Annotated in this window: 114 protein-coding genes, 1 other RNA gene and 1 other annotated feature (2 of these 116 running past the window's edge); of the genes, 58 read left to right on the forward strand and 57 right to left on the reverse strand. The window is 55.8% G+C overall.

Annotation, left to right across the window (positions count from 1 at the left end; genetic code table 11):
* Together pepT and INF61_RS04250 are read left to right on the forward strand one after the other, a co-directional pair.
* Positions 1–223, forward strand: the 3' end of a protein-coding gene (gene pepT / locus INF61_RS04245) for a peptidase T (RefSeq protein ID WP_006809220.1). The gene continues 1,001 nt to the left of window position 1, outside the view; 223 of the gene's 1,224 nt are visible here — the last part of the coding sequence; its start codon lies off the left edge, out of view; the stop codon is at positions 221–223.
* A 97-nt stretch (positions 224–320) separates the two neighbouring features.
* Complete coding sequence (locus INF61_RS04250; RefSeq protein ID WP_193547543.1) at positions 321–812, forward strand: transposase; 492 nt, start codon at positions 321–323, stop codon at positions 810–812.
* Positions 813–900: 88 nt separating this feature from the next.
* Here INF61_RS04250 and INF61_RS04255 read toward each other — a convergent pair whose 3' ends face one another.
* From INF61_RS04255 to phoP, 3 genes are all read right to left on the reverse strand, one after another.
* A complete protein-coding gene (locus INF61_RS04255) occupies positions 901–2,022 on the reverse strand; it encodes a cupin domain-containing protein (RefSeq protein ID WP_017384706.1) in 1,122 nt (373 codons plus the stop codon).
* Between the two features lie 91 nt (positions 2,023–2,113).
* Positions 2,114–3,577, reverse strand: a complete 1,464-nt coding sequence (phoQ, locus tag INF61_RS04260; RefSeq protein WP_015570801.1) for a two-component system sensor histidine kinase PhoQ — start codon at positions 3,575–3,577, stop codon at positions 2,114–2,116.
* Positions 3,578–4,249, reverse strand: a complete 672-nt coding sequence (gene phoP, locus INF61_RS04265; protein WP_026094318.1) for a two-component system response regulator PhoP — start codon at positions 4,247–4,249, stop codon at positions 3,578–3,580.
* Between the two features lie 403 nt (positions 4,250–4,652).
* On the opposite strand from phoP, the gene INF61_RS04270 reads away from it, so the two are divergent.
* A complete protein-coding gene (locus INF61_RS04270) occupies positions 4,653–5,117 on the forward strand; it encodes a hypothetical protein (RefSeq protein WP_169803764.1) in 465 nt (154 codons plus the stop codon).
* A gap of 86 nt (positions 5,118–5,203) precedes the next feature.
* On the opposite strand, the gene purB is transcribed toward INF61_RS04270, so the two are convergent.
* The 5 genes from purB to rluE are packed head-to-tail and all read right to left on the reverse strand — an operon-like array spanning position 5,204 to position 9,539.
* Complete coding sequence (gene purB, locus INF61_RS04275; RefSeq protein WP_017693620.1) at positions 5,204–6,574, reverse strand: adenylosuccinate lyase; 1,371 nt, start codon at positions 6,572–6,574, stop codon at positions 5,204–5,206.
* A gap of 19 nt (positions 6,575–6,593) precedes the next feature.
* Positions 6,594–7,223, reverse strand: coding sequence for a high frequency lysogenization protein HflD (gene hflD, locus INF61_RS04280; protein ID WP_047717697.1), 630 nt, complete (start codon positions 7,221–7,223; stop codon positions 6,594–6,596).
* A gap of 27 nt (positions 7,224–7,250) precedes the next feature.
* A complete protein-coding gene (gene mnmA, locus INF61_RS04285) occupies positions 7,251–8,363 on the reverse strand; it encodes a tRNA 2-thiouridine(34) synthase MnmA (RefSeq protein ID WP_032103856.1) in 1,113 nt (370 codons plus the stop codon).
* Between the two features lie 40 nt (positions 8,364–8,403).
* Positions 8,404–8,877 (reverse strand): NUDIX hydrolase, encoded by a 474-nt coding sequence (locus tag INF61_RS04290; RefSeq protein WP_032619915.1) that lies wholly within the window; start codon positions 8,875–8,877, stop codon positions 8,404–8,406.
* A complete protein-coding gene (rluE, locus tag INF61_RS04295) occupies positions 8,877–9,539 on the reverse strand; it encodes a 23S rRNA pseudouridine(2457) synthase RluE (RefSeq protein ID WP_148385697.1) in 663 nt (220 codons plus the stop codon). The genes INF61_RS04290 and rluE overlap by 1 nt, the downstream gene beginning before the upstream one ends.
* Before the next feature lie 117 nt (positions 9,540–9,656).
* On the opposite strand from rluE, the gene icd reads away from it, so the two are divergent.
* Positions 9,657–10,907 carry an NADP-dependent isocitrate dehydrogenase gene (gene icd, locus INF61_RS04300; protein WP_003857898.1) on the forward strand — a complete coding sequence of 417 codons (1,251 nt, stop codon included), beginning with the start codon at positions 9,657–9,659 and terminating at the stop codon, positions 10,905–10,907.
* 75 nt (positions 10,908–10,982) lie between these two features.
* Positions 10,983–11,228: a YmjA family protein gene (locus INF61_RS04305; RefSeq protein WP_015570796.1), complete on the forward strand. Its 246-nt coding sequence runs from the start codon at positions 10,983–10,985 to the stop codon at positions 11,226–11,228.
* Between the two features lie 4 nt (positions 11,229–11,232).
* Here INF61_RS04305 and INF61_RS04310 read toward each other — a convergent pair whose 3' ends face one another.
* Positions 11,233–12,732: a cyclic diguanylate phosphodiesterase gene (locus INF61_RS04310; RefSeq protein WP_023296321.1), complete on the reverse strand. Its 1,500-nt coding sequence runs from the start codon at positions 12,730–12,732 to the stop codon at positions 11,233–11,235.
* Between the two features lie 124 nt (positions 12,733–12,856).
* On the reverse strand, positions 12,857–12,949 hold the full coding sequence (gene yncL / locus INF61_RS04315; protein ID WP_071524166.1) for a stress response membrane protein YncL: 93 nt from the start codon (positions 12,947–12,949) through the stop codon (positions 12,857–12,859).
* Between the two features lie 369 nt (positions 12,950–13,318).
* On the opposite strand from yncL (INF61_RS04315), the gene INF61_RS04320 reads away from it, so the two are divergent.
* Positions 13,319–13,567: a GlsB/YeaQ/YmgE family stress response membrane protein gene (locus INF61_RS04320; RefSeq protein ID WP_003857896.1), complete on the forward strand. Its 249-nt coding sequence runs from the start codon at positions 13,319–13,321 to the stop codon at positions 13,565–13,567.
* A gap of 53 nt (positions 13,568–13,620) precedes the next feature.
* On the opposite strand, the gene yoaJ is transcribed toward INF61_RS04320, so the two are convergent.
* Genes yoaJ through INF61_RS04335 form a run of 3 tightly spaced genes read right to left on the reverse strand, consistent with a single transcriptional unit; the run spans position 13,621 to position 14,868 of the window.
* Positions 13,621–13,695, reverse strand: a complete 75-nt coding sequence (yoaJ, locus tag INF61_RS23105) for a protein YoaJ (protein WP_015570794.1) — start codon at positions 13,693–13,695, stop codon at positions 13,621–13,623.
* On the reverse strand, positions 13,696–13,794 hold the full coding sequence (locus INF61_RS04330) for a YoaK family small membrane protein (protein ID WP_015570793.1): 99 nt from the start codon (positions 13,792–13,794) through the stop codon (positions 13,696–13,698). It lies immediately after the preceding gene.
* Positions 13,795–13,839: 45 nt separating this feature from the next.
* On the reverse strand, positions 13,840–14,868 hold the full coding sequence (locus INF61_RS04335) for a sensor domain-containing diguanylate cyclase (RefSeq protein ID WP_039271079.1): 1,029 nt from the start codon (positions 14,866–14,868) through the stop codon (positions 13,840–13,842).
* A gap of 311 nt (positions 14,869–15,179) precedes the next feature.
* On the opposite strand from INF61_RS04335, the gene INF61_RS04340 reads away from it, so the two are divergent.
* Complete coding sequence (locus INF61_RS04340) at positions 15,180–15,434, forward strand: DUF333 domain-containing protein (protein ID WP_045341642.1); 255 nt, start codon at positions 15,180–15,182, stop codon at positions 15,432–15,434.
* Between the two features lie 80 nt (positions 15,435–15,514).
* On the forward strand, positions 15,515–15,820 hold the full coding sequence (locus tag INF61_RS04345; RefSeq protein ID WP_015570790.1) for a hypothetical protein: 306 nt from the start codon (positions 15,515–15,517) through the stop codon (positions 15,818–15,820).
* Here the strand turns inward: INF61_RS04345 and INF61_RS04350 are convergent, their stop codons facing one another.
* Entirely contained in the window at positions 15,821–16,165 is a 345-nt protein-coding gene (locus tag INF61_RS04350; protein ID WP_015570789.1) for a DUF488 domain-containing protein, read from the reverse strand.
* Between the two features lie 151 nt (positions 16,166–16,316).
* Here INF61_RS04350 and INF61_RS04355 point away from each other — a divergent pair, with 151 nt between their 5' ends.
* Positions 16,317–17,030, forward strand: coding sequence for a CTP synthase (locus INF61_RS04355; RefSeq protein ID WP_193547544.1), 714 nt, complete (start codon positions 16,317–16,319; stop codon positions 17,028–17,030).
* Between the two features lie 31 nt (positions 17,031–17,061).
* Here the strand turns inward: INF61_RS04355 and INF61_RS04360 are convergent, their stop codons facing one another.
* Positions 17,062–18,249, reverse strand: a complete 1,188-nt coding sequence (locus tag INF61_RS04360; RefSeq protein ID WP_023303489.1) for a CynX/NimT family MFS transporter — start codon at positions 18,247–18,249, stop codon at positions 17,062–17,064.
* 99 nt (positions 18,250–18,348) lie between these two features.
* Here INF61_RS04360 and INF61_RS04365 point away from each other — a divergent pair, with 99 nt between their 5' ends.
* Positions 18,349–19,140 (forward strand): helix-turn-helix transcriptional regulator, encoded by a 792-nt coding sequence (locus INF61_RS04365; RefSeq protein WP_017384695.1) that lies wholly within the window; start codon positions 18,349–18,351, stop codon positions 19,138–19,140.
* Here the strand turns inward: INF61_RS04365 and INF61_RS04370 are convergent.
* From INF61_RS04370 to INF61_RS04380, 3 genes are all read right to left on the reverse strand, one after another.
* Positions 19,124–19,570, reverse strand: a complete 447-nt coding sequence (locus INF61_RS04370) for a DUF441 domain-containing protein (protein WP_003857881.1) — start codon at positions 19,568–19,570, stop codon at positions 19,124–19,126. The two genes, INF61_RS04365 and INF61_RS04370, sit on opposite strands and share 17 nt — an antisense overlap.
* A 106-nt stretch (positions 19,571–19,676) precedes the next feature.
* Complete coding sequence (locus INF61_RS04375) at positions 19,677–21,713, reverse strand: glycoside hydrolase family 31 protein (RefSeq protein WP_193547545.1); 2,037 nt, start codon at positions 21,711–21,713, stop codon at positions 19,677–19,679.
* 15 nt (positions 21,714–21,728) lie between these two features.
* Positions 21,729–23,060: a glycoside-pentoside-hexuronide (GPH):cation symporter gene (locus INF61_RS04380; protein ID WP_045336308.1), complete on the reverse strand. Its 1,332-nt coding sequence runs from the start codon at positions 23,058–23,060 to the stop codon at positions 21,729–21,731.
* 286 nt (positions 23,061–23,346) lie between these two features.
* On the opposite strand from INF61_RS04380, the gene yoaI reads away from it, so the two are divergent.
* A complete protein-coding gene (gene yoaI / locus INF61_RS22810; RefSeq protein WP_017384693.1) occupies positions 23,347–23,448 on the forward strand; it encodes a small membrane protein YoaI in 102 nt (33 codons plus the stop codon).
* 20 nt (positions 23,449–23,468) lie between these two features.
* Here the strand turns inward: yoaI and INF61_RS04385 are convergent, their stop codons facing one another.
* The 3 genes from INF61_RS04385 to yeaG form a co-directional block, all read right to left on the reverse strand.
* A complete protein-coding gene (locus INF61_RS04385) occupies positions 23,469–23,969 on the reverse strand; it encodes a YbaK/prolyl-tRNA synthetase associated domain-containing protein (RefSeq protein ID WP_032670101.1) in 501 nt (166 codons plus the stop codon).
* A 99-nt stretch (positions 23,970–24,068) separates the two neighbouring features.
* Entirely contained in the window at positions 24,069–25,352 is a 1,284-nt protein-coding gene (locus INF61_RS04390; RefSeq protein ID WP_017384692.1) for a YeaH/YhbH family protein, read from the reverse strand.
* 89 nt (positions 25,353–25,441) lie between these two features.
* Positions 25,442–27,376, reverse strand: a complete 1,935-nt coding sequence (yeaG, locus tag INF61_RS04395; RefSeq protein WP_193547546.1) for a protein kinase YeaG — start codon at positions 27,374–27,376, stop codon at positions 25,442–25,444.
* Between the two features lie 432 nt (positions 27,377–27,808).
* Here yeaG and INF61_RS04400 point away from each other — a divergent pair, with 432 nt between their 5' ends.
* Positions 27,809–28,555 carry a MipA/OmpV family protein gene (locus tag INF61_RS04400; protein WP_017384691.1) on the forward strand — a complete coding sequence of 249 codons (747 nt, stop codon included), beginning with the start codon at positions 27,809–27,811 and terminating at the stop codon, positions 28,553–28,555.
* 67 nt (positions 28,556–28,622) lie between these two features.
* Here the strand turns inward: INF61_RS04400 and INF61_RS04405 are convergent, their stop codons facing one another.
* On the reverse strand, positions 28,623–29,507 hold the full coding sequence (locus INF61_RS04405) for a D-hexose-6-phosphate mutarotase (RefSeq protein ID WP_032104146.1): 885 nt from the start codon (positions 29,505–29,507) through the stop codon (positions 28,623–28,625).
* Between the two features lie 74 nt (positions 29,508–29,581).
* Positions 29,582–30,577, reverse strand: coding sequence for a glyceraldehyde-3-phosphate dehydrogenase (gapA, locus tag INF61_RS04410; protein WP_006809136.1), 996 nt, complete (start codon positions 30,575–30,577; stop codon positions 29,582–29,584).
* A gap of 341 nt (positions 30,578–30,918) precedes the next feature.
* On the opposite strand from gapA, the gene msrB reads away from it, so the two are divergent.
* Both msrB and INF61_RS04420 read left to right on the forward strand, forming a co-directional pair.
* Positions 30,919–31,332, forward strand: a complete 414-nt coding sequence (gene msrB, locus INF61_RS04415; protein ID WP_017384689.1) for a peptide-methionine (R)-S-oxide reductase MsrB — start codon at positions 30,919–30,921, stop codon at positions 31,330–31,332.
* 41 nt (positions 31,333–31,373) lie between these two features.
* Positions 31,374–31,646 carry a YeaC family protein gene (locus INF61_RS04420; protein WP_017384688.1) on the forward strand — a complete coding sequence of 91 codons (273 nt, stop codon included), beginning with the start codon at positions 31,374–31,376 and terminating at the stop codon, positions 31,644–31,646.
* A gap of 50 nt (positions 31,647–31,696) precedes the next feature.
* Here INF61_RS04420 and INF61_RS04425 read toward each other — a convergent pair whose 3' ends face one another.
* From INF61_RS04425 to sppA, 4 genes are all read right to left on the reverse strand, one after another.
* Positions 31,697–32,950: a glycoside hydrolase family 18 protein gene (locus INF61_RS04425; protein ID WP_017384687.1), complete on the reverse strand. Its 1,254-nt coding sequence runs from the start codon at positions 32,948–32,950 to the stop codon at positions 31,697–31,699.
* Positions 32,951–33,169: 219 nt separating this feature from the next.
* Positions 33,170–33,811, reverse strand: a complete 642-nt coding sequence (pncA, locus tag INF61_RS04430; protein WP_015570777.1) for a bifunctional nicotinamidase/pyrazinamidase — start codon at positions 33,809–33,811, stop codon at positions 33,170–33,172.
* Positions 33,812–33,820: 9 nt separating this feature from the next.
* Positions 33,821–34,837 (reverse strand): asparaginase, encoded by a 1,017-nt coding sequence (ansA, locus tag INF61_RS04435; RefSeq protein WP_023303507.1) that lies wholly within the window; start codon positions 34,835–34,837, stop codon positions 33,821–33,823.
* Positions 34,838–34,899: 62 nt separating this feature from the next.
* Complete coding sequence (sppA, locus tag INF61_RS04440) at positions 34,900–36,756, reverse strand: signal peptide peptidase SppA (protein WP_193547547.1); 1,857 nt, start codon at positions 36,754–36,756, stop codon at positions 34,900–34,902.
* A gap of 167 nt (positions 36,757–36,923) precedes the next feature.
* Here sppA and INF61_RS04445 point away from each other — a divergent pair, with 167 nt between their 5' ends.
* From INF61_RS04445 to INF61_RS04455, 3 genes are all read left to right on the forward strand, one after another.
* The gene (locus INF61_RS04445; protein ID WP_023296329.1) at positions 36,924–37,475 is read left to right on the forward strand and encodes an NAD(P)H nitroreductase; all 552 of its coding nucleotides are present in this window, start codon (positions 36,924–36,926) and stop codon (positions 37,473–37,475) included.
* A 116-nt stretch (positions 37,476–37,591) separates the two neighbouring features.
* A complete protein-coding gene (gene selD / locus INF61_RS04450; protein WP_017384682.1) occupies positions 37,592–38,635 on the forward strand; it encodes a selenide, water dikinase SelD in 1,044 nt (347 codons plus the stop codon).
* A gap of 4 nt (positions 38,636–38,639) precedes the next feature.
* A complete protein-coding gene (locus INF61_RS04455; protein WP_017384681.1) occupies positions 38,640–40,562 on the forward strand; it encodes a DNA topoisomerase III in 1,923 nt (640 codons plus the stop codon).
* A 113-nt stretch (positions 40,563–40,675) separates the two neighbouring features.
* Here INF61_RS04455 and gdhA read toward each other — a convergent pair whose 3' ends face one another.
* Entirely contained in the window at positions 40,676–42,019 is a 1,344-nt protein-coding gene (gdhA, locus tag INF61_RS04460; RefSeq protein WP_023296338.1) for an NADP-specific glutamate dehydrogenase, read from the reverse strand.
* A 225-nt stretch (positions 42,020–42,244) separates the two neighbouring features.
* Here gdhA and INF61_RS04465 point away from each other — a divergent pair, with 225 nt between their 5' ends.
* Positions 42,245–42,517, forward strand: a complete 273-nt coding sequence (locus INF61_RS04465; RefSeq protein ID WP_003857857.1) for a YnjH family protein — start codon at positions 42,245–42,247, stop codon at positions 42,515–42,517.
* Here INF61_RS04465 and INF61_RS04470 read toward each other — a convergent pair.
* Complete coding sequence (locus tag INF61_RS04470) at positions 42,477–42,893, reverse strand: pyrimidine (deoxy)nucleoside triphosphate diphosphatase (protein ID WP_017384679.1); 417 nt, start codon at positions 42,891–42,893, stop codon at positions 42,477–42,479. The two genes, INF61_RS04465 and INF61_RS04470, sit on opposite strands and share 41 nt — an antisense overlap.
* 75 nt (positions 42,894–42,968) lie before the next feature.
* Here INF61_RS04470 and INF61_RS04475 point away from each other — a divergent pair, with 75 nt between their 5' ends.
* On the forward strand, positions 42,969–43,541 hold the full coding sequence (locus INF61_RS04475; RefSeq protein WP_193547548.1) for a carboxymuconolactone decarboxylase family protein: 573 nt from the start codon (positions 42,969–42,971) through the stop codon (positions 43,539–43,541).
* Positions 43,531–44,148 (forward strand): CDP-alcohol phosphatidyltransferase family protein, encoded by a 618-nt coding sequence (locus INF61_RS04480; RefSeq protein ID WP_033487174.1) that lies wholly within the window; start codon positions 43,531–43,533, stop codon positions 44,146–44,148. The genes INF61_RS04475 and INF61_RS04480 overlap by 11 nt, the downstream gene beginning before the upstream one ends.
* Here INF61_RS04480 and INF61_RS04485 read toward each other — a convergent pair.
* The 6 genes from INF61_RS04485 to xthA all read right to left on the reverse strand — a co-directional run bounded on the left by INF61_RS04485 (position 44,145) and on the right by xthA (position 50,320).
* A complete protein-coding gene (locus INF61_RS04485; protein ID WP_193547549.1) occupies positions 44,145–45,452 on the reverse strand; it encodes a sulfurtransferase in 1,308 nt (435 codons plus the stop codon). The genes INF61_RS04480 and INF61_RS04485 overlap by 4 nt on opposite strands.
* Before the next feature lie 73 nt (positions 45,453–45,525).
* Positions 45,526–46,146 carry an ATP-binding cassette domain-containing protein gene (locus INF61_RS04490; protein WP_063945798.1) on the reverse strand — a complete coding sequence of 207 codons (621 nt, stop codon included), beginning with the start codon at positions 46,144–46,146 and terminating at the stop codon, positions 45,526–45,528.
* Entirely contained in the window at positions 46,146–47,675 is a 1,530-nt protein-coding gene (locus INF61_RS04495) for a thiamine ABC transporter permease (protein WP_193547550.1), read from the reverse strand. The genes INF61_RS04490 and INF61_RS04495 overlap by 1 nt, the downstream gene beginning before the upstream one ends.
* A complete protein-coding gene (locus INF61_RS04500; protein WP_072259277.1) occupies positions 47,648–48,817 on the reverse strand; it encodes an ABC transporter substrate-binding protein in 1,170 nt (389 codons plus the stop codon). Before INF61_RS04500 ends, INF61_RS04495 begins: the two co-directional genes overlap by 28 nt.
* 6 nt (positions 48,818–48,823) lie before the next feature.
* Positions 48,824–49,507, reverse strand: a complete 684-nt coding sequence (locus INF61_RS04505) for a TVP38/TMEM64 family protein (RefSeq protein ID WP_032670087.1) — start codon at positions 49,505–49,507, stop codon at positions 48,824–48,826.
* Between the two features lie 6 nt (positions 49,508–49,513).
* Complete coding sequence (gene xthA / locus INF61_RS04510; protein ID WP_015570756.1) at positions 49,514–50,320, reverse strand: exodeoxyribonuclease III; 807 nt, start codon at positions 50,318–50,320, stop codon at positions 49,514–49,516.
* 433 nt (positions 50,321–50,753) lie between these two features.
* On the opposite strand from xthA, the gene INF61_RS04515 reads away from it, so the two are divergent.
* The 7 genes from INF61_RS04515 (at position 50,754) to ves (ending at position 58,333) form a co-directional block, all read left to right on the forward strand.
* Entirely contained in the window at positions 50,754–51,974 is a 1,221-nt protein-coding gene (locus tag INF61_RS04515) for an aspartate aminotransferase family protein (RefSeq protein ID WP_032104258.1), read from the forward strand.
* Positions 51,971–53,005 carry an arginine N-succinyltransferase gene (gene astA / locus INF61_RS04520; protein WP_058700341.1) on the forward strand — a complete coding sequence of 345 codons (1,035 nt, stop codon included), beginning with the start codon at positions 51,971–51,973 and terminating at the stop codon, positions 53,003–53,005. The genes INF61_RS04515 and astA overlap by 4 nt, the downstream gene beginning before the upstream one ends.
* On the forward strand, positions 53,002–54,489 hold the full coding sequence (astD, locus tag INF61_RS04525) for a succinylglutamate-semialdehyde dehydrogenase (protein ID WP_058689450.1): 1,488 nt from the start codon (positions 53,002–53,004) through the stop codon (positions 54,487–54,489). The genes astA and astD overlap by 4 nt, the downstream gene beginning before the upstream one ends.
* Positions 54,476–55,801 carry an N-succinylarginine dihydrolase gene (astB, locus tag INF61_RS04530; RefSeq protein WP_032104259.1) on the forward strand — a complete coding sequence of 442 codons (1,326 nt, stop codon included), beginning with the start codon at positions 54,476–54,478 and terminating at the stop codon, positions 55,799–55,801. Before astD ends, astB begins: the two co-directional genes overlap by 14 nt.
* Before the next feature lie 9 nt (positions 55,802–55,810).
* Complete coding sequence (gene astE / locus INF61_RS04535; RefSeq protein ID WP_193547551.1) at positions 55,811–56,776, forward strand: succinylglutamate desuccinylase; 966 nt, start codon at positions 55,811–55,813, stop codon at positions 56,774–56,776.
* Positions 56,777–57,113: 337 nt separating this feature from the next.
* On the forward strand, positions 57,114–57,608 hold the full coding sequence (gene spy / locus INF61_RS04540) for an ATP-independent periplasmic protein-refolding chaperone Spy (protein WP_015570753.1): 495 nt from the start codon (positions 57,114–57,116) through the stop codon (positions 57,606–57,608).
* A 167-nt stretch (positions 57,609–57,775) separates the two neighbouring features.
* A complete protein-coding gene (ves, locus tag INF61_RS04545) occupies positions 57,776–58,333 on the forward strand; it encodes an environmental stress-induced protein Ves (RefSeq protein WP_017384666.1) in 558 nt (185 codons plus the stop codon).
* On the opposite strand, the gene cho is transcribed toward ves, so the two are convergent.
* Both cho and nadE read right to left on the reverse strand, forming a co-directional pair.
* Positions 58,311–59,189 carry an excinuclease Cho gene (gene cho, locus INF61_RS04550; protein ID WP_063136382.1) on the reverse strand — a complete coding sequence of 293 codons (879 nt, stop codon included), beginning with the start codon at positions 59,187–59,189 and terminating at the stop codon, positions 58,311–58,313. The genes ves and cho overlap by 23 nt on opposite strands.
* Before the next feature lie 115 nt (positions 59,190–59,304).
* The gene (gene nadE, locus INF61_RS04555; protein ID WP_003857837.1) at positions 59,305–60,132 is read right to left on the reverse strand and encodes an ammonia-dependent NAD(+) synthetase; all 828 of its coding nucleotides are present in this window, start codon (positions 60,130–60,132) and stop codon (positions 59,305–59,307) included.
* A gap of 231 nt (positions 60,133–60,363) precedes the next feature.
* Here nadE and osmE point away from each other — a divergent pair, with 231 nt between their 5' ends.
* The 7 genes from osmE to chbG all read left to right on the forward strand — a co-directional run bounded on the left by osmE (position 60,364) and on the right by chbG (position 66,215).
* Positions 60,364–60,708, forward strand: a complete 345-nt coding sequence (osmE, locus tag INF61_RS04560) for an osmotically-inducible lipoprotein OsmE (protein WP_003857836.1) — start codon at positions 60,364–60,366, stop codon at positions 60,706–60,708.
* A gap of 281 nt (positions 60,709–60,989) precedes the next feature.
* Positions 60,990–61,307 (forward strand): PTS N,N'-diacetylchitobiose transporter subunit IIB, encoded by a 318-nt coding sequence (gene chbB / locus INF61_RS04565; RefSeq protein ID WP_015570750.1) that lies wholly within the window; start codon positions 60,990–60,992, stop codon positions 61,305–61,307.
* A gap of 80 nt (positions 61,308–61,387) precedes the next feature.
* Entirely contained in the window at positions 61,388–62,746 is a 1,359-nt protein-coding gene (gene chbC / locus INF61_RS04570; protein ID WP_017384664.1) for a PTS N,N'-diacetylchitobiose transporter subunit IIC, read from the forward strand.
* Positions 62,747–62,793: 47 nt separating this feature from the next.
* Positions 62,794–63,141, forward strand: a complete 348-nt coding sequence (gene chbA / locus INF61_RS04575) for a PTS N,N'-diacetylchitobiose transporter subunit IIA (protein WP_003857835.1) — start codon at positions 62,794–62,796, stop codon at positions 63,139–63,141.
* 29 nt (positions 63,142–63,170) lie between these two features.
* Positions 63,171–63,989 (forward strand): transcriptional regulator ChbR, encoded by an 819-nt coding sequence (gene chbR / locus INF61_RS04580; protein WP_017384663.1) that lies wholly within the window; start codon positions 63,171–63,173, stop codon positions 63,987–63,989.
* A gap of 109 nt (positions 63,990–64,098) precedes the next feature.
* Positions 64,099–65,454 carry a 6-phospho-beta-glucosidase gene (locus INF61_RS04585; protein WP_017384662.1) on the forward strand — a complete coding sequence of 452 codons (1,356 nt, stop codon included), beginning with the start codon at positions 64,099–64,101 and terminating at the stop codon, positions 65,452–65,454.
* 11 nt (positions 65,455–65,465) lie between these two features.
* Positions 65,466–66,215, forward strand: a complete 750-nt coding sequence (gene chbG / locus INF61_RS04590) for a chitin disaccharide deacetylase (protein WP_045334058.1) — start codon at positions 65,466–65,468, stop codon at positions 66,213–66,215.
* Between the two features lie 115 nt (positions 66,216–66,330).
* Here the strand turns inward: chbG and katE are convergent, their stop codons facing one another.
* A complete protein-coding gene (gene katE / locus INF61_RS04595; protein WP_165743478.1) occupies positions 66,331–68,580 on the reverse strand; it encodes a catalase HPII in 2,250 nt (749 codons plus the stop codon).
* Between the two features lie 187 nt (positions 68,581–68,767).
* On the opposite strand from katE, the gene cedA reads away from it, so the two are divergent.
* On the forward strand, positions 68,768–69,022 hold the full coding sequence (cedA, locus tag INF61_RS04600) for a cell division activator CedA (protein ID WP_071524159.1): 255 nt from the start codon (positions 68,768–68,770) through the stop codon (positions 69,020–69,022).
* Positions 69,023–69,070: 48 nt separating this feature from the next.
* Here cedA and tcyP read toward each other — a convergent pair whose 3' ends face one another.
* The 4 genes from tcyP to hxpB all read right to left on the reverse strand — a co-directional run bounded on the left by tcyP (position 69,071) and on the right by hxpB (position 72,837).
* The gene (tcyP, locus tag INF61_RS04605) at positions 69,071–70,462 is read right to left on the reverse strand and encodes a cystine/sulfocysteine:cation symporter (RefSeq protein WP_015570743.1); all 1,392 of its coding nucleotides are present in this window, start codon (positions 70,460–70,462) and stop codon (positions 69,071–69,073) included.
* 127 nt (positions 70,463–70,589) lie between these two features.
* Positions 70,590–71,180 (reverse strand): metal-dependent hydrolase, encoded by a 591-nt coding sequence (locus INF61_RS04610; RefSeq protein ID WP_015570742.1) that lies wholly within the window; start codon positions 71,178–71,180, stop codon positions 70,590–70,592.
* Between the two features lie 95 nt (positions 71,181–71,275).
* Entirely contained in the window at positions 71,276–72,037 is a 762-nt protein-coding gene (gene kduD / locus INF61_RS04615) for a 2-dehydro-3-deoxy-D-gluconate 5-dehydrogenase KduD (RefSeq protein WP_017384658.1), read from the reverse strand.
* A gap of 128 nt (positions 72,038–72,165) precedes the next feature.
* Positions 72,166–72,837 (reverse strand): hexitol phosphatase HxpB, encoded by a 672-nt coding sequence (gene hxpB, locus INF61_RS04620; RefSeq protein WP_003857825.1) that lies wholly within the window; start codon positions 72,835–72,837, stop codon positions 72,166–72,168.
* A 141-nt stretch (positions 72,838–72,978) separates the two neighbouring features.
* Between hxpB and INF61_RS04625 the strand changes: the two genes are divergently transcribed.
* The gene (locus INF61_RS04625) at positions 72,979–73,515 is read left to right on the forward strand and encodes a YniB family protein (protein WP_015570741.1); all 537 of its coding nucleotides are present in this window, start codon (positions 72,979–72,981) and stop codon (positions 73,513–73,515) included.
* Positions 73,516–73,551: 36 nt separating this feature from the next.
* On the opposite strand, the gene INF61_RS04630 is transcribed toward INF61_RS04625, so the two are convergent.
* The 3 genes from INF61_RS04630 to pfkB all read right to left on the reverse strand — a co-directional run bounded on the left by INF61_RS04630 (position 73,552) and on the right by pfkB (position 75,832).
* Positions 73,552–74,412 (reverse strand): fructosamine kinase family protein, encoded by an 861-nt coding sequence (locus tag INF61_RS04630; protein ID WP_017693590.1) that lies wholly within the window; start codon positions 74,410–74,412, stop codon positions 73,552–73,554.
* A gap of 105 nt (positions 74,413–74,517) precedes the next feature.
* Complete coding sequence (gene ghoS / locus INF61_RS04635; RefSeq protein WP_003857822.1) at positions 74,518–74,808, reverse strand: type V toxin-antitoxin system endoribonuclease antitoxin GhoS; 291 nt, start codon at positions 74,806–74,808, stop codon at positions 74,518–74,520.
* Between the two features lie 91 nt (positions 74,809–74,899).
* Entirely contained in the window at positions 74,900–75,832 is a 933-nt protein-coding gene (gene pfkB, locus INF61_RS04640; protein WP_193547552.1) for a 6-phosphofructokinase II, read from the reverse strand.
* Positions 75,833–76,128: 296 nt separating this feature from the next.
* Here pfkB and INF61_RS04645 point away from each other — a divergent pair, with 296 nt between their 5' ends.
* On the forward strand, positions 76,129–76,887 hold the full coding sequence (locus INF61_RS04645) for a YdiY family protein (protein WP_026080717.1): 759 nt from the start codon (positions 76,129–76,131) through the stop codon (positions 76,885–76,887).
* Positions 76,888–77,150: 263 nt separating this feature from the next.
* Positions 77,151–77,384 (forward strand): hypothetical protein, encoded by a 234-nt coding sequence (locus INF61_RS04650; protein ID WP_193547553.1) that lies wholly within the window; start codon positions 77,151–77,153, stop codon positions 77,382–77,384.
* A gap of 149 nt (positions 77,385–77,533) precedes the next feature.
* Here INF61_RS04650 and yniD read toward each other — a convergent pair whose 3' ends face one another.
* Both yniD and yncL (INF61_RS04660) read right to left on the reverse strand, forming a co-directional pair.
* Positions 77,534–77,641 (reverse strand): small membrane protein YniD, encoded by a 108-nt coding sequence (gene yniD, locus INF61_RS04655; RefSeq protein ID WP_003857815.1) that lies wholly within the window; start codon positions 77,639–77,641, stop codon positions 77,534–77,536.
* Between the two features lie 98 nt (positions 77,642–77,739).
* On the reverse strand, positions 77,740–77,832 hold the full coding sequence (gene yncL / locus INF61_RS04660; RefSeq protein ID WP_017384656.1) for a stress response membrane protein YncL: 93 nt from the start codon (positions 77,830–77,832) through the stop codon (positions 77,740–77,742).
* 321 nt (positions 77,833–78,153) lie between these two features.
* Here yncL (INF61_RS04660) and thrS point away from each other — a divergent pair, with 321 nt between their 5' ends.
* The 14 genes from thrS to selO all read left to right on the forward strand — a co-directional run bounded on the left by thrS (position 78,154) and on the right by selO (position 90,796).
* Complete coding sequence (gene thrS / locus INF61_RS04665; protein WP_003857814.1) at positions 78,154–80,082, forward strand: threonine--tRNA ligase; 1,929 nt, start codon at positions 78,154–78,156, stop codon at positions 80,080–80,082.
* Positions 80,083–80,085: 3 nt separating this feature from the next.
* Entirely contained in the window at positions 80,086–80,628 is a 543-nt protein-coding gene (infC, locus tag INF61_RS04670) for a translation initiation factor IF-3 (protein ID WP_023616141.1), read from the forward strand.
* Positions 80,629–80,725: 97 nt separating this feature from the next.
* Positions 80,726–80,923 carry a 50S ribosomal protein L35 gene (gene rpmI / locus INF61_RS04675; RefSeq protein WP_001124225.1) on the forward strand — a complete coding sequence of 66 codons (198 nt, stop codon included), beginning with the start codon at positions 80,726–80,728 and terminating at the stop codon, positions 80,921–80,923.
* 50 nt (positions 80,924–80,973) lie between these two features.
* Positions 80,974–81,330, forward strand: coding sequence for a 50S ribosomal protein L20 (rplT, locus tag INF61_RS04680; RefSeq protein WP_000124850.1), 357 nt, complete (start codon positions 80,974–80,976; stop codon positions 81,328–81,330).
* Positions 81,331–81,447: 117 nt separating this feature from the next.
* Positions 81,448–81,572: a sequence feature (Phe leader region), on the forward strand.
* Positions 81,453–81,497, forward strand: a complete 45-nt coding sequence (gene pheM / locus INF61_RS04685; RefSeq protein WP_001386830.1) for a pheST operon leader peptide PheM — start codon at positions 81,453–81,455, stop codon at positions 81,495–81,497. (Overlaps the previous feature by 45 nt.)
* Positions 81,573–81,634: 62 nt before the next feature.
* Positions 81,635–82,618 (forward strand): phenylalanine--tRNA ligase subunit alpha, encoded by a 984-nt coding sequence (gene pheS, locus INF61_RS04690; protein ID WP_003857809.1) that lies wholly within the window; start codon positions 81,635–81,637, stop codon positions 82,616–82,618.
* 15 nt (positions 82,619–82,633) lie between these two features.
* On the forward strand, positions 82,634–85,021 hold the full coding sequence (gene pheT, locus INF61_RS04695; protein WP_015570734.1) for a phenylalanine--tRNA ligase subunit beta: 2,388 nt from the start codon (positions 82,634–82,636) through the stop codon (positions 85,019–85,021).
* A gap of 4 nt (positions 85,022–85,025) precedes the next feature.
* On the forward strand, positions 85,026–85,325 hold the full coding sequence (gene ihfA / locus INF61_RS04700; protein WP_003857805.1) for an integration host factor subunit alpha: 300 nt from the start codon (positions 85,026–85,028) through the stop codon (positions 85,323–85,325).
* A 103-nt stretch (positions 85,326–85,428) separates the two neighbouring features.
* Positions 85,429–86,409 carry a vitamin B12 ABC transporter permease BtuC gene (gene btuC / locus INF61_RS04705; protein ID WP_023303523.1) on the forward strand — a complete coding sequence of 327 codons (981 nt, stop codon included), beginning with the start codon at positions 85,429–85,431 and terminating at the stop codon, positions 86,407–86,409.
* A 33-nt stretch (positions 86,410–86,442) separates the two neighbouring features.
* Entirely contained in the window at positions 86,443–86,994 is a 552-nt protein-coding gene (locus tag INF61_RS04710) for a glutathione peroxidase (protein WP_022650905.1), read from the forward strand.
* Positions 86,994–87,749, forward strand: coding sequence for a vitamin B12 ABC transporter ATP-binding protein BtuD (btuD, locus tag INF61_RS04715; RefSeq protein WP_193547554.1), 756 nt, complete (start codon positions 86,994–86,996; stop codon positions 87,747–87,749). Before INF61_RS04710 ends, btuD begins: the two co-directional genes overlap by 1 nt.
* Positions 87,750–87,821: 72 nt before the next feature.
* Positions 87,822–88,286, forward strand: a complete 465-nt coding sequence (locus tag INF61_RS04720) for an NlpC/P60 family protein (protein ID WP_015570730.1) — start codon at positions 87,822–87,824, stop codon at positions 88,284–88,286.
* A gap of 292 nt (positions 88,287–88,578) precedes the next feature.
* Positions 88,579–89,292 carry an EAL domain-containing protein gene (locus tag INF61_RS04725; RefSeq protein ID WP_032104825.1) on the forward strand — a complete coding sequence of 238 codons (714 nt, stop codon included), beginning with the start codon at positions 88,579–88,581 and terminating at the stop codon, positions 89,290–89,292.
* Between the two features lie 61 nt (positions 89,293–89,353).
* On the forward strand, positions 89,354–90,796 hold the full coding sequence (selO, locus tag INF61_RS04730; protein ID WP_193547555.1) for a protein adenylyltransferase SelO: 1,443 nt from the start codon (positions 89,354–89,356) through the stop codon (positions 90,794–90,796).
* Here the strand turns inward: selO and INF61_RS04735 are convergent.
* From INF61_RS04735 to ppsR, 8 genes are all read right to left on the reverse strand, one after another.
* Complete coding sequence (locus tag INF61_RS04735; RefSeq protein ID WP_193547556.1) at positions 90,793–91,572, reverse strand: heme ABC transporter ATP-binding protein; 780 nt, start codon at positions 91,570–91,572, stop codon at positions 90,793–90,795. The genes selO and INF61_RS04735 overlap by 4 nt on opposite strands.
* Positions 91,565–92,557 carry an iron ABC transporter permease gene (locus INF61_RS04740; protein ID WP_193547557.1) on the reverse strand — a complete coding sequence of 331 codons (993 nt, stop codon included), beginning with the start codon at positions 92,555–92,557 and terminating at the stop codon, positions 91,565–91,567. Before INF61_RS04740 ends, INF61_RS04735 begins: the two co-directional genes overlap by 8 nt.
* A complete protein-coding gene (locus tag INF61_RS04745) occupies positions 92,557–93,375 on the reverse strand; it encodes a hemin ABC transporter substrate-binding protein (protein WP_193041963.1) in 819 nt (272 codons plus the stop codon). The genes INF61_RS04740 and INF61_RS04745 overlap by 1 nt, the downstream gene beginning before the upstream one ends.
* The gene (gene chuS / locus INF61_RS04750) at positions 93,372–94,400 is read right to left on the reverse strand and encodes a hematinate-forming heme oxygenase ChuS (RefSeq protein WP_193041964.1); all 1,029 of its coding nucleotides are present in this window, start codon (positions 94,398–94,400) and stop codon (positions 93,372–93,374) included. The genes INF61_RS04745 and chuS overlap by 4 nt, the downstream gene beginning before the upstream one ends.
* A 35-nt stretch (positions 94,401–94,435) precedes the next feature.
* Complete coding sequence (locus tag INF61_RS04755; RefSeq protein WP_017693583.1) at positions 94,436–96,418, reverse strand: TonB-dependent hemoglobin/transferrin/lactoferrin family receptor; 1,983 nt, start codon at positions 96,416–96,418, stop codon at positions 94,436–94,438.
* 76 nt (positions 96,419–96,494) lie between these two features.
* Positions 96,495–96,683, reverse strand: coding sequence for a hemin uptake protein HemP (gene hemP / locus INF61_RS04760; protein WP_015570723.1), 189 nt, complete (start codon positions 96,681–96,683; stop codon positions 96,495–96,497).
* A gap of 209 nt (positions 96,684–96,892) precedes the next feature.
* On the reverse strand, positions 96,893–97,939 hold the full coding sequence (gene aroH / locus INF61_RS04765; protein ID WP_032670070.1) for a 3-deoxy-7-phosphoheptulonate synthase AroH: 1,047 nt from the start codon (positions 97,937–97,939) through the stop codon (positions 96,893–96,895).
* A gap of 150 nt (positions 97,940–98,089) precedes the next feature.
* A complete protein-coding gene (ppsR, locus tag INF61_RS04770) occupies positions 98,090–98,923 on the reverse strand; it encodes a posphoenolpyruvate synthetase regulatory kinase/phosphorylase PpsR (protein WP_017384644.1) in 834 nt (277 codons plus the stop codon).
* 335 nt (positions 98,924–99,258) lie between these two features.
* On the opposite strand from ppsR, the gene ppsA reads away from it, so the two are divergent.
* From ppsA to INF61_RS04785, 3 genes are all read left to right on the forward strand, one after another.
* Positions 99,259–101,637, forward strand: coding sequence for a phosphoenolpyruvate synthase (gene ppsA / locus INF61_RS04775; protein ID WP_017384643.1), 2,379 nt, complete (start codon positions 99,259–99,261; stop codon positions 101,635–101,637).
* 235 nt (positions 101,638–101,872) lie between these two features.
* Entirely contained in the window at positions 101,873–103,273 is a 1,401-nt protein-coding gene (locus INF61_RS04780) for an MFS transporter (RefSeq protein WP_032648070.1), read from the forward strand.
* A gap of 3 nt (positions 103,274–103,276) precedes the next feature.
* Positions 103,277–105,652 carry a glycoside hydrolase family 3 N-terminal domain-containing protein gene (locus INF61_RS04785; RefSeq protein ID WP_032670984.1) on the forward strand — a complete coding sequence of 792 codons (2,376 nt, stop codon included), beginning with the start codon at positions 103,277–103,279 and terminating at the stop codon, positions 105,650–105,652.
* Between the two features lie 5 nt (positions 105,653–105,657).
* Here INF61_RS04785 and rprA read toward each other — a convergent pair.
* Together rprA and ydiK are read right to left on the reverse strand one after the other, a co-directional pair.
* An RNA gene (rprA, locus tag INF61_RS04790) (antisense sRNA RprA) lies at positions 105,658–105,765 on the reverse strand.
* A gap of 208 nt (positions 105,766–105,973) precedes the next feature.
* Positions 105,974–107,089, reverse strand: a complete 1,116-nt coding sequence (gene ydiK / locus INF61_RS04795; RefSeq protein ID WP_015570721.1) for an AI-2E family transporter YdiK — start codon at positions 107,087–107,089, stop codon at positions 105,974–105,976.
* Between the two features lie 199 nt (positions 107,090–107,288).
* Here ydiK and INF61_RS04800 point away from each other — a divergent pair, with 199 nt between their 5' ends.
* The 3 genes from INF61_RS04800 to INF61_RS04810 form a co-directional block, all read left to right on the forward strand.
* Positions 107,289–110,345: an FAD-binding and (Fe-S)-binding domain-containing protein gene (locus INF61_RS04800; protein ID WP_193547558.1), complete on the forward strand. Its 3,057-nt coding sequence runs from the start codon at positions 107,289–107,291 to the stop codon at positions 110,343–110,345.
* A complete protein-coding gene (gene menI, locus INF61_RS04805; protein WP_047726921.1) occupies positions 110,342–110,752 on the forward strand; it encodes a 1,4-dihydroxy-2-naphthoyl-CoA hydrolase in 411 nt (136 codons plus the stop codon). Before INF61_RS04800 ends, menI begins: the two co-directional genes overlap by 4 nt.
* An 85-nt stretch (positions 110,753–110,837) precedes the next feature.
* Positions 110,838–110,891: the 5' portion of a YdiH family protein gene (locus INF61_RS04810; RefSeq protein ID WP_003857766.1), read on the forward strand. It continues 141 nt past the right edge of the window; 54 of the gene's 195 nt are visible here — the first part of the coding sequence; its start codon is at positions 110,838–110,840; its stop codon lies beyond the right edge, outside the window.

Here is a 110,891-nt window from a genome sequence, read left to right on the forward strand (position 1 = left end):
TATCGCCCAGCAGGCGATGCGCGATTGTGACATCGAGCCGGTGATGAAACCGATCCGTGGCGGTACCGATGGTTCACAGCTGTCGTTTATGGGCCTGCCGTGCCCGAACCTGTTTACCGGTGGATATAACTACCACGGCAAGCATGAGTTCGTGACGCTGGAAGGGATGGAGAAAGCGGTGCAGGTGATCGTGCGGATAGCGGAGTTAACCGCGAAGCGGTAATGTTTTATGCCGGGTGGCGGCTACGCCTTACCGGGCCTACATTTCGATCGTAGGCCCGGTAAGCGCAGCGCCACCGGGCAATGGGCAAGGAGTGCCAATGTCAAACTACAGCCGCCACTACATCCCCGGTGGGACCTGGTTTTTCACCGTCAATCTGCAAAACCGCCAGAGCGATTTACTTACTCGCCACATCGACAGCCTGCGTTCCGCTACCGCCACGGTTAAGCGTGCGAAGCCCTTTACCATTAACGCCTGGGTTATCCTGCCTGAACATATGCACTGTATCTGGACCCTGCCGGAAGGGGACAGTGACTTTTCAGCGCGCTGGCGCGACATCAAAAAAACGTTTAGCCGCAACATTGAAATGCGCCACGTCTGGCAACCGCGTTTCTGGGAGCACACTATTCGCAATGAGCAGGATTATCGGCGGCATATGGATTACGTCTACATCAATCCGCTGAAGCATGGCTATGTCGGGAAAGTCGTCGACTGGCCATATTCAACGTTTCATCGGGACGTGCGGGAAGGGTTATATCCGGCAGACTGGGCGGGTGAGATTGAGGATTTTGCGGCGGGGGAGCGGAAGTAAAACAAAGCCGGGTGGCGGCTACGCCTTACCCGACCTACATTTCGATCGTAGGCCCGGTAAGCGCAGCGTCACCGGGCATTAAAGCGGCTCAGTCCTCAAAAAACCAGTACCCGCTGTTCACCAGCGCGGCCAGCATGGCGAGGAAGGAGGGATCGTCCAGTGCGTCGCCAAAGGTATCCGCAGTCAGCACCATATGGCTGGCAATCGCTTCCAGCGCCGGGCGATGCGGAGAGTCCAGGCGCTCGCCGTTGACGAATACCTCTTCGCCAATGCGCAGTACGCGTAATCCGCCCAGACGAACCAGCTTATCGCCCTGCTGGAGCGCATCATAAATTTCATCTGCCTGATATGGCGGCTCTGGTGGTGCGACGTCCAGTTCGTGACGCGACTGGCTGATAAACTCGCCAAACCACTGTCTGAAGTGCTCCGGTTCGTTGATCAGATCCAGCATCATCCCGCGCAGCTTATCCAGCTCCTCTGGCAGAATATCCGCCGGGTGCTCACGCGCCGGAACGTCCGGATCGCTGTAACGGTAGCTGCCCAGCTCACGCTGTAAAACATAGTCAGCAAATCCGCTGATCATCTCGCGCCCGCTTGGCGCGCGGAAACCAACCGAATAGTTCAGCGAGTTTTCCAGGGAATAACCTTCATGCGGGAAGCCCGGTGGGATATAAAGAATGTCACCTGGCTCCAGCTCTTCATCAATGATCCCTTCAAACGGATCAACCTGAAGCAGATCCGGGTGCGGGCAGTGCTGCTTCATTGGCACTTTTTCGCCCACGCGCCAGCGACGGCGACCGGTACCCTGAATGATAAACACGTCGTACTGATCCAGATGCGGACCCACGCCGCCACCGGGAACGGAGAAGGAGATCATCAGATCGTCCATTCGCCAGTCTGGCAGGGCGCGGAAGGGACGCATTAAGGCTGCGGTGGGTTCGTGCCAGTTGTTGACCGCCTGCACCAGTAAAGACCAGTTGTTTTCGCCCAGGTGATCGTAGCTTTCAAAGGGACCGTGGCTGACCTGCCATTTCCCGTCCTGGTGGCTCACCAGACGGCTGTCTACCTCGTTTTCCATCGCCAGACCAGCGAGTTCGTCAGGAGAAATAGGGTCGATAAAATTGCTGATCCCGCGTTTAAGAACGACCGGGCGTTTTTGCCAGTAACGTTCAATAAATTCGGGCCAGTTAAGCGTTAATTGATAATCCATATTTTTGTATTCCGCAGGCTCTTACTGAGACGGATTATAACGGAAGCACCGCCCCCTGACTGCGAGATCCGCGTATTTTTCACATTTCGGGTCAACTATCGTTCGATACGGGATGCTGGCGGCCAAAAATGACTTCCATCCGGGCACCGCCCAGCAAACTTTCACCGGTTTCAATCTTGCCCTCGTACTGATCGACGATTTCCCTGGCGACGGATAATCCGACGCCCTGGCCTGGCCGCAGCGTATCGGCGCGCTGGCCGCGATCGAACACCACTTCGCGTTTATTACGGGGAATGCCAGGACCATCATCCTCAACGATAATATGCAGTTCGTTATCCGTTACCCGCGCGGACACCTCGACAAACTCCAGACAATATTTGCAGGCGTTATCGAGCAGGTTTCCCATCACTTCCATAAAGTCATTTTTCTCACCGACAAAGCTAATTTCCGGTGAGATATCCAGACTGATGTTGACCCCTTTACGCTGGTACACCTTGTTCAGCGCAGAGGTGAGGTTATCCAGCAGCGGGGCTACCGGGTGCAGTTCACGGCTCAACAGGGCGCTTCCGGAACGCATGCTCGCGCGGTGCAGGTAATAGCCGATCTGCTGTGAAATACGGCTGATTTGTTCCAGCATCACCGGCTCGGCGTCATCCACGCTCATTTTCGAACTGCGCATGGAACGCAGGGTACTCTGCATCACGGCCAGCGGGGTTTTCAGGCTGTGCGTAAGGTCGGTGAGCGTCGTGCGATACTTGTCGTAGCGTTCACGTTCGCTTTTCAGCAGGCGGTTGAGGTTGCGCACCAGGCTGGTCAGCTCACGCGTGGTCTCCGGGTTTAGCTTCTCGCGGTGATGTTCCTCCAGCTCGCGCACCTCTTTGGCAAGGGATTCAATCGGGCGGAGGCTCCACCACGCAGCAACCCACAGGAGAGGGATCACCAGCAGCAGGTTGGCAGCCAGAACATACACAAACCAGTTCCAGACCATATACGAGCGTTTCAGCTCAACCGGTATGGTATCGATCACCACAATGGTTAACTGCGGCATGTTCAGGGTGGCGGGGTAAAGGTTGATGGCCACAGAGTGGGTCATCTCCGTGTCGTCATCTTCGGCCCGGATCTCATTAAGCTTGATCTGTAAGGCGCGATCGTCACGCAGCAGGCTGCTGGTGGAGTTGAGGTCGGCTTCTATTTCATGAAAACCATTGGTTTTCAGCCATTCCGGACGGATGCGCTTTTTCAACCACGGGACATCGCGCTGGGCCCACAGCAATTTCCCTTTTTCATCATAGATCAGCGCCAGCGTCGGGCTCTGCTGATTCAGGTTTTCCGGCATCTCGACGGTGATTCGGTTGTTCTCCCACTTCGCCAGGGTATAAAACAGGTTACTTTCGCCGCGAAGCAGGCGGAAGGTGGTTTTATCGAAGCTCACGCTATAACCGACCAACGCCACCATCCCGTAAGAGAGCGACAGCACCAGCACGACGGCGGCGGTTGCCAGCAAAAAGCGAACCCGCAGCGAAAGGGGTAAAATGTGGCGCAATATCCCTTTCATTTAGCGTAATTCGAACAGGTAGCCCTGACCACGCACGGTGGTGATCACGTCATGCGGGTACTGCGCCTGAATTTTTTTACGCAGGCGACCCATCAGTACGTCAATGGTGTGGCTTTCGCGCAGCTCGGCATCCGGATAGAGCTGAAGCATCAGGGAATCTTTGCTCACCACTTTACCGTTGTTACGGATCAGCGTTTCCATGATGGTGTATTCGAATGCGGTCAGCTTGATCACTTCATCATTAATAGAAAATTCGCGGCGAGAGAGGTCCACCTGGAACGGCGGCAGAGAGATAACCTGTGACGCCAGCCCGCTGTTGCGGCGCAGCAGCGCCTGCATACGCGCAGCGACTTCTTCAATATGGAAGGGTTTGGTCACGTAGTCATCCGCGCCAGCGCTCAGGACTTCAACCTTGTCCTGCCAGCCTTCGCGGGCAGTCAGCACCAGTACCGGCAGGGAAACGTCATGGCTACGCCAGCGGCGGATAAGGGACAATCCGTCTTCATCCGGCAGGCCTAAATCGACAATGGCGATGTCCGGCAGGTGTTCATTGAGATAATAATCGGCCTCTTTTGCGTCTTCAGCATCATCCACCTGATGACCCATCTCCTGAAGTTGAACTTTCAGGTGATGACGTAGCAATGCGTTATCCTCAACAACCAGTACGCGCATCATCACTTCTCCCTTTATAAATGGTATGAATAGTTTAACGCTGATTATTCAGGTTGACACCAGCGCAATGAAATTAAATGATTTTTTCATGCTCCCGAACACAGGGGGGGATGACGCCAGGCACCTGATTATTAAGTATGTTGACCTGAGCCTGGTTCATATCACCCACCCAACTCACGTAAGCCTCATGCGCCCCCAGCAGGCGCGGGTAATATAAACTGACTTGTTTTCGCAAGCTTTCGCAATCCCGATAAAACAGCCATCCGTTTATGAACTGTTGAAGGCGAGTCGCTTTTTGGACAGCACGGGCACGCCAGTTTTGTAAATATTGCCCTTTTTTTTGTAAGGATGTTCTCACTATGCCTGGCTTTGTCTACGCTTATTTTATGGTGCGAAATTAGATTTGCATAAGATGTGCCAGAAAAGCAGTATTTTTACACAACAAAACAGCAATATAGCGAGTAAAGAGGACTTTATGGAATGGAAGGTTGTTGAGACTATTGCGAGCCCGGAAAGCGGAACCATCTTTTGCAAAGTTGAAACACAGTATGGCCTGAATTATATCCTGTGGTTAAAGGGAGATTATTACGTTCGTACAGGTGAAATCATCACCACTTCAAACCAGGGGATCCTGATTAACGATCGGCGGCGTAGAGTATGGATAGCGCAGGCAATGCCCTTTACATCAATAGGCTGGATGGGGTTCAAACAGAAAAACGCGTGTCCAGGCAACCGACAGGAGATGGATCGCCCGTGCACGGCTGAAACCCCGTGCCAGTTCAAACTGTGCCCGTTCGGCTTAAAACGGTATATTCCGGAAAGTTATTCCACGGCAAAAAATAACATTCAGCCTGACGGCAGGCTCTAATCCCGGCAAAACAGATAATGTGACGTGAAATGTCGGCTCGATGATGTAAAGCAGCCCCCTTTCCGGGTGGAAAGGGGGAAGGGCGATTACTTCAGCTCGTCAACCATAGCGATGGCACGGCCAATATAGTTTGCCGGGGTCATCTCTTTCAGGCGCGCTTTTTCTTCTTCTGGCAGCGCCAGACCGTCGATAAACTGTTTCATACCTTCAGCATCAACGCGTTTACCGCGGGTCAGCTCTTTGAGTTTCTCGTACGGTTTTTCGATGCCGTAACGACGCATCACGGTCTGAATCGGCTCCGCCAGCACTTCCCAGTTGTGATCCAGCTCGTCCAGCAGACGGTCGCGGTTAACTTCCAGCTTGCTCACACCTTTCAGGGTGGACTGGTAGGCGATCAGCGCGTAGCCAATACCTACGCCCAGGTTACGCAGCACCGTGGAGTCAGTCAGGTCGCGCTGCCAGCGTGATACCGGCAGCTTGCTCGCCATATGCTGCAACACGGCATTCGCCAGACCCAGGTTACCTTCGGAGTTTTCGAAGTCGATTGGGTTCACTTTGTGCGGCATGGTGGACGAACCGATTTCTCCGGCGATGGTCTTCTGCTTGAAGTGGTTCAGGGCGATGTAACCCCATACGTCACGATCGAAGTCGATCAGGATGGTGTTGAAGCGCGCAATGCAGTCAAACAGCTCGGCGATGTAGTCGTGCGGCTCAATCTGGGTGGTGTACGGGTTCCACTGGATCCCCAGAGAGGTCACAAACTCTTCGCTGAACTGGTGCCAGTCCACTTCCGGGTACGCGGCGATGTGGGCGTTGTAGTTACCCACCGCGCCGTTGATTTTGCCGAGGATCTCAACCTGCTCCAGCTGACGATACTGGCGTTCCATGCGGTACGCCACGTTCGCCATCTCTTTACCCATGGTGGATGGGGTTGCTGGCTGGCCGTGAGTACGGGACAGCAGCGGAATGTCGCGGTATTCCACGGACAGCGCTTTCACCGCATCAATGATTTTACGCCAGTAAGGGAGTACTACCTCTTTCCGCGCGGTAGAGAGCATCAGCGCGTGAGACAGGTTGTTAATATCTTCAGACGTGCAGGCGAAGTGAATAAATTCAGATACCGCGTGCAGGGCAGGGACGCTTGCCACTTTCTCTTTCAGGAAGTATTCAACCGCTTTCACGTCGTGGTTGGTGGTGCGTTCGATGGTTTTAATGCGCGCGGCATCTTCTTCGCTGAACTCAGCAACGATTTTATCAAGGTAATCGTTTGCCTTTGCGTCAAAAGCAGGAACTTCCTTGATTGCTGTCTGGGCGGCCAGCTTTTGCAGCCAGCGTACTTCAACCTGAACACGGAACTTCAGCAGGCCATATTCGCTGAAGATCCCGCGCAGCGCGCTGACTTTATCGCCGTAGCGTCCATCGACAGGGGATACGGCGGTCAGTGAGGATAATTCCATAATTCGCAACTCCGGGAGGTTAACAATGAGCAAGAATTTGTTTTGCCTGAGTCGTCAGGCGATGACGAGAAAACATTAACTGTAGGCGGCCACCGCCGACCTGTTGCCACAGCACGGCGGCACGGATGCCTGCCAGCAGCGAAGCGCGTACCTTCGCCTGTACCTGTGGGCTTTGCAATACGGCAGGCGAACCGGTGACCTGAATACGCGGGCCGAGCGGGCTAATCACGTCAACGTAGATACCGGCCATCGCGCTGAGCAGGGTCTCAGAATGGAGGTCAAAGTGGTCGAGCTGGCGCTGTAGCCCGGCGATGCGGTCGCCCAGGGTATTCATTGCGCCTTTTGCCGCATTAAGCTTACGTTCCAGCACCATCAGGCTTAAGGTGTAGCGGGTCAGTTCCGCGTTCAACCCCTGACGGTTGCTGGCGTTGAGCACGCCGAGCAGAGTTTCAAGACCGAGACGAAGATTGGTTTCACTGCCGCCAAAGACGCCCAGCGTGGAGCCTGGGTTAAGATCGATAACGCTGTTGAGTGAAACGTGCAGGGCATCAGCGTCGCAATGACCCTGATGCGCCAGCTGTTGCACCAGACGGGCTGACTGGCAAATTCCCGCCAGCGCCAGGGTGATGTCATAATAGTTCTTCGCCACACGGTCTCCTTTATGTGTGCAAACGGTTTAAACAGCAGGCAGCGGCAGGCGCTGTTCAATGATCCCACCGCCGAGGCAAATTTCGCCGCTGTAGAAAACAGCAGACTGGCCAGGGGTAACGGCGGAAACCGGCTCGTCGAAACGCACGTCAATGCGATCGTCATCCAGTGCGGTTACGGTGCAAGGGATGTCCGTCTGGCGGTAGCGCGTTTTCACTGTGCAGCGCAGCGTGCCTTTCAGCGGCTCGCGATCGACCCAGTGCAGCTGTTGCGCGATCAGTCCAACGGACATCAGGCGCGGGTGGTCGTGACCCTGAGCCACAACCAGAATATTGTTTTCGACGTCTTTGTCGACCACGTACCACGGATCTTCGCTGCCCTCTTTGGTGCCGCCGATACCCAGACCTTTACGCTGGCCGAGAGTGTGGTACATCAGCCCCTGGTGCTGACCAATCTCATCGCCGTCAACGGTGACGATTTTGCCCGGCTGTGCAGGCAGGTAGCGCCCCAGGAACTCGCGGAATTTACGCTCGCCGATAAAACAAATACCGGTGGAGTCTTTTTTCTTCGCGGTGATCAGATCCAGATCTTCAGCAATCTTACGCACTTCCGGCTTTTCCAGCTCGCCGACCGGGAACAGGCTCTGGGCAATCTGTTCGTGGCTCAGCGTATAGAGGAAGTAGCTCTGATCTTTGTTGCCGTCCAGGCCGCGCAGCAGCTGGCTTTTGCCATTCACATCCGCGCGACGCACGTAGTGGCCGGTCGCAATGTAGTCTGCGCCCAGGTCTTCCGCGGCGAATTCCAGGAAGGCTTTGAATTTGATCTCTTTGTTGCACAGGATATCCGGGTTTGGCGTGCGGCCCGCTTTGTACTCTTCGAGGAAGAGTTCAAAAACGTTGTCCCAGTATTCTGCGGCAAAGTTAACGGTGTGCAGTTCGATGCCGAGCTTATCGCACACGGCCTGCGCATCGGCGAGATCCGCAGCGGCAGTGCAGTATTCCTCGCCATCGTCTTCCTCCCAGTTCTTCATGAACAGGCCCTCCACCTTATAGCCCTGTTGCTGCAACAGGTAGGCGGAAACGGAGGAATCGACACCGCCGGACATGCCGACGATTACTTTTTTCTGGCTGTTATCTGACATGGAATACTCACGACATTGAACTTCAAGGCGGCGTATTCTATCACGCCCCCCCACCATTGACACCCTCTGTAAACGGCCAGTTAAATTCTGCAATGACATCCAGCGGCAGGCGCGCCGCAGACTGCCAGCAGCGGATGCTTTCCGCCACCAGCGGCGAACGCAGGTTTGGCGCGTTCAGGATCTCCTCGGCAGTCACCCACAGGCAGCGATCGATATCGTCGTCGTGCGGTTCAGTGGCGCACGTTTCGTTAAGTTCAACGGCGAATAAGAAGCGCAGGAAAGGCGTCTGGTCAGGCGCTATCCACTGATGCATACGGATAAAATGCTGCGGTTCGGCGCGGATACCCGTCTCCTCCCACAGCTCACGGGCTGCCGCCTGGCGTAAGGTTTCATTGGCTTCAAGATGCCCGGCAGGCTGGTTCCACAGCGCTTTGCCATTGATGGTCTCTTCCACCACCAGGAATTTCCCCTGCGCATGGACCACGCAGGCGACCGTAACATGAGGTTTAAACATCAGATCTCCTTAGGGGTAACATCCCGCCATTCACCGTTTGCCAGCGAGTCCAGCGTGTAGCTGCCCATGGCATAGCGAATGAGTCGCAGGGTAGGGAAGCCCACATGCGCAGTCATGCGCCTGACCTGTCGGTTGCGGCCTTCATAAAGGGTGATTTTAAGCCAGCTGGTGGGAATGGATTTCCGCTCACGAATCGGCGGGTTGCGCGGCCACAACCACTCGGGTTCATTCACGCGCTCAATACCAGCCGGCAGGGTGGGACCGTCGTTCAGCGTTACGCCGTTACGCAGTTTTGCCAGCGACGCGTCGTCCGGCTCGCCTTCAACCTGCACAAAGTAAATTTTCCCGGTACGCTTGCCCGGCTGAGTGAGCCTGGCCTGGAGCACGCCGTCATTGGTGAGCACCAGCAACCCTTCGCTGTCACGATCCAGACGTCCCGCCGCGTACACTCCCTGAACGGGAATAAAGTCCTTCAGCGTGCTGCGCCCGGCCTCGTCGGTAAACTGCGGCAATACATCGTAGGGTTTATTGAACAGTATGACCCGCGTTGGCTGGGGTTCTGGCGTTCTTCTGGTGGCTTGTCGTGAGCTGAATCGCTCAACCCGGTGTTTTCTAAAAGAAGTTTTCGTCATGGTATTTTCAGGCGTTATCAATTGCCGCATTATAGCCTAATAACGAAGACCTTTCATGGCGTCGGACAATCAGGTACTATCGGAAGGCTCATTACAATTTATTAACATAAGATCAGTAACAACCAGAAGCGCTCGAAGGAGAGGTTAATGGAAAGCAAAGTAGTTGTTCCGGCGGAAGGTAAAAAGATCACCCTGCAAAACGGCAAGATTAACGTTCCTCACAACCCGATTATCCCGTTCATTGAAGGCGACGGTATCGGCGTAGACGTTACCCCGGCAATGCTGAAAGTGGTTGATGCCGCTGTTGAGAAAGCCTACAAAGGCGAGCGTAAAATTTCCTGGATGGAAATTTACACCGGTGAAAAATCGACTCAAGTTTATGGCCAGGACGTCTGGCTGCCAGCCGAAACGCTGGACCTGATCCGCGACTATCGCGTTGCTATCAAAGGCCCTCTGACCACGCCAGTTGGCGGCGGCATTCGCTCCCTGAACGTGGCGCTGCGTCAGGAACTGGATCTGTATGTGTGTCTGCGTCCGGTGCGTTACTACCAGGGCACCCCAAGCCCGGTTAAGCACCCGGAACTGACCGACATGGTTATCTTCCGTGAAAACTCAGAAGACATCTACGCCGGTATCGAATGGAAAGCGGACTCTGCTGATGCAGAAAAAGTGATTAAATTCCTGCGCGAAGAGATGGGCGTGAAGAAAATTCGCTTCCCTGAGCATTGCGGCATCGGCATCAAGCCATGCTCCGAAGAAGGGACCAAGCGTCTGGTGCGTGCCGCCATCGAATACGCTATCACCAACGATCGTGACTCTGTGACCCTGGTTCACAAAGGCAACATCATGAAGTTCACCGAAGGCGCGTTCAAAGACTGGGGCTACCAGCTGGCGACCGAAGAGTTCGGCGGTGAACTGATCGACGGCGGCCCATGGCAGAAAATTAAGAACCCGAACACCGGTAAAGAGATCATCATTAAAGATGTGATTGCCGATGCGTTCCTGCAACAGATCCTGCTGCGACCTGCTGAGTATGACGTGATCGCCTGTATGAACCTGAATGGTGACTACATCTCCGATGCGCTGGCCGCGCAAGTGGGTGGTATCGGTATCGCCCCGGGCGCGAACATCGGTGACGAGTGCGCCCTGTTCGAAGCAACTCACGGTACTGCACCTAAATACGCAGGCCAGGACAAAGTCAACCCGGGCTCTATCATTCTGTCCGCAGAGATGATGCTGCGTCATATGGAATGGTTCGAAGCCGCAGACCTGATCGTTAAGGGTATGGAAGGCGCGATTAACGCGAAAACCGTCACCTATGACTTTGAACGTCTGATGGAAGGCGCTAAACTGCTGAAATGCTCAGAGTTTGGCGACGCGATTATCGCGAACATGTAATCCACTCGCTGGGTTAAATGACAACGGGAGCCTGAGGGTTCCCGTTTTTTATGCACACAAGACGGAAACAACGCTATGAACCATGATATCCCGCTCAAGTATTATGACATCGTCGACGAGTATGCGACTGAAACGGCGAAACCGGTAGAAGAGGCAGAACGTACGCCGCTGGCACACTATTTCCAGCTGCTGCTCACTCGCTTATACAACAATGAGGAAATCAGTGAAGAGGCGCAGCGGGAGATGGCTGTCCAGGCGGAGATAGACGAAGCGCGCATTGACGATATTGCGAACTTCCTGAATCAGTGGGGCAATGAATAACGCGTCATCGCGCTGAGTCTGCCAACAGCCTGGCGAGGTCGTGCCGGGTTAGCGACTTTGAAAAGTACCAGCCTTGTACGAGGGCATCGGGGTATCTCTGCGCGATGAACTGATATTGCGTTTCGCTTTCAACCCCTTCAAAAACCAGGGTTTTGTGCAGTTTAGCGAGCGCGTCGCTGAAGATCACCAGGATATCCTGTTTATAGTGCTCGCTGATGCCGTCCACTAACGACTTATCCACCTTGATTTCGTCATATTTGAGATTTGATAGCCTGGCCAGATTAGAGTTTTGCACACCAAAATCGTCTATTGAAATTTTGACGCCTGCCGATTTAAGCTCCTCACAAAACTCTTCAAGGATGGCCGCGGTGGAAACGCCATTTTCGGATAACTCAACTTTGATTAACGATAAGGGAATCGCGTTCTCTGAGCATTCATGACGTAATACCGCCAGGAATTTGCCGTCTTCAATTTCCGTCCGGCCAACGTTCAGTGAAATCATTAACTGATGTTCAGCGGCCAGCGCGGCAATTTCCGCCAGGGATTTCTTTATCATGTTCTGATAATAAACGTTATACAGGCCAATTTTTTTAATTAACGGGATAAACAGCTCAGGAGAAACCTCTTTGTGATTGTTATCCTGCCATCTTGATAACACTTCAACCCCGACGATTTTCTTATCAGCAACCCGAATAACAGGCTGAAAATGAACGCTGATGGTATTCGCTTTTACCGCTTTGACCAGCGTTCGTTCCAGAGAACGTCGGTCTTCATAAAGTCGAAGAGAAAACAGCGTCAGGGATACCCAGATAAAGTATAAAAACAAGCACAGAAGCACCATCACTACGTGGGAGAGCGAAGCCAGTCCGGCATCATGGTGTGTGACGGTAACGCACAAATCCCAGCGTGTACTGCACTCTGTCACAGCCAGCGTAAATAACAGAGACTGTAAGCGGCTGAAGTTTTCTGATGGCGGCGTAACGGTGAAAAAGGTGCGGCCGAAATCTTTAGTGGAAGAACGAAGCGAATAGTTGGCGGTAACGGGGGCAAATTTATCGTAGGCTGAACGGGAGGTGAAGATAATAAGGTGGTTATAGATTGTCGCATTGCCGACAAAGAAATCTTTCTGCGAAAACTGCGCCAGGCTGAAACCGTTCTGGGTATTATGCAGCTCAGAGGGAAGGGCGATGGGATTTGCCAGCTTGCCCCAAAACGCGGTGCAGGTGATTTTCCCCTTTTCAATAAACCCCACATCGGCGAAATAGAGACTTCGCATCTTTAATTTTCGGTAGACGTTCAGACTGGCGCTATCGCATCCCTGCGCGGAGGTATTTTTAAGCGTACTGGCGATATTTTGCGTTAACTCTTCAGAATAGCTTAAGAGCGTGTGGGAGATCTCCCTCTGCCGGTTCTTTTGCTGCTCAGCGATAATGGCGTTAACAGCATACAGCGACAGGACGACCATAAAGGTTGAGATGATAGCAACGGCAATGGCCTTCTTCATTTTCCTGTTGTCCCACCACGTCCTGAGGTGCAGGGATCTTAACACAGGTCATAAAAGCTACAAGTATGAGAGTTGAGGCTGCACGGAATCGAAAGGAAAGCCACCATGCCAGGCTCCTTTCATCTCAGAACCACTCAAACCGTGTTGAGAGCAGTAGCAGTAACGTACTGGCAGAAACAAGATTAAGGCAGATGACAAACTTGCTTGATACGTTCATGTTATCAACGTTTTTGTTGTTCAGTAGCCACAGAGAATAGCGTTTCACCTCCACTGAAGAAACGCCAGATTTTGGTGGGTTCGGGCAAAAAAAAGCCCACTCAAGAGTGGGCAAGAAATACTGGAAGCAATGTGAGCAATGTCGTACTGAATACCTGAGTGATTTGCTCAACTATTCAGTAATGAGAAAGATAATCTTTCTCAGTAAAAGATGCAACCCCACGATGAGTGTGGAACGGCATTTTTTTACTGCTCATATTTTAATCAAACGAACCGTGTGATTCTTATCACAAATTTCCTTTCTCAGATCCTGTGCTATCCTTTTCTGTGTCGTTGATTTAATGACAAAAACCATACAGAGAGGAAAGCTATGGGAATTTTATCCTGGATTATCTTTGGGCTGATTGCGGGGATCCTGGCGAAGTGGATTATGCCGGGCAAAGATGGCGGCGGTTTCATCGTCACGATCATTCTGGGGATTGTGGGTGCAGTCGTCGGTGGCTGGATCAGTACCCTGTTCGGCTTTGGCAGAGTTGATGGCTTCAACTTCGGCAGCTTTGTCGTCGCGGTGATTGGCGCGCTGGTTGTTCTGTTTATCTACAGAAAAATCAAAAGCTAAATCTGACCTGTGTTAAAAAAGGCTGCCTGACGGCGGCCTTTTTACTTTGGGCGTTACCACCAGCCTAACTGCGTACCGGCGACGGCCACGATGGCGACAATCAACATGATGATGGTCGTTTTTCTCATTTAAGCCCCCGGCGCGGCGTAACCGCCAAGGAAAAACCAGCCTAAAAACACCACCGCTGTGATAAAAATAACCACCGGAAAGAGGATCCCTATTCTCATGCCATCACCTGTTTGAGTTTGTATAAGGCCGTAGAGTGTACGGTTTTAATCTAACGCGACAAAGCCTGTTTTGCTTTTTCCTTTTTTATCCTGATACATCGCGAGGTCTGCGGTGCGCAGGGCGCTATCTTCATCCGTGCTGTGAGGATCAACAATAACGACGCCAAGGCTTGCGCCGGGATAAAGAATAGTGGCATTGCCCAACCCGTATTCGCCCGCAATAAGACCATTGAGGCGGGTTTTGATTGCGTTGACCTCTGTACTGGCGTCGCCACCATCGCTGTGACTCAGGCTGGCAACCAGAAATTCATCGCCGCCGAGCCGGCCAATAATCTCATCCTGCGTTTGCTCGTGAGTCAGCCGCTTGCCAACCTGTACGAGGAAGCGATCGCCCGCCTCATGCCCGTACTGGTCATTGATTCGCTTGAAATCATCGAGGTCAATAAAGGCCATCATGACCCTGCGGTTAAGATGGCGCGCCAGTGAGAACAGGGTGGTAAGGTTTTCAAAAATGGCGCGACGATTCGGCAGGCCGGTGAGGGCGTCGGTGTAAGAGTGAGCAATGAGCGCCGCATTTGCTTCGCGAAGCTGAAGCACAAGCGACTCTTTCTGAATGTACTGACCAATTAAACCGGCAAAGAGTCTGATCACCTGCTCGCCACGCTCGCTGAACTGTTTCTGTGCGGTGCTGGCCGCGCAAAGCGTACCATACAGAGAACCGTCAGCCAGGTGAACCGGCACGCTCATATAGGTTGTAATGCCCAGTGCTTTGGCCGCTTCACACTCCGGCCAGCGGTCGGGCACCTCGTTACTGAACAACGTGTCGCTGTCGATGGCGCGCTTACACAGTGTTTCGTCCCAGGGCACGCTGAACCCTTCCGGGATCTGCATTTGCTTGCTGTTACGGGCATATAAAATGTGCTGCAAACGCGCATTGATATCGACTTTCGTCAGGTAGGTTGATTCCATATCCGTCACAATTTCCAGCATTTCCAGTAGCTGACGCACCAGACTGTCGAGAGATTGCTCAGTGGAGAGGGTTTCTGAAACACGGGCAAGAATGATATCTGACATGAGGCAGGATGACTCCCATGCAGAAGACCTCTGTATCTGCATGTTATGCTGAAAATATAGACTCCGGTCATAGTAAAACATGAACAGGATTAATTTTATAGATTCTTCTGAAGGCAGATGAGGGGAAGACTAAAAAAAGCCCCGATGTTGAGATCGGGGCAAAACATCTTGATTACGGAATGATGTTCTCTGGTCAGTGTGAGAACAGGCATCACTATAAGGGGGAATCGTGCAGGTTTAATGGAGAAATCATGGAGAAAACGGCGATGACCCGTTACTCTGACATTTTTACACCCTGAAGGATCATGATAATGAAATATCTTCTCCTGGCGCTGGTTTTACCGCTGGCCGCCTGCTCAACAAAGACAACCCCTCCTGATGCGCCTCAACCGCCGCACGCTATTGGTATGGCAAACCCGGCGTCAGTGTACTGTCTGGAGAAAGGGGGAGAGCAAATCCCTGTTCAAAGCCCGCAGGGCGTACGTACCGAGTGCAAATTGCCAGACGGGGAAGTGATCGATGAATGGGATCTCTACCGCCGCGATCACCCGCAACCGACCAGATGACAACGGCAATAAAACTGCGATACACTTCTCTTTAGGATTATTCTTAGCCAGTTTCTGGCAGTACGTTTGCGAGAAGAAGTATGTTTCAGTTAAAACCGGGCAGCATGGCGATGATCGTGGGTGCGCGTACGGCGGCAGGCCGTCGAAATATCGGTAAATCCGTCGAGCTGTTTGGACTTTGTCAGCCGGGCCAGCGTTTTGTGAACCCGGTTAACGGCGTCATGACGCAATTACCCGCCACGTCAGCGCGTGCGCTGTGGCTGGTCACCGGTGATGTTTACGCCTTTGATAATCAGCACGGTTTTGCGTTTGTTCGCCCGGAACATCTGATGCCGCTTACTCCCGACGAGATGCCACACAACGTGGATGAGCTGGCGATCGGTTAATCACAGTTTACGCAGCCAGTCCGCCAGTACCTGCGCGTGATTCTGCTCCGTATTTTTCGCCCCATAGAGTAGCGTCACGGTCTGCTGTTTGGCGAGAGCCGCCAGGCGTTTGCCTTCATCCGGATGCTGCGCCAGCTCTTTACGATAGGCTTCACTGAACGCGGTGAAATCTATCGTTTCACTGTGAAAGGCTTTTCGCAGTTCGCTGGACGGCGTTAGCGCTTTACACCACTCATCACAGGCGAGGTCGGTCTTTTTTATCCCGCGCGGCCAGAGTCTGTCGACCAGGATCCGGTAACCGTCTTTTGAGGTCGCCTGCTCATACACGCGTTTACATTGAATCATGGGTCCTCCTCATTTCCTTACGACGTTCTGCAAGAACACTATAGCACCCGGCTTTTATCCACCCAATTTAAGGTATTGTGATAATTGCAAAAGATCGGTAGTCTGAGGTTCCTTATGTTATCTGAAAATCCTCCGGCATAAGGAATCTCTGATGGAACTCTCCCCGGTTAAAACGACGCTGCGCATTGCGCTGGTTGGTGATTACAATCCCGATGTTATTGCGCACCAGGCGATCCCGCTGGCGATTGACGACGCCGCTGCGGTTCTGGAGCTCACCGCTGATTATGACTGGCTCGCCACGCCTGAGCTGACCAGCCCCGAAGACCTGGTCGGGTACGATGCCATCTGGCTGGTACCGGCAAGCCCGTATAAAAACACCGAGGCGGCGTTTATTGCGGCCCGTTACGCGCGTGAGAACAGCATCCCCTTTCTCGGCACCTGTGGCGGGTTCCAGCATGCGCTGATTGAGTATGCGCGTAATGTACTGGGCTGGCACGATGCAGGCCATGCCGAAACCGATACCGATACCGAGGGAAGGATGGTAATTGCGCCGCTGACCTGCTCGCTGGTGGAAAAAACCGATGCGATCGAGCTGCGGAATAACACGCTGATTGCTAAAGCGTATGGCAAGCCGGAAATTCAGGAGGGGTATCACTGCAATTACGGCGTCTCACCTGAGTTTGCCGACCAGCTTGAGCGGGGCGACATGCGCGTAACGGGCTGGGACGAGCAGGGCGAGATCCGCGCGGCAGAGCTGGTAACCCATCCTTTCTTTGTCCTCACCCTGTTCCAGCATGAGCGGGCCGCGCTACAAGGGCGCCCGGTCGTGCTGGTACAGGCCATGATGCGGGCGGCGCAGGGTTAAAAAAAGCAGACCTCCGGGTCTGCCTTGAATGTCAGCGGGGTGTGATCTCCCGGTCACGCCCGGCAAGCATACCGCATAACGCCATCACCACCGCGGCCAGCGCGCAGGCGAGCAGCGGAATGCGCCAGTCTCCGGCGGTATCGTGAATTTTCCCCATCAGCGGTGGGCCACAGGCCGCCAGAAGATAGCCAATCGACTGTGCCATGCCGGAGAGCGCCGCGGCCTGATGGGCCGAGCTGGCGCGCAGCCCGATAAACGTCAGGCCGAGGATCATGGTGGCGCCGGATCCAAACCCAAACACCAGCGTCCAGACGACGGCCAGCCCCGGCGCGAACCAGAACCCGGCCGCGCTGACGGCGCACATCAGGGCGACTAGCCCGGCAATGCCACGCTGATCGTTAAGACGGTGCAGGATCAGCGGAATGGCGAGACCGGGAACCGCGGTTGCCAGCTGGAGAAGCCCGTGCATGGAGCCAGCCTGCGTTTCGCTGTAGCCATGGCTAAGCAAAATCGCGGGTAACCAGCCGATAATGACGTAGTAAATCAGCGAGTTAATGCCCAGAAAAAGCGTCACCTGCCAGGCGAGCGCCGAGCGCCAGATAGCCCGATTGTGCAACGCGCCCGCTCCGGTCAGGGTGGCGGCCGGCTTCTGGCGCCATTGCGGTAACCACAGCAGCAGCGCCACCAGCGGGAAGAACATCAGCATCAACAGCGCCCCGTGCCAGCCACCACTCCCCAGCGACAGCGGGACGATCAGCGCCGACCCTGCGGCAGCAGCGGCTCCCATCGTCAGCGAATAAGCCCCCGTCAGTTTTGCGACCTGGCCCGGAAAATCACGTTTGATTAAGCCAGGTAACAGGACATTGCCCAGCGCAATCCCACAGCCCACGATCGCCGTACCGATAAACAGCAGCGAGGCCGACGGCAGCGAACGTACGCCAATCCCGATGCAAATCAGCAGCAGAGCGATAAAAAGGTTGCGCTCCATGCCCAGGCGCCGGGCGACGCCTGCGGCAAGGGGAGAGATAAAGGCGAAGGCCAGCAGAGGCAGCGTCGTGAGCAGGCCGGTTTGCGCCGTGCTTAAACCATAGTCCTGTCGGATGGTATCGAGCAGGGGGGCGACACCGGTAAAGGTGACGCGCAGCGTCGTGGCAATCATCAGGATGCCTGCAATCAGCAGCGCACCCTGTTTCCCGGAAGGTTGAATAGCAGTAGTCATTATTGTCTCTTACGTTCAGGCGAGCGCATACCATACCGATTTAAGTCGTGGTTGAAATCAGGCTAAAATGACAGTTTATCGCTAATATCGGACAACTTTATGTACGGACTGGGGCTCGATGGCTACGATCCCGATAGCCAGCACGACGCGGCGGTGGCCTTTCGCATCCGCGTGGTGGCACAGGAACAATATATTCCGCTGCATCAGCACCGCAAAGGGCAGCTGATTATGGCGCTGGGGGGAGCGATCACCTGTGAAGTGGAGAACGCGATGCTGATGGTGCCGCCCCAGTATGCGGTGTGGATCCCGGGACAAACGCCGCACAGCAACAAGGCGACGCCCGGCGCGCAGCTCTGTCTGCTGTTTATTGAACCCGGTGCGCTCGAATTGCCGACGCGTACCTGTACGCTGAAAATATCGCCCCTGGTGCGGGAGCTGGTGCTGGCGCTTGCGGACAGGTCACGGGAGGAACTGCCTCTTCCCGCTACCGGAAGGCTGGTTGACGTCCTGTTTGATGAACTGCCCCTGCAACCGCAGGAGCATCTACAGCTGCCGGTATCTCCGCATCCAAAAATTCGCCTGATGAGTGAGACCATGGCAAACGAACCTGCCGCCTGGCAGACGCTGGCGCAGTGGGCCAGCCACTTTGCCATGAGCGAACGCAATCTGGCGCGGCTGGTGGTGAAAGAGACTGGCTTGAGCTTTCGCCGCTGGCGGCACCAGCTCCAGCTGATTGTCGCATTGCAGTTTTTGATCGGCGGAAAGTCGGTTCAGCAGGCGGCGCAGGCGCTAGGGTATGACTCCACCACCGCCTTCATCACCATGTTTAAGAAAGGACTGGGACAGACGCCCGCCCGCTATATCGCCAGCCTGACTACGACTTCCCGATAAACAGCGAAACCAGTCCGGCAGCAATCAGCGGGCCAACCGGCACGCCACGAAACAGCGCCACGCCTAACACGGTGCCCACCAGCAGCCCGGCCACCAGTGAAGGCTGGCTGCTCATCAGCGTCACGCCGCGCCCGCCAAGCCATGAGACAAAAACGCCCACCGCAATCGCCACCAGCGATTTCCAGTTTACAAAGGAGTGCAGCAGCGTTGAGGCCGGTAGCGTTCCGCTGGCAATCGGGGCCATCACACCGATGGTCAAAATAATGATCCCGATGGTAAGCCCCTGTTTTTCTATCCACGGGAAGAAGGTATTCAACGGTGTGACACGAACGATGATCAGGACCAGAATGGAAATCGCGACGGTGGTGTTGTGGCTGACAAAACCCAGAGCAGCCAGGGCCAAAAGTATGAGCAGTGTAGGGTCGAACATGACGGGATCCTTGCCAAAAATAGTAAGCCTGCTTACTTTACGCGCAAACGCGACGGCAGGCAGGCTTTACTGAAAAAATTGTCTATTTTTGGGCACTTGCCTGACGTCAGTCCACCAGCTGCTGGATAAGTGGACTTCCTTCGCGGATAAACACCGGGATGGTTTCCAGCGCCGCAGGCACCCGGATATGCTCCCCACCGGCGTAGCGCTCACCGTTGAGAGCGACCCAGCTATTGCCCGTCGGCAGCCAGACATCGCGCTCACGCTGACCGGCCTGCATAACCGGCGCCACCAGAAGATCTTCGCCAAACAGATACTGATCTTCACACGTCCAGCTCTGCTTATCCTGCGGATAGTGCCAGAACAGCGGACGCATGAGCGGGTCTCCGTGCAGATGAGCCTGCTGGTACAACGCGTCAATATAGGGGCGCAGGGTTTCGCGCACGGTAAGCCAGTGCTGCATGATGGCGTAATTCTCTTCTCCGTAACTCCACAGCTCATTAGGCGAACCGCTGTTACACTGAGGAATGCCGTCACGGTAGCGCTCCGGGGGCTGGATCTGCGGTTCGCGATAGCCGTGCATGCGCAGAACCGGTGTAAACACCGCCCACTGGAACCAACGGATCAGCAATTCGTGGAACGCCGGGTCGTTAACGTTCCCTCCCTGGAAGCCACCGATATCGGTTGTCCACCATGGGATCCCCGCCAGCCCCATATTCAGTCCCGCGGCGAGTTGATTGCGAAAAGCATGGAACGAGGAGTGGACATCACCCGACCACGCCAGCACGCCGAAGCGCTGGCTGCCTGCCCAGGCACAGCGTACCAGGTTAACAATGTCGGTTTCACCATTTGCCTGGAGCCCATCGTAAAAGCCCTGCGCAAAGTCACGCGGGTAGCGATTGCCCACTTCCAGCACCGGACCGGCGTGGTAGCGATAGTTGTCAAAATCATAGGCTCGGTATTCCGGTTCCGCTTCGTCCAGCCAGAACAGCTTAATGCCCATGTCGTAGTAATTTTTCTTCACCGTATCCCAGACGAATTTCCGCGCCTCAGGATGGGTCGCATCAAAGAAGGTGGTATTGCCCATAAAATCGAGGTTGACCTGCACGCCACGTTCACTGCTGACCAGCCAGCCTTTGGCTTTCATCAGCGGGTAGAGAGGGCTGCGCGCCTCTACCGTTGGCCACACCGACACCATCAGCGCAATACCCATTTCGCGCAGCTCGTCGACCATCCCTTCAGGATCGGGCCAGTCTACGGGGTCGAAGCACCAGGTGCCCTGATTCGGCCAGTGGAAAAAGTCGATGACCATCACCGATAGCGGCAGATTACGGCGGCGATACTCCCGCGCAACCTCCAGCACCTCCTGCTGGGTGCGGTAGCGTAATTTGCACTGCCACAGCCCGCTGATAAACGCCGGGGCGGAGGGCGGAGTACCGGTGGCTTTCACATACTGGCGGGTGATATCCGCCACCGTGTCGGCGGCGGTGATCCAGTAGTCCATTTCTCCTGTGACGCGGGCGCGCCATTCCGTCTGATTTTTTGCAAAGCTGGCTTCACCAATCGCCGGGTTGTTCCACAGCAGGCCATAGCCAAGGCTGGACTGCATAAAGGGCACGCTGGCCTGGGAGTTGCGCTGCGCCAGTTCCAGCGTACAGCCTTTCAGATCCAGCCACGGCTGTTGATACTGACCCATGCCATAGATGCGTTCATCCGGACGCGATTCAAACCGGACGGTGAGCTGATATTTCCCCCCCATTAGCGGCTTAAATTCGCGGCCATCCAGCTTCAGGGCGCTGACATATTTATCCTGGCTCTTCTCGCTGGCACCGATACCCACCGTTGAACGCTGGCGCCACATCTCTTCCAGCAGCAGTTCGCCGCGCTGATTGTAGAAGGCCAGCTGACCTTTAAGATTCAGCGTCGCGGTAATATTGCCGTTGCGCAGCGTCAGGCTTTCCGCTTCGGCGACAATCTCAGCCTGGTAAGGGGCGGCGAGCAACAGTGCCTGTAAGGCGTCATCAAAAGCCGGGGAGCAGGTGGCCCTGACGCGCAGGCTGTTTTCACCCCACGGTTCAATACGCAGGGTCTGGCGTTCAAAACGCCATTCGATACTGTTGGAATGTTGGATCAGCTCACTCATGGAAAACGCGTCCTTCTAAACAGGGTGTTTGGCAAGATGGATGGATTGCATTGTGCTGTCGTCGAGCTTGTACCAGCGCAGCGTGGCAAACGCGCAGAGTGACAAGACGCCAGGCACGACGGTGAAGAGGGCGATGATGCAGTACATGGCCGTGGTGGTCTGTTCCGGGGCGTTGGCGACATAGCCGCTTAAGCCCAGCGTCCAGCCAACAATCGCGCCGCTGATCGCCATTCCCAGCTTGAGTACGGCGAGAAAGGTTGAGAAGATCACGCCGTCCATGCGTTTGCCCTGTTTCCATTCGCCGTAATCGGCGACGTCCGCCATCATTACCCACATCAGCGTGGTGGTGGCCTGGTAAAGGGTGGAGACGATAAACGTCATGGGCACCAGAATAAGCACTGACTTAGGCGCAAAGAACAGGGCGATGCTGAGTACCCCCGCCAGTACGGAACAGTATCCAAACATCTGCACTTTGCTGACGTTCTGCGTCAGACGTTTGGCCAGCGCGCTGCCTGCGGCTTTCCCGAGAATATGCGCCCCGAGCATCCACATAAAATAGCTCGCGCTACCGAGATAATAAGTGACGAAATACATCATTGCGCCAAGGCGAATAACGCCAAAACCAATGTTGGTTAATACCAGGACGGCGACAACCCGCCATTGGTCGTTTCGTAATAAATCCCGCAGTTCCGCAAGATAATTATTGTGGGTGGCGGGAGCCTTAATACGTTCACGCGTATTGGCGAAGCAGATCCAGAACATGACGACCGCGATGGTCGCCATAATGGCCATCGCCCAGCGGTAGCCCAGTAATTTATCATCGCCGCCTAAAAACTCTGCCAGCGGCATCATAAAGAATGTCGACAGCGCGCCACCCAGCGTGGCCAGGAAAAAGCGATAGGACTGGAGGGAAATTCGCGCATCGTTGTCGGGCGTAATCACCGCGCCCATGGAGCAATAGGGAATATTGATTGCGGTATACATCAGCATCATCAGGGTATAGCTGACGGTGGCGAAAATCATTTTACCGTGCAGATCGAGCGACGCTGGCACGGCGTAGGTGAGCAGACAACTTGCCCCAAAGGGCAGCGCCAGCCACAGCATCCAGGGGCGGAATTTGCCCCAGCGCGTGCGCGTCCTGTCTGCGATATAGCCCATCGCCGGGTCTATTATGGCATCGGCGGTTCTCGCCAGAAGAAACATGGTGCCCACGAATGCGGCAGGTAGCCCCACCACGTCCGTATAGTAAAACGTCAGAAAAATAATGACGTTATCCAGCCCAATATGGCTCGCCATATCGCCTAACCCATAACTGATCTTTTCTTTACGGGTAATTATTTCGGTCATTGTATTCACCTTGCCAGTGTAAGGTTTATTTTTGAGGTGCTCCGTAAACAGGGTTAACCATGATGAAAAGGTTAACAATTGCGAGATCTGGCATCGGGGTTACGTAAATTTCTTTTCGTGATACCGGTAACAAATAAAGTATTTAAACAGTGACTTTATACGGTGGAGGATAGGTAACAGCGAATCGTTTCAGCGAAAAAATAGTCATTTCACGGACGCGTCATTGTCATTTAACTGTCATTGTGCGGGGGTAAAAAAGAGGCAAATGGGCAAAGCAGAGGGCATCATGAACGATCCTATGTTTGTCGAAACGCTGATTATCTCCTCATCGTTTTTTATTATCGCGATTATTTTGATTGCTTCCGTGCTGCTGCTGGAAAACGGCTGACCGTTAGCCAGCCGCAGTATTTATTGTTTACGGAACGTCACCAGTTCAGGACGGGCGATACGCAGATAGTCCTGGGTGTCCATAATCACCGACTTTTCCAGCAGGCCGGCGTTAAAGGCGATCTCCTCGAAGCGCTCAAACAGCAGCGGATCGGCGACCAGCGTCAGATCCGGATGAAAGCTGAAGGGGGGAATGGCGCCGAAGACGCAGCCGGTAAGCGCATCCACTTCAGCCGGACTGGCGAGAGAGGCCTTTAGCCCACCGAAATGACTGGCCAGAAGGCTCAGATCGGCCTGCCGATCGGCGGCGAGGATTGCCAGAATATGTTTCTTAACACCGTTGCCTTTTACCTTGCAGACCAGTGCTTTTGCACCCTGCCGGAGATCGGTCCCGCGAATTTCACTGACCGCTTCGCATTTCCCAACGGCCTCATGCGCCACCACGCGAAAGCGCGCCTCCTGCTCGGTTAATAAGCTGATTAGCCGCTGATGGGTCGTCGTCCCGATCACGTCATCAGACATAACGATTTCACCTGTGATTTGCCAATACGTAGCTTGCTACATTAGCACGGGACGGAGAGGGCTGAAAGAAAACAGCCAGCGGGTGCGCTGGCTGTTGGGTCATGCGTTGCTGGTGGACGACTGTTTCTGGAACAGTTCCCGGAAGACCGGGTAGATGTCATCCTGGTCACGAATGTGCTGCATCGCAAAGTTATCGAACATCGCTTGCAGATGCTCATACTCACGCCACAGCGTCTGGTGGGCGCGACGGGTAATTTCAATGTAGCTGTAGTAACGCACCACCGGCAGGATCTTCTTCGCCAGAATTTCATGACACAGCGGCGAGTCATCCGCCCAGTTATCGCCATCCGATGCCTGCGCGGCGTAGATATTCCACTGCGCCGGATCGTAGCGCTCCTTCACCACCTCGTCCATCAGCTTCAGGGCGCTCGACACGATGGTGCCGCCGGTCTCCTGCGAGTAGAAGAACTCATGTTCATCCACCTCTTTCGCCTGAGTGTGATGGCGGATGTAGACCACCTCCACGTTCTTATACGTTCTGCTCAGGAACAGATAGAGCAGAATATAAAAACGCTTAGCCATATCCTTGGTGGCCTGATCCATTGAACCTGATACGTCCATCAGGCAGAACATCACCGCCTGACTGGAAGGCTCCGGCCGTTTTTCGTAGTTCTTGTAGCGCAGGTCGAACGTGTCGATAAACGGCACCCGGTCGATCTTCGCCCGCAGTTCGGCGATCTCTTTTCGCAGGCGCTCCTCTTCCAGCAGTTGTGCCGGCTCCGTGTTTTCCACCACTTTCAGGCTGGTTTCCAGCTCGCGCAGTTCGCGCCGTTTGCCTGCCGTCATCGCCGTGCGTCGCGCCAGTGAGTTTTGCAGTGAGCGCACCACGCTGATGTTGGCGGGCACCCCGTTTGCGGTATAACCCGCGCGATGGGTTTTGTATTCGTTGAGCTGACGGTGCTGATTCTTTCTCAGATTCGGCAGGGCCAGATCCTCAAACAGCAGGTCGAGATATTCGTCTTTTGAAATCTGAAAGACGAACTCGTCCTGGCCTTCACCGTCCTGGCTGGCCTGCCCCTGACCGCTGCCAGAACCGCCGCCTCCGCCTTGGGGCCGCTCGATTCTGTCATTCTGGACGAAGTGGTCATTACCTGGGTGCACGCGATGGCGAAGGCCGCCACGCCCCTGATGAAACATCGGTTCGCTGATGTCATCGTTAGGGATGGAGACGGATTCGCCGCTGTCGACGTCGGTCACCGAGCGTTTGTTGATGGCCTCGGAGATCGACTGTTTAATTTGCGCTTTATAACGGCGCAAGAAGCGCTGGCGATTCACCGTGCTCTTGTTTTTGCCGTTAAGACGCCGGTCAATAAACCAGGTCATATATCCCCCGTACTGCATTTGCCAACTTGCAGCGTCCGTAAGTGCCGGACATTTTGTTGGCCCGGTAAGCGCGTTACCGGGCACTTGTTTTAAGACGATTTACGCACGCGCAGATACCATTCACAGAGCAGGCGGACCTGTTTGCGGGTATAGCCTTTCTCCATCATACGGTCGACAAAATCGTCGTGCTTTTTCTGCTCGTCGGTTGAGGTTTTGGCGTTGAACGAGATGACCGGCAACAGCTCTTCCGTGTTAGAGAACATTTTCTTCTCTATAACCGTGCGCAGTTTTTCGTAGCTGGTCCAGTTCGGATTGCGGCCATTGTTATGTGCTCTGGCGCGCAGCACGAAGTTCACAATCTCGTTTCGGAAGTCTTTCGGGTTGCTGATCCCGGCTGGCTTCTCAATTTTTTCCAGCTCTGCGTTCAGGGATTCACGGTCAAACAACTGGCCGGTATCCGGGTCGCGGTACTCCTGATCCTGGATCCAGAAGTCAGCGTAGGTGACGTACCGGTCGAAGATGTTCTGGCCGTATTCAGAATAGGATTCCAGGTAGGCGGTCTGGATCTCTTTGCCGATAAACTCGGCGTATTTTGGGATCAGGTAGCCTTTCAGGAACTCCAGGTAGCGTTCAGCCTGCTCCTGTGGGAATTGTTCACGTTCAATTTGCTGTTCCAGCACGTAGAACAGATGAACCGGGTTGGCGGCCACTTCCGCGTGGTCGAAGTTAAAGACGCGGGAGAGGATCTTAAACGCGAAACGCGTCGACAGACCGTTCATCCCTTCGTCGACCCCGGCGTAATCGCGGTATTCCTGGTACGATTTCGCTTTCGGGTCGGTATCCTTCAGGCTTTCGCCGTTATACACGCGCATTTTTGAGTAGATGCTGGAGTTTTCCGGCTCTTTCAGGCGCGACAGGATCGAGAAGCGCGACAGCGTTTCCAGCGTTCCCGGTGCGCAAGGGGCATGAACCAGCTCACTGTGGTTGAGCAGTTTTTCGTAAATCTTGATCTCCTCGGAGATCCGCAGGCAATAAGGCACTTTGACGATATACACACGGTCAAGGAACGCCTCATTGTTTTTGTTGTTACGGAAGGTCACCCATTCAGATTCGTTAGAGTGGGCAAGGATAATCCCGTTAAACGGCAGGGCGGAAATACCTTCTGTCCCGTTGTAGTTCCCTTCCTGGGTGGCGGTCAGTAGCGGATGCAGCACTTTGATCGGTGCTTTAAACATCTCGACAAATTCCATAATCCCCTGGTTGGCGCGGCACAGCGCACCGGAATAACCGTAGGCATCCGGGTCGTTTTGCGCGTGATGCTCCAGCTTACGGATATCGACTTTACCCACCAGCGCCGAGATATCCTGGTTGTTCTCGTCACCGGGTTCAGTTTTAGCGATGGCGATCTGCTCGAGGATAGACGGCCACACTTTCACGACGCGGAACTTGGTGATGTCCCCGCCAAACTCGTGCAGACGTTTTGCCGCCCACGGCGACATGATCGTACCGAGATAGCGATGCGGAATGCCAAACTCTTTTTCCAGAATTTGCGCATCCTCTTGCGGATTAAACAGGCACAGCGGATGGTCATTGACCGGGCTGCGTTCGCCGTTGGCGCTCAGCACATAGATCGGCACGCGCTGCATCAGCGCTTTCAGCCGTTCAGCCAGGGAGGATTTACCCCCACCGACAGGACCCAGCAGATAAAGGATCTGTTTCTTCTCTTCCAGCCCCTGAGCGGCATGCTTCAGGTAGGAGACGATCTGCTCAATGGCGTCTTCCATGCCATAGAACTCTTCAAACGCCGGGTATCGGGCGACCACCCGATTCGAAAATAGACGGGAAAGCCGTGGCTCCAGGGCAGTATCAACCATGTTTGGCTCACCAATAGCCATCAATAGCCGTTCTGCCGCATTGGCATAGGCACTGCGATCTTGCCGACAAATGGTAAGAAACTCCTGCAGTGTGAACTCTTCGTCCTTGGCAGCTTCGTAGCGCTGGCGATAGTGATCGAATATATTCATGGCATGCCGTCCTTTCGTTTTTTAGCACAGGATAAGAGCCGTTCGTATGAGTAGTGGAGGCTCCCGGAAGAGAATTTTTCGCACCTCACTGCCAGAGCAGCAACCTGTGTGCCAGGTCGAAGGCTATGAACCGCAGGGTGTTCAGCAAAACCTCTTCTTAAATTAAAGCGTAGATGGCAATTGCAAAACTTGCATACGGATAAAATCTACTTTCAATGACATATCAATAACTCATCCAAAAATTTCCACTGCGGTTATAAGCGAAAAGTGGGTTTTTCATTTATCGGTCACATAAATGAAAGCGGGATGTCATCTGAAAAATGAAAAATAACGGGTTAATCAAACGGATTAGCGCGCAAAAAATTTTGGGATGTACGGGAATGGCGGTTACACTTCACCCGCTGATTATTTGACTACAGGAAAGAATGGATTGTGACCAAACTCAAACTTCTGGCATTGGGCATCCTTGCCGCTACCGCAGCGAGCACCGTACAGGCTGAGAGCCAGTGGACTGTTGGCGCGGGTGCTGGCGTGATTAACAGCCCGTACAAGCAGTATGACCGCGACGTTTATCCTGTCCCCGTTGTCACCTATGAAGGCGATAACTTCTGGTTCCGTGGGTTGGGCGGTGGCTACTATCTGTGGAACGATACGGCCGATAAGCTCTCCATCATGGCCTATTACGACCCAACGCACTTTAAACCAGGCGACAGCGACAGCAATGCGCTTCGTCAGCTGGACAAACGCAGAAGCTCACTGATGGCGGGGCTTTCTTACGTCCATAATACCGAATATGGCTTCCTGCGCACTGCGCTGGCGGGCGATACCCTGGACAACAGCAACGGCTTCATCTGGGATCTGGCGTGGCTTTATCGCTATACCAACGGCGCAGTGACGCTGACGCCGGGTATCGGTGTGCAGTACAGCAGCGAGAATTACAACGACTACTACTATGGCGTGTCTAAAGCGGAGTCTCGCCGCAGTGGTCTGAAGAGCTACAGCGCGGATGATGGCTGGGACCCGTACCTGGAACTCACCGCCTCGTATAACTTCCTCGGTGACTGGAATGTGTACGGTACTGGCCGTTACATTCGTCTGAGCGATGAAGTGAAAGACAGCCCGATGGTCGACAAGTCCTGGTCTGGCATCTTCTCCGTGGGTGTGACCTACAAGTTCTGACCAGAACGTGATGCATTAAAACGGGGCGCTAGCGCCCCGTTTGTTTTTTTATGATGCCTGAACAATATTAGCGCTTCACAATCTTGATCGTCTGGCCTAAGCGGGACGGTTTTTCTTCGCTGGTTTTCTGCGGCGCGGTCACGCACGCGGTTTCCACGCACACGAAGGTCTTGTAACCGTCATCCGGGATATCCGCCATGCTGACGGAAAGGGCAGGGCCCGGGTTCCAGCCCACCACGTTGCTGTGGTGGTGATGAACCACATCAATACCGCGGTTCAGCGCGCTGTCGTGGATGACGCTACAGGCTTCCGGGTGCAGATACACGCGGTCGGTACGATCCGGGAAAGTCTGCACGCCGTCGTCCAGCTTGCCTTCTTTCGCGTTATCCACTTTGTCGATAAAGGTATCGCCAAGTCCGCTCACCTTAACGGCCTGAATGTCGCCTACGTTGAAATAGGTGTGCAGGGCGGACGTTGTTTCGAATTCGCCGTGCGCTTCCAGTTCAATTTCGCAGGTTTTACCCAGCTTGAAGCGGGCATACAGGGTGAACTCGTGTGGCCACAGGGCACGCGTTTCATCATTCGCCTGGAGTTCAAAGGTCAACACCGCACCGTTTTCATCTTCGTTGTGGGCTTTCAGCGTCCACTGCTGGTTACGGGCGAAACCGTGTGAGGGTAAACCCTGCTGCGCTGACGGGCCAAACCATGGCCAGCAGATCGGTACGCCGCCGCGGATCGCCGCCCCTTTTTTGAACGAGGTGGCCTCGCTCAGCCACAGGCCTTCTTCTTCACCTTCTGGTTTCCAGGAGAGCAGGTGGGCACCATTGAGCGCTACGGAGGCTTTAACGCGCGGATGATCAACGACGATGATATCAGCACCGTCGATCTGACGGCGGGAGAGCACAGGGGTAAGTTGTTCGACTACCGGAAGTGCAAAAATTTTATTAATCATTAAGCAATCCTCTGTCTAAAAACAATAAAAAAGGCGACCGAAGTCGCCTTTTAGGATCAAGCACTCATCTCAACTTATTTGGAGATGTGAGCGATCAGGTCCAGTACTTTGTTAGAGTAGCCAGTTTCGTTGTCGTACCAGGAAACCAGTTTCACGAAGTTGTCGTTCAGTGCGATACCTGCTTTAGCATCGAACACGGAAGTGCACACTTCGCCGTTGAAATCGGTAGATACAACGTCGTCTTCGGTGTAACCCAGAACGCCTTTCATTGGGCCTTCGGAAGCAGCTTTGATTGCTTTCTTAATTTCTTCATAAGAAGCAGCTTTTTCCAGACGAACGGTCAGGTCAACAACGGATACGTTAGGAGTTGGAACGCGGAACGCCATACCAGTCAGTTTGCCATTCAGTTCTGGCAGTACTTTACCTACTGCTTTAGCAGCACCGGTAGAAGATGGGATGATGTTCTGAGCCGCGCCACGGCCGCCGCGCCAGTCTTTGTGAGACGGGCCATCAACGGTTTTCTGAGTAGCGGTGGTTGCGTGAACGGTAGTCATCAGACCTTCGATGATGCCGAAGTTGTCGTTGATAACTTTAGCCAGCGGTGCCAGGCAGTTGGTGGTGCAGGATGCGTTGGAAACGATGTCCTGGCCAGCGTAAGTTTCGAAGTTTGCACCGCGAACGAACATTGGGGTGTTGTCTTTGGAAGGACCAGTCAGAACAACTTTCTTCGCACCCGCAGTGATGTGTTTACGTGCAGTTTCGTCGGTCAGGAAGATACCGGTAGCTTCAGCTACAACGTCAACACCGATTTCGTTCCATTTCAGGTTAGCTGGGTCTTTCTCAGCAGTAACGCGGATGGTTTTGCCATTAACAACCAGGTGGCCGTCTTTCACTTCAACGGTGCCGTCGAAACGACCGTGAGTTGAGTCGTACTTCAGCATGTACGCCATGTATTCAGCGTCCAGGAGATCGTTGATACCAACGATTTCGATGTCAGAACGTTTCTGAGCAGCACGGAAAACAATACGGCCGATACGGCCAAAACCGTTGATACCTACTTTGATAGTCATATATTCCACCAGCTATTTGTTAGTGAATAAAAGGTTGCCTGTAAAATTACAAAAACCTTACGCAGCGTCAAGCGGAATCGTGTCAATCATTGCGACAAATCAATCCTGTGACTAACGTTTGTGCGACTGACTCGCCTCACTTTCCCTTTGAGCTAGCAACCACATGGGGGCTGCGCCCGGAATTTTAAAGGCCTCGCAGGATTAAAATGTGAAATTGATCACAATTGCCTGACCGCCTTTTCGCGACACATAAGTTTAGAACAAAAGTGCACGCGCGGGTGTTAATGTTTTGTTAGAATCTGGGTTAAAAGATGTCTGTTTCAACAGCGAGATGTAAGCATATGTCGAACCAACGTAACCCCGACGATTTGAAAAAAAACCTTACAGAGATGCAGTTTTACGTGACGCAAAATCACGGCACAGAACCGCCGTTTTCCGGGCGTTTGCTGCACAATAAACGGGAAGGCGTCTACCACTGCCTGGTGTGTGATGCACCGCTGTTTAACTCCCAGACGAAGTACGATTCTGGCTGCGGCTGGCCGAGCTTTTACGAGCCTGTCAGCGATGATGCGATCCGCTACCTGACGGACACCTCGCACGGCATGGTGCGCACCGAAATTCGCTGCGGGAACTGTGACGCCCATCTCGGGCATGTCTTCCCGGATGGCCCGCAGCCGACGGGGGAGCGTTTCTGTGTAAATTCGGCTTCCATGAGCTTTACCGATGATGAAAACGGCGACCATACCAAGGGTTGAAAAAACGATTCAGCAAATTATTCCTTTGAAAGGGAGAGATCATGAATATTGATGACATGATTGCAGGTATGACCCCGGAGGTTTATCAGCGTCTGGTAACGGCCGTTGAGCTGGGAAAATGGCCGGACGGTGTGGCGCTCACACCTGAGCAAAAAGAGAACAGTTTGCAGCTGGTGATGCTGTGGCAGGCGCGTCACAATACCGACGCCCAGCACATGACCATCGACACTAACGGTCAGATGGTGATGAAAAGCAAGCGCGAGCTGAAAGAAGAGTTCGGCATCGCGCCGAAGCCGATTGCGACCTTCAAATAAAGCTCCCATGTAGGCCGGGTAAGCGCTAGCGCCACCCGGCACACTACATCTTAGTGCGGGATCCCAAGCGACTCCGCCAGCTGTTTCGCGAGCTGGTTTTCGTCGTCAGCACCGTACTCCCAGAACATGGCGCCAGCCAGACCTTTCTCCTTAATGTAATCCGCTTTGATCGCCACGGAGCGCGGGTTCTCATAGGAAATCGCAAACAGCGCCTTCCCGTCGGCGGATTTCACCGACAGCCACGGCACCTTCGCCTGTTCGTCCCAGTGCTCGGTAAAGCGTTTCTGCGGATCGTTCAGCAGCTTGCGGACGATATCGTTGTATTTCACATAGGTATCTTTGGTCAGATCATAGCCAAGCGATTTGAACAGGCCCAGTTCCTGCGGCCCGAAGTAGGGCTGCGTCACCGGATTGTTCTGCGCGTCCGATTTGCTCCAGTCGATACCCGGTTCAACGGCGCGCTTCGGCACGCGCCCATAGAAACCAATTCCGAGGTTCATCTGCTGCGGCTTCAGCCCGGCGGCCAGATAGTTATTCACCACAAAATCGACGCTGTACTTGTCTGCGGCAGCCACCGTTGGCCAGGCGCTGGAGTCATACAGATTCGCGTTAAAATACTGAGTACCGTACGCCATGTCGTAGGTCATCAGGTTGATGTAATCGAGCAGGGGGGCAATGGCTTTCACATCCACCCAGCTTTTCGGACTTTCCGCATTCGCGCCCACCGCAATCGTGACCAGCTTTTTCTTACCAAACGCGTCACGCATCTCTTTTAACAGCGCGGTGAAATTATCCCGGTCGGCAGGGGTGCTCTCGACCAGTCCCCACGCGCCGTTGACCGGATATTCCCAGTCCAGGTCGATCCCGTCCAGGCCGTATTTACTGACGATCTCCTGCGCGGAGCGAATAAATACCGCGCGACTCTCTTTGGTTGCCGCTGCGCCAGAAAAACCACGCGCGCCCCAGCCGCCAACGGAAAGCAGGACTTTCAGGTTCGGGTTTTGTTTACGAAGCTGAGGAAGTAACGCCAGATCGGATGCCACCTTAGGTGATAACCAGATTTGATGCAGTTTTGCCGGATCTTTCAGCGCGGCGTTGGTTTCGTCTTTCTCGTTGTTATAGACCAGACCAAACGAGTAGTTGAGGTGGGTGATCTGGCGGACGTCGAGTTTATTAATATCGCCACCCGGTCCGGCGGTAACATCGCCACCCCCATTGAAGTAACCCACGGACATCAGGGGCGCGGCGGAAGCCAGTGACGCGCAAAGCAAGGGTAATGCTGCCAGCAAGGGCAAACGTTTCATATAATTTCCTCTTTGACTGAATAAAAATAACCACGCCACAGAAAAGGCGTGGCGAAAAAACAGCCTGAAGAGAATAGCATCGCCGTTTCGCTTGTGATGCGAGGGAGTTCACTTTATGGGGATTGGGGAAGAAATGCCGGGTGGCGCTGACGCTTACCCGGTCTACAAAACCAGAGAAAGTAGGCCGGGTAAGGCTAAGCCGTCACCCGGCTAAAAAGCTTACGCCTGCGTCTCCATCCAGTCAGCCAGCGTATACAGCGTTGCGCCTTCTGCGGCCATATCCATAAACGCCTGAGCGCTGTCATGCGGCTGAATATTCACCCCGCGACAGCCGTCGGTGATGACATTCACGGTATAGCCCAACTGGAGCGCATCCAGCACGGTGAACTTCACGCAGTAATCCGTCGCCAGGCCCAGCACAATCAGCTCGGTGATCTCATGGTGGCGCAACCACGCGTCCAGCGCCGTCTTCTGACGATGACCGTTATCAAAGAACGCGCTGTAGCTGTCGATGGTTGGGTTTTCACCTTTGTGGAACACCGCGTCGATGGCCTTCTGGTTCAGCAGCGGATGCAGCTCAGCGCCTTCCGTCTGCTGCACGCAGTGATTGGGCCAGAAGGTTTGCGCCAGCCCGTCCAGTTCGCCCTGGCTGTAAGGCTCAACGTTGTGCTGGCTGGCAAAGCTGCCGTGGTTTGCCGGATGCCAGTCCTGACTCGCCACCACCGCTTCACCACGAGCTTTACACCACTCAATCAGCGAATTCGCGACGTCTACGGTGCTGTCGCCTTCCGCAACGGCCAGCGCACCGCCCGCACAGAAATCATTTTGCAAATCGACCAGTAACAGGGCGCGTTGCTTCATGGGACCTCCTTATTCGTCCGGCGTCAGTTCACCGCGCAGGTTTTGCATCATGGCGCGGCGAATGGAATCAATATCCAGATCCTGACTCAGTAAATAGTGAAGTTTAGTCAGCGTTGCCTCAACGGTCATATCGAAACCACTGATCACGCCAGCGTGCGCCAGGGCATTACCGGTGGCGTAGCCGCCCATATTGACTTTGCCGGACATACACTGGGTGAGGTTGACCACCACAATCCCGCGATCGCTCGCCTCCTGAAGCTCTTTCAGGAATTCACCGTTCTGCGGGGCGTTACCCACACCATAGGAGCGCAGGATCAGCGCCTTCACCGGCTGGCGCAGGAAGTTGCGCACCACGTCGGCGGAAATACCCGGATAAATCGTCACCACGCCGATCGGCTGCGGGGTGATCGGGTGAACGATCAGTTCGCCTGCGGTATTTGGCGCGGGCGGCGTGCCCAGACGACGGATATGGATCCCCGCTTCCAGCAGCGGTTGCAGGTTAGGTGAGGCAAAAGCGTCAAAGCCATCGGCGTGCGCTTTAGTGGTACGGTTCCCGCGGTACAGCCGGTTGTTGAAGAACAGCGTTACCTCGTTGATCGGGTAATTAGCGGCCACGTACAGGGAGTTAAGCAGGTTGATCTGCCCGTCTGAACGCAGTTCCGCCAGCGGGATCTGCGAGCCGGTCACGATGACGGGCTTGCTCAGGTTCTCCAGCATGAAGGAGAGCGCCGAGGCGGTGAACGCCATGGTGTCGGTGCCGTGCAGGATCACGAAGCCGTCGTACTGGTCGTAATGGGCTTTAATATCGTCCGCAATATGCTGCCAGTCTTCCGGCGTCATGTCGGAGGAGTCCATCAGCGGCTCATATTCGTGGATGGTAAAGTCCGGCATTTCCGGACGGTGGAATTCAGGCATCAGCGCCAGCTGGCGCTGTAAGTGGCCGGAAACCGGGATATAGCCATTTTCTGAGCGCTGCATACCGATGGTACCGCCGGTATAGGCGACATAAATTGATTTCTTCTGCATGGTAATGAGTTCTTGTTCTTCAAAAGAAAAAATCCCCTCTTCACGGGAAGAGGGGACGGTTTTTAACGCACGTTCGCACAGGTCAGGCAAAACGCGTAGCGGCTTTGTGGATCATTAAAGGCTGCGAGCTTGTCGCTCTCTGCTCTCATGGCTTTCGCCGCGGTCGCCACCGGCGCCGGCAGATAAGCCTGAAGCGCGTCCGGCAGCATGGCACGAACGGAGCCGGACATGCTGTCCATGACCATATCGAAGAATGTTGGTTCGTCCTGATAATAGTCCACGTGCCACTGCTTGAGCTTCGCCAGCTCCGCCGCTTTCTTCACGGCGTCGTCGAAGTCACCCAGGCTGTCTACCAGGCCGTTGCTCTTCGCGTCCTGGCCGGTCCAGACGTGGCCCTGAGCGATCTGGTCAATCTGATCGGGCGTCTTTTTACGGGAGTCCGCAACAAGCGTGATGAAACGTTTATAGCCACTCTCAATGCTGAGCTGCATCATCTCAGATACCTCAGGCGGCAGGGATTTGGTAACGGACACGTCCGCCAGCGGCGAGGTGGAGACGCCGTCGGTGTGGACGCCGAGATAATCCAGGCTGTTCTCTACGGTGTTGATCACGCCGAAGATGCCAATCGAGCCGGTCAGCGTGCTTGGGTTAGCCACAATGTAGTTGGCTGGCGTCGAGATCCAGTATCCCCCGGAAGCCGCCATGCCGCCCATCGAGACCACTACCGGCTTGCCTGCGGCGCGCGCGGCGGCCAGTTCAGCACGGATTACTTCAGAGGCGCTGACGCTGCCGCCAGGGCTGTTCACCCGCAGGACAATCGCCTTCACTTTCGGATCCTGGCGCGCATCGCGGATCTGCGACGCGGTGGTGTCCCCGCCGACGTTCCCCGGCGTTTCTTCGCCATCCATAATGGCCCCGTTAGCAAACACCACGGCGATGCTGTCACCGCTGTCGTCCGGCTTTTTCGCGGCGTAGTCATACATGCTGATGGCGCTGTAGTTTTTATCCTCTTTACTCCAGCCGAACTGTTTGGTCAGCGCTTTTTCAATTTCAGCGCTGGAACCCAGCTGATCGACCAGTTTGTTATCAAGCGCGTATTTCGCTGTATCGCCGTCCACCATGCGCAGGCCGTCCAGCACGCCGCGCGCGCCCGGGAAGACCTGCTCAGCGGTAATCTGACGGTTAGCGGCAATGGTGCCGAGGTAGTTCTGCCACAGCTCGCCAATCCAGCGGCTGTCCGCTTCACGGGCGGCAGGGGACATATCATCGCGGATAAACGGCTCCACGGCGGATTTATAGGTCCCGACGCGGAAGACGTGGGTGGTGACCTTCAGCTTGTCGAGCAGCGATTTGTAGTACAAACCATTAGTGGCAAAGCCATGCAGATCGACCGTGCCCTGTGGCGAAAGCCAGATCTTATTGGCAAAGCTCGCCAGATAATATTGTCCCTGGGTGTAGCTGTCGCCAATGGCAATAACCGGTTTACCGCTGTCGCGGAATTCGCGCAGCGCTTTACCGATGTACTGCATTGACGGCTGATCGGCGCCGGCAAAATCTTTCAGGTCCAGCACGATACCGGTAATGTTACGATCGTCTTTGGCCTGACGGATGGTGTCGACGATATCAAACAGGGAGTTTTCCTGAAGACGGTCTGACGTTGCGCCGAACAGCTGGCGACCAATCACGCCCAGACGGTTGCTGGTCGATGGCTTATCAACAATCACGCCGGTGATATCGAGTAACAACGCGCCGCGCGTCGAATGCTGCGACTGGGTTGCGTTGCTGATATGCATCCAGATACCTGCGCATACCAGGACCAGGAAGATGAAGAAGATGTTCATCACCAGGTTGCGGACGAAGTTGAGCAGTCGCCACGTCCATTTAAAGAAACCGGCAAAGATTCGCCAAAGGGTTCGCATGTATTCTCCCTAACCAGAAAAGGACTGTTTCCGTCGCCACGGGACGGTAATGTGCGGTTATCGTAATGACCCAACCGCCACTTGTCAGCAGGAATCGCCTGCCACGCTGTAACAAATTCTGCTGTCGTGTTAATTTTGTGAGTAAATTTCATGAAAGGAGTTAACCAATGGACGCACTTGAACTGCTTGTTAACCGTCGTAGCGCTTCCCGCCTGGCCGAACCGGCACCCGTCGGCGAGCAGCTGGAAAACATTCTGCGTGCCGGAATGCGTGCGCCGGACCATGGCACATTGCAGCCGTGGCACTTCTTTATCATTGAAGGCGAAGGGCGCGACCGCTTCAGCCAGCTGCTGGAGCAGGGGGCTGTTGCCGCAGGCCAGGATGAGAAGGGGATTGATAAAGCCCGCAGTGCGCCATTCCGCGCGCCGATGATCATCGCTGTCGTGGCGAAATGTCAGGCCGACCATAAGGTGCCGGTCTGGGAGCAGGAAATGTCCGCAGGCTGCGCGGTAATGGCGATGCAAATGGCCGCCGTCGCGCAGGGCTTCAATGGCATCTGGCGCACCGGACCGCTGACCGAGAGTTCGGTCGTGCGTGATGGCTTTGCCTGTGGTGAGCACGATAAAATTGTCGGCTTCCTCTATCTTGGCACCCCGCAGCTTAAAGCCTCCAGCACCATCAGCGTGCCAGACACCACGCCTTTCGTCAGCCGTTTCTGATAAGCCGCGCTAAACTGTCTGGATTCTGAGCATCCGCCGCAGAATTCAGACAGTCATACTTACCTCTTTATGGAATGAGCGCTACCATAGCGCGATTGAGATGACAGGAGACGTCCATGAGCGAGCAAACCATTCGTTTAACGCAATACAGCCACGGAGCCGGTTGCGGTTGTAAAATTTCCCCGAAAGTGCTGGAGACCATCCTGCACAGTGAACAGGCGAAGTTTGTCGACCCGAACCTGCTTGTCGGTAACGAAACGCGTGACGATGCAGCGGTTTATGACCTGGGTAACGGCACCAGCATTATCAGCACTACTGACTTCTTTATGCCGATTGTCGACAACCCGTTCGACTTCGGGCGCATTGCGGCCACCAACGCCATCAGCGATATCTTTGCGATGGGCGGTAAACCGATTATGGCGATCGCCATTCTGGGCTGGCCGATTAACACCCTCCCGCCGGAGATTGCCCGCGACGTGATCGAAGGCGGACGCTTTGCCTGCCAGCAGGCGGGTATTGCCCTGGCCGGTGGTCACTCTATCGATGCGCCGGAGCCGATCTTCGGCCTGGCCGTCACCGGCGTGGTGCCGACCGAGCGCGTGAAGCGCAACAGCACGGCGCAGGCGGGCTGCAAGCTGTTCCTCACCAAGCCGCTGGGCATTGGCGTACTGACCACTGCCGAGAAGAAATCCCTGCTGAAGCCCGAGCATATCGGTCTGGCAACGGAAGTGATGTGCCAGATGAACCTCGCCGGTGCGGCATTCGCCAATATCGACGGCGTGAAGGCCATGACCGACGTGACCGGTTTTGGTCTGCTGGGGCACCTCTCTGAAGTCTGTCAGGGCGCGGGCGTGCAGGCGCAGGTCTGGTATCAGGATGTGCCGAAGCTGCCGGGCGTGGAAGAGTACATTGCTCAGGGCGCGGTGCCGGGCGGGACGCAGCGCAACTTCGCCAGCTACGGCCATTTAATGGGCGAAATGCCGGAAGCGTGGCGTAACCTGCTGTGCGATCCGCAAACCTCCGGCGGCCTGCTGCTGGCGGTGACGCCGGAAGCTGAAGCTGACGTTCAGGCGACGGCTGCCGAGTTTGGCATCACCCTGACGGCCATTGGTGAGCTGGTGACCGCCCGCGGTGGTCGACCGATGATTGAGATCCGTTAATTCGATGCGGTTGTTTATTGCCGAAAAGCCGAGTCTGGCGCGTGCCATCGCCGATGTGCTGCCCAGGCCGCATCGCAAAGGCGACGGCTTTATCGAATGCGGTAACGGGCAGGTGGTCACCTGGTGTATCGGTCACCTGCTTGAACAGGCGCAGCCGGATGTCTACGACAGCCGCTACGCCCGCTGGAATCTCAACGATCTACCGATTGTGCCGGAAAAATGGCGTCTCCAACCGCGTCCTTCCGTCACCAAACAGCTCAACGTCATTAAGCGCTTCCTGCATGAGGCGACGGAAGTGGTCCACGCGGGTGACCCGGACAGGGAAGGGCAACTGCTGGTCGATGAAGTGCTGGACTACCTGGAGCTGGCGCCGGAAAAGCGCCAGCAGGTGCAGCGCTGCCTGATCAACGACCTCAACCCTCAGGCGGTAGAGCGGGCCATTTCACGCCTGCGCGCCAACAGCGAATTTATTCCCCTGTGTGTCTCCGCGCTGGCGCGTGCCCGTGCGGACTGGCTGTACGGGATCAACATGACCCGCGCCTACACCATTCTCGGGCGCAACGCGGGTTATCAGGGCGTACTCTCCGTCGGTCGTGTCCAGACACCGGTGCTGGGGCTGGTGGTGCGTCGCGACGAAGAGATCGAAAATTTCGTCGCCAAAGACTTCTTCGAAGTCAAAGCGCATATCGTCACGCCGAAAGACGAACGCTTTACCGCCGTCTGGCAGCCAAGCGATGCCTGTGAGTCATATCAGGACGAAGAGGGACGGCTGCTGCATCGCCCGCTGGCGGAGCACGTGGTCAACCGCATTACCGGCCAGCCCGCAATCGTCACCAGCTATAACGACAAACGGGAAACGGAGCCCGCACCGCTGCCGTTCTCCCTTTCGGCGTTGCAGATTGAGGCGGCTAAGCGCTTTGGTCTTAGCGCACAGAACGTGCTCGATATCTGCCAGAAGCTCTACGAAACCCACAAGCTGATCACCTATCCGCGTTCGGACAGCCGCTATCTGCCGGAAGAACACTTCGCCGGACGCCACTCGGTGATGAATGCCATTGGCGTCCATGCGCCGGATCTGTTGCCGCAGCCGGCGGTAAACCCGGATACCCATAACCGCTGCTGGGACGATAAAAAAGTCGATGCTCACCACGCGATAATCCCGACGGCGCGCACCAGCAACGTCAACCTGACCGACAACGAAGCAAAGGTCTATAACCTGATCGCACGTCAGTATCTGATGCAGTTCTGCCCGGACGCGGTGTTCCGCAAGTGCGTTATTGAACTGGAGATTGCCAAAGGCAAATTTATCGCCAAAGCGCGTTTCCTCGCGGAAGCGGGCTGGCGCACGCTGCTCGGCAACAAAGAGCGTGACGAAGAGAACGACGGCACGCCGCTGCCGGTCGTGGCCAAAGGCGACGAACTGCTGTGCGAGAAGGGCGAAGTGGTTGAACGACAAACCCAGCCGCCGCGCCATTTCACCGACGCGACGCTGCTGTCGGCCATGACCGGCATCGCCCGTTTTGTGCAGGATAAAGATCTGAAGAAGATCCTGCGCGCCACCGACGGTCTGGGTACGGAGGCGACCCGCGCGGGAATTATCGAATTACTGTTCAAGCGTGGTTTCCTTGAGAAGAAGGGGCGTTACATCCACTCAACAGAGCCGGGACGGGCGCTCATCCACTCCCTCCCTGAACTGGCGGCCAGACCGGACATGACCGCGCACTGGGAGTCGGTGCTGACGCAGATCAGCGAAAAGCAGTGCCGTTATCAGGACTTTATGCAGCCGCTGGTAGGGACGCTTTATCAGCTGATTGACCAGGCGCGCAGTACGCCAGTGAAGCGATTCCGGGGAATGGTCGCCCCGGGCGGCGGGGCGAAGAAACCGTTCAAAAAGAAGAAAAGCGCAGCCAAAAATACAACCGCTTAAACCGTAGGCCGGGTAAGGCGAAGCCGCCACCCGGCGAAAGCCCCTCTGCGGCCTGAAAAAAGCCCGGTGGCGCTAATGCTTACCGGGCCTACAAGGGCGAGAATGCAGCGAAACTAAATCACACCCTGTCCGATCATCGCATCGGCCACCTTCACGAACCCGGCGATATTCGCCCCGCGCACGTAGTTAGTTTGCGAGGCCTCGCCGCCGTACTCCACGCAGGCGTGATGAATATCGAGCATGATGTGGTGCAGACGGGCATCCACTTTCTCTGCCTTCCAGCCCATTCTCGCGGCGTTTTGCGCCATTTCCAGACCGGATGTTGCCACGCCGCCAGCGTTCGCCGCCTTGCCTGGCGCAAACAGTACGCCCGTGTCCAGGAACAGGTCGGTCGCTTCAATGGTGGTGGGCATATTTGCCCCTTCCGCTACCGCTTTCACGCCATTGCTAATCAGCGTCCGGGCGGCATCCACGTCCAGTTCGTTTTGCGTCGCGCACGGCAGGGCGATATCCACGGGCACGCCCCACGGCTGTTTACCTTCCAGATAGGTCAGGCCAAATTCACGGGCATAATCCGCTACCCGACCGTCACGGCTGGCTTTAATTTCGCACAGACGCGCCAGTTTTTCTGCCGTAAAGCCAGCTTCATCCACCACGGTACCGCTGGAGTCGGAGGCGGTCACCACGCGCGCGCCAAACGCCATCGCTTTCTCGATAGCGTACTGCGCCACATTGCCGGAGCCGGAGACCGCCACGCGCATCCCCTCGAAGCTCAGCCCGTGACGCTTAAGCATCGCTTCGGTGAAATAGACCAGACCATAACCCGTCGCTTCCGGGCGAATCAGGCTACCGCCAAACGACAGACCTTTGCCGGTAAAGACGCAGGCGCTGTTGTTGGAGAGCTTTTTCATCATCCCGGCCATAAAGCCCACTTCACGCCCCCCCACGCCGATATCCCCGGCAGGAACGTCGGTGTCCGGCCCAAGGTGGCGATAGAGCTCAGTGACCAGCGCCTGGCAGAAACGCATCACTTCGCCTTCGCTCTTGCCTTTCGGATCGAAATCACTCCCGCCTTTACCGCCGCCCATCGGCAGGGTAGTGAGCGCATTTTTAAAGGTCTGCTCGAAGCCGAGGAATTTCAGAATCGACAGGTTCACCGAGGGGTGGAAGCGCATCCCGCCCTTAAACGGCCCAATGGCGGAGTTAAACTGCACGCGCCACGCGCGGTTGACCTGCACCTGATTGCGGTCGTCCACCCACGCCACGCGGAACTGGATGACGCGCTCCGGCTCTACCAGACGTTCAAGCAGCGCCATCTGACGGTAACGCGGATTTTCCTCAAGGAAGGGCCACAGGGTGGTCATGACTTCACGAACGGCCTGGGCAAACTCGCTTTGGTGCGGGTCGCGCTGCTGAACATGGGCAAGAAAGCTTTCCAGAGAGCGTGTCTGATCCATAGATATAAGAACCTCTTATAATAATTTATGCGTGTGGCGTAGATGTTTTGTGTCGTTTTTTTGACTATACCACCCGCACCGCTTTGAGAGGCAAGCAGAAATTTATGCCGCAAGGGAAATTAATGACAGGGCGCGCGTCATAACCAAAAGCGATGACGAGATAAATTAAAGATCCCGTCCGGATCGACCGTTATAGATATAAACGATGCAAAGGAAATAAAGTCTATGAACCGTTACGCAATGGCCGCGTTATGTTTGATGGTGTCCGCCGGGGCACAGGCTGACCGCATTCGCCCGGATGTCGAGGTCAACGTGCCGCCAGAGGTTTTTAGCGCTGGCGGCCAGCGTGCGCAGCCGTGTAATCAGTGCTGTATCTATCAGGATCAAAACTATTCCGAAGGCGCAGTAGTCAGGGCAGATGGCGTGCTGTTGCAGTGCCAGCGTGATGAACGCACCCTCAGTACAAATCCGCTGGTCTGGCGTCGCGTAAAAGAATAAACGCTTCCAGCAGCGGTATATCCGCCGGGGCTAAAGCATACGTGAACGCGTCTTCTGGCGTGCACCATACCAGCGCCGAGTGATAATGCGCCTTCAGCTGACCGCTAAATTCAGGCACATGCCAGGCGTGGAGGTGAATCAGCCGCTGCGACACCTCCCGCTGGTGGCTTGCCACATACCGCGCGGGCACGGCTTCAATGCCGAGTTCTTCGCGCAGTTCGCGGATCAGCGCTTCCGGCTGGGTCTCACCGGCTTCAACCTTCCCGCCCGCAAATTCCCACATTCCTGGCTGATCGGCATGTTCGGGACGCTGCGCCAGCAAAATCTTGCCCTCTTTTTCGAGGATGGCCGCAACCACATCGAGTGTTTTCAGCATGTTCGTCAATAATTAATAGCGAAAAACGACATATTATCGTGCCCTTCCAAAGAGTCCAGTCATCAGGAGAATCAGGTGAAAGAGACATCCGCCTGGGTTGCGCCCATGGAAACCCTTCCCGTCAGCCTCAGCCCCATCGCCGTCATGCAGAAAAAACACTTCGGCGCGGTGCTGAACCCCACGCGCTGGTGGGGGCTTATGCCGCGTCTTTTCTGGCTGGTGGCGCTATTTGTCGGCTATCTGGAGCGGCGCAAGGCGCGTTTGACCCCGGTTCTGCGATCGCTACTAATGACGCGGATCTCGCAGATCTGCCACTGCGCATTTTGTATTGATGCCAACAGCCTGCGTCTGGCCGAGCGGAGCGGGGCGCTGGATAAAGTGCAGGCCGTCAGCGACTGGCAAAATTCCACCCTGTTCAGCGAAGAGGAGCGCGCGGCGCTGGCCTATGCGGAAGCGGTCACCGCCACGCCACCTCAGGTGGATGAAAATATCAAAAGTCTGCTGAAGCGCCACTTTACGGAAGAGACCATCACCGAAATGACGGCTCTTATTGCCTTTCAGAATCTTTCCGCCCGCTTTAACGCCGCGCTGGATATCCCGGCTCAGGGGCTGTGCGCCACGTTTAAAGGTAAACCGCATGCTGGATAAACATCTGCACCCCCGACTGAAACCCGGGTTAAATCAGCTGGCCGCCGCGCTGGATAGACCGTTTATCACGCCTGATGGCTTAACGCTCGCCGGGTTTGCGATTGGCGTGCTGGCGTTACCGTTTCTGGCGCTGGGCTGGTATCCGGCGGCGCTGATCGCCATTGTGCTGAACCGGCTGCTGGATGGTCTGGACGGCGCGCTGGCGCGTCGCCGTGGCCTGACGGACGCGGGAGGATTTCTTGATATCGCCCTCGACTTCCTGTTCTACGCCCTGGTGCCGTTTGGCTTTGCGCTGGCCGCTCCGGCTGATAACGCGATCGCCGCCGCCTGGCTGCTGTTCGCGTTTATGGGGACGGGCAGCAGCTTCCTGGCCTTTGCCGCGCTGGCGGGGAAGCATGATATCGACAACCCCGGCTATGCGCACAAGTCGCTTTATTACATTGGAGGATTAACGGAAGGAACGGAGACCATCGCGCTGTTTGTGCTGTGCTGCCTGTTTCCGGCGCATTTCGCGCTGTTTGCCTGGACGTTTGGCGCATTGTGCTGGCTGACCACCACAACGCGCATCTGGAGCGGTTATATCACGCTGAAATCACTTCCCCGCTAGCGTGCGCTCTCCGGTCCGCGCTCCCCGGTGGAGACCGGGTTCTGCGGATGGCTGCTCCATTCGTACCAGCCGCCGTCGTAGACGGCAACGTTCTGCCAGCCCATGGCGCGGGCGTACATAAAGGCTTCAGACGCGCGCCAGCCGGTACCACAGTAAAACGCAACGTGCTGCTCCGGCAGGATATTCCACGTTTTCCACATGGCGGCAATATCATCGGCGCTGCGCATGGTGCCATCCGGATTGTGGAAATCTTCCATGTGGGTCGCGTCGCTGCCCGCATGGCCCCAGCGCGCACCGGCAATCTCACCTTTTGGCTTGATATAGCTGTAGCCGCTGGTTTCACCGATAAACTCTGGCCAGGAACGAATGCTCACCAGCGAGGCGTCCTGACGGTGCAGCATTCCCCGGGCCTGCTCCATATCCACCATCAGCCGGGGCTGGCCCGGGATCGGCGCGCCAAAATCAGGGGCTGGCTTCACCTTTGCAGGCGTTCCGCGCTCAACGGGCAGGCTGGCGTCGGACCACGCCTTCCAGCCGCCATCCAGAATTCGCACATCCTTCACGCCCGCGTAGAGTATGATCTGCGCCACGCGCGCGGCGGCATACACGTCGCGACCGTACAGAATGACGGTGGTATCGTGACGGATCCCGTGCTTCGCCAGCATCGCTTTCAGCTTTTCGTCAGAGACCTTATTCCACAGCGGTTCGCTTTCCACTTCATTGGTGTCGATATAGCCCGCACCGGGAATGTGGCTCAGGAGATAAAGCTTCGGCGCACCCCAGCCAGCCTCGATCACCTTCCATTCTCCGGCTGGTGCGGCGGTAACGGGTTTGCCCTGCTGCAACTGGCGGATCCACTGCGGATAAACCAGCTGTTCGAAATGCGCCAGACGTTGCAGACGGTCGGATTGTTGCAGGGCATCGCTCAGGGTGGAGACGTGGGTAAAGCCCGCTTTCTCCAGCCGCGTTTTGACGGTCTGGTTGTCATCATCGTTGCCATAGAGCGCAACCGGCATGTCTGGCGTAAGCCGATGTTGTTTTGCCCAGCCGCTGAGCTGTTCATCGCTCATTGCCCCAAGCCAGCTGGCAGAGAGATTAAGCGCGGCGGGTTCATGCCCGGACGTTCCGCTCAGGGTCTGCGGCCAGCCGTTATAGAACGCACTGACGCGCGTATCAATTACCGCGCCGTTTTGCGCCTGGAGCTGGTCCAGCGTGAGGGAGTGGGGCATATCAGCCGCCGTGGAGGAGAGTGAGGCGAGGCCGCAGATCAGGGCCAGCGCGGTCAGTTGAGAAACACGTTTCATCGAAAAACCTGACGTCATTAAAAGAGGGGGGCATTGTCGTCTCTCCTGAAGCCAAAAACATTGCGTTAGCACATTATTGCCAGCGAGAAATCTCAATCACCTCGCCGCCGGGCGGAATATCGTCCTCATCATGCGTGACCAGCACCACCGGGATCCTGCGCTGGCGAGTAACCTCGAATACCCACGCCCGGAATGAGGCGCGCAGCGTTTTATCCAGTCGACTGAACGGCTCGTCGAGCAGCAATGCCTGCGGCTGGGCGAGAAGGGCGCGCAACAGGCTGACCCGGGCGCGCTCGCCGCCGGAAAGGGTCGCCGGATCGCTGGCGTAGTGGTTTGCCAGCCCGGCAGTGTCCAGGGCCTGTTCTACCGCGTTGCGGCGGGCGCGCCCGACGATGTGCGCCGGCAGCGCCAGCATCAGGTTTTGCCCCACGCTGAAGGCGTCAAACAGCAGGGCATCCTGAAACAGAATGCCGATCCCGCGCGTTTCCACGGGGAGCATATCGCAGCGGCGATCGTTCAGCCATAGCTCGCCGTGCGCCTTAAAATCAGCGGATAACGCCCCCACTATCCAGGCGAAAAGGGTCGATTTCCCGCTCCCGGAGGGCCCCATCAGCGTGACAATCTCCCCCGCCGGGACGCGGAAGTTGACCTCACGGAAGAGTGGCGCAATGGTGAGATTTTTCACGTTCAGCATTAACGTAATCCTTGTCTGTGACGGCCCACGAGCCGGGAGAGCAGCGCGGCAAGGGCAAATACGCTGCTGGTCAACAGCAACAGACCCAGCGCCCGGCTGGCGAGGATCGGAATGCTGCCGCCGCTGCTGAGGGCGACCGCCTCCGTCGTCAGGGTGGTGAAACGTCCCGCTCCCAGCCAGAGGGTCGGCATGTACTGGGCCATGCTCACGGAAAAGCCGGTGGCAAAGGCCAGCAGGGCCGGACGAATCATCAGGGGGCATTTCACCAACCAGAAAATTTTCGCCTGTCGCCAGCCCAGCGTTCTGGCGGTGAGGATAAGCCGGGGATCGAGCCTGCGCCAGGCCGGTTGCAGCACCAGGAGCATCCACGGGAGAACCCAGAGCATATGGCTCCAGAGCACCGCAGCGTACTGGCCGTCGATGCCCAGCCACAGCGCCACGGCATATTGCCCGGACACGAGGGGCAGCGCCTGGAGGGCGAGCGGCAGCCAGACCCACACCGCGCCGCGCTGGGGTCCCCACTCAAGCCAGAGCATGAGGATGGCCAGCGCTGTCAGGCTGGACAGCAGTCCCAGTGAAAGGCTGTCGCTGACGGGGCCGATGTCGTCCCGGCGTGCCAGCATCAGCAGAACCAGCGCACAGAGGACGCCGCACAGCGGCAGTAACCCGCCCAGCGTCCGTGCGGGCAGCGCAGTATGCGAAGCGTGACGAATTCCAGAGGGGGCACGCTGGGCGCGCCGCCATGCCGTCCAGAAGCCGTATCCCACCGCGGCAAGCGCCGCCAGCAGCAGGAGCAACACCAGACACAGCAGCGTTCCCTTTGTTTGCTGTTGTGCATCGCCCTGGGCGAGCCACTGCCAGGCCAGTACCGCCAGCGTAGGCGGGTTGCCTGGCCCGAGCACGATCGCCACATCCACCACGGAAAGCGACCAGGCCAGCACCGCCAGCATGACTGCGCCCAGCGCGGGGGCGATTGCCGGGAGGACGAGCCAGTTGAGCGCCTGCATTCGTCCGTAGCCGAAGGTATGCAGGACGATTTTCTGCTGTGCGAGACGCTTTTCAGGCAGCGCGGCGTAGATTGCCCACAGAACGAACGCGCTCTCTTTGACCGCAAGCGTCAGGCCAAGCCCGATACCGTAGCGGTCAAGCTGCGGCGAACAGACCGTACAGATCCGGTAAAACTGCCCCCCTTCCGCAAACAGCAGCAGCGCGCTGGTGGCGAAGGCGACGTGCGGCACGGCTAACAGCCACGGCAGACGGGTGCTCAGGCGCTGCCAGCCTTCACCCGGCCAGAGAAGCGCAAGCAGGGTCAGGGCGATAAACAGTGAGCCCAGCGTCGCGATAAGCGTGGAAACCAGCGTGGCGGCCAGCGCCTGCGGCAGCTGCGGGTCGGCAAACAGCGTCGCCCAGTTGCCGGGAGAAAACGCCGGGGCCAGCAGCATGCCGCTGGCGGGAAGCAGTGGCAGATAGATGACCGCCATTGCCGCCCAGACCAGCCCGCTTAGCGGGTTCCGTAGCGGCGAAGCCATTCCTGCTCCAGGGCGTTAACCCAGGCGGCGTGAGGTTCGGGAAGTACATCAGGCGTGCCTGAGGGGGTAAAGGCGCTAAGCTGTTTTGCCGCTTTCGCAGGCAGTTTTTCGCCATCCAGCACGCTCGGGTCACCCCAGACGGCAGGATTAGCTTTGCGGATCTGCGCCTGTGGTGACAGCAGGAAATTCGCCACCACTTTCGCACCTGCGCTCGCGCTGGCGTTTGCCGGGATGGCGACAAAATGGACGTTGCCGATCATGCCTTTGAGAAAGCCGAAACTGTAGCTGTCGGCAGGCAGTTCACCGCTCGCCACCTTTTGCATCGCATGGGCGGGGTTAAAGGTGAGCGACAGGTTCAGACTGCCGCTGGCCAGCAGCGTATCCATGCGCGCAGGCGACGGAGGAAAATCGTTCCCTTCGCGCCACAGCAGGGGGTGCAGCGTATCAAGGTAATCCCACAGCGGCGCGGTGACCTGCGCAAAGGTTCTGTCTGGCGCGTTTTTTAACGCCTCCGGATGGGCGGTCAGCGCCAGCAGTAGCTGCTCAAGAAACGCCGTGCCGGTAAAATCCGGCGGTCGCGGATAGCTCACCTTGCCAGGGTGCTGTCGGGCGTATACCAGCAGCGCGTGGGGATCTGCCGGTGGTGTCGGCGTACTCGCTTTACGGGCGATAAAGGTTAATTGCGCGCCGCCCCACGGGGATTCTGCCCCATCGGTCGGGATGGCAAAATCTTCCGTTACCGGTTTACGGGTATCGACGTAGCGCCAGTTGGGCAGGGTTTGCGCCCAGCCGGTGAGCAGCAGGTTTGCCGCTTTCAGGTTGCGGAAGTTTTCCCCGTTTACCCAGAGTAGATCCACCGACCCGTTACTGCTGCGTCCTGCGGCATGTTCCGTCTGGATCCGCTTCACCGCGTCGGCGGCATCGGCCAGATGAACGATCTTCAGGTTGACGGCGTAGTGCGTTTTCATCTCGCCGCTTACCCAGTCGAGGTAGCGGTTAACGGCCTCGTCACCGCCCCAGGCGTTAAACCAGACGGTCTGCCCGGTGGCCTGTTGCTGAATGGATTGCCAGCTCTCTGCGGCGAAGGCAGAGGTTGCCAGCAGCAGACTCGTCAGAAACGCGCAAAAACGCACCCGGCGCATAATGCCTCACTTTTTAATCGAAGGGATGTAACGGGAAAACAGCCAGCGAGTGACCAGCGGTAATAACCCTAATAGTGTAAAGGCGAACAGCAGTCCCGGCGACAGAATATCGCGCAGCGCGGTGAGTTTCCCCAGCTCGCGTCCGGCGTTCAGATAAATGACGGTGGCAGGTAGCATTGCAAGCTGGCTGACCCACCAGTAGTGACGCACCCTGAGACGGGTTAGCCCCATCAGCAAATTAACCAGAAAGAACGGGAACAACGGCATCAGGCGCAGGGCAAAAAGGTAGCGCGCGCCGTCGCGATCCATCCCCGCATCTATCGTGCTCATCTGTGCGGCAAAGCGCCGTTGCACCCAGTCGCGCAGCAGATAACGGCTGACGAGCATGGCAAGCGTGGCGCCGAGCGTCGAGGCAAATGACACCAACAGCGTCGCCTCCCACAGGCTGAAAAGCGCCCCGCCGAGCAGCGTCAGAAGCGCGGCTCCGGGGATTGACAGCGCGGAGAGCAGAACGTAAACCGCAAAATAGACTAGCGCGCTCTGAAGAGGCGCCTGCTCCACACGATCGAGCAACGTTTGCTGGTGCATTTTTAGCGTGTCGAGGGAGAGTATGCCTGGAGGAAGCAAAACAACGGTCAAAACAAATGCGCCCAAAAGGGCGCACAGGAGACTGATTTTTTTAATATTCACTGAAGTTTACAGCTTGAACGTTGCCCATACCGGCGCATGGTCGGACGGCTTTTCCATACTACGGATGTCATAGTCGATACCGGTTTCGATGCAGCGTTCGGCCAGGGGGGCGCTCGCCAGCAGCAGATCAATACGCAGGCCCCGGTTGTCATCGAAGCCTTTAGAGCGATAGTCAAACCACGAGAAGCGATCCTGCGTCGCCGGGTTAGCCGTGCGGAAAGTATCCACCAGCCCCCAACCCAGCAGGCGCTCCATCCACTCGCGCTCCTCCGGCAGGAAAGAGCATTTGCCGGTGCGCAGCCAGCGCTTACGGTTCTCTTCGCCAATACCGATATCCAGATCCGTCGGGCTGATATTCATGTCGCCCATGATCAGCACCGGGTTTTCTTTTTTGAGTTCGGTTGTCAGGTAGTTTTGCAGATCCTGATAAAACTTCGCTTTGGCCGGGAATTTGGTTTCATGATCGCGGCTTTCACCCTGCGGGAAATAGCCGTTGATGACGGTCACATTGCCGAGCGCGGAAGGAATTTCCGCCATGATGATGCGGCGTTGCGCCTCTTCATCGTCACCCGGGAAGCCACGACGCACCGACACCGGCGTATCTTTGGTCAGCAGCGCAACGCCGTAGTGGCCTTTCTGACCGTGGTAAAAAACGTTATAGCCCAGCTTCGCTACCTCTTCGAGCGGGAACATATCGTCGTGAACTTTTGTCTCCTGCAAGCCGATCACATCTGGCTGATGTTGCTCAACAATCGCTTCAAGCTGGTGAGGGCGGGCACGCAGGCCGTTGATATTAAAAGAGACAAATTTCATAGTCGCTGCCAATGCAAGGTGAATAGTGCAAGGATGGTAGCAGAATTTACGTCGTCTGTTATCCGCTTCGCCCAATTACTGCGACAGATAATGCCGACGGTGCAATATTTGCACCATTTCGGCGCGTTTTGCCCTCGAACAGGGCATAAAGGACCGATAAATTTCGCGAGCGATCACAATTCCAGAATTATATTTGGCCTCTGCATACTCTTTCTTGTTTTCATGCGGCAAAGCGCCGCTTGTCGTAAAAATATTCACTATTTATGCATTAAAAGTGAATAACTACATATTGTAACTCATTGATATTCTGTTACCCCAACCCGTTTATGCATTTTTATCGCTGGCTGGCACGAAGGCTGCAATCTACATTCACAGTGCAAACACTCAATTATTTAACATTTAAACAACCTTTTATTTACCGGGTGAGGTCGCTATGTCTCTGTCAGTTACGCGTGAAAATTTCGATGAATGGATGATGCCGGTATACGCTCCGGCGGCTTTTATTCCGGTACGTGGGGAAGGCTCTCGCCTGTGGGATCAGCAGGGCAAAGAGTATATCGACTTTGCGGGTGGGATTGCGGTAAATGCGCTGGGGCATGCAAACCCGGCGCTGCGGCAGGCGCTGAATGACCAGGCGGCGAAATTCTGGCATACCGGCAACGGTTATACCAACGAACCGGCATTGCGTCTGGCGAAGAAGCTGATCGACGCCACTTTCGCAGAAAAAGTCTTTTTCTGTAATTCCGGCGCGGAAGCGAACGAAGCGGCGCTGAAGCTGGCGCGAAAATATGCGCACGATAAATTCGGCGCGCACAAGAGCGGCATCGTAGCCTTTAAAAATGCCTTCCATGGCCGCACGCTGTTTACCGTCAGCGCGGGTGGTCAGCCCTCATATTCTCAGGATTTTGCGCCGCTGCCGCCGGATATCCGGCATGCGGCGTATAACGATTTACACTCTGCCAGCGAGCTGATTGACGACACCACCTGTGCGGTGATTGTCGAGCCCATGCAGGGGGAAGGCGGCGTCATGCCCGCCCAGAAAGCGTTCCTGCAAGGGCTGCGCGAGCTGTGCGATCGGCATAACGCGGTCCTGATTTTTGACGAAGTCCAGACCGGCGTGGGCCGCACGGGTGAGCTGTACGCCTACATGCACTATGGCGTGACCCCGGATGTGCTCTCAACAGCCAAAGCGCTCGGCGGCGGTTTCCCGGTGGGGGCGATGCTGACCACCGATAAATTCGCCAGCGTGATGACCGTGGGCACCCATGGCACCACATACGGCGGCAACCCGCTGGCAACCGCTGTCGCCGGACAGGTGCTGGATATCATCAACACCCCTGAGGTGCTGAACGGCGTGAAGCAGCGTCACCAGTGGTTTGTTGAGCGCCTTACTGCCATCAATAACCAGACCGGCTTGTTCAAAGAGATCCGCGGTCTGGGGCTGTTAATAGGCTGTGAACTTGCCCCTGAGTTTGCCGGCAAAGCGAAGCTGATTTCACAGGAAGCGGCAAAGCAGGGCGTAATGGTGCTGATTGCCGGTGCTAACGTGGTGCGGTTTGCCCCTGCGCTGATCGTCAGCGAGGAAGAGGTCAGAACCGGGTTAGATCGTTTTGCGCTGGCCTGCGAACAGGTGAAGTCCGGGGTGTCATCATGATGGTCATCCGTCCCGTTGCGCACGGCGATCTCGCCGGGCTTATGCAGCTTGCCGGTAAGACAGGGGGCGGGCTAACCTCGCTGCCTGCCGATGAAAAAACGCTGTCGGCGCGCATTGAGCGCGCCCTGCAAACCTGGCAGGGGACGTTGCCAAAAAGCGAACAGGGCTATGTGTTCGTGCTGGAAGATACCGACACGGGAACCGTGGCGGGGATTTGCGCCATCGAGGTGGCCGTCGGGCTTAACGATCCGTGGTACAACTACCGCGTCGGCACGATGGTCCACGCCTCGAAAGAGCTGAACGTTTACAACGCGCTGCCGACGCTCTTCCTCTGTAATGACCATACCGGCGCCAGCGAACTCTGCACCCTGTTTCTCGATCCGGACTGGCGCAAAGAGGGCAACGGTTATCTGCTCTCCAAATCGCGCTTTATGTTTATGGCCGCCTTTCGCGACCGCTTCAACGAAAAAGTGGTCGCGGAGATGCGCGGCGTGATTGATGAGACGGGCTACTCGCCGTTCTGGGAGAGTCTGGGCGAACGCTTCTTCTCCATGGAATTTAGCCGGGCGGATTACCTGTGCGGTACCGGTCAGAAGGCGTTTATCGCCGAGCTGATGCCGAAGCATCCTATTTATACCCATTTCTTAACCCCTGAAGCGCAGGCGGTGATCGGCGAAGTTCACCCGCAAACCGCCCCGGCCCGCGCAGTGCTGGAGAAAGAGGGATTTCGCTACCGTAACTACGTCGACATCTTCGACGGCGGCCCGACGCTGGAATGCGACATTGACCGCGTTCGCGCCATCCGTAAAAGCCGCCTGGTTGAGGTTTCAGAAGGCCAGCCCGCGCCGGGCGAGTGGCCAGCCTGCATGGTCTCGAACGAGAATTACACCAACTTCCGCGCCATGCTGGTGCGAACCAACCCAACATGCGAGCGTCTGGTACTGACGGCTGCGCAACTGGATGCCCTGAAATGTAACGCTGGCGACACGGTTCGCCTGGTGCGGCTCTGCCCTGAGGAGAAAACAGCATGACTCTATGGATTAACGGTGACTGGGTAACGGGCGAAGGTGACGCGCGGACAAAAACTAACCCGGTCGGCCAGGAGGTGCTCTGGTCGGGGAACGACGCCAGCGCCGGGCAGGTTGAGCAGGCCTGCCAGGCTGCACGCCGCGCGTTTCCGGCATGGGCGAAACGGCCATTCTCCGAGCGCCAGGCGCTGGTTGAGAAATTTGCTGCGCTGCTGGAGGCCAATAAAGCCGAGCTGACCCGCATCATTGCCTGCGAAACCAGCAAGCCGCGCTGGGAGGCAACAACCGAAGTCACGGCGATGATCAACAAAATTGCGATATCGGTGAAGGCGTACCATACCCGCACCGGCGAGCAGCATACCGAGATGCCAGACGGCGCCGCCACGCTGCGCCACCGTCCGCACGGGGTGCTGGCGGTGTTTGGCCCTTATAACTTCCCCGGACATCTGCCGAACGGGCACATTGTGCCTGCGCTGCTGGCGGGGAATACCGTCATCTTCAAGCCGAGTGAGTTAACCCCCTTAACCGGAGAAGCAGTCATAAAACTCTGGGAGCAGGCGGGGCTGCCGCCGGGGGTGGTGAATCTGGTGCAGGGCGGGCGTGAAACAGGTCAGGCGCTGAGTGCGCTGAGCGACATTGACGGTCTGCTGTTCACCGGCAGTGCCGGAACGGGCTATCAGCTGCATCGTCAGCTGGCGGGGCAGCCGGAAAAAATTCTGGCGCTGGAGATGGGCGGCAACAACCCGCTGATTGTGGAAGATCCGGATGATATCGATGCCGCGGTCCATCTGACCATTCAGTCGGCGTTCATTACCGCCGGACAGCGCTGTACCTGTGCCCGCCGCCTGCTGGTTAAACGCGGCGCGCAGGGGGATGCGTTCCTGAAGCGTCTGGTGGAGGTGAGCGCGCGTCTGGTTCCCGCGAAATGGGATGCCGAGCCGCAGCCGTTTATCGGCGGGCTGATCTCCGCGCAGGCGGCGCTGAACGTGCTGAAAGCGTGGCAGGAGCACATGGCGCGCGGGGCGAAAACCCTGCTGGAGCCGAAGCTGGTTCAGCCGGGCACGTCGCTGCTGACGCCGGGGATTATTGAGATGAGTGCGACGAGCAACGTGCCGGATGAAGAGGTCTTTGGCCCGCTGCTGTGCGTCTGGCGCTATGACGATTTTGAGTCGGCGATCGAGATGGCCAACAACACCCGCTACGGCCTGTCGAGCGGCCTGATATCGCCGCATCGCGAGAAATTCGAACAGCTGCTGCTGGAAGCGCGCGCCGGGATCGTGAACTGGAACAAACCGCTGACCGGTGCGGCGAGCACCGCGCCGTTTGGTGGCGTAGGGGCGTCGGGCAACCATCGCGCCAGCGCCTGGTATGCCGCCGATTACTGCGCGTGGCCGATGGCAAGCCTGGAAACCCCGGCGCTGACGCTGCCGGAGACGCTGAATCCGGGGCTGGATTTTACAGAGGGTGACGCCCATGAAAGCGCGTGAGGTTAACTTTGACGGCCTCGTGGGGCTGACGCACCACTATGCCGGGCTGTCGTTCGGTAATGAAGCCTCGACGAAGCACCGTTTCCAGGTCTCGAACCCGAAGCTGGCGGCGAAGCAGGGCCTGTTGAAAATGAAGGCGCTGTCCGATGCCGGTTTCCCGCAGGCGGTGATCCCGCCTCAGGAGCGACCAAACGTGGACGTGCTGCGCCAGCTGGGGTTCAGCGGTACGGATGAACAGGTGGTGGAAAAAGCAGGCACGCAGACGCCACACCTGCTTTCGGCGGCCAGTTCAGCCTCCTCGATGTGGGTGGCGAATGCCGCCACCGTTGCGCCGTCGGCGGATACGCTGGACGGCAAAGTGCATCTGACCGTGGCTAACCTGAACAACAAATTCCACCGCGCCAGCGAAGCGGAGACCACCGGGCGCGTGCTGCGCGCCATTTTTAATCATGAAGCGCATTTCGAGGTGCATTCGGCGCTGCCGCAGGTCGCGATGTTTGGCGATGAAGGGGCGGCAAACCACAACCGTCTGGGCGGCGACTATGGCGAACCGGGTTTGCAGCTGTTTATCTATGGGCGGGAAGAGGGCGGCCACGCCGCGCCGGTTCGTTATCCGGCGAGACAAACCTTAGCCGCAAGCCAGGCGGTTGCGCGGCTGAACCAGGTTAATCCTTCTCAGGTGATTTTTGCCCAGCAAAATCCGCAGGTGATCGACCAGGGCGTGTTTCATAACGACGTCATTGCCGTTTCCAACCGTCAGGTGCTGTTCTGCCACGAGCAGGCGTTTGCCCATCAGGAAAAGTTGCTGGCCACGCTGCGCGAACGGGTGCCGGGATTTATGCCTATTCAGGTGCCCACGCAGGCGGTAAGCGTGCAGGATGCGGTCGAAACGTATCTGTTCAACAGCCAGCTGCTGAGCCGGGATGATGGCAGCATGATGTTGGTGCTGCCGCAGGAGTCCCGCAACCATCAGGGCGTCTGGCGCTATCTCAGCGAACTGGTGCAGGCGGATAACCCGATTGATGAACTGCGCGTGTTTGATCTGCGGGAAAGTATGGCCAACGGCGGGGGACCGGCGTGCCTGCGACTGCGCGTGGTGTTAACGCCGGAGGAGATGCAGGCCGTGAATCCGGCGGTGATGATGAACGACACGCTGTTCAATACCCTCAATGACTGGGTGGACCGCTATTATCGCGACCGTCTGGTTCAGGCCGATCTGGTTGATCCGCAGCTGCTGCGCGAAGGCCGCGAGGCGCTGGATGCATTATCGACCATCCTGCAACTGGGATCGGTTTATCCGTTCCAGCGCTAAGGAGATGATATGGAAAACTTACTGGCGCTGACGCTGGCCGAAGAGACACCGGAGCGGCAAGAGGGGGAAGGCCCCTCGTTCCACTGGCGATGGCTGGGGCGGGGCGTGCTTGAACTGACGCCGACGGGGGAATATGACCTGTCGCTGCTGCTTTCGACCGGCATTCACGGAAACGAAACCGCGCCCGTGGAGATTGTCGATCTTTTGCTGCGCGCGCTGTTTCGCGCAGAGATCACGCTGCACTGCCGTCTGCTGGTGGTGCTGGGAAATCCGCCTGCGCTGGCGCAAAATAAACGGTATCTCGTGAGCGACATCAACCGCATGTTTGGTGGTCGCTGGGCGCAGTTTCCACAGATTGATGAGACGACACGCGCGCAATGGCTGGAGAAGGTGGTCACGGCGTTTTTTGCCGGGGCGGGGGAAACGCGCTGGCACCTCGATCTGCATACGGCCATTCGCGCCTCGTACCACGTGCGTTTTGGCGTGTTACCGCAGCGTCATCAGCCGTGGGATGAGGCGTTTCTGACCTGGCTTGGCGACGCGGGGCTGGAGGCGCTGGTTTTCCACCAGACGCCAGGCGGCACGTTTACCCACTTCACCTGCGAGAATGTTGGCGCGTTATCCTGCACCCTGGAGCTGGGAAAAGCGCTGCCGTTCGGGCAAAACGACCTGACGCGTTTTGCCCCTACGCATCAGGCGCTTCGGGCGTTGCTCGCCGGGGTTGCGCCGGAGCCCACCCGGGAACCCGTCGTGCGCTATCGGGTCGTGCAGCAGATCACGCGTCAAAGCGAGGCTTTCCAGCTTCATATGGCGCCCCATACGCTGAACTTTACGCCGTTTCGCCAGGGCGTCCTGCTGGCGGAAGATGGTGAGACGCGCTATGCGGTACAGAAATCCACGGAATATGTTTTATTTCCTAATCCGTCGGTCGCGTTTGGTTTGCGCGCTGGCCTGATGCTGGAAAAAATGCCCTGATCGTCTCCCCTCGCGCAGACCGGAGGGGAAATGAAGAATAAATTTCTTAGCGTTAAAAGCGCTCTGGTATTGTTTGCGGAATATTCCTGGAGAATTGCTTTATTATTAAACGGCACTTCGCTATACTTCTCCATAATCTCTTTAAAATCATCCTGTTGAATATTTTTGTTTCATCTCTCCACGCTTTTTCCTTAATTTCTCCACAATTGGCGAAAAGTTGTTTTTTACACTTTCATTGTTTTACCGTTGCTCTGACTAATTGACGATAAACCCCGTAAAGTTAATCTCGTCAACACGGCATAGCGCCGAAGAATAACTGAAAGTAAGGAAAGACATTATGCGTAAATTAACTGCACTGTTTGTTGCCTCTACCCTGGCTCTGGGCGCTACCAGCATGGCGTTCGCCGCCGATACCGCGACCACTACCGCCGCGCCGACGGAAGGCAAAATGATGATGCATCATAAAGGCAAGCCGGGTATGCACCATGAGATGATGATGTTTAAAGATCTGAACCTCACCGATGCGCAGAAGCAGCAGATCCGCGACATCATGAAAAGCCAGCGTGACCAGATGAAACGTCCTCCGCTGGAAGAGCGCCGCGCAATGCATGACATCATTGCCAGCGACAGCTTCGATAAAGCAAAAGCGGAAGCGCAGATCGACAAAATGGCCGAGCAGCATAAAGCGCGCATGCTGGCCCATATGGAAACCCAGAACAAGATTTACAACATTCTGACGCCGGAACAGAAAAAGCAATTTAATGCCAATTTTGAGAAGCGTCTGACAGAACGTGCAGCGCCGGAAGGTAAAATGCCTGCACCAACCGAATAATCGGTTCACTCTCTTAAGACCGCCGGGCTCCTGTCTACAAAAGCGAAAACGCTGTGGACAGGACCGGCGGTTTTTCTTTTATCCCATGCCTAAGGTCTGGCCTGACTGCTGCCGATAATACGTTTGTGAAAATGCGCTGGCGCACGGTGCGTCCTTCAGGAGTGGTCATGGAATTCTTTGATATCCGTAAAATGCCGGTCAGTCTCTGGCGTAATGGTGCGGGTGAGACGCGTGAGATTTGCTGTTTTCCTCCCGCGACGCGGGATTTTTTCTGGCGGGCCAGTATTGCCTCCATCGCCAGTAACGGCGAATTTTCCGCGTTCCCGGGCGTCGACCGGGTGATTACGCTGCTGGAGGGCGGCGAGGTGACCCTGGATGCAGGCAGGGCGTTTTGTCATACCCTGAAGCATCATCAGCCTTACCGATTTGCGGGCGATCTGGCGGTGAAAGCCGTGCTCACAGAGGGGCAGATGTCGATGGACTTCAACATCATGACCCGACGGGATTGCTGCCAGGCAAAGGTGCGCGTTGCTACCCGGACGTTCACTACCTTCGCATCACGCGGTGGGGTGGCATTCGTATTAAGCGGCGCCTGGCAACTGGGCGACAAATTACTGACCGCCGATCAGGGCGCCAGCTGGGAAGCGGGCAGTCATACCCTCCGTTTACTGGAAACGAAGGGGTCGCTGCTGTTCAGTGAAATTACCTGGCTGCCGGGTCATTGAGGACGATGATCTCATATTTTCCGGTTAACAGTGGCTTGCAGAGAATTTTGTAACCATCCTGATCGAAACCGGCAGGGGTGCGCAGCAGAGCGGTAGCGTCATCCAGATTTTCAACGGCGCCAAGCCAGAGCCAGTTGCGGATGATGTGATAGTGCGTCATCCCATCGCGGGTTTCTTTCAGCGCCACCGCGCCTTCCCACGGCCAGCAGTTAACGCTGATAGAGGCTAGGCCAGCCATAAACCGGGCATGATGTTCTTCAACGCTCTCTTTTCCACAGCACGCCCCGGCGCAGCGTTTCAGCGCTGAGCGGAAACAGGCGCGACCACGGGTGGTGGCTTCCAGTCCTAACAGGCCGTAACAAAGCTGTAATTCATCAGCCAGGGATTGCAGGGTTTGCAGTGCGGCACGTTTGTTGGCAAACAGACCGTAAAGATTGGGTTCATGCGAAAAATCCACTTCCCGGGCATAAACGACCTGCGGTTTTCCTGCGTTAATCTGCAAGGAACACAGCTGGCGGTTGCGGCGCAGGCGTTTGTTAAACAGCGGCTGCTGTTCCTTGATGAGCCGGGCTTCGAGCAGAAGCGCGCCCAGTTCGCCTGCCGTCTCGATCCAGGTGATCCGCCGGGACTGCCTGAGCATCGATGCTTCATCCGGCGTACGCAGGTGCGACATCACCCGGCTGCGGATATTCACGCTTTTGCCGATATAGAGCGGCATGGTGTCGCTGTCGCCGTGGAAGAAATAGACGCCAGGCTGTTTAGGCAGTGCCTCAAGCCAGGGGCGAAGATGCTCGGGATATTCGTAGATAGCCGCCGCTTCGAACTCAAGACGCGGGGCGGATTGACGCCTGCTCACATACTGCTCCATATACTGTTCAGGCATACAGTGTAGCAGGTGTTTGGTGGTTAAAAAAGAGCCGGGTGGCGGCTACGCCTTACCCGGCCTGCAAAGCGGAGTTACCGTTTTGCTTTTACTTTTTCCAGAAATCATCAAACACCGTAATGGGCGGACGGCGCTTATGCTCGGTTTTCAGATACCAGCCTTCGATAATTTTAGCGGTACCTTCGTCGAGCGTTTTGCCTTCCAGATAATCATCGATGTTGTCATACGTAACGCCCAGCGCCGCTTCATCCGGCAGGGAAGGGCGATCGTCCTCCAGGTCCGCCGTTGGCGCCTTCTTATACAGGTGCTCCGGGCAGCCCAACGCCGCCAGCAGTTGCTTACCCTGACGCTTGTTCAGGCGGAAGAGGGGGTTGATATCCGTGCCGCCATCGCCGTATTTGGTGAAGAAGCCGGTGATGGCTTCCGCGGCGTGGTCAGTGCCGACGACGACCCCTTTGGTCATCCCTGCGATACTGTACTGCGCTTTCATGCGCTCACGGGCTTTCTCGTTGCCGCGGACAAAATCGCTCAGTTCAATACCGGCTTCACGCAAGGCCTGCTCGCTGGCCAGTACCGAACCTTTAATATTTACGGTAAGAACACGGTCCGGCTGAATAAACGCAATCGCATCCTGACAGTCCTGCTCGTCGGCCTGCACGCCATACGGCAGACGTACGGCAATAAATTGCAGCGCGGTGTCACCGGTCTCGTCACGCAGCTCGGAGATGGCCATCTGGCTCAGCTTACCGGCCAGAGTGGAATCCTGACCGCCGCTGATGCCCAGCACCAGCGTCTTCAGGAAAGGGTGTGCAGACAGGTAAGCTTTCAAAAAATCAACGCTACGACGGATCTCTTCATTGGCATCAATCGCAGGTTTCGCGCCCAGCGCCTGAATAATTTCTTGTTGCAGAGCCATTACGCCCTCCCTATGCAGAACCAAACAGAAAGTGTGATCTGTTAAAACTAACCCTTTGTCGGGGAAACGACAAGGATCACAGTTTTGAGTGTACTGTTTTACAGCGATTTAGCAGCTTACCGTTGTTTTATTAGAATTTTCCGAAATTCGTCTGGCGTAACTCGCAAAGTTGAACAATAGTAATTTTTATCCCATGCTTAGTTAACACGCTGATAAACAAGAGGACGGAATATGAACAAGAACGTAGCAGGAATTTTAAGCGCAGCGGCGGTACTGACTATGCTGGCAGGGTGTACAGCTTACGATCGCACTAAAGATCAGTTCACACAGCCAGTGGTAAAAGACGTCAAAAAAGGCATGACGCGTTCCCAGGTTGCAGCCATTGCCGGTAAACCTTCTTCAGAAGTCACTATGATCCACGCGCGTGGTACCTGCCAGACCTATATTCTGGGTCAACGTGATGGTAAGGCAGAGACCTACTTTGTCGCCCTGGATGATACGGGTCACGTGATCAATTCTGGTTACCAGACCTGTGCCGAATACGACACCGACCCACAGGCACCTAAGGCACAGTAAGCCTGCTTGCCTGAGAGCGTAAACAAACCGGCCGGAAGGCCGGTTTTTTTATGCATACGTGAATCTTATTTCTTGGCGCGAATTATTTGCCTGAAATGTGAAGGTAGTCAACAAGCCAGGTCAATGAGAGACAATTTCAGTCTATCCAGAATTATCCCCTCCCTGTACCATTGCGTATACTCACTTCAACGACAAACAATGTTCAGCACACTGCCCGTCAGCCAGGATAGCGAGTCGAGTGATAGCGAGACGGCGGGTAGCCAAACAAGAGGGAAGTTATCATGGAAAAGAAACATATCTATCTGTTTTGCTCTGCGGGCATGTCCACTTCGCTGCTGGTTTCCAAAATGCGCGCGCAGGCCGAAAAATATGAAGTCCCTGTGGTGATTGAGGCGTTTCCGGAAACGCTGGCGGGCGAGAAGGGTCAGACAGCCGACGTTATTTTACTCGGGCCACAAATCGCTTATATGCTGCCAGAAATTCAGCGTCTGCTACCCAATAAGCCGGTCGAAGTGATCGATTCCGTTTTATACGGCAAGATTGATGGTTTAGGTGTATTAAAAGCTGCCGTTGCGGCGATTAAAAAAGCTGCTAATTAATTTTTTATTTTTCCCGTCAAAGAGTTATTTCACACACAATACGCCGTAACGGTCGTTGCGGCATTTAAGGGTATTTTCCTATGAGTAAAGTCATCGCTTCACTTGAAAAGGTACTCCTTCCTTTTGCTGTTAAAATAGGAAAGCAGCCTCACGTTAATGCCATTAAGAACGGCTTTATTAAATTAATGCCGTTGACATTAGCCGGGGCAATGTTCGTTTTAATTAACAACGTTTTTCTGAGCTTTGGAGAAGGTTCCTTTTTTTATTCATTAGGAATTAGGTTAGATGCTTCAACTATTGAAACCCTTAATGGTTTAAAAGCCATTGGCGGCAACGTATACAACGGTACGTTGGGTATTATGTCGCTAATGGCGCCTTTCTTTATCGGAATGGCGCTGGCGGAAGAGCGTAAAGTGGATCCGCTGGCGGCAGGCTTACTGTCCATTGCCGCGTTCATGACCGTCACACCGTACAGCGTGGGTGACGCTTACGCCGTTGGCGCCAACTGGCTGGGTGGGGCAAACATCATTTCCGGTATTATTATCGGACTGGTGGTGGCCGAAATGTTCACCTTCATTATTCGCCGTAACTGGGTTATCCGCTTGCCGGATAGCGTTCCGGCCTCCGTTTCTCGTTCATTTTCCGCGTTGATTCCGGGCTTCATTATTCTCTCCATCATGGGGATTATTGCCTGGGCGCTCTCTCACTGGGGCACAAACTTCCACCAGATCATTATGGACTCTATCTCAACGCCGCTGGCGTCGATGGGTAGCGTGGTCGGTTGGGCGTATGTCATCTTTACCTCCCTGCTGTGGTTCTTTGGCGTGCATGGTTCACTGGCACTGGCGGCGCTGGACAGCGGTATTATGACCCCATGGGCACTGGAAAACGTCGCGCTTTACCAGCAGTACGGCTCCGTCGATGCGGCGCTGGCGGCCGGTAAAACCTTCCATGTGTGGGCGAAGCCGATGCTTGACTCCTATATCTTCCTGGGCGGTACCGGGGCGACGTTGGGTCTGATCATCGCGGTCTTTATTGTCTCTCGCCGCGCCGACCATCGTCAGGTTGCGAAGCTGGCCCTGCCATCAGGCATCTTCCAGATTAACGAGCCGATCCTGTTTGGTCTGCCAATTATCATGAACCCGGTGATGTTCATTCCCTTCATCCTGGTTCAGCCGCTGCTGGCCGCGATTACGCTGACGGCGTACTACCTGGGCATTATCCCGCCGGTGACCAACATTGCGCCGTGGACGATGCCGGCTGGTCTGGGCGCGTTCTTCAACACCAACGGTAGCGTGGCGGCCTTCCTGCTGGCGATATTCAACCTCGGGATTGCAACCCTGCTCTACATGCCGTTCGTGGCGATTGCGAACAAGGCCGCAACGGTTATCGATGAAGAAGAGAGCGAAGAGGATATCGCCCTCGCACTGAAATTCTAAAATTGCACGGCGCGGGGCAACCCGCGCCAGCGGAAAGGAGCTTAAAGATGTTAGATTTAGAGAGTATCGTTGCCGAAGAAACCGCAGAGAACGATCTGGAAGAGGTGGTGATGGGCCTCATCATCAACTCCGGGCAGGCACGCAGCCTGGCGTATGCGGCGCTTAAGCAGGCTAAGCAGGGCGACTTCGTTGCCGCGAAAACCATGATGGAGCAGTCCCGTACAGCGTTAAACGAAGCGCATCTGGTGCAGACGAAGCTCATCGAAAGCGACCAGGGCGAAGGGAAGATGAAAGTGAGTCTGGTGCTGGTACATGCGCAGGATCATCTGATGACCTCCATGCTGGCACGCGAGCTGGTCGCGGAGCTCATCGAGCTTCACGAGAAGATGCAATAAGTCAGTTGAAGTAGCAGGAGGTCAGCACGATGGAAATCAAAACCGCACATGAGCAACAGCTGTTTAATGGCAAAAATTTTCACGTGGTGATTTACAACAAAACGGAGAGCGCCAGCGGTCTGCACCAGCATGACTACTACGAGTTCACGATTGTTCTGACCGGCCGCTACTATCAGGAGATCAACGGTAAGCGCGTCCTGCTTGAGCGTGGCGATTTCGTCTTCCTGCCAATGGGATCTTATCACCAGAGCTTTTATGAGTTTGGTGCGACACGCATTCTGAACGTAGGGGTGAGCAGGCGTTTCTTCGAGAAGCACTATCTGCCGCTGGTGCCGTTCTGCTTTGTGGCGTCACAGGTGTATCGCGTTAAAAATGAGTTTATGACCTGGATTGAAACGGTTATCGCATCGCTGAATTTCCGCGACAATGAATTTGATGAATTTATTGAAACCGTGACGTTCTACGTCATGAATCGCCTCCGCCATCACCGTGAAGAACAGCAGGTGGTGGATGATATTCCTCAGTGGCTGCGCAGTACCGTGGAGCTGATGCACGATAAAGGACAGTTCAGCGATAACGCCCTGGAGAATATGGTGGCGCTGTCGGGTAAATCGCAGGAATATTTGACGCGCGCCACGCAGCGTTATTACCGTAAAACGCCTGTGCAAATCATTAATGAAATCCGCATTAACTTTGCCAAAAAACAGCTGGAAATTACTAACTACTCTGTCACCGATATCGCTTACGAATCGGGTTACAGCAGCCCCAGCCTGTTTATTAAAACCTTTAAAAAATTGACTTCATTCACACCGAACAGTTACCGCAAAAATTTAACGGTAATTAATTAACTTTCGGCGGTTTATCCGCCAGGAACAGTGACGTAATGGCTTGCCCAAATAGCGGGAAGAGTACGCTATACCTTGCAGGCGATTAACCTGATACGCTAAGGGAGATATTATGCAACAGAAATTAAAAGTCGTAACCATTGGTGGCGGCAGCAGCTATACCCCGGAATTACTTGAAGGTTTCCTGAAACGGTATCATGAATTACCGGTCAGCGAATTATGGCTGGTGGATGTTGAAGAAGGTCAGGAGAAGCTGAATATTATTTTTGAACTGTGCAAACGCATGGTTGAAAAAGCGGGCGTGCCCTTAACCGTGCATAAAACGCTGGATCGCCGCCTGGCACTGAAAGATGCTGACTTCGTGACCACGCAGCTGCGCGTCGGCCAGCTGAAGGCGCGTGAGCTGGACGAGCGCATTCCGCTGAGCCACGGTTATCTGGGCCAGGAAACCAACGGGGCAGGTGGCCTGTTTAAAGGCCTGCGTACTATTCCGGTCATTTTTGACATCATTAAAGACGTGGAGGAGATCTGCCCGAACGCCTGGGTGATCAACTTTACCAACCCGGCCGGGATGGTCACCGAGGCAGTCTATCGCCACACCGGTTTCAAACGCTTTATCGGCGTCTGCAATATTCCGATTGGCATGAAGATGTTCATCCGCGATGTACTGGAACTGACCGATAACGATGATCTCTCCATTGATCTGTTCGGCCTGAATCACATGGTCTTTATCAAAGATGTGATAGTGAACGGGCAATCGCGCTTTGCGGAACTGCTCGACGGCGTCGCCTCTGGTCGCCTGACCGCGGCCTCGGTGAAAAACATTTTCGATCTGCCGTTCAGCGAAGGGCTGATCCGCTCCCTGAATCTGCTGCCGTGCTCGTATCTGCTCTACTACTTCAAGCAGAAAGAGATGCTGGCCATTGAAATGGGCGAATACTACAAAGGTGGCGCACGCGCTCAGGTTGTACAGAAAGTAGAGAAGCAGCTTTTTGATTTGTATAAAGATCCGAACCTGAACGTCAAACCGAAAGAGCTGGAGCAGCGCGGCGGGGCATACTATTCGGATGCCGCGTGTGAAGTGATTAACGCCATTTACAATGACAAGCAGGCCGAGCACTATGTGAACGTTCCCCATCACGGGCACATCGACAATATCCCGGCAGACTGGGCCGTTGAGATGACCTGCATTCTTGGGCGCGAGGGTGCAAAACCGCATCCCCGCATTACCCACTTCGATGATAAGGTGATGGGCCTGATTCACACCATCAAAGGCTTTGAAGTGGCGGCGAGCAATGCGGCCCTGAGCGGCGAACTGAATGACGTGCTGCTGGCGCTGAACCTCAGCCCGCTGGTGCATTCTGACCGTGACGCTGAAAAACTCGCGGGTGAGATGATCCTGGCGCATGAAAAATGGCTGCCAAACTTTGCTGCAACGGTTGAGAAACTGAAACTCACACACCGTTAAGAGGAGGCGCGATGGAAAACCTGCTGATCGTCAATGCCGATGATTTTGGCCTGTCAAAAGGGCAGAACTACGGCATTATTGAAGCCTGTCGCCGGGGCGTCGTGACCTCTACAACAGCGCTCATCAACGGTGAGGCGGTGGAACATGCGGCGCAGTTAAGCCGTGAGCTGCCCGAGCTGGGCGTGGGCATGCACTTTGTGCTGACGCTTGGGTTGCCCCTTTCGCCAATGCCGGGCCTGACGCGCGACGGCCAGCTGGGGAAATGGATTTGGGAAATGGCGGAGCAGGACGCTCTGCCGCTCGATGAGATTGCCCGCGAGCTGGATTGCCAGTTTAACCGCTTTGTGGATGTGTTTGGCCGCGAGCCAACCCATATTGACAGCCATCATCATGTGCATATGATCCCGGCGATTTTCCCGCTTGTGGCAGAGTTTGCGCAACGTAAAGGCGTGGCGATGCGCGTGGATCGTGAGGTGCGCGGGTTGCCGGACGTCGCGGTGACGTCAACGGAGGGGTTCAGCAGCGCATTTTATGGCGACGAGATCGACGAAGCGCTGTTCCTGAAGGTGCTGGATGACTCCGCCGCAAAAGGGGAGCGCTCGCTTGAGGTAATGGCGCACCCGGCGTTTGTCGATAACATCGTACGTAAGAGCGCCTACTGCTGGCCGCGTCTGGCAGAACTGGATGTGCTGACGTCGGCGTCGTTAAAGTACGCGATTGCCGAGCGTGGGTATCGTCTGGGGACGTTCAGGGATCTTTGAGATAAAGCCCGGTGGCGAGGTAAAAGCAAAACGGTAACCTTTTGGTTACCGTTTTTATTGTTTTCTCCCTCTCCCGAGGGAGAGGGCTTCAGGCCGCACAACCGGGTATGGTTTTTTACGCCGGTATCTGGTCAATCTTACTGCTGCGCGACCACACGCGGTGCGCGGCAAGCAGGTCAAACAACCGGGTCATAAACGCATCGTCAATGTTATCACCTTCGACAATGCCTTCTTCCCCTTGATCCGGTACCTTCAGCAGAGATTTAAACTTCCGCGCATCGCCTGCCAGGGCGATTGGCTTCAGGTGCTTATAGGCTTCCAGCAGATAATAGGCGGCATCACCGTTACCGAGCAGGCTCTCAACGTCGCCGCACGGCATAATCACCGCGTCAACCGTCAGCGACGGTGCCCCGGCGAAGGTCGCGGCAATTGGCAGGACAGAGCCATCGTCGGCTGTCACTTCACCCATGCGGGAGTAAAGCAGTTTGGCATGTACGCCCTGGGTTTTGAGCGCCTTCATGATCCCCAGCACGTCGCTGGCGCGCGGTTTATCATTCAGCAGGATAGCCACTACGCGGCCTTTAATTGACCCGCCAGGTACCGCGTACAGGCTCAGGGACGGATCCTTCTTCAGCCCGTTCACGTCTTTTGGCGGTGCGGCATGGCATTGCTCGTCAGTCAGCGTGATGCCGAGATTATTCGCCACGCCCTGAGCAAGCTGGATATCAATATGCGCCAGATGGTCGACCACGCGCTCGCGAATGTAGGTACGCACCACTTTGCTCAGCTCAAAGCTGAAACCGCCGATAATGTGCTGCTGTTCAATCGGGGTCTGGCTGTTCCAGAACAGGCGAGGCTGAGCGTAATATTCGCCGAATGACGGGCTGCGCTCGCGAATTTTTGTTCCGTCCACGCGCTCCTGATACGACTCAAATCCGCCACGTTTTGGCCCCGGCGGGGTTTCACGCGGCCAGTTATCGTTAATGGAGTTTGGCTCGTAGTTCGCCGGGTTGGTATCGATATCCTGGCGATGCATCCCGTCACGCTGGAAGTTATGGTACGGGCAGGTCGGACGGTTGATAGGAATTTCGTGGAAGTTCGGTCCACCGAGACGGCTGATCTGCGTATCGGTGTAAGAGAACAGACGGCCCTGTAGCAGCGGATCGTTGGTGAAATCCAGCCCCGGCACAATATGGCCCGGGTGGAACGCAGCCTGCTCATTCTCCGCGAAGAAGTTATCCGGGTTGCGGTTAAGCACCATTTTGCCCACTAGCTGAACCGGCACCAGCTCCTCAGGAATAAGCTTGGTCGGGTCGAGCAGGTCGAAGTCGAATTTGAACTCGTCCTCTTCCGGGATCAGCTGTAACCCCAGCTCGTATTCCGGGAAATCACCGGCTTCAATGGATTCCCACAGTTCGCGACGGTGGAAGTCCGGATCGCGCCCGGTCAGCTTCTGTGCTTCATCCCACACCAGGGATGCTTTCCCCGCGACCGGTTTCCAGTGGAAACGCACAAACGTCGCTTTACCTTCAGCGTTAATCAGACGGAAGGTATGAATACCAAACCCTTCCATGGTGCGATAGCTGCGTGGGATCCCCCGGTCAGACATCGCCCACATCACGTTGTGAAGGGTTTCCGGTTGCAGGGAGACGTAGTCCCAGAAGGTGTCATGCGCACTTTGTCCCTGCGGTATGGCCCAGTGTGGCTCTGGTTTTACCGCATGGACAAAGTCAGGGAACTTATGCGCATCCTGAATGAAGAAAACCGGGGTGTTATTCCCGACGAGGTCGAAAATGCCCTCTTCGGTATAGAATTTGGTGGCGAAGCCGCGGATATCACGCACCGTATCGGCCGAACCCGCGCCGCCCTGTACGGTAGAGAAGCGCACAAATACCGGTGTGATTTTGTTCGGATCGGAAAGGAAATCCGCCTTCGTGATCGCCTTCAGGCTCTTGTACGGCTGGAAATAGCCGTGCGCCGCGGAGCCGCGAGCGTGAACGATACGCTCAGGAATACGCTCATGGTCGAAATGGGTGATTTTTTCCCGCAGGATGAAATCTTCCAGCAGCGTCGGGCCGCGCGTTCCGGCGCGCAGGGAGTTCTGGTCATCGGCGATACGCACGCCCTGATTGGTGGTCAGCGCATAGCCTTCACCCCCTTTGCGGTGCGGGTCGAGAGATTTTAACTTCTCGTTATCCGTATCGGGCGACTTCATGCTTCCCGGTGCAGTAGGTTGCTCGCCCGGCGCGGAGAGGCCCGGCGACGGTTTATGAGAGCCATCCGCAGGGGCGAGTGAGTCCATTCCCGGTTGAGATTCTTCGGTGCCATGAATAGGGGCTTGATGTGGTTTATCATTGTTCGACATTGCACGATTCTCCTTTGTTCGTTCCTGAAAACCCTATTAAGGATAGAACAATGTGATGAATTAGCAGGCGAACTAAGCGTTTTCAGATAAGTGATTAGCGAAAGGAGTCATCTGCCTCACGTCAGGCGCGACGGGTGGGGGGAGAATCGGCTATGATAGAAATTTCCTGCTTTAAGAATTTGCTTTAGTGAACCCGTCGCTTATGAAACCTCTTCGTCAACAAAACCGCCAGGTTATTAGCTATGTGCCCCGCGTTGAACCCGCGCCGCCTGACCATGCCCTGAAAGTGGATGGTTTTCGCGATGTCTGGATGTTACGGGGTAAATACGTTGCCTTCGTGCTGATTGGCGAGCACTTCCGTCGCTCCCCTGCGTTTACGGTGCCGGAATCGGCGCAGCGATGGGCTGTGCAGACCCGCCAGGATGAAGAGGTTGAAGAATAACAGCCATAAAAAAACCGCCCGCAGGCGGTTTTTTTATTTCAGCCGTGATTAACGATGGGCCAGTTCCGCATCTTCTTCACTGTCGAGAATCGTTTTGTCGGTCTGCTTCAGCCACTGGCTGGTCAGGGTACCGGCGGTCATTGAGCCACTCACGTTCAGGGCGGTACGCCCCATATCGATCAGCGGTTCAACAGAGATCAGCAGGGCAACCAGCGTCACCGGCAGTCCCAGCGCAGGCAGAACGATCAGCGCAGCGAAGGTCGCGCCGCCGCCCACGCCCGCAACACCGGCGGAGCTAATGGTCACGATACCCACCAGCGTCGCAATCCAGACCGGATCCAGCGGGTTAATCCCCACGGTTGGGGCAACCATCACGGCCAGCATCGCCGGGTAGAGACCCGCACAGCCGTTCTGCCCGATGGTGGCGCCAAAGGAGGCCGAGAAGCTGGCGATAGACTCCGGTACGCCCAGACGACGGGTCTGTGCTTCCACGTTCAGCGGGATAGATGCCGCGCTGGAACGGCTGGTGAAGGCGAAGGTCAGCACCGGCCAGACTTTGCGGAAATATTTCAGCGGGCTAACGCCGTTCACGCCCAGCAGGATACCGTGCACCACAAACATAATGCCCAGCCCCAGATAAGAGGCGATCACAAAGCTGCCAAGCTTGATGATGTCTTGCAGGTTAGAGCCTGCCACGACTTTGGTCATCAGCGCCAGGACACCGTACGGCGTCAGCTGCATGACCAGACGCACCAGCTTCATCACCCAGCTTTGCAGGGTATCGATGGCTGTCAGAACGCGCTCGCCTTTCGGCGCATCGTCCTTCAGCAGCTTGAGCGCAGCCACGCCCAGGAATGCCGCGAAGATCACCACGCTGATAATGGAGGTTGGGCTTGCACCGGTCAGGTCAGCGAACGGGTTCTTCGGAATGAAGGAGAGCACCATCTGCGGAACGGTCAGATCGGCCACTTTACCCACGTAGTTGGTCTCAATCGCCGTCAGACGCGCGGTTTCAGCGCTACCCTGCACCAGACCTTCAGCAGTCAGGCCAAACAGATTGGTTACCAGCACACCCACCAGCGCCGCAATCAGCGTGGTGAAGAGCAGGGTACCAATGGTCAGGAAACTGATTTTACCCAGTTGAGAGGCATTATGCAGGCGGGCTACGGCGCTCAGAATAGAGGCGAATACCAGCGGCATAACGATCATTTGCAGCAGCTGTACATAGCCGTTACCGACAATGTTGAACCACTGAATAGAATCTTTCAGTACCGGGCTATCGGAGCCGTAAATGGCGTGTAAGGCCAGGCCAAACACCACGCCCATGACCAGACCGACCAGTACCTTTTTCGCCAGGCTCCACTGTTTGTGGCGAGCCTGGGCGAGAAGCAATAGCAATACGACGAACACAACAATGTTCGCGATGAGTGGAAAATTCATCCCCGTTCTCCTGATTTATTATACGGTCGGTTTTTACCGAACCTGTTGGCGCAAGGTTATCAGAAGTGTGATGTCGCGCTTATATCCATATGGAATGGTTTATGACAAAAGTGATTATATTGTCGGTTTAATGTTCAATCTGGTGATTAATAAAACGATTGAACTGAAATTGTAGCGAGTTGATCATTTGCGATGACCAGCGCACTGCACCATTTTCGGGCAATGTCTGCGGCATCCACACGGCATACGCAAACAGTGCCATACACAGAACGCGCTCCAGCTGGTTGCCTTTTTGCGGCACGAGGATTGGCAGACGGAAACGCCAGCGGCAGGGCCAGAGCAGCGGTACGCCCGCTGGCGTCAGCATATCGGCGAGGATATGGCTTAAGTAGCCGAGCACCATGCCCTGAATGGCATCCGCCGGGACGATCCAGCTCTCCGGAACCTTCAAATAGAAGAGTGTAAGCAGGCCGAAGACGGCCAGCAGGCTGTGGGTAAACCCGCGATGACCAAAGGCTCTGGCGATGGGTTTTGAAATCCACTTCAGCCGCTGGCCAAGGAATGACTTTGGATGATCTATGTCCGGCAGGAGGCAGGTCAGCACGGCGGAAGGGACAATATGCCACCAGTCCCCCTGTGCCAGCACAGGGGTCAGTTCAGCGTTTTTGGCAAACACTGCACAGGCAAGTGAAAAAAGCAGGTGGCCTTCCGCCGTCATGATAAAACCCGGTAAACTGTCGATTCATACAGTATAGGGTTTTTATACAGTGTGTGAAAGAGGTGACGGTGTAACTCTTTGTCACAAACGCACGGTTAGCGCGCCAGCCAGCCACCGTCTACGGCGAGGGTATGACCGTTAACGTAATCAGAGGCCGACGAGGCCAGGAACACCACCGGACCCTGTAAATCCTCCGGCAGACCCCAGCGACCCGCCGGAATACGGTCGAGGATCGCCTGGCTGCGCTGCTCATCATCGCGAAGCTGCCGGGTGTTATTGGTCGCCATATAACCCGGCGCAATAGCATTCACATTAATGCCCAGCGTTGCCCATTCGTTCGCCAGCAGGCGGGTGAGGCCCAGCACGCCGCTTTTGGACGCCGTATAGGAGGGCACCCGGATGCCGCCCTGGAAGGAGAGCATGGAGGCAATGTTAATAATCTTGCCGCCCTGACCCTGCGCGATAAACTGTTTCGCCACTGCCTGAGAGAGGAAAAAGACCGATTTCAGATTGAGATCGATGACCTCGTCCCAGTCCTTCTCGCTAAATTCCAGCGCATCGGCACGGCGGATGGTGCCGGCATTGTTAACCAGAATATCGATGCGGCCCATCTCAGCGACTGCGGTATCCACCACGCTCTGAATACTCTCCTGCTTGCCAAGATCGGCGCGAATCGCGATAAAGCGTCGTCCCAGCGCCGTAACGCGCGCTGCCGTTTCGTCAGGAACCTTGCGGTTAACCCCCACGATATCGCATCCTGCCTGGGCGAGGGCAATGGCCATACCTTGTCCCAGACCGGTATCGCACCCGGTCACCATCGCCACTTTTCCTGCCAGAGTAAAAGCATCCAGTATCATACGCGCCTCAGAAGTCAGGTTATTGTCATTCTGCACGTAAGAATAGGAGTCTGGAATGAGAAAAGCAAATAAAGTAAAACGTTGTTTTGATTTGGCGAGGCAGGCAGCCGAAGCTGCCTGAAAGAGCGTTACTCCCCGCGCAGATGGCGGGCAGTCAATTCTTCAAGAGACGTCAGCCTGACGTCCGCGAGGGCAAAACGGGGATCGTGTCGGCCTTCTTCAGCCGGCACAACGATGGAGCGCATACGTGCGGCTTTGGACGCCACCATGCCGTTAACCGAATCTTCCAGCGCCACACAGGTAAGTGGATCCAGCCCCAGTTTCGCGGCGCAGTCCATATATACCTGCGGATGTGGCTTGCTGTAAGGAAGCTTTTCGGCCGAGGCCAGCGCGTCGAAGCTGTCGCGCAGCCCGAACATCGTCAGCACTTTTTCCAGCATATGCAGCGGTGAGGCGGAGGCCAGCCCCACTTTCAGCCCTTGCGCCTTGCACAGGGCGATAGCGTCGCGTACGCCCGGTAACAGCGGCTTATACTCTTCTACGAGGGAGATAGCGCGGTTGATAATGCGCGCCGTTACTTCGTCGCGATCCGGGCCAACCCATGGCTGGTGGGCATACCAGAGGTCAACCACCATATCGATGCGCAGCCCCAGGGTATCGGGAAGCTCGTTACGACGACTGATATCGACGCCGAGGCTGGCCATCACGTCCAGTTCAGCCCGATCCCACAGGGGTTCGGAATCAATCAGCAATCCATCCATGTCAAAAATAGCGGCAAGTATCTGGCGCGGGGTCGACATTACAACATCTCCTTATCTTGGGGGTAAGACAAACGGTGCTAAGCACAAGCAATTTAGCATATTGCATTCAAAGAGCGGGCGAAAATGACCGACAGCAGGTAGACTTAGGCACAAATAACGCGTCTTTATGAAGAGGAACTAATGACGTATCAACAAGCTGGACGCATCGCGGTCTTAAAACGTATTGCTGGTTGGGTTATTTTCATTCCCGCCCTGATTTCAACGCTGATCTCCGTACTCAAATTTATGTACGATCACAGCGAAAAACAGCCGGGCATCAATGCCGTCATGCTTGATTTTGCGCACGTCATGATTGAGATGATGCGGTTTAACACCCCGTTCCTGAACGTCTTCTGGTTCAACTCGCCCACGCCGGATTTTCACCACCAGCTGAATGTCGGTTTCTGGATAATCTATGCGTTGATATTTATCGCGATGGCGTTGCAGGCTTCCGGCGCGCGCATGAGTCGCCAGACCCGCTTTTTGCGCGAAGGGGTGGAAGACCAGCTGATCCTTGAGAAGGCGAAAGGCCCTGACGGGATGAGCCGCGAGCAGATCGAATCGCGCATTGTCGTTCCGCGTCATACCATTTTTGTGCAGTTTTTCCCGCTCTACATCCTGCCGGTCATTATCATTGTGGCCGGGTATTTCTTCTTTACGCTGCTTGGCTTCCTGTAAATCCTAAGGGAAGGGGCGTGAAGCCGCCCCCTCCCGCTATGCCGCCAGAATGCGGTCCAGCGCCCGCTGGGCATTCACCAGATGACTCCCGCCAAACAAAATAGCCCGGTTTATCAAGGTGTACAGCTGATAAACCGGCTGACGATCAAGGAAACCCGCAGGTAACGGCGAGACAGACTGATAGCCATCATAAATTTGCGGCGGCTGTTCAGAGTGCAACGGCAGCATTGCGAGGTCACATTCTCTGTCGCCCCAGTAGCAGGCCGGGTCAAATATATAGGGACCATCAGGCCCAAGTGCACAGTTGTTTGACCATAAATCTCCGTGCAGAAGGGAAGCCTGAGGCTGATGCGAAGCCAGACGCTGCTGAATGTGTTCAACAATCGCGTCGATGTTGCCGAACGCTAATCCCTTTTCAGCGGCCAGCTCCAGCTGCCAACCGATGCGCTGCTCGGCGAAAAAGGTCGACCAGCGGCGCTGCCATGCGTTTGGCTGTGGGGTAGTGGAGAGGTCGTTATCAAAATCGAGCCCGAACTGAGGTTGATCGCTCCATTGGTGCAAACGGGCGATCTGTTGCCCGAGAATAAAGGCGTTGTGCGCATCCAGAGGGCGCGCGGGAAGATAGTTCATCACCAGAAAGCTATAGTCACGATCGCTACCGACGGCTAAAACCTGCGGAACGGTGACTGTTTTACTGCGCGATAACAGCTCAAGCTGATCGGCTTCGGCAGTAAAAATGGGGAGCAATTCACGCTCATCACATTTAACGAAAAGATCGCGCCCGGCGTAACGTAAATGCCATGCGGCATGGATCTCTCCGCCTGGCAGTTCGTTACGCAGTTCAATTTCACCTTCACCCAGCTGCTCACTTAAAAGATGACTGATAGCCTGCCACATGATGTCTCTCCCATGTTGTCTGCCAGATCATAAAGTTAGCGCAAAACGGCTATAAAAAAACAGGAACTAACGCACAACTGAGCGGTTTAATTTTGTACAGGGCACTTATTGTTCTTTTTTATGCCAGTTTTCCCAGCTATCCACATCAATTTCCGTGGCTTTGTCAGTCACGCTTTCCACCAGACTACTGGCCAGCGCCTTCACCTCTTCCTGACTCAGCGGGCTTATCAGGCCAAATGCCAGTGAGCCGAGATCGTGAATATTGCCCTCATCGTCCGTCAGCGTGAGCAGAAAATTGGCGCGCGTGAACGCGTTGTTGAGTTCATTCAGTTCGGTCAGCGACGCCTCATGAATATTCACGGTTACGACGTAGCGGGTGATATCACCACTGCTCATAATTCACCTCGTTGTTATCCTGAAAGTTTTCTTAGCATAGTCGATATGCCCTGTTTAGCGACTTCCCCCTCCCTGGGAAGGGGAAGCAGGTTCAGCTTCTCGCCAGGTAATCGACAATTTTCTGGGTATCCGCAAGCGAACACAGACGCGTTCCCTGGTTTATGGTGGCTGCACTCCCTGCCGCGACGCCATAGCGTGCCATCTCCAGAAGCGAAGCGCCCTGCGCTAGCTTCAGCACCATCGCGCCAACCATACTGTCACCGGCACCCACGGTGCTCTGGCTTTTCATCGGCGGTGGCACAACCTGTACAAAGCCCGTCTTGTCGACGGCCAGCGCACCCTGAGGACCGAGAGAGACCACAACGCGATGCGCTTTGCCCGTACGTACCAGCTCTTCTGCGGCAGTACGAACGTCATCAGGCTGGCTGAGTTCTCGATTAACCAGGGCACTGAGCTCTTTCTGGTTAGGTTTAACGAGTTCAAGTTGTCCGGGTTCTAACGCCGCCTTCAGGGCTTCGCCCGAGCTATCGACAATGCAGCGGATGCCGCGCTGGAGCGCCGCCTGAACCAGCGCCGTCAGTTTTTCTGTTTTGACGCCCGGCGGCAGGCTACCGCTGATCACCAGTAATGAGCCGCTTTCAATGGTCAGCACTTTCTCTTCCAGTTGACGAAACTCATAATCGGTCAATTTCGCCCCCGGCATCACAAAACGATATTGCTCGCCGCTGGATTCAACATGGACATGCAGGTTCTGCCGGGTCCAGTCTTTAGCGTCGACGGTGTCTACGGCAACCTGTTCATCTGCCAGCAACGCCACCAGATGTTCTCCCGTGGCGCCGCCAGCGGGGAAGATGGCGGTGGCTTTTCCGCCGAGATGGGTAATGGCGCGCGCCACGTTAATGCCGCCGCCGCCCGGCTCAAACACCGGCGCGCTACAGCGCAGCTTACCTTCCGGGTAGATTTGCGGCGTCATGGTCGCGGAGTCGAGGGAAGGGGAGAGTGTCAGCGTATAAATCGAAGCCATCATGACCTCCTTTTATCATGGGTTCTTTTAAGCCTGGCACCGTTTGGCAGGAAGGCAACGTAAATAACAGTATGATTTTAAATATGAATGCTGACAAATAACCTGCGCCGGGCATATAAAATAAAACACGTTTTGGGATCGTTCTTATTCAAAAAATGAAAGAAGAAAATATTGCTATGTTATTTGCGGCTTTTTATAATTTGTTACCTTTCTATGGTCGCCTTGTCATTGATCCGCAAGAAAGTTTCCGAGACCGTGACGGTCTCTTTTTATGTTGTACGGACTCCTTAAATAAAATGAAGCTTTTGAAGACAGTACCCGCAGCACTGATGCTGGCGGGTGGCGTATTTGCGTCACTGAATGCAACCGCCGATGATACCGTTTTTACTGTCATGGACGATCCCTCCACTGCCAAAAAACCCTTTGAAGGTAACGTGAATGCCGGGTATCTGGCGCAATCCGGTAATACGAAAAGCTCCTCCCTGACCGCAGACAGCACCCTGACCTGGTACGGCAACACCACGGCCTGGTCGCTGTGGGGAAATGCCAGCAACACCTCTGCTAACGATCAACGCTCATCGGAGAAATACGCGGTAGGCGGACGTAGCCGATACAACATGACCGATTATGACTACCTGTTCGGGCAGGCGAGTTGGCTGACTGACCGCTACAACGGCTATCGCCAGCGTGATGTCGTAACTGCGGGTTATGGTCGTCAGTTCCTCAATGGGCCGGTGCACAGCCTGCGTTTTGAATTCGGTCCGGGTGTCCGTTACGACGAGTACACCAACGGCGAAGATGAAACCCAGCCGCTGGGTTATGCATCGGGCACCTATGCATGGCAGATGACGGACAACGCAAAATTCACCCAGGGTGTGTCGGTGTTTGGTGCTGAAGATACAACGCTGAACTCAGAAAGTGCGTTGAACGTGGCCATCAACGAACACTTTGGACTCAAGGTGGCGTACAACGTAACCTGGAACTCATCACCACCTGATTCTGCACCGGAACATACCGATCGCCGAACCACGATTTCTTTAGGTTATAAAATGTAATATCGTCGGGCCGGGATTATTCTCGGCCCGTTTTTTATTTTCTGAAACTGTGCTTATTTATATTAAACGGCGTTTTAAAATAATGGGTCTGGTTTCATCTTCATAATTTCTCCATAATTAGCCGGCCAGGGCTTATTCAGTTTATTTGACACGAATTGATAAATAATTTGACTAGGCAAGAATGTGATCCAGATCTACACTTACGGCACAGGCGAAAAACTCGCCTCAGGCATATCGCATTAAATAAGTATGAGAATAAAATTATGAAAAAAATCAAAACCGCTACAGCAGCGATGGTGCTTTCCGCACTTTCATTTGGCGTATTTGCTGCTGATAATATGACGCAACCTGCCAGTGACGTTAACAGCCCAATTGGGATCGCTAAAGCCTCGGATGTAGAAGCAGGCTCCAACATTGCCCCTGACTCTCAGTCTACCGGCCAGTCAATGAATGATGCATTTGATGTACACAAGCTGGTGGCGGGTGAGTGGTCCTGATATTTCAACTGCCACGTGTGACGGAATATATACGCTGTCACAGCCTGTCGAAAACCGGATTATGACGTACCGGTTTTGGACCATAAATTATCGTAAAGATAGTTAAGATTTATTCAGTAAATTCACGGCACGTTTTAGCTGACAAAATATTAGCCCCAGATCATTGCGGCCCAGCGCAGCAGCAACATCGCGCCGCAAATAGCAATTAACACCACGACCATTTTCCAGTGCTTCACGGCAAATCTTTTTGTTGGCATAACCTAATCCTTGTCAGTTGATACCCTTAGTCTACCAAAATCTGCGCCAGAAAGCGCTCAACCCTGGACAACAGGTTATGCCGGAACACCGGTTCGGCTTAAAACCAATGGAATCTGTCAGCCAGAATCAATACCAGGCAAGCAGCGGAAAGTAGATTCAATATCACAACGGTTTTGCTGGATACATTCATGTGATACCCCTTCGATGTTTAAGGACCAAGTCAAGAATAGCTCAGCACTTTCGGATTGCGAGCCTCCGTCAGCAAAAGTTCATGAACGCAGACAAAAGGATGAACGGTTCAAACGGTCGCAGAAGGTGCATTCGCCCTTTCAATAGTGTTACCATTACCCTGCTTGCCGTAAATTCGCATTTATCTGAATCGGCAGGTGCATGATGACGAACCAATTTGACGATTGTTGGTCAGATGGTTTCGTAATCTACTGTTTAATCACGATTATTTTCTTTGTATATGCTCTTATGTGTGGGGCATCACTGCAAATAAGGATATAAAATGCCTGTAATTACTCTTCCTGATGGCAGCCAACGCCATTTCGACCATGCTGTTAGCCCAATGGATGTTGCCCTGGATATCGGTCCTGGACTTGCAAAAGCAACCATCGCAGGTCGCGTAAACGGTGAGCTGGTAGACGCGTCCGATCTGATTGAAAGCGATGCAACGCTTGCGATCATCACCGCGAAAGACGAAGAAGGTCTGGAGATCATTCGTCACTCCTGTGCGCACCTGTTAGGCCATGCTATTAAGCAGCTGTGGCCAAACACCAAAATGGCGATCGGCCCGGTTATCGACAACGGTTTCTACTACGACGTTGACCTTGACCACACCCTGACTCAGGAAGATATCGACGCGCTCGAGAAACGAATGCACGAGCTCGCCGAAACCAACTATGACGTCATTAAGAAGAAAGTCAGCTGGCACGAAGCGCGTGAAACCTTCGTGAAGCGCGGCGAGAGCTACAAAGTCTCGATTCTTGATGAAAACATCGCTCATGATGACAAGCCTGGCTTGTACCATCACCAGGAATACGTCGACATGTGCCGTGGACCGCACGTGCCGAACATGCGCTTCTGTCATCACTTCAAACTGATGAAAATCGCAGGCGCTTACTGGCGTGGCGACAGCAACAACAAAATGTTGCAGCGTATTTATGGTACCGCGTGGGCCGATAAGAAGGCCCTGAACGCGTACCTGCAACGCCTGGAAGAGGCGGCTAAGCGTGACCACCGTAAAATCGGTAAGCAGCTTGACCTGTATCATATGCAGGAAGAAGCGCCGGGGATGGTGTTCTGGCATAACGACGGCTGGACTATCTTCCGTGAACTGGAAACGTTCGTGCGCTCCAAGCTGAAAGAGTACCAGTACCAGGAAGTGAAAGGCCCGTTCATGATGGACCGTGTGCTGTGGGAAAAAACCGGCCACTGGGACAACTACAAAGATGCGATGTTCACCACTTCGTCTGAGAACCGTGAATACTGCATCAAGCCAATGAACTGCCCGGGCCACGTTCAGATCTTCAACCAGGGTCTGAAATCCTACCGCGATCTGCCGCTGCGTATGGCGGAATTCGGTAGCTGCCACCGTAACGAGCCATCAGGTGCGCTGCACGGTCTGATGCGTGTTCGTGGCTTTACTCAGGATGATGCGCATATCTTCTGTACTGAAGATCAGGTCCGTGAAGAAGTTAACGCCTGTATTCGTATGGTCTACGATATGTACAGCACCTTTGGCTTCGAGAAGATCGTGGTCAAACTCTCAACGCGTCCGGAAAAACGTATCGGCAGCGATGAGACATGGGATCGCGCAGAGGCGGATCTCGCCGTCGCGCTGGAAGAGAACGGTATTCCGTTCGAATACCAGCTGGGCGAGGGCGCATTCTACGGTCCGAAAATTGAATTTACCCTGTATGACTGCCTCGATCGCGCATGGCAGTGCGGAACGGTACAGCTGGACTTCTCCCTGCCGCAGCGTTTAAGCGCCTCTTATGTTGGCGAAGACAACGAGCGTCAGGTGCCGGTTATGATTCACCGTGCGATTCTCGGTTCACTGGAGCGCTTCATCGGCATCCTGACCGAAGAGTTCGCGGGCTTCTTCCCAACCTGGCTTGCGCCAGTGCAGGTAGTGGTGATGAACATTACCGATTCTCAGGCGGATTACGTTAAAGAATTGACGCAGAAACTACAAAATGCGGGCATTCGCGTAAAAGCAGACTTGAGAAATGAGAAGATTGGCTTTAAAATCCGCGAGCACACTTTACGTCGTGTCCCGTATATGTTGGTCTGTGGTGATAAAGAGGTGGAAGCAGGCAAAGTTGCCGTTCGCACCCGCCGTGGTAAAGACCTGGGGAGCCTGGACGTAAGTGAAGTGATTGAGAAGCTGCAACAAGAGATTCGCAGCCGCAGTCTTCAACAACTGGAGGAATAAGGTATTAAAGGCGGAAAACGAGTTCAAACGGCACGTCCGAATCGTATCAATGGCGAGATTCGCGCCCAGGAAGTTCGCTTAACAGGTCTGGAAGGCGAGCAGCTGGGGATTGTGAGTCTGAGAGAAGCGATCGAAAAGGCTGAAGAAGCTGGAGTAGATTTAGTTGAAATCAGCCCTAACGCCGAACCGCCAGTTTGTCGTATCATGGACTACGGCAAGTTCCTTTATGAAAAGAGTAAGTCTTCTAAGGAACAGAAGAAGAAGCAAAAAGTTATCCAGGTTAAGGAAATTAAATTCCGTCCTGGTACCGACGATGGCGATTATCAGGTAAAACTCCGCAGCCTGATTCGCTTTCTGGAAGATGGCGATAAGGCCAAGATCACGCTGCGTTTCCGCGGTCGTGAGATGGCCCACCAACAGATTGGTATGGAAGTGCTTAACCGCGTCCGTGACGATCTGAGTGAACTGGCAGTAGTCGAATCCTTCCCTACGAAGATCGAAGGCCGCCAGATGATCATGGTGCTCGCTCCTAAGAAGAAACAGTAAGGCCTTCAAGCAGCAAAATCTGTGGAGCCTTCGGGCCCCATAGGTTTTGTTCGCCTATGTTTCGTTTATTTAACAATGCGAAGTGGAAGTTATTAAAATGCCAAAAATTAAGACCGTACGCGGTGCTGCTAAGCGCTTCAAAAAAACCGGTAAAGGTGGTTTTAAGCACAAGCACGCTAACCTGCGTCACATTCTGACTAAGAAAGCTACCAAGCGTAAACGTCACCTGCGTCCAAAAGCCATGGTTTCTAAAGGCGATCTGGGCCTGGTCATCGCGTGCCTGCCGTACGCATAAGTCGTTAACGTTTAACTTTTTTAACTTAGAATAGATACAGGAGAGCACACATGGCTCGCGTAAAACGTGGTGTAATTGCACGTGCACGTCACAAGAAAATTTTGAAACAAGCTAAAGGCTACTACGGTGCGCGTTCACGCGTATACCGCGTTGCCTTCCAGGCTGTTATCAAAGCAGGTCAGTACGCTTACCGTGACCGTCGTCAGCGTAAGCGTCAGTTCCGTCAACTGTGGATTGCGCGTATCAACGCAGCAGCACGTCAGAACGGTATTTCTTACAGCAAATTCATCAACGGCCTGAAAAAAGCCTCTGTTGAAATCGACCGTAAGATCCTGGCTGACATCGCAGTATTCGACAAAGTAGCGTTCACCGCTCTGGTCGAAAAAGCGAAAGCAGCACTGGCATAAGCCAGTTGAGAGAGGGGGCTTTGCCTCCTCTTTTCATTTAACACCATCAGAAGATTGACATTTATCCGTGCAGGCTTTTCAATAAGGTCTTAACGGTTTTTACCCTACAAGGTAACGCAAGCATGAATGCTGCTATTTTCCGCTTCTTCTTTTACTTTAGCACCTGACTTCAGGAGGCTAGCGCGTGAAAGATGAAACGAAAAACAGCGCCAGATAAGCCTCCCGATGGAGGCTTTTTTTGTGCCTGAAGTTAAGAGAATACGTCCAACAATTCGGTGTCTGCACCGACATAATGAGGAAAACCATGTCACATCTCGCAGAGCTGGTTGCCAGTGCAACGGCCGCCATTAACCAGGCCTCAGATGTTGCCGCGTTAGACAATGTCCGCGTCGAATATCTGGGCAAGAAAGGGCATTTGACCCTTCAGATGACTACCCTGCGTGAACTGCCAGCAGAGGAGCGCCCGGCAGCCGGTGCAGTGATTAACGAAGCCAAAGAGCAGGTACAGCAGGCGCTGAACGCGCGTAAAGCCGAGCTGGAAAGCGCAGTACTGAATGCGCGTCTGGCGGCAGAAACGATTGACGTTTCTCTGCCGGGTCGTCGTATTGAAAACGGCGGTCTGCATCCGGTGACTCGTACTATCGATCGTATTGAAAGTTTCTTCGGTGAGCTCGGCTTTACCGTGGCGACTGGCCCGGAAATTGAAGATGACTACCACAACTTCGATGCCCTGAACATTCCTGGCCATCATCCGGCACGTGCTGACCACGACACTTTCTGGTTTGACGCTACCCGTCTGCTGCGTACTCAGACTTCCGGCGTTCAGATCCGTACTATGAAGGAGCAGGAGCCGCCAATCCGCATCATCGCGCCGGGTCGCGTATACCGTAACGACTACGATCAGACCCACACCCCAATGTTCCACCAGATGGAAGGTCTGATTGTTGATAAAAACATCAGCTTTACCAACCTGAAAGGCACGCTGCACGATTTCCTGAACAACTTCTTTGAGGAAGATTTGCAGGTTCGCTTCCGCCCGTCCTACTTCCCGTTCACCGAACCGTCTGCGGAAGTTGACGTGATGGGTAAAAACGGCAAATGGCTGGAAGTGCTGGGCTGCGGCATGGTGCATCCAAACGTGCTGCGCAACGTGGGTATCGATCCGGAAGTGTATTCCGGCTTTGCGTTCGGTATGGGTATGGAGCGTCTGACCATGCTGCGCTACGGCGTAACCGACTTACGTGCGTTCTTCGAAAACGATCTGCGTTTCCTCAAACAGTTTAAATAAGGGCAGGACAGAACAATGAAATTCAGTGAACTGTGGTTACGCGAATGGGTGAACACCACGCTGGACAGCGACGCGCTTTCCAACCAGATCACCATGGCGGGTCTGGAAGTTGACGGTGTAGAGCCGGTTTCTGGCGCCTTCACCGGCGTGGTCGTGGGTGAAGTGGTTGAATGCGGTCAGCACCCTAACGCTGACAAACTGCGCGTAACAAAAGTCAATGTGGGCGGTGACCGTCTGCTGGATATCGTCTGCGGTGCGCCAAACTGCCGTCAGGGCCTGAAAGTGGCCGTGGCGACCGTCGGTGCGGTGCTGCCGGGCGATTTCAAAATCAAAGCGGCTAAGCTGCGCGGTGAGCCGTCTGAAGGCATGCTGTGCTCCTTCTCCGAACTGGGTATTTCCGACGATCACTCCGGCATTATTGAATTGCCGCAGGATGCGCCAGTTGGTACTGATATCCGCGAATACCTGAAGCTTGATGACAACACCATCGAAATCAGCGTAACGCCAAACCGTGCTGACTGTTTAGGCATCATTGGTGTGGCCCGCGACGTGGCCGTGCTGAACCAGACTGAACTGAACGTGCCGGAGATCGCTCCGGTTGAGGCAACCATCAGTGACGTGCTGCCGATACAGGTAGACGCGCCTGAGGCCTGCCCACGCTACCTCGGTCGTGTGGTGAAAGGTATTAACGTTAAAGCGCCAACCCCGCTGTGGATGAAAGAGAAACTGCGTCGCTGCGGTATCCGTTCTATCGATGCAGTCGTCGACGTCACCAACTATGTTCTGCTGGAGCTGGGCCAGCCAATGCACGCCTTTGATAAAGATCGTATCGAAGGTGGGATCGTCGTGCGCATGGCGAAAGAGGGCGAAACCCTGGTTCTGCTGGACGGCAGCGAAGCGAAACTGAACGCTGACACCCTGGTGATTGCCGATCACAACAAAGCGCTGGCGATGGGCGGGATCTTCGGCGGCGAGCACTCTGGCGTCAACGACGAGACGCAAAACGTCCTGCTGGAATGCGCGTTCTTCAGCCCGCTCTCCATCACCGGCCGCGCACGCCGTCACGGTCTGCACACTGATGCTTCTCACCGCTACGAGCGTGGCGTGGATCCTGCGCTGCAATACAAAGCGATGGAGCGTGCGACTCGCCTGCTGATCGACATCTGCGGCGGCGAAGCGGGTCCGGTTATTGATGTGACCAACGAAGCGACGCTGCCGAAGCGTGCGACCATTACCCTGCGCCGCAGCAAACTGGATCGTCTGATTGGTCACCACGTTGCCGATGCGCAGGTGACCGACATTCTGACGCGTCTGGGCTGCGAAGTTACTGAGGGTCAGGACGAGTGGAAAGCCGTTGCGCCGTCCTGGCGTTTTGACATGGAGATCGAGGAAGATCTGGTGGAAGAAGTGGCCCGCGTTTACGGCTACAACAACATCCCTGACGAGCCGGTGCAGGCGGGTCTGGTGATGGGCAGCCATCGCGAGGCCGATCTGTCTCTGAAGCGTGTGAAAACCATGCTGAACGACAAAGGCTACCAGGAAGTGATCACCTACAGCTTCGTTGATCCTAAGCTGCAACAGCTGATCCACCCGGGTCAGGAAGCGCTGATCCTGCCAAGCCCGATTTCCAGCGAGATGTCAGCGATGCGTCTGTCCCTGTGGACGGGACTGCTGGGTACTATCGTTTATAACCAGAACCGTCAGCAAAACCGCGTGCGTATTTTCGAAAGCGGTTTGCGCTTTGTACCGGATACTCAGGCGAATTTAGGCATCCGTCAGGATCTCATGCTGGCCGGCGCCATCAGCGGTAACCGCTTTGAAGAGCACTGGGACCTGGCAAAAGGGACGGTTGATTTCTACGATATGAAGGGCGATCTGGAAGCGATTCTCGATCTGACCGGTAAATTATCCGAAATTGAATTCCGCGCAGAAGCGATTCCAGCCCTGCATCCGGGTCAGAGTGCGGCGATCTATTTAGACGGCAAACGTGTTGGTTTCATTGGGGTTGTTCACCCGGAACTGGAACGTAAGCTGGATCTGAATGGCCGTACCATCGTATTCGAACTGGAGTGGAACCCGGTTGCAGACCGCGTCATTCCTCAGGCGCAGGACGTCTCCCGCTTCCCGGCAAACCGCCGTGATATCGCGGTTGTGGTCGCTGAAAATGTGCCCGCAGCAGATATTTTGGCCGAATGTAAGAAAGTTGGCGTAAATCAGGTAGTTGGCGTAAACTTATTTGACGTGTACCGCGGCAAGGGCGTAGCAGAAGGTTTCAAGAGCCTCGCTATTAGCCTTATCCTTCAGGATACCAGCCGTACACTCGAAGAAGAGGAGATTGCCGCTACCGTCGCCAAATGTGTAGAGGCATTAAAAGAGCGATTCCAGGCATCATTGAGGGATTGAACCTATGGCGCTTACAAAAGCTGAAATGTCAGAATATCTGTTTGATAAGCTTGGGCTTAGCAAACGGGATGCCAAAGAGCTGGTAGAGCTGTTTTTCGAAGAGATCCGTCGTGCTCTGGAAAATGGTGAGCAGGTTAAACTCTCCGGTTTTGGCAATTTTGATTTGCGAGACAAAAACCAACGTCCGGGCCGTAACCCGAAGACGGGGGAAGATATTCCCATTACAGCCCGCCGCGTGGTGACCTTCAGACCCGGACAGAAGTTAAAAAGCCGTGTCGAAAACGCAACGCCCAAAGCAGAGTAATATGAACTAACTAAAAAGGCCGCTCACGCGGCCTTTTTTCTTTGCGCTATTTGCTAAACCCGCCGTAAAATCAATGATATCTCAACCGGATAACCTATCGTCTATGCTTGATCTTGCCCGCCGCCAGCACCGCTCCGATCTTCGCCGCCTGTGTCTGCTCGGGGTGCTGTTGATTGTCGCCACCACCGTCAGCCTGTGTGCGGGCGATCGGTGGCTGGGGCCGGAAAGCTGGTTTACGCCTGAAGGACAGCTCTTTGTATGGCAGATCCGCCTGCCGCGGACGTTGGCTGTCCTTTTAGTTGGCGCTGCGCTAGCGCTGTGCGGCACGATCATGCAGGCATTATTTGAAAACCCTCTGGCGGAACCCGGGCTTCTCGGGGTGTCAAATGGCGCAGGCGTCGGGCTTATCGCCGCCGTGATGCTGGGGGGAGGCGAGCTCTCCGGCTGGGGGATTAGCCTCAGCGCCATCCTTGGCGCGCTGTTGATAACCCTTATCCTTCTGCGCTTTGCCCGCCGCCACTTATCCACCAGTCGGCTGCTGCTTGCCGGGGTAGCGTTGGGGATCATCTGTAGTGCGCTGATGACCTGGGCCGTCTACTTTTCTACCTCCTTCGATCTGCGCCAGTTAATGTACTGGATGATGGGGGGATTTGGGGGTGTTGACTGGCGTCAGGGGTGGCTGATGGTGCTCCTGATCCCGGTCATCCTGTGGACGGCGTTCCAGGCGCAGCCTCTTAATATTCTCGCGCTGGGCGAAACGTCTGCTCGCCAGCTCGGGATGCCGATTGGATTCTGGCGCAACGTGCTGGTTATCGCCATTGGCTGGATGGTAGGCGTAAGCGTGGCGCTGGCGGGGGCGATTGGCTTTATTGGGCTGGTGATCCCGCATATGCTGCGCCTGTGCGGCATTACGGACCACCGAACCCTGCTCCCGGCCTCGGCGGTTGCCGGGGCGGCAACGCTGCTGATTGCCGATATCATCGCCCGGCTCGCCCTGACGGCCGCTGAGTTGCCCATAGGCGTGGTGACCGCAACGCTGGGCGCGCCGGTCTTTATCTGGCTACTATTAAAAGCTGGACGTTAAAACACAACCTGTAAGTCAACCTGAGGGAATGCTATGCAGTCTGATATTCTGAATACCGAAGTGACGACCATTGACGGCGAGAAAACCACGCTGGAAGGCTACAAGGGCAAGGTGCTGCTCATCGTGAACGTGGCGTCGAAATGTGGCCTTACGCCGCAGTATGAACAGCTGGAAAACATTCATAAAGCCTGGGAAAAAGACGGCTTTACCGTACTCGGCTTCCCGTGCAACCAGTTCCTGGGCCAGGAGCCGGGTAGCGAAGAGGAGATTAAGACCTTTTGCAGCACAACCTATGGCGTGACGTTCCCGATGTTCAGCAAAATTGACGTGAACGGTGAAAATCGTCATCCGCTGTATGCCAAACTGGTGGCCGCGGCGCCGACCGCCGTTGCGCCTGAAGAGAGTGGTTTCTATGAGCGTATGGCAAGTAAAGGCCGCGCGCCGCTCTATCCGGACGATATTCTGTGGAACTTCGAAAAATTCCTGATTGGCCGTGACGGTCAGGTCGTGCAGCGTTTTTCGCCTGACATGACGCCTGAAGATCCTATCGTGATGGAATCAATCAAGCTGGCGCTGGCGAAATAATGACGTTGCTGATGCAGCTCACGGACGTTGCCGGGAAGGGACGTCTTGAGCCTGTGACTGCCGCAGTCAACGCAGGTGAAATCCTTCACCTGGTTGGGCCAAACGGCGCCGGAAAAAGCACGCTACTGGCGTGCATGGCGGGGCTGACCACCGGGGAAGGAAAGATTACCTTTCTCGGGCAATCGCTCGTCGACTGGCTACCCGCTACACTTGCCTCCCGTCGAAGCTATCTGGTTCAGCAGCAGGTTCCGCCCTTTGCGATGCCCGTCTGGCACTACCTGACGCTGCATCTGCCTGACAAAAATCAGGTGGGATTGCTCAACGAGGTTGCTGCGGCACTCGGGTTAGACGACAAGCTTACCCGGCAGGCAAATCAGCTTTCCGGCGGCGAGTGGCAGCGCGTGCGTCTGGCGGCCGTTATCCTTCAGATCCATCCGGCGGGAAATCCTCACGGGCGGTTGCTGCTGCTGGACGAGCCGATGAGTGGGCTGGACGTTGCCCAACAGGCAGCGCTGGATACCCTGCTCAGCGCGCTGTGTCGCAAGGGGATTGCCATTGTGATGAGCAGCCATGATTTAAACCATACGTTGCGCCACGCGCATCGGGTGTGGTTGCTGGCGCGTGGCAAGCTGATTGCCAGCGGAACGCGCGACAGCGTGCTGACGGCCGCCAATCTTGCGAGCGCTTACCACATGTCGTTCCGGAGGCTGGATATTGAAGGCCACAAGATGCTCATTTCCACGGCGCAGGAATAACCTTTCTTGCACAGCTGCATAGATGCACGCTAAATTACCTAAAGAACAAAAAAAGCAGAGGATTCGTCTGAAATGCGATTCTGGTTTCTCCTTGTTGCGGCGCTCTTTCTTGCAGGATGCAGCAGCCATCGTGCACCTCCGCCCAACCCACGGCTTTCCGATTCCATTACGGTCATTGCCAGCCTGAACGATCAGCTCAGCAACTGGCGCGGCACACCTTATCGCTACGGCGGCATGAGCCGGGGCGGGGTGGATTGCTCGGGATTTGTGCTGATGACCTTCCGCGATAAATTTGACCTCCAGCTTCCGCGTGAAACGCGTATGCAGGCGAAAATCGGCACTGAAATTGATAAAGACGAGCTCCTGCCCGGCGATCTGGTCTTTTTTAAAACGGGCTCCGGTGAAAGCGGCCTTCATGTCGGCATCTATGATACCGATAATCAGTTCATTCATGCCTCGACCAGCCGTGGCGTGATGCGCTCCTCTCTGGATAATGTTTACTGGCGTAAAAACTTCTGGCAGGCCAGACGTATTTAACCGCTGCATAAAAATGCAGTGCGGAGGGCCTGGCGGTGAAAATAGACGTCAGGCTTTTCTTGCGGGTTGATTAAAGTTAAATTTTTGCCCAATTATTTATGTCCGCATGTGCCTGTTTTATCTAAAACTGGCTATTATTCAATAACCAGGATAAAATTAATTTAGATTCAGGGAAAAATCTGAAAATTAATACGGAAAGAATGAAATTAATCTTATTAAAATCAAGACAGTGGAATTGTGCCTGCAATTGCTCCAGGATGTTCTCTCTCATCTTTAATGCAGGACAAGCGCGATGATTATTACGCTAGATAATGCTTACCAGTCTGAACTTTTACTCCTTCCGGCGCGTGATAGTGCAGGTTTGCTTAAAGGTTTAGAGATTTTGGTTAACTTTACTGGCGTGGGTGCGGACGTACGGATCCCGACTGAACTGGTTATCCCACATCTTTCTCAGGAAGATGAATTAGCGCTGTTTCAGGAGAAACTGCAATTACTCGATACCTGTAAGCTATTTTTTATTCAGCATCAGTTAATTGCATGGATCAATATTACACCTGCAATTGTTGAGTTTTTATTAACTAATGAGAACGCTGTTTCAATCCTCGAGCGTTATCCGTTTCTTGAGTTTACTGTTAATGAGAACTATCCAGGTTTAAATAACGGGAAAGACGATCCCTGTCTGGCAAGAATGGCGATCCATTTCCCCTTAGTACTGGCTAACTTTGGTGCAGGGGCATCCTCCCTTAAACCGGTTTATGATGGTCTGTTCAAACGGGTGATTCTGGATAAAAACTTTATCCAGCAGCGCGCGTCGGCACTCTCGTTTGAGCCTTTTATGCGCGCCATTCTCTGGCAGATCGCGCCGCATTGTCAGTCGGTCATGGTCTCGGGAATTGACGATCACGGCATCTTAGAACGCGTGCTGCCCTTCAATTTCGGTGCAATGCAGGGAAGCCTGTGGCCTGCCGTCCCGGCAGAGCGGGTCACGACTCTCGTTCAGCAATAACCCCTTTCTTCGCCCGTGTTTACGTCCAGGGAAACCCTCTACACTTAAAGCAGGAGGACTTATGACCCTGTCTTTTACTGCTCACTGGCACGATGAATTACCCGGCTTTTACACCGCGCTTAAGCCAACGCCATTACAGAACGCGCGTCTTATCTGGCATAACGATGCATTAGCGGATTCGCTTGGCATCCCTTCGACGCTTTTTCAGCCAGAAAAAGGCGCTGGCGTCTGGGGCGGCGAAACGCTGCTCCCGGGCATGAAGCCGCTGGCTCAGGTCTACAGCGGACATCAGTTTGGCGTCTGGGCGGGACAGCTCGGCGATGGCCGCGGCATCCTGCTGGGTGAACAGCTTCTGCCGAATGGCGAAACGCTCGACTGGCACCTGAAAGGGGCAGGGCTAACCCCGTACTCACGCATGGGGGATGGCCGCGCGGTGCTGCGTTCAACCATCCGTGAAGGTCTGGCTTCCGAGGCGATGCATGCCCTGGGGATCCCCACCTCACGCGCGCTGTCCATTGTCACCAGCGACACGCCGGTGGCCCGTGAAACGATGGAGCAGGGAGCGATGCTGGTCCGCGTTGCGGAAAGCCATCTGCGTTTCGGTCATTTTGAACACTTCTACTATCGCCGCGAGCCGGATAAGGTCCGCCAGCTTGCCGATTACGCCCTTCGCCGTCACTGGCCGCACCTGCAAAACGAGCCGGACCGCTATGTTCTCTGGTTCCGTGATATTGTCGCGCGCACTGCCGCAATGATTGCCCGCTGGCAGGCCGTCGGCTTTGCCCACGGGGTGATGAATACCGACAACATGTCCCTGTTAGGGCTGACGTTTGACTACGGTCCGTACGGCTTCCTTGATGACTATCAGCCGGGTTACATCTGTAACCATTCGGACTATCAGGGGCGTTACCGTTTCGACAACCAGCCTGCGGTGGGGCTGTGGAACCTTCAGCGGCTTGCGCAAAGCCTGTCGCCGTTTATCGACGTCGATGCCCTGAACGATGCGCTGGACAGCTATCAGGAGGTCCTGCTGCGTGAATACGGTGTGTTAATGCGCAACAAGCTGGGGCTGATGACGCAGGAAAAAGGCGATAACGCGCTGCTGAATGGGCTGTTTGCCATCATGGCGCGGGAAGGCAGCGACTATACCCGAACCTTCCGTATGCTGAGCCAGACCGCGCAGCAGAGCGCCGCGTCACCGCTGCGCGACGAGTTCATCGATCGTCAGGCGTTTGATGACTGGTTTGCCGTTTACCGGACGCGTTTACAGCAGGAACAAATTGATGACGATACCCGCCAGACGCGGATGAAGGCGGTTAACCCGGCAATGGTGTTGCGCAACTGGCTGGCGCAGCGGGCCATTGAGCAGGCAGAGCAGGGGGATTATACCGAGCTGCATCGGCTGCATATCGCCCTGCGCACGCCGTTTGCCGACCGGGAGGATGACTATGTCAGCCGCCCGCCGGACTGGGGCAAGCGGCTGGAAGTGAGCTGCTCAAGCTAAGGGGCGAGAAAAACCTGCGGTGCGGCGTGCGCCGGATGTCTGCCGACGTGCACCTGCGCACCGTACCAGTGTGCCAGCGCGTCGGCCTGCAAAACCGTCTCCGGTATGCCCTGAGAAACAATCCTGCCGTTGTGTAACAGCAGGATCCGGTCCGACCATAATGCGGCAAGATTGAGATCGTGCAGCACCACGCAGGCGTGAAGATGGCCCTGACGGGTCAGCGATTTCAACAGGCGCAGCAGATGCTGCTGGTGGTAGAGATCCAGCGCTGAAGTGGGTTCGTCGAGAAACAGCCAGCCGCGCGGCGTTCCGTCACGCCACAGCTGCGCCAGCGCGCGGGCGAGCTGGACGCGCTGCTGCTCGCCGCCGGAGAGGGCATGATAACGCCTGCCGGCCAGCGGCAGGCAACCGGTCAGCTGCAACACCTCACGCACAATCGACGGTTCCGGGTGACGCGTCCAGGGCGCACGCCCCATTCCAACGATCTCATCCACCTGCCAGTCAAATCCAGGCTGAGACTGCTGGCGCATCAGTGCCCGATAGCGGGACAGCGTCTGCGGATGCCATTCATCCAGCGCTTTTCCCGCCAGCGAACAGCCACCGCTGTCGGGTTTCAGGTAGCCGGTCAGCAGCCGCAGCAGCGTGGATTTCCCCGCGCCGTTGGGGCCGATCAATGTAACCAGCTCTCCCTGCGACAGTGACAGCGAAACGTTATCTGTCAGCGTGCGGCCAGATCGGGTAAAAGTAAGATTTTCAGCCGTATAACGTTCAGCCATGCTGTTCTCCACGACGAAAAATGAGCCATAAGAACCAGGGAGCGCCAAGGATACTGGTGAGCAGGCCGACCGGCATTTCTGCCGGAGCGACCAGGGTGCGCGCGACCGTATCCGCCACCAACAGCAGTAATGCGCCCGCGAGTACCGTGCCGGGGAGGGTTGCCCGGTGATCGGCGCCCAGCCACATGCGCATCAGGTGCGGCACCACGAGTCCGACAAAGCCAATCACGCCGCTGACGGCGACAGCCGCAGCGACCAGCAGGGCGCTGCATAACAGTAATATTCGCTGTACAAGGGCAACGTCCACGCCAAGGTAATGCGCTTCCTCCTCACCCAGTTGCAGTAAATTTAACGCGCTGGCACAACGCCAGATCGCCAGAACGGCAGGCACCATCAGCGAGGTCACGGCTAACAGCGTTGACCACTGTGCCTGACCAAGACTTCCCATTCCCCAGAGTGAAAGCTGACGCAGCTGGGCGTCATTGCTGACCCACGAAAGCACACCCACTGCCGCACCGCACAGGGCATTGATGGCGATACCCACCAGCAACAGACGTGACAGAGAGGTGTCACGCTGCTTGCTGAGCAGGAAGATCACGCCTGTGGCTGCCAGCGCCCCAAGAAATGCCGCCAGCATAGGGGCGTAAAGCATCACCAGCGCGGGCAGCGAGAGCGGGAGCACCACCCACAGGGCGACGGCCAGCGCCGCACCGCTGCTGATCCCGAGCAGGCCCGGGTCGGCCAGCGGATTGCGGAACAGCCCCTGCATGACGCAGCCGGCGAGCGCCAGCGATCCGCCAATCACCAGCGCCAGCAGCACGCGAGGCAGACGGATGGTGAGCCAGATCTGGCGTAGCGTCTCATCGCTGCCGCTCCACAGCACGTTCACCGGCAGGCGTAACGCCCCAAAACCGGTGGCCATGAACGTCATGACGGTAAGCAACCCCGCCAGAAGCCATAACGATAACGTGATGCGCCGGGACATCAGGGCAGTTGCTCCGCTCTGGCACGCAGCTGTTGTATGGCTTTCGGCGTGCGGACGCTGAAGCCCAGCAGGGCCATGTCATCAATAGCCAGCACCTGCTTGCTTCGTCCCGCTGGCGTTTGCGCCAGGCCGGGCAGTTTCCACAGATTTTCTTCGCCGCCCAGCGCGTTAAGGCCGTCCTGCGAAATCACCACCAGATCCGGCTGGCTGGCCATCACCCCCTCCTGCGAAAGCGGCTGATAGCGGGTAAAGCCCTGCATGGCGTTCTGCAACCCGGCGGCGCGTATTGCCGCATCCGCGCCGGTCTGTTGCCCGGCCGCCATTGCGGTCATTCCGCCGTGGCTGAGGATAAACAGCACCCGCTTGTTGAGCGGTGTTGAGGGCAGTGCCGCCAGCGCCTGACGCAGCGAGCTGCGCAGGGTTTCCCCTTGCGCCTCATGATGCGTCGCCTGAGCTATCACCCGTACTTTTTCGTCAATCGCGCGCAGGTCAGGCGTGCCGGGAACGGTAACCACCCGGACGTGGCTCTGTTCAACCTGTTTCAGCGCCAGAGAGGGCTGCGCCTGGTCGCTTGCCAGTACCAGCGTCGGGCGTACGGACAAAATCCCCTCCGCATTCAGCTGGCGAAGATACCCCACGTCAGGTAGCGCGTTTGTCGCCTGCGGCCACTGGCTGGTACTGTCGCGCGCAACCAGAGAAGACTCCGCGCCGAGGGCGTAGACGATCTCCGTCACGTCGCCGCCGAGGGCGACAATTCTCTCCGGCGCGGCGACGGCGACCAGCGGCAGGACGCTTAGCAGGGCAAACCATTTTTTCATGCGGCCAGCCCTTCTGGCGTCAGGGCGTCAATCTGGCGGCGCCACTGGCTCTGCTCAGGCTCGCCTTCGGTACGCTGGCCGTAGAGCTGGGCGATCTGAGTGCCGTCCGCAGCAAACAGCTCCAGGCTGGTAACGTGTCCGTCCGCCGTAGGCTTGCGCGTTACCCACGTCTCAGCGATAGTCTCCTCCAGCAGATGCAGGGTAAAGGTTGGGTTGAAGATGTTCAGCCAGCCCTTCATGGGCGTCAGTTTTTCCACCACACCGGTGAAGATCTGCACGCAGCCGCGGTTGCCGACGAAGATCATGATTTCGTTTCCGTCCTGTCGCGCCGTGTCCAGCAGCTGTGCCAGCGCGCTGTTATCCACCTTACAGGCCAGATCGTCACTCACCAGACGAAACGCCTGCTGGCGGCTCAGGTTATGGCGCTTCAGTAAGCTAAAGAACTGATGCACGTCGGTCATGGCGCGCCACTCTTTCTCCACCGAGCCTGCATCAGCACCGTCGGAATGCGCAGGGGCATCGACAGCCTTCAGTGCCAGAGTGGGGTTATCGGCAATGATAAAACGGGTCAGCACGTCGCCCCAGGCGGCAACGTCGGTGTGATCCGTGGTGTAGACCTTCAGTAAAGCGTCGCCCTGATGATCGAAGAACTGAATGCTCTGACGTTCGCCGCGGGAGGTCGTTTCACTTATGTGAAACGCGCTCGCCCACTGGTTGAGGAACAAACGCAGATCCAGCGCGCGCGGATTCAGCACCAGCCCGGCGTGGCCGCCGAGGTGCTGGTTAGTAAACGCCCCGACCTGTTCGTGAACGGCGTATTCGTTACGGCAGATGCATTTGGTTTCCCCCACCGACTCCAGCGCTGCCAGAATCTCACGGATTTCACCGCGCAGCCGCCAGGCGTCGTGTCCAACGCGCGCAAATGCCAGCTCTGCTTCGCTGATGTGCATTAATCCGGCGATATCACGGGCGTACTTACCCGGATGTTCTTCTTTAAGCTCAAGCCAGCGTGTGTAGTGACCCATAATCTTATCCTTCTGAATCGTTGCCCCGAAGGGAATTACCATTGATAACTGACGAAGATCTTGCCGTTGCGGCCATCCTGCGGGATGCCTTGTGGTGACCAGTAGGCTTTGTCGAAGGCGTTCCCCAGCACGAGGGTGGTGGTGATGCCTTTGAACTGCTGCTGACCTTTATAGCTGACGTAGAAATCATTCACTGCGTAGCCAGGCTGCTCGCTGTAGCTGCTGCTGATGTGCGTTGAACGTTCGACGAAGGTGCCGATCCAGCCCACGGAGAAGCCGCTTTGCGCCACGGGGATATCCAGCTTGCTGGTGACGGTGTCCGGGTTGATGCTGGAGATGTATTCGCCCGTGTCGGTATCTTTCCCGCGTGTGCGGTTGTAGGCCACGTCCAGGTTGAACAGACTGGTCGCGTAGGTCGCCATCATGTCCCAGCCCCAGATTTTGGCATTTGGTACGTTATAGGACATGGTGGTGGCCGCCGCAAAATCGACGGTAGTGGAGATGTAATCTTTCGCTTTGGTGTCGAAGTAGCTGGCTTTGAACTCCAGCGCGTCGTTGGCGAGCAGCAGATCGTCAAAACGTAGCCCAAAACCGAACTCCTGGGTTTCGTTAGTTTCCGGACGCAGGTTCGGGTTCGGCACCCAGTAGTTGGTGTAGAAGCTGCCGATAGAGAAGTGCTTCGAGTCGTTATACATCTCGCCCATCGTTGGCGCACGGAAGGCCTGGGCGTAAGAGCCGAACAGCATCAGCCAGTCGGCTGGACTCACGGTTAACCCGGCGCGTGATGACCACTTATCCGCATCCACGTCGTCGTAACCGTCGCTGCTGCCGCGGTAGTTGTCGTAACGCGTCCCGCCGAGAAGCGTTACCGGCAGGTCGCGCAGAGTGATCTCATCCTGCAACCAGCCGGAGCTGAAGTCGATTTTCGCGTCCGGGAAGCCGGTGGTCGCGCCGCCAGGGTGTTGCTCCTGACGATAGTATTCCCCGCCGTAGGTCAGCAGGTGCGAGGCGAAAGAGTCGCTGAACAGGCGGGTGCGGTTTTCCACTTTGCCGCCTTTGGTAGTCTGCTTACGGAACTCGCCGCTGGCGTCGATGTTCTGGGCGTTGATCCGCGCTTCGGACCAGTAAATTTTCGCATCGGCGTTCAGCCAGTCGTTTCCGGCTGGCGCAATGCGGTAGCCAAGCTGGGCATCGCGCTGAATGGTGGAACGATCGGTCATCGGGTTACTGCTGCTGGCATCCGTGGTCTGCGGATTTTTCGGCTCCTGCGCGTCGTTGTTGTAGTAGCGCAGGGAGCCACTCAGCGTCTGCGCCGGATCGATTTTCCAGCTGCCTTTCGCCAGCATATTGTTGATGGATTCGTCGTTTGGCGCCCTCGCGCCGTCACTCTGGCGAATGTCGCCGCGATCGCGGCTGGACCAGGAGACCAGACCGTCCAGGGTATCGGTGCGGCCATAGGCGCTGGCACCCATCCCGATGCTGTGATCGCCCGTTGCACCGGTAGCAAATACGCGATAGCCGCTGTTTTTACCTGCATCCAGCAGATCGCTGGCGTCGACGGTGTCATACGAAATTACGCCGCCCAGCGCGCCGCTGCCGTACAGCAAGGCGGAAGGACCACGTACTACTTCAATACGTTTGATCAGCGCCGGATCGAGGAACGTGCTGTTCAGGTGTCCGGTATCAGTGCCCTGGCGCACGCCATCCACCAGTATCAGCACACCACGGCGGTCATAGCCCCGGAGGTTAACGTCCTGACCGTTGGTGCGCCCGGTGCCGTCCAGCGTCAGACCGGGCACCTTGCGCAGCAGGTCGGCGGCGGAGCTGGCGGTCTGGTTTTCCGGCGCGGTGGCGTCAATCACGCTCACCATCATGGGGGCTTCAAAGGCGCTGCGGGCATTGCCGGTGGCGGTGACGGTGATCTCGTCTGCGGCGGCAAACGTAACGCCCGGCAGGGTGCTGACAATCGCCAGCGCCAGAAGAGACGGGCGTAAAGACGCGGATTGCAGGTGTGGCATAGCAACTCTCCATAAGAATTGAAAAGCGCTGGCTGCCTGGGGATCACCTGGGTGGCTGGCGAATGTGTTGTCTGGTTTATTTAGTCAGGATCAGTTTTCCGGCATTGGTCTGGCGCAGCAGGTAGTGCTGGCCGTCATGCTCGATAATGACCCGTCCCTCCTCACCCAACAGGCTTTTGCTGTCGATTCGGCGATCGGTGGGAGCAGGGGACGGCGCTGTGTGTGTTTTTGTTGGCGTTGCCGCGCTGTTATCGGTCGGTGACATAATGTTTAGAAATAACAATCAATGTAACAATGATAATCATTATCAATAAACTGCAAATTCACGGCAAGCGTTTTTGTGAAAATTGTGTGACGGGATCAAATTTGGGGGAGAGGTGCGGTCTGATGCCCTCACCCCGACCCTCTCCCACGGGGAGAGGGAGAAGGGCACGTACCGTAGGCCGGGTAAGCGTAGCGTCACCCGGCAGGATTTTAAAAGCGTGTGTCCACGGCTGAAGCCAGCATCTCCAGCAGCAGCTCGCTGTCTTCCCAGCTCAGGCACGGGTCGGTGATTGACTGGCCGTAGACCATTTGCTGTCCAGCGACGATTTTCTGCGTGCCTTCTTTGATAAAACTCTCCGCCATAATTCCTGCAATGGCGGTCGAGCCGCTGCGGATCTGCTGGCAAACTTCCTCGCAGACATCCAGCTGGCGGCGGTGCTGTTTCTGACAGTTGCCGTGGCTAAAATCCACCACCAGATGCTCCGGCAGGTCAAATTCCGCCAGCGTTTCGCAGGCGGCGGCAATATCTTCTGCATGGTAATTCGGTTTTTTACCGCCACGCATAATGATATGTCCGAACGGGTTGCCGCTGGTCTGGTAGATGGTCATCTGGCCGTTTTTATCCGGGGAGAGGAACATATGGCTGGCGCGTGACGCGCGGATGGCATCTACGGCAATTCGGGTATTGCCGTCCGTTCCGTTTTTGAAGCCCACCGGACAGGAGAGCGCCGACGCCATTTCACGGTGGATCTGGCTTTCGGTGGTACGTGCGCCAATCGCGCCCCAGCTAATGAGGTCGGCAATAAACTGTCCGGTCACCATATCCAGAAATTCGGTGGCAGTTGGCACGCCCAGCTCGTTAACCTGTAACAGCAGCTTGCGCGCCAGCGTAATACCGTGATTCACCCGGTAGCTACCGTTCAGATCGGGATCGGAAATCAATCCTTTCCAGCCCACGACGGTACGCGGCTTTTCAAAGTAGGTACGCATCACGATCTCCAGGCGATCCTGATACGTGCCGCGCAGCGTCTGAAGGCGTTGTGCATAATCCATTGCCGCGTCGAGGTCGTGGATGGAGCAGGGGCCAATCACCACCAGAAGACGTTTGTCTTCACCATTGAGAATTTTTTCGATGCGGCGACGGGAGGCCGTCACATGGTCCGCCACCTCGGCGGAAACGGGATGCAGCCGGGCCAGTTCAGCCGGTGTGACCAGGCTATCAATGCGCGCGGTGCGCAGTTCGTCGGTTTTATTCATGGAATGTCTCAGAAATTTTTTGCTTCATCGGCAGACTACCGGGAAGTGATGGGCATCACCTTAAACCAATCCCTGCTGATTTCAAGTTCGGGGCACGTCGCCCCGAGGATGGCGTAATAATAACTGAAACCGGAATAATGTACTAGCATATTAGTACATGCGGCGATTCAGCCCCATGATATCGAGGATTTTGGTGGCAATTTCTTCTACTGAATAGTTGGTACTGTTCAGCCAGGGAATTTGATTTTTCCGGTACAGCGCTTCGACTTCGGAGACTTCCATTCGGCACTGGCGCATCGAGGCGTAGCGGCTGTTCTCGCGACGTTCTTCGCGGATCGCTGCCAGTCGTTCCGGGTTGATGGTCAGCCCAAACAGCTTATGCTGGAGCGGCTTGAGCGCGGCGGGCAGCACCAGGTTATCCATATCATCGGCAATAAAGGGGTAGTTGGCGGCGCGAATGCCAAACTGCATGGCCAGGTAAAGGCTGGTGGGGGTTTTACCGCAGCGCGACACGCCGAGCAAAATCACCTGCGCCTGGTCGAGATTGCGCAGGGAGATCCCGTCGTCGTGCGCCAGGGTGTAGTCAATGGCGGCAATACGCGCATCGTATTTGGTCAGGTTGCCGGGGTTCAACCCGTGGGTACGGTGGGCGATCGGCGTTGGGTCGAGCTTCAGCTCGCTTTGCAAGGGAGCAACCAGCGCCTGCACGATGTCCTGACAGAAGCCCTCGCTTTGCAAAATGATGTTGCGGATCTCAGGGATCACAATGGAATAGAACACCAGCGGACGAACGCCGGTCTGCTGGTAAATGGCGTCGATCTGGTCCTTGACCGCTTTGGCCCGGCTCTCATTTTCCACGAACGGCAACGTGATGCTGTTTATCGATACCGGAAACTGCGACATCACCGCGTGTCCCAGCACCTCGGCGGTTATCGCCGTCCCATCAGAAATATAAAAAACGTGGCGATCGACAGCATTATCCATTTTATCCACCCTGAATAGCGTACGTAATTGCCTGAAAGCATAAATTAAAAAAGTTAATTTCACAGCAAAGAACTTATCTGAATTTAAAATGAAATGGTGTTTTTGATTTTCCTGAAAAGTGGATTTCATTTTTCGAATAGCGGCTTTATTTCTATGGTTTTTGCCGGAATCTATAGGAATCATCGGGTTAGCGAGTGCCGGGAAACTGTCCGAAAAGTTGAAAATTTAAATTGCTTACACGATTCACCGTTTTTTTAGCGGAAATAAATATGCCAGTATAAATACGTAGTCAGGTGTTTCTTACTCCGATCAAATATCACAAAAGGATTGTTTCGATGTCCAACAATGGCTCGTCACCGCTGGTGCTTTGGTATAACCAACTCGGCATGAATGATGTAGACAGAGTTGGGGGCAAAAATGCCTCCCTGGGTGAAATGATTACAAATCTGTCCGGTATGGGTGTCTCCGTACCTAACGGGTTTGCCACAACCGCCGATGCGTTTAACCTGTTTTTAGACCAGAGCGGTGTAAACCAGCGCATTTACGACCTGCTGGATAAAACGGATATTGATGATGTCACCGAGCTTGCCAAAGCCGGCGCGCAAATCCGCCAGTGGATTATCGACACACCTTTCCAGCCGGAACTGGAAAAAGCCATTCACGACGCGTACAACCAGCTCTCCGCTGACGACGCGCAGGCCTCCTTTGCCGTGCGCTCTTCCGCCACCGCGGAAGATATGCCGGACGCCTCTTTCGCCGGTCAGCAGGAAACGTTCCTGAACGTTCAGGGTTACGATGCGGTGCTGGTGGCGGTGAAGCACGTGTTTGCTTCCCTGTTTAATGACCGCGCTATCTCCTATCGCGTGCACCAGGGCTACGACCATCGCGGCGTCGCGCTTTCCGCCGGCGTGCAGCGCATGGTGCGCTCGGACGTAGGCTCTTCCGGCGTGATGTTCTCTATCGACACTGAATCCGGCTTCGACCAGGTGGTGTTTATCACCTCCGCATGGGGTCTGGGCGAGATGGTGGTGCAGGGGGCAGTGAACCCTGACGAATTCTACGTGCACAAGCCTACGCTGGCGGCTAACCGTCCGGCAGTGGTACGTCGCACCATGGGTTCGAAAAAAATTCGCATGATCTATGCTCCGACGCAAGAGCATGGCAAACAGGTCACCATTGAAGATGTGCCGCAGGAGCAGCGGGATCGCTTCTCACTGACCGACGCCGAAGTGGAAGAGCTGGCGAAGCAGGCGGTGCAGATTGAAAAACACTATGGCCGTCCAATGGACATCGAGTGGGCGAAAGACGGACACACCGGCAAGCTGTTTATCGTGCAGGCGCGTCCGGAAACCGTACGTTCACGCGGTCAGGTCATGGAGCGCTACACCCTGCACGCGCAGGGCAAAATTGTCGCGGAAGGCCGCGCAATTGGTCACCGCATCGGTGCCGGTCCGGTGAAAGTGATCCACGACATCAGCGAGATGAACCGCATTCAGCCTGGCGACGTGCTGGTGACCGATATGACCGACCCGGACTGGGAACCGATCATGAAAAAAGCGGCTGCCATCGTCACCAACCGCGGCGGCCGTACCTGTCACGCGGCTATTATCGCCCGTGAGCTGGGGATCCCGGCGGTAGTCGGCTGCGGTGATGCCACCGAGCGCATGAAGGACGACCAGAAGGTGACGGTCTCCTGTGCCGAAGGCGATACCGGCTACGTGTATGCCGATATCCTCGACTTCAGCGTGAAAAGCTCCAGCGTGGATACCATGCCGGACCTGCCGCTGAAGATCATGATGAACGTCGGCAACCCGGACCGCGCGTTTGACTTCGCCTGCCTGCCGAACGAAGGCGTGGGCCTGGCGCGTCTGGAATTTATTATTAACCGTATGATCGGGGTGCACCCGCGTGCGCTGCTGGAGTTCGACGACCAGGACGCAAAACTGCAAAACGAAATCCGCGAGATGATGAAGGGTTACGACTCGCCGAGAGAGTTCTATGTGGGTCGTCTGACGGAAGGGATCGCCACGCTCGGCGCGGCCTTCTACCCGAAACGCGTGATCGTGCGTCTGTCGGACTTTAAGTCCAACGAATACGCCAACCTGGTGGGCGGCGAACGCTACGAGCCGGAAGAAGAGAACCCGATGCTGGGCTTCCGCGGCGCCGGGCGCTACGTGTCGGAAAGCTTCCGCGACTGCTTCGCGCTGGAGTGCGAGGCGGTAAAACGCGTGCGCAACGACATGGGGCTGACCAACGTGGAAATCATGATCCCGTTCGTCCGTACCGTGGATCAGGCGAAGGCGGTGGTTGATGAGCTGGCGCGTCAGGGGCTGAAGCGCGGCGAGAACGGGCTGAAGATCATCATGATGTGTGAAATTCCGTCCAACGCCCTGCTGGCCGAGCAGTTCCTGGAGCACTTCGACGGCTTCTCCATTGGCTCGAATGACATGACGCAGCTGGCGCTCGGCCTGGACCGCGACTCCGGCGTCGTCTCTGAGCTGTTCGATGAGCGTAACGAGGCGGTGAAAGCGCTGCTCTCCATGGCCATCCGCGCGGCGAAGAAACAGGGGAAATATGTCGGGATTTGCGGCCAGGGTCCTTCTGACCATGAAGACTTTGCGGCCTGGCTGATGGATGAGGGGATTGATAGCCTCTCCCTGAACCCGGACACCGTGGTGCAGACCTGGCTGAGCCTGGCAGAGCTGAACAAGTAAAACCTGCACAACCTGAAAAAGGCGAGGATATCTGTCCTCGCCTTTTTTATTTTCCTGCGAATATGCTCACCATCACAAATAAAGCAAAAAAACCAAATATCATAATTTATCTGTTAATTTAGACAATTGTTAGCGGGCAGGGCGTTGCTAATACTTGAGCCTTACCGCGTACATCCGTCGGGATGATGCGCGACTGGTTGAAATACGTTTTAACCTGATAAAAAGGCAAATAACAATGACAATCTCCTCTGTATTACGTACCAAAGATAAAATAGGTTATGGCCTCGGCGATATGGCCAGCGCGCTGGTCTGGCAAACGGCAACGTTATTTCTCGCTTATTTCTATACGGACGTATTCGGTTTGCCTGCGGCCATTATGGGCACCATGTTTTTAGTGGTGCGCGTGGTCGATGCGTTTGTCGACCCGTGCATTGGCGCGCTGGTGGACCGCACTCAGACCCGCCACGGTCGTTTTCGTCCCTGGCTGCTCTGGTTTGCCATTCCGTTTGGCGTGAGCTGCCTGATTACCTTCTACGTACCTGATGCCGGGGCGACGGCGAAAATTGTCTATGCCTGCGTAACCTATGCCATCCTGAGTCTGATCTATTCCGCGATTAACGTCCCTTACTGTGCCATGCCTGGCGCGCTGACGCTCGACCCGCGCGAACGCCACTCGCTGCAATCCTGGCGCTTTGGCCTGTCGTTTATCGGCGGGTTGATTGTAACCGTCATCGCGCTGCCGCTGGTCTCATTATTAGGCCAGGGGAATGTGCAAAAAGGCTATTTCTATGCCATGAGCCTGATGGGGCTGCTGGGTATTGTTTTATTCTTCTGCTGCTTCTTTATGACCCGGGAGCGTTACTCGCCGCGCAATGACACCTCCGGCTCGATGCTGACGGATTTAAAACTGCTGGCCGCCAATAGCCAGTGGCGAATTGTTTTTCTGTTTAATATTTTACTGTTAACCGCCGTCGTGACGCGTGGCTCTGCGACCATGTATTACGTTAACTATGTTCTGTTACGTCCGGAACTGGTTTTTGCCTTTATTGTTTCCGGCATGGTGGCCTCCTTAAGCGGCGCATTATTATCTGAACGCCTGCTGGGCAAATTTGACCGGGTGCGTGCCTATCAGTGGACCATTATTTCTTTCGTTATTTTTGGCGCGCTGATTTTCTTCATTCCGCCTTCACAGGTGTGGCTGATATTCGGTCTGAATATTGTGTTTAGTTTTATTCAGAACCTGACCACGCCGCTGCAATGGACCATGTTCTCCGATGTGGTGGACTACGAAGAACACCGTAGCGGCCGCCGCCTTGACGGGCTGGTCTTTTCTACCGCCCTGTTTGCCATCAAGTTTGGGCTGGCGCTGGGCGGGGCGGTGGTCGGTTGGGTGCTTGGCATGGTGGATTACGCGCCGGGTCAGGCAAACCAGGCGCCTCACGTTCTCGCAACCATCAATGCCCTGTTCACCCTGATCCCCTGCGCGCTGTTCCTCTGCATGGTGGCTCTCCTTGCCATCTACAAACTTAACAGCCGACTGGTGGACAGCATCGCCCGCGAGCTGGCCAGCAAACGCGATAGTCGAAACGATACGGGGCAGCTCAGCCCGGCAACCCAATCCGCACTACAGGAGTAAACCATGACTGCGATCTACAAGGACGCGGGACGTTCCGTACACGAGCGTGTCGCTGATTTACTGGCGCGTATGACGCCGGAAGAGAAATTTGCCCAGATGCACGCGTACTGGCTGATCCTTGATGAACACGGCAACCACCGCGAGCGCAGCGATCTGAGCGATGAATTCGCCGGCGTGAGTGAACAGGCGTCCCTCAGCGAAAGGCTGAAGCTGGGCGTCGGGCAGATCACCCGCCCGCTCGGCACGCACATTGTTGATGCAAAAACCGGCGTGCGTGCCGCCAACCGCCTGCAACGCATGATGATGGAGGAGACCCGGCTCGGCATTCCGGCGCTGTTTCATGAAGAGTGTCTGGTAGGGCTGCTGTGCAAAGATGCAACGCTGTTCCCGTCGTCGCTGAACTACGGTTCTACCTGGGACCCGGCGCTGGTGCAGCGGGCGGCGGAGCAGATTGGCAAAGAGGCCCGATCCGTCGGGTGCCAGCAGGGACTGGCCCCGGTGCTGGATGTCTCGCGCGATGTGCGCTGGGGACGGACGGAAGAGACCTTTGGGGAAGATCCGTGGCTGGTAGGGGTGATGGCGACGGCGTACGTGAAGGGGTTGCAGGGCGATAAGCGCGATCTGCTGGCGACCCTGAAACATTACGTCGGCCACTCCTTCAGCGAAGGGGCGCGCAATCATGCGCCGGTCCATCTCGGTTTCAGCGAGCTTAACGATACCTTCCTGCTGCCGTTTGAGATGGCGGTAAAGCTGGCCAACGCCGGTTCGGTGATGCCAGCCTATCACGACATTGATAATCAGCCAGGGCACAGCGACCATTTTCTGCTCACCACCGTGCTGCGTGAACAGTGGGGCTTCGACGGCATTATCGTGGCGGATTACGGCGGCGTCAGCCTGCTGCACCAGCACCACGGGATTTCTCACGATCCAGCGGAATCGGCGGCTCTGGCGTTTAACGCCGGGCTGGACGTGGAACTGCCGAAGGATGACTGCGCGCGTCATCTGGCTGAAGCGGTAGAGCGTGGGCTCATCTCAATGGCGAAAGTGGATGAGATTGTGGCGCGCGTGCTAAGTGAAAAATTCCGTCTCGGGCTGTTTGAAAAACCGTACGCCGACGAAGACGGTATCGATTTGCAGAATGAGGCGACCCGGCAGGTGGCGCGCGAGGTGGCAACAAAATCGATCACGCTGCTGGAAAATAACGGCATTTTGCCCCTCGGCGGAAAACCCCGTGTAGCGGTAGTGGGGCCGACGGCGGACGATCCACTGGCGTTACTGAGCGGCTACAGCTTCCCGGTTCACCTGATTATCAGCGATATGGTTGAAGAGACCTCGCAGGTGACTACCCCGCGCGCGGCGCTGGAACAGTACCTTGGCGCATCACAGATACGTTACGCCAAAGGGTGCCACATTATCGAAAAACGGATGGCGGGCGCACCGGTGTTCCCGGGCGACAGCGGCGGTAAGCCGATGCAGCAATCGCCGGTTTCACAACGCACGGATTTGATCCCCGACGCCGTGAGCGCGGCAAAAGAGAGTGACGTGGTGGTGGCCTGCGTGGGCGACCTCGCCGGGCTATTCCAGAGCGGCACCGTGGGGGAAGGTTCGGATACCGATTCGCTGGATCTGCCGGGCGTGCAGCAACAGCTGCTGGAGGCGCTGGTGGCAACTGGTAAGCCAGTGATTGTCGTCATGACGGGTGGGCGTCCTTATAACCTTCAGGGGCTGGAAGAGAAGGTGGCCGCGCTGATGATGGCCTGGGCGCCGGGGCAGGAAGGGGGCTGGGCGATTGCCGATGTCTTAACCGGCCGCGCGGAGCCGCAGGGCAGGCTGGTAGTGAGCGTGCCGAAAAACGCCGGGGCGATGCCGTACTACTATAACCACAAGCTGAAAAGCGGCGGCACGCCGTTTGCGTTCCATTTCGGCGCACTTTACCCGTTCGGTTACGGTCTCGGCTGGACGCAGTTTCGCTGGGGCGCGGCCCGCCTGACGGAAAGCCGCGTCCCGATCGACGGAGAGGTGGCGTTAAGCGTCGATATCACCAACACCGGCGAGCGCAGCGGCAGCGAAGTGGTACAGGTGTACGTACGCGATAAGGTCGCTACGCAGGTGCGTCCGCTTCAGGAGCTGAAAGCGTTCCAGCGCGTTACGCTTTCACCGGGAGAAACCGCCACGCTGACCTTTACCCTGCCGGTGGAGATGTTTAATTTCACCCGCCGGGACGGGAAGCGGATTGTCGAGCCAGGGGAATTTGAGCTACAGGTTGGCGCGTCCTCGGCGGATATACGCGAGGTGGTGAACGTGCTGGTAACCGGGGAGACGCGGGAGCTGGCGGGGGAATGGCGTATGCTCAGCCGCTGTGACATTACACGGGCGTAAAAAGGATAAAAAAAAGCCCATCGTGGGAGATGGGCAAAGACTACACACAGCAATTCGTTGTTTCACTCAGGGGATTTCCATGCTTATAAATCAAGGTGTTGATTTATAACCGTGTCTTAATAGTAGGCATGCCAGGATTTTGAGTCGATCGGATTCGTCTCAATAGTTAAAGGCAGGTAAAGATTTCTTGAAGAGAATGACGGTTTTAGGCAGAAAAAGGCGGGTCTGACCAGTGTGCAGAGAATAAATAGTTTAGCAACGTTTAAGTATTGCTGTGGAGAGTGTAGCCGGGTAAGCGTTAGCGCCACCCGGCCTACGTTCTTACTGCGCGTTCTTATCTTCCAGTTCTTCAAGTTCGCTTAAGATGACGTCAGGGTCGGTTCCCGGCGGCGGCACTTCATGCACCCAGGCGGAGAAGAGACGCCAGGTTACCGCAAGCAGCACCGGACCGATGAACAGGCCAATCATGCCGAAGGCAATTAACCCCCCGATCACCCCGGACAGGATCAGAATCAGCGGCAGGTCAGCGCCCATGCGGATGAGGAGGGGACGGATCACGTTATCCATGGTGCCCACCACGCAACTCCAGACCAGTAGCACCGTGCCCCAGGTCGTGTCCCCCGTCCAGTAAAGCCAGATAATGCAGGGAACCAGCACCAGCAGCGGACCGAGCTGAGCCAGACAGGTCATCAGCATGACGACGGTGAAAATGGTGGCATAAGGTACGCCGGAAATTGCCAGCCCGATTCCGCCAAGTACAGCCTGCACCAGCGCTGTGACCACCACGCCGAGCGCTACCGCGCGGACGGCCTGGGCTGCCAGCAGCACGGCCGCATCGCCGCGTTTACCTGCCAGTCGGGTGGCGAAATGACGTACCCCCAGCGCAACCTGCTCGCCGCGCCAGTACAGCAGGGCGCTGAAGACCAGCATCAACGTACAGTGCATCATGAAGCGACCAATGTGCGCAGCCTGCCCCACAAACCAGGTGGTGGTTGTGCCGATGTACGGACGTACTTTGGCCATCAGCGCGCTACCGCCCATCTCCAGCAGGCTGTGCCAGCCGCTGTACAGTTTTGCGCCCACAACAGGAATGCTGTTCAGCCACGCGAGATCCGGCAGTGTCATATCACCGCTGGTGACCGCGCGAATAACCGGGCCGCTACTGTCAACCAGGCTGTTAACCAGCAGTGCAATGGGAATAATAAACAGCAGGAACAACAGCAGCGTCATCACCAGCACGGCCAGGCCGCGGCGACCAAACAGCAGTTTCTGCAAACGTAAGAGTAAAGGCCAGGTTGCGACGACCACGGTCGCGGCCCAGGCAAATCCGAGCACGAAAGGACGAACAATCCACAGACACGCAATAATCATAATGGCTAAGAACAGCACCGACAGCAGTATCTGCGCGACATCCCTGGGCTGACGAAGATTGACCATAAACGAAACTTTCCTTAAATGAACACCAGCAAGGCTGATGGGAATATAAACCGCATCTCTCTAATCATTAGTGATTTCAGCGATTTTTGACAGGCGGATTTTGCCCGTAATTCTACGAAGCACATAAGAAAAAAATGTGATAAAACTTTCCAGACACAACGCAAACGATTTCACACTATTCTCATTAGGGTCGACAGCAATGATCCCACAGATTTCTCAGGCACCGGGCGTCGTTCAGCTGGTGCTTAATTTTTTGCAGGCACTGGAGCAACAGGGTTTTACAGGTGACACCGCCACCGATTATGCCGACAGGCTGACGATGGCGACCGATAATAGTATTTACCAGCTTCTTCCCGATGCCGTCGTTTTCCCGCGCTCTACCGCCGATGTGGCGCTCATCGCCCGTCTGGCGTCGCAGGAGCGTTTCAGCACCCTGGTCTTTACCCCACGCGGCGGCGGGACGGGTACCAACGGGCAGGCGCTGAACCAGGGCATCATCATTGATATGTCCCGCTATATGAACCGCATCATTGAGATCAACCCGGAAGAGGGGTGGGTGCGAGTGGAAGCGGGAGTGATCAAAGATCAGCTGAATCAGTTTTTGAAACCTTACGGCTATTTTTTTGCGCCAGAGCTTTCCACCAGTAACCGCGCGACCATTGGCGGGATGATCAACACCGATGCCTCGGGGCAGGGCTCGCTGGTCTACGGCAAAACCTCCGATCACGTTATGGGTGTGCGGGCGGTGCTGCTGGGGGGCGATATCCTCGATACCCAACCGATGCCGATCGAGCTGGCCGAAACGCTGGCAAAAGAGAGCACCACCAGCGGACGGATTTATCGTACCGTGCTGGAGCGCTGCCGCGAAAATCGCGAACTGATCCTCAACAAATTCCCGAAGCTTAACCGCTTCCTGACGGGCTACGATCTGCGCCATGTCTTTAATGACGATCTGAGCCAGTTCGATCTTACCCGCGTACTGACCGGGTCAGAAGGGACGCTGGCCTTCATCACCGAAGCGCGTCTGGAGATCACCCGGTTGCCAAAGGTGCGCCGTCTGGTGAATGTCAAATACAACTCCTTTGACTCCGCGCTGCGTAATGCACCGTTTATGGTGGAGGCGCGGGCGCTGTCGGTGGAAACCGTCGATTCAAAAGTTCTGAACCTGGCCCGGGAAGATATCGTCTGGCATTCGGTGAGCGAACTGATTACTGACGTGCCGGATAAAGAGATGCTCGGCCTGAACATCGTCGAGTTCGCCGGGGATGACGCAGAGCTGATTGAGAGCCAGGTAAGCACGCTCTGCCAGCGTCTGGACGAGCTGATTGCCCAGGGGGAAGGCGGCGTCATTGGCTGGCAGCTGTGTAACGATCTCTCCGGCATCGAGCGAATCTACGCGATGCGTAAAAAAGCGGTGGGGCTGCTCGGCAACGCGAAAGGGGCGGCGAAGCCGATTCCGTTTGCGGAAGATACCTGCGTGCCGCCGGAACACCTTGCTGATTATATTGTGGAGTTTCGCGCGCTGCTCGACAGCCATGGTCTGAGCTATGGCATGTTCGGGCACGTGGACGCGGGTGTGCTGCACGTGCGCCCGGCGCTGGACATGTGCGACCCGCAGCAGGAGATCCTGATGAAGGAGATCTCCGACGAGGTCGTGGCCCTCACGGCCAAATACGGCGGCTTGTTATGGGGCGAGCACGGCAAAGGATTCCGCGCCGAGTACAGCCCGGCGTTTTTTGGCGAACAACTTTACGCCGAGCTGCGTAAGGTGAAAGCCGCTTTTGATCCCGATAACCGCCTTAACCCGGGAAAAATCTGCCCGCCGGAGGGCATCGATGCGCCGATGTTGCAGGTGGACGCCGTCAAGCGCGGCACCTATGACCGACAAATTCCGATTGCGGTACGCGCTTCCTGGCGCGGCGCGATGGAGTGCAACGGCAACGGGCTGTGCTTCAACTTCGATGTGAAAAGCCCGATGTGTCCGTCGATGAAAATCACCAGCAACCGCATTCATTCCCCGAAAGGGCGTGCCACGCTGGTGCGCGAATGGCTGCGCCTGCTGGCCGACCGCGGCGTTGACCCGCTCAAGCTGGAACAGGAGCTGCCGGAAAAACGCGCCAGCCTGCGCGGGCTTATCGAACGCACCCGCAACAGCTGGCATGCGAACAAAGGTGAATACGATTTCTCGCATGAGGTGAAAGAGGCGATGTCCGGCTGCCTGGCGTGCAAGGCGTGTTCAACCCAGTGCCCGATTAAAATTGACGTACCGGAATTCCGTTCCCGCTTCCTCCAGCTGTACCACACGCGTTATCTGCGCCCGATGCGCGATCATCTGGTGGCGACGGTGGAGAGTTACGCGCCGCTGATGGCCCGTGCGCCAAAAACCTTTAACTTCTTTATCAACCAGCCGCTGGTGCGCAAACTGTCAGAAAAACATATCGGCATGGTGGATCTGCCGCTGCTGTCGGTGCCATCGCTCCAGCGTCGGCTGGTGGGGCACCGCTCGGCGAACATGACCCTGGAACAACTGGAAGCATTAAGCCCTGAGCAGAAAGCGAAGGTGGTGCTGGTGGTGCAGGATCCGTTTACCAGCTATTACGATGCCCAGGTGGTGGCCGATTTTGTCCGACTGGCCGAAAAAATCGGCTACCAGCCGGTGGTGCTGCCGTTCTCGCCGAACGGCAAGGCGCAGCACATAAAAGGTTTCCTCACCCGCTTTGCGAAAACCGCGCAGAAAACTTCAGATTTTCTGAATCGCGTGGCGCAGCTCGGTATGCCGATGGTGGGCGTCGATCCGGCGCTGGTGCTCTGTTACCGGGATGAATATAAGCAGACGCTCGGCGATAAGCGCGGTGATTTTCAGGTCTTACTGGTGCACGAGTGGCTGCCTGCGGTGCTGACGCAAACGCCCACTCAGGAGGTGAGTGGAGAAGCCTGGTATCTGTTTGGGCACTGCACCGAAGTGACGGCGCTGCCGACGGCGCCTGCCCAGTGGGCTTCTATCTTTGCCCGGTTTGGCGCGAAGCTGGAAAGCGTTAACGTGGGCTGCTGCGGTATGGCCGGAACCTACGGCCATGAAGTCAAAAACCACGCTAATTCGCTCGGCATTTACGAGCTGTCGTGGCATCAGGCGATGCAGCGCCTGCCACGCAACCGCTGTCTGGCGACGGGCTACTCCTGCCGCAGCCAGGTGAAACGGGTGGAAGGTAACGGCGTCCGCCATCCATTGCAGGCTTTACTGGAGATTATCGGATGATCTGGAAACGTGCGTTCACCCTTGAGGCCTTAAATGCCATGGGCGCGGAGAACATGGTTGGTTTGCTGGACATCCAGTTCACGCGCATTGGCGACAACGAACTGGAAGCGACGATGCCGGTAGACAGCCGTACTCATCAACCGTTTGGCCTGTTGCACGGCGGCGCGTCCGTCGTGCTGGCCGAAACGCTGGGGTCGGTGGCGGGCTACCTGTGTACGGAAGGAGAGCAGAAGGTGGTGGGTCTGGAGGTCAATGCCAACCACATCCGCTCCGTTCGCAGCGGGCGCGTGCGCGGCGTCTGCCGGGCGCTGCATGCCGGAAGCCGTCATCAGGTGTGGCAGATTGATATTCTGGACGAGCAGGATCGCCTGTGTTGTTCATCAAGGCTGACGACAGCCGTTGTGTAAAGTTTCCAGATGTCTTGCTTTTGGTCAAAAATTAGCCGCCTGATTGTGATATACTGGTCACGTTTTGAACATAAGCGAGGACATCATGGATACTGAAATAACCCCAACACAGCTGGCAATTGAATATTTACGTCGCGAT

The organism is Enterobacter cloacae complex sp. P18RS (assembly GCF_014982105.1).
In the GTDB taxonomy this organism is placed as follows: Bacteria; Pseudomonadota; Gammaproteobacteria; order Enterobacterales; family Enterobacteriaceae; genus Enterobacter; species Enterobacter hormaechei_C.

What these genes read in the sequence shown, in the direction of transcription:
- INF61_RS04250 (WP_193547543.1), top strand. Translation starts at nt 321, where the DNA reads ATGTCAAACTACAGCCGCCACTACATCCCCGGTGGGACCTGGTTTTTC.
- INF61_RS04255 (WP_017384706.1), bottom strand. Translation starts at nt 2,022, where the DNA reads ATGGATTATCAATTAACGCTTAACTGGCCCGAATTTATTGAACGTTAC.
- phoQ (WP_015570801.1), bottom strand. Translation starts at nt 3,577, where the DNA reads ATGAAAGGGATATTGCGCCACATTTTACCCCTTTCGCTGCGGGTTCGC.
- phoP (WP_026094318.1), bottom strand. Translation starts at nt 4,249, where the DNA reads ATGCGCGTACTGGTTGTTGAGGATAACGCATTGCTACGTCATCACCTG.
- purB (WP_017693620.1), bottom strand. Translation starts at nt 6,574, where the DNA reads ATGGAATTATCCTCACTGACCGCCGTATCCCCTGTCGATGGACGCTAC.
- mnmA (WP_032103856.1), bottom strand. Translation starts at nt 8,363, where the DNA reads ATGTCAGATAACAGCCAGAAAAAAGTAATCGTCGGCATGTCCGGCGGT.
- INF61_RS04290 (WP_032619915.1), bottom strand. Translation starts at nt 8,877, where the DNA reads ATGTTTAAACCTCATGTTACGGTCGCCTGCGTGGTCCATGCGCAGGGG.
- rluE (WP_148385697.1), bottom strand. Translation starts at nt 9,539, where the DNA reads ATGCGGCAATTGATAACGCCTGAAAATACCATGACGAAAACTTCTTTT.
- icd (WP_003857898.1), top strand. Translation starts at nt 9,657, where the DNA reads ATGGAAAGCAAAGTAGTTGTTCCGGCGGAAGGTAAAAAGATCACCCTG.
- INF61_RS04305 (WP_015570796.1), top strand. Translation starts at nt 10,983, where the DNA reads ATGAACCATGATATCCCGCTCAAGTATTATGACATCGTCGACGAGTAT.
- INF61_RS04310 (WP_023296321.1), bottom strand. Translation starts at nt 12,732, where the DNA reads ATGAAGAAGGCCATTGCCGTTGCTATCATCTCAACCTTTATGGTCGTC.
- yncL (WP_071524166.1), bottom strand. Translation starts at nt 12,949, where the DNA reads ATGAACGTATCAAGCAAGTTTGTCATCTGCCTTAATCTTGTTTCTGCC.
- INF61_RS04320 (WP_003857896.1), top strand. Translation starts at nt 13,319, where the DNA reads ATGGGAATTTTATCCTGGATTATCTTTGGGCTGATTGCGGGGATCCTG.
- INF61_RS04330 (WP_015570793.1), bottom strand. Translation starts at nt 13,794, where the DNA reads ATGAGAATAGGGATCCTCTTTCCGGTGGTTATTTTTATCACAGCGGTG.
- INF61_RS04335 (WP_039271079.1), bottom strand. Translation starts at nt 14,868, where the DNA reads ATGTCAGATATCATTCTTGCCCGTGTTTCAGAAACCCTCTCCACTGAG.
- INF61_RS04340 (WP_045341642.1), top strand. Translation starts at nt 15,180, where the DNA reads ATGAAATATCTTCTCCTGGCGCTGGTTTTACCGCTGGCCGCCTGCTCA.
- INF61_RS04345 (WP_015570790.1), top strand. Translation starts at nt 15,515, where the DNA reads ATGTTTCAGTTAAAACCGGGCAGCATGGCGATGATCGTGGGTGCGCGT.
- INF61_RS04350 (WP_015570789.1), bottom strand. Translation starts at nt 16,165, where the DNA reads ATGATTCAATGTAAACGCGTGTATGAGCAGGCGACCTCAAAAGACGGT.
- INF61_RS04355 (WP_193547544.1), top strand. Translation starts at nt 16,317, where the DNA reads ATGGAACTCTCCCCGGTTAAAACGACGCTGCGCATTGCGCTGGTTGGT.
- INF61_RS04360 (WP_023303489.1), bottom strand. Translation starts at nt 18,249, where the DNA reads ATGACTACTGCTATTCAACCTTCCGGGAAACAGGGTGCGCTGCTGATT.
- INF61_RS04365 (WP_017384695.1), top strand. Translation starts at nt 18,349, where the DNA reads ATGTACGGACTGGGGCTCGATGGCTACGATCCCGATAGCCAGCACGAC.
- INF61_RS04370 (WP_003857881.1), bottom strand. Translation starts at nt 19,570, where the DNA reads ATGTTCGACCCTACACTGCTCATACTTTTGGCCCTGGCTGCTCTGGGT.
- INF61_RS04375 (WP_193547545.1), bottom strand. Translation starts at nt 21,713, where the DNA reads ATGAGTGAGCTGATCCAACATTCCAACAGTATCGAATGGCGTTTTGAA.
- INF61_RS04380 (WP_045336308.1), bottom strand. Translation starts at nt 23,060, where the DNA reads ATGACCGAAATAATTACCCGTAAAGAAAAGATCAGTTATGGGTTAGGC.
- yoaI (WP_017384693.1), top strand. Translation starts at nt 23,347, where the DNA reads ATGAACGATCCTATGTTTGTCGAAACGCTGATTATCTCCTCATCGTTT.
- INF61_RS04385 (WP_032670101.1), bottom strand. Translation starts at nt 23,969, where the DNA reads ATGTCTGATGACGTGATCGGGACGACGACCCATCAGCGGCTAATCAGC.
- INF61_RS04390 (WP_017384692.1), bottom strand. Translation starts at nt 25,352, where the DNA reads ATGACCTGGTTTATTGACCGGCGTCTTAACGGCAAAAACAAGAGCACG.
- yeaG (WP_193547546.1), bottom strand. Translation starts at nt 27,376, where the DNA reads ATGAATATATTCGATCACTATCGCCAGCGCTACGAAGCTGCCAAGGAC.
- INF61_RS04405 (WP_032104146.1), bottom strand. Translation starts at nt 29,507, where the DNA reads ATGATTAATAAAATTTTTGCACTTCCGGTAGTCGAACAACTTACCCCT.
- gapA (WP_006809136.1), bottom strand. Translation starts at nt 30,577, where the DNA reads ATGACTATCAAAGTAGGTATCAACGGTTTTGGCCGTATCGGCCGTATT.
- msrB (WP_017384689.1), top strand. Translation starts at nt 30,919, where the DNA reads ATGTCGAACCAACGTAACCCCGACGATTTGAAAAAAAACCTTACAGAG.
- INF61_RS04420 (WP_017384688.1), top strand. Translation starts at nt 31,374, where the DNA reads ATGAATATTGATGACATGATTGCAGGTATGACCCCGGAGGTTTATCAG.
- INF61_RS04425 (WP_017384687.1), bottom strand. Translation starts at nt 32,950, where the DNA reads ATGAAACGTTTGCCCTTGCTGGCAGCATTACCCTTGCTTTGCGCGTCA.
- pncA (WP_015570777.1), bottom strand. Translation starts at nt 33,811, where the DNA reads ATGAAGCAACGCGCCCTGTTACTGGTCGATTTGCAAAATGATTTCTGT.
- ansA (WP_023303507.1), bottom strand. Translation starts at nt 34,837, where the DNA reads ATGCAGAAGAAATCAATTTATGTCGCCTATACCGGCGGTACCATCGGT.
- sppA (WP_193547547.1), bottom strand. Translation starts at nt 36,756, where the DNA reads ATGCGAACCCTTTGGCGAATCTTTGCCGGTTTCTTTAAATGGACGTGG.
- INF61_RS04445 (WP_023296329.1), top strand. Translation starts at nt 36,924, where the DNA reads ATGGACGCACTTGAACTGCTTGTTAACCGTCGTAGCGCTTCCCGCCTG.
- selD (WP_017384682.1), top strand. Translation starts at nt 37,592, where the DNA reads ATGAGCGAGCAAACCATTCGTTTAACGCAATACAGCCACGGAGCCGGT.
- INF61_RS04455 (WP_017384681.1), top strand. Translation starts at nt 38,640, where the DNA reads ATGCGGTTGTTTATTGCCGAAAAGCCGAGTCTGGCGCGTGCCATCGCC.
- gdhA (WP_023296338.1), bottom strand. Translation starts at nt 42,019, where the DNA reads ATGGATCAGACACGCTCTCTGGAAAGCTTTCTTGCCCATGTTCAGCAG.
- INF61_RS04465 (WP_003857857.1), top strand. Translation starts at nt 42,245, where the DNA reads ATGAACCGTTACGCAATGGCCGCGTTATGTTTGATGGTGTCCGCCGGG.
- INF61_RS04470 (WP_017384679.1), bottom strand. Translation starts at nt 42,893, where the DNA reads ATGCTGAAAACACTCGATGTGGTTGCGGCCATCCTCGAAAAAGAGGGC.
- INF61_RS04480 (WP_033487174.1), top strand. Translation starts at nt 43,531, where the DNA reads ATGCTGGATAAACATCTGCACCCCCGACTGAAACCCGGGTTAAATCAG.
- INF61_RS04485 (WP_193547549.1), bottom strand. Translation starts at nt 45,452, where the DNA reads ATGAAACGTGTTTCTCAACTGACCGCGCTGGCCCTGATCTGCGGCCTC.
- INF61_RS04490 (WP_063945798.1), bottom strand. Translation starts at nt 46,146, where the DNA reads ATGCTGAACGTGAAAAATCTCACCATTGCGCCACTCTTCCGTGAGGTC.
- INF61_RS04495 (WP_193547550.1), bottom strand. Translation starts at nt 47,675, where the DNA reads ATGGCTTCGCCGCTACGGAACCCGCTAAGCGGGCTGGTCTGGGCGGCA.
- INF61_RS04500 (WP_072259277.1), bottom strand. Translation starts at nt 48,817, where the DNA reads ATGCGCCGGGTGCGTTTTTGCGCGTTTCTGACGAGTCTGCTGCTGGCA.
- xthA (WP_015570756.1), bottom strand. Translation starts at nt 50,320, where the DNA reads ATGAAATTTGTCTCTTTTAATATCAACGGCCTGCGTGCCCGCCCTCAC.
- INF61_RS04515 (WP_032104258.1), top strand. Translation starts at nt 50,754, where the DNA reads ATGTCTCTGTCAGTTACGCGTGAAAATTTCGATGAATGGATGATGCCG.
- astA (WP_058700341.1), top strand. Translation starts at nt 51,971, where the DNA reads ATGATGGTCATCCGTCCCGTTGCGCACGGCGATCTCGCCGGGCTTATG.
- astD (WP_058689450.1), top strand. Translation starts at nt 53,002, where the DNA reads ATGACTCTATGGATTAACGGTGACTGGGTAACGGGCGAAGGTGACGCG.
- astB (WP_032104259.1), top strand. Translation starts at nt 54,476, where the DNA reads ATGAAAGCGCGTGAGGTTAACTTTGACGGCCTCGTGGGGCTGACGCAC.
- astE (WP_193547551.1), top strand. Translation starts at nt 55,811, where the DNA reads ATGGAAAACTTACTGGCGCTGACGCTGGCCGAAGAGACACCGGAGCGG.
- spy (WP_015570753.1), top strand. Translation starts at nt 57,114, where the DNA reads ATGCGTAAATTAACTGCACTGTTTGTTGCCTCTACCCTGGCTCTGGGC.
- ves (WP_017384666.1), top strand. Translation starts at nt 57,776, where the DNA reads ATGGAATTCTTTGATATCCGTAAAATGCCGGTCAGTCTCTGGCGTAAT.
- nadE (WP_003857837.1), bottom strand. Translation starts at nt 60,132, where the DNA reads ATGGCTCTGCAACAAGAAATTATTCAGGCGCTGGGCGCGAAACCTGCG.
- osmE (WP_003857836.1), top strand. Translation starts at nt 60,364, where the DNA reads ATGAACAAGAACGTAGCAGGAATTTTAAGCGCAGCGGCGGTACTGACT.
- chbB (WP_015570750.1), top strand. Translation starts at nt 60,990, where the DNA reads ATGGAAAAGAAACATATCTATCTGTTTTGCTCTGCGGGCATGTCCACT.
- chbC (WP_017384664.1), top strand. Translation starts at nt 61,388, where the DNA reads ATGAGTAAAGTCATCGCTTCACTTGAAAAGGTACTCCTTCCTTTTGCT.
- chbA (WP_003857835.1), top strand. Translation starts at nt 62,794, where the DNA reads ATGTTAGATTTAGAGAGTATCGTTGCCGAAGAAACCGCAGAGAACGAT.
- chbR (WP_017384663.1), top strand. Translation starts at nt 63,171, where the DNA reads ATGGAAATCAAAACCGCACATGAGCAACAGCTGTTTAATGGCAAAAAT.
- INF61_RS04585 (WP_017384662.1), top strand. Translation starts at nt 64,099, where the DNA reads ATGCAACAGAAATTAAAAGTCGTAACCATTGGTGGCGGCAGCAGCTAT.
- chbG (WP_045334058.1), top strand. Translation starts at nt 65,466, where the DNA reads ATGGAAAACCTGCTGATCGTCAATGCCGATGATTTTGGCCTGTCAAAA.
- katE (WP_165743478.1), bottom strand. Translation starts at nt 68,580, where the DNA reads ATGTCGAACAATGATAAACCACATCAAGCCCCTATTCATGGCACCGAA.
- tcyP (WP_015570743.1), bottom strand. Translation starts at nt 70,462, where the DNA reads ATGAATTTTCCACTCATCGCGAACATTGTTGTGTTCGTCGTATTGCTA.
- INF61_RS04610 (WP_015570742.1), bottom strand. Translation starts at nt 71,180, where the DNA reads ATGACGGCGGAAGGCCACCTGCTTTTTTCACTTGCCTGTGCAGTGTTT.
- kduD (WP_017384658.1), bottom strand. Translation starts at nt 72,037, where the DNA reads ATGATACTGGATGCTTTTACTCTGGCAGGAAAAGTGGCGATGGTGACC.
- hxpB (WP_003857825.1), bottom strand. Translation starts at nt 72,837, where the DNA reads ATGTCGACCCCGCGCCAGATACTTGCCGCTATTTTTGACATGGATGGA.
- INF61_RS04625 (WP_015570741.1), top strand. Translation starts at nt 72,979, where the DNA reads ATGACGTATCAACAAGCTGGACGCATCGCGGTCTTAAAACGTATTGCT.
- INF61_RS04630 (WP_017693590.1), bottom strand. Translation starts at nt 74,412, where the DNA reads ATGTGGCAGGCTATCAGTCATCTTTTAAGTGAGCAGCTGGGTGAAGGT.
- ghoS (WP_003857822.1), bottom strand. Translation starts at nt 74,808, where the DNA reads ATGAGCAGTGGTGATATCACCCGCTACGTCGTAACCGTGAATATTCAT.
- pfkB (WP_193547552.1), bottom strand. Translation starts at nt 75,832, where the DNA reads ATGGCTTCGATTTATACGCTGACACTCTCCCCTTCCCTCGACTCCGCG.
- INF61_RS04645 (WP_026080717.1), top strand. Translation starts at nt 76,129, where the DNA reads ATGAAGCTTTTGAAGACAGTACCCGCAGCACTGATGCTGGCGGGTGGC.
- INF61_RS04650 (WP_193547553.1), top strand. Translation starts at nt 77,151, where the DNA reads ATGAAAAAAATCAAAACCGCTACAGCAGCGATGGTGCTTTCCGCACTT.
- yniD (WP_003857815.1), bottom strand. Translation starts at nt 77,641, where the DNA reads ATGCCAACAAAAAGATTTGCCGTGAAGCACTGGAAAATGGTCGTGGTG.
- yncL (WP_017384656.1), bottom strand. Translation starts at nt 77,832, where the DNA reads ATGAATGTATCCAGCAAAACCGTTGTGATATTGAATCTACTTTCCGCT.
- thrS (WP_003857814.1), top strand. Translation starts at nt 78,154, where the DNA reads ATGCCTGTAATTACTCTTCCTGATGGCAGCCAACGCCATTTCGACCAT.
- rpmI (WP_001124225.1), top strand. Translation starts at nt 80,726, where the DNA reads ATGCCAAAAATTAAGACCGTACGCGGTGCTGCTAAGCGCTTCAAAAAA.
- rplT (WP_000124850.1), top strand. Translation starts at nt 80,974, where the DNA reads ATGGCTCGCGTAAAACGTGGTGTAATTGCACGTGCACGTCACAAGAAA.
- pheS (WP_003857809.1), top strand. Translation starts at nt 81,635, where the DNA reads ATGTCACATCTCGCAGAGCTGGTTGCCAGTGCAACGGCCGCCATTAAC.
- pheT (WP_015570734.1), top strand. Translation starts at nt 82,634, where the DNA reads ATGAAATTCAGTGAACTGTGGTTACGCGAATGGGTGAACACCACGCTG.
- ihfA (WP_003857805.1), top strand. Translation starts at nt 85,026, where the DNA reads ATGGCGCTTACAAAAGCTGAAATGTCAGAATATCTGTTTGATAAGCTT.
- btuC (WP_023303523.1), top strand. Translation starts at nt 85,429, where the DNA reads ATGCTTGATCTTGCCCGCCGCCAGCACCGCTCCGATCTTCGCCGCCTG.
- INF61_RS04710 (WP_022650905.1), top strand. Translation starts at nt 86,443, where the DNA reads ATGCAGTCTGATATTCTGAATACCGAAGTGACGACCATTGACGGCGAG.
- btuD (WP_193547554.1), top strand. Translation starts at nt 86,994, where the DNA reads ATGACGTTGCTGATGCAGCTCACGGACGTTGCCGGGAAGGGACGTCTT.
- INF61_RS04720 (WP_015570730.1), top strand. Translation starts at nt 87,822, where the DNA reads ATGCGATTCTGGTTTCTCCTTGTTGCGGCGCTCTTTCTTGCAGGATGC.
- INF61_RS04725 (WP_032104825.1), top strand. Translation starts at nt 88,579, where the DNA reads ATGATTATTACGCTAGATAATGCTTACCAGTCTGAACTTTTACTCCTT.
- selO (WP_193547555.1), top strand. Translation starts at nt 89,354, where the DNA reads ATGACCCTGTCTTTTACTGCTCACTGGCACGATGAATTACCCGGCTTT.
- INF61_RS04735 (WP_193547556.1), bottom strand. Translation starts at nt 91,572, where the DNA reads ATGGCTGAACGTTATACGGCTGAAAATCTTACTTTTACCCGATCTGGC.
- INF61_RS04740 (WP_193547557.1), bottom strand. Translation starts at nt 92,557, where the DNA reads ATGTCCCGGCGCATCACGTTATCGTTATGGCTTCTGGCGGGGTTGCTT.
- INF61_RS04745 (WP_193041963.1), bottom strand. Translation starts at nt 93,375, where the DNA reads ATGAAAAAATGGTTTGCCCTGCTAAGCGTCCTGCCGCTGGTCGCCGTC.
- chuS (WP_193041964.1), bottom strand. Translation starts at nt 94,400, where the DNA reads ATGGGTCACTACACACGCTGGCTTGAGCTTAAAGAAGAACATCCGGGT.
- INF61_RS04755 (WP_017693583.1), bottom strand. Translation starts at nt 96,418, where the DNA reads ATGCCACACCTGCAATCCGCGTCTTTACGCCCGTCTCTTCTGGCGCTG.
- hemP (WP_015570723.1), bottom strand. Translation starts at nt 96,683, where the DNA reads ATGTCACCGACCGATAACAGCGCGGCAACGCCAACAAAAACACACACA.
- aroH (WP_032670070.1), bottom strand. Translation starts at nt 97,939, where the DNA reads ATGAATAAAACCGACGAACTGCGCACCGCGCGCATTGATAGCCTGGTC.
- ppsR (WP_017384644.1), bottom strand. Translation starts at nt 98,923, where the DNA reads ATGGATAATGCTGTCGATCGCCACGTTTTTTATATTTCTGATGGGACG.
- ppsA (WP_017384643.1), top strand. Translation starts at nt 99,259, where the DNA reads ATGTCCAACAATGGCTCGTCACCGCTGGTGCTTTGGTATAACCAACTC.
- INF61_RS04780 (WP_032648070.1), top strand. Translation starts at nt 101,873, where the DNA reads ATGACAATCTCCTCTGTATTACGTACCAAAGATAAAATAGGTTATGGC.
- INF61_RS04785 (WP_032670984.1), top strand. Translation starts at nt 103,277, where the DNA reads ATGACTGCGATCTACAAGGACGCGGGACGTTCCGTACACGAGCGTGTC.
- ydiK (WP_015570721.1), bottom strand. Translation starts at nt 107,089, where the DNA reads ATGGTCAATCTTCGTCAGCCCAGGGATGTCGCGCAGATACTGCTGTCG.
- INF61_RS04800 (WP_193547558.1), top strand. Translation starts at nt 107,289, where the DNA reads ATGATCCCACAGATTTCTCAGGCACCGGGCGTCGTTCAGCTGGTGCTT.
- menI (WP_047726921.1), top strand. Translation starts at nt 110,342, where the DNA reads ATGATCTGGAAACGTGCGTTCACCCTTGAGGCCTTAAATGCCATGGGC.